The sequence below is a fragment of the Roseateles microcysteis genome (assembly GCF_036880965.1).
Lineage (GTDB): Bacteria > Pseudomonadota > Gammaproteobacteria > Burkholderiales > Burkholderiaceae_C > JAUASW01.
In genome coordinates this window covers 672666-788008 of the sequence record NZ_JBAJMV010000001.1, presented here as the reverse complement: position 1 = coordinate 788008, position 115343 = coordinate 672666, and the positions used below count along the sequence as shown (strand labels likewise).

The 115343-nt window shown below is 65.9% G+C and carries 97 protein-coding genes, 1 other RNA gene and 1 pseudogene (2 of these 99 cut by a window edge); 59 read left to right on the top strand and 40 right to left on the bottom strand.

Features of this window, described 5'->3' with window-relative positions:
* From frr to V3596_RS03540, 13 genes are all read left to right on the top strand, one after another.
* Positions 1-41: the 3' portion of a ribosome recycling factor gene (frr, locus tag V3596_RS03600; protein WP_334276224.1), read on the top strand. The gene continues 520 nt to the left of window position 1, outside the view; 41 of the gene's 561 nt are visible here — the last part of the coding sequence; its start codon lies off the left edge, out of view; its stop codon occupies positions 39-41.
* 5 nt (positions 42-46) lie between these two features.
* On the top strand, positions 47-778 hold the full coding sequence (gene uppS / locus V3596_RS03595; protein WP_334276223.1) for a polyprenyl diphosphate synthase: 732 nt from the start codon (positions 47-49) through the stop codon (positions 776-778).
* Positions 779-861: 83 nt separating this feature from the next.
* Entirely contained in the window at positions 862-1698 is an 837-nt protein-coding gene (locus V3596_RS03590; protein ID WP_334276222.1) for a phosphatidate cytidylyltransferase, read from the top strand.
* A complete protein-coding gene (ispC, locus tag V3596_RS03585; protein ID WP_334276220.1) occupies positions 1695-2897 on the top strand; it encodes a 1-deoxy-D-xylulose-5-phosphate reductoisomerase in 1203 nt (400 codons plus the stop codon). Before V3596_RS03590 ends, ispC begins: the two co-directional genes overlap by 4 nt.
* The gene (gene rseP / locus V3596_RS03580; protein ID WP_334276219.1) at positions 2894-4264 is read left to right on the top strand and encodes an RIP metalloprotease RseP; all 1371 of its coding nucleotides are present in this window, start codon (positions 2894-2896) and stop codon (positions 4262-4264) included. The genes ispC and rseP overlap by 4 nt, the downstream gene beginning before the upstream one ends.
* A gap of 21 nt (positions 4265-4285) precedes the next feature.
* Positions 4286-6631, top strand: a complete 2346-nt coding sequence (bamA, locus tag V3596_RS03575; protein ID WP_416383960.1) for an outer membrane protein assembly factor BamA — start codon at positions 4286-4288, stop codon at positions 6629-6631.
* Positions 6631-7140, top strand: a complete 510-nt coding sequence (locus V3596_RS03570; RefSeq protein WP_334276218.1) for an OmpH/Skp family outer membrane protein — start codon at positions 6631-6633, stop codon at positions 7138-7140. Before bamA ends, V3596_RS03570 begins: the two co-directional genes overlap by 1 nt.
* Entirely contained in the window at positions 7141-8178 is a 1038-nt protein-coding gene (gene lpxD / locus V3596_RS03565) for a UDP-3-O-(3-hydroxymyristoyl)glucosamine N-acyltransferase (protein ID WP_334276216.1), read from the top strand.
* An 8-nt stretch (positions 8179-8186) separates the two neighbouring features.
* Positions 8187-8630, top strand: a complete 444-nt coding sequence (fabZ, locus tag V3596_RS03560; RefSeq protein ID WP_334276481.1) for a 3-hydroxyacyl-ACP dehydratase FabZ — start codon at positions 8187-8189, stop codon at positions 8628-8630.
* A 7-nt stretch (positions 8631-8637) separates the two neighbouring features.
* Positions 8638-9423, top strand: a complete 786-nt coding sequence (gene lpxA, locus V3596_RS03555) for an acyl-ACP--UDP-N-acetylglucosamine O-acyltransferase (protein ID WP_334276215.1) — start codon at positions 8638-8640, stop codon at positions 9421-9423.
* A gap of 111 nt (positions 9424-9534) precedes the next feature.
* Positions 9535-10680 (top strand): lipid-A-disaccharide synthase, encoded by a 1146-nt coding sequence (lpxB, locus tag V3596_RS03550; protein ID WP_334276214.1) that lies wholly within the window; start codon positions 9535-9537, stop codon positions 10678-10680.
* Complete coding sequence (rnhB, locus tag V3596_RS03545) at positions 10649-11272, top strand: ribonuclease HII (protein WP_334276213.1); 624 nt, start codon at positions 10649-10651, stop codon at positions 11270-11272. Before lpxB ends, rnhB begins: the two co-directional genes overlap by 32 nt.
* The gene (locus V3596_RS03540) at positions 11269-12045 is read left to right on the top strand and encodes a TrmH family RNA methyltransferase (RefSeq protein WP_334276212.1); all 777 of its coding nucleotides are present in this window, start codon (positions 11269-11271) and stop codon (positions 12043-12045) included. Before rnhB ends, V3596_RS03540 begins: the two co-directional genes overlap by 4 nt.
* Before the next feature lie 4 nt (positions 12046-12049).
* On the opposite strand, the gene V3596_RS03535 is transcribed toward V3596_RS03540, so the two are convergent.
* A complete protein-coding gene (locus V3596_RS03535; protein ID WP_334276211.1) occupies positions 12050-12925 on the bottom strand; it encodes a DMT family transporter in 876 nt (291 codons plus the stop codon).
* Positions 12925-13746, bottom strand: a complete 822-nt coding sequence (ppsR, locus tag V3596_RS03530) for a posphoenolpyruvate synthetase regulatory kinase/phosphorylase PpsR (protein WP_334276210.1) — start codon at positions 13744-13746, stop codon at positions 12925-12927. Before ppsR ends, V3596_RS03535 begins: the two co-directional genes overlap by 1 nt.
* Before the next feature lie 206 nt (positions 13747-13952).
* Here ppsR and ppsA point away from each other — a divergent pair, with 206 nt between their 5' ends.
* The 14 genes from ppsA to V3596_RS03460 all read left to right on the top strand — a co-directional run bounded on the left by ppsA (position 13953) and on the right by V3596_RS03460 (position 32011).
* A complete protein-coding gene (gene ppsA, locus V3596_RS03525; protein WP_334276209.1) occupies positions 13953-16364 on the top strand; it encodes a phosphoenolpyruvate synthase in 2412 nt (803 codons plus the stop codon).
* 83 nt (positions 16365-16447) lie between these two features.
* Entirely contained in the window at positions 16448-18538 is a 2091-nt protein-coding gene (locus tag V3596_RS03520; protein WP_334276208.1) for a sodium:solute symporter family protein, read from the top strand.
* Between the two features lie 155 nt (positions 18539-18693).
* Positions 18694-19056: a 30S ribosomal protein S6 gene (rpsF, locus tag V3596_RS03515; protein WP_282823640.1), complete on the top strand. Its 363-nt coding sequence runs from the start codon at positions 18694-18696 to the stop codon at positions 19054-19056.
* A 45-nt stretch (positions 19057-19101) separates the two neighbouring features.
* A complete protein-coding gene (priB, locus tag V3596_RS03510) occupies positions 19102-19422 on the top strand; it encodes a primosomal replication protein N (RefSeq protein ID WP_334276207.1) in 321 nt (106 codons plus the stop codon).
* 13 nt (positions 19423-19435) lie between these two features.
* Positions 19436-19726, top strand: a complete 291-nt coding sequence (gene rpsR / locus V3596_RS03505) for a 30S ribosomal protein S18 (RefSeq protein WP_282823638.1) — start codon at positions 19436-19438, stop codon at positions 19724-19726.
* A gap of 13 nt (positions 19727-19739) precedes the next feature.
* The gene (gene rplI, locus V3596_RS03500; protein ID WP_334276206.1) at positions 19740-20192 is read left to right on the top strand and encodes a 50S ribosomal protein L9; all 453 of its coding nucleotides are present in this window, start codon (positions 19740-19742) and stop codon (positions 20190-20192) included.
* Positions 20193-20334: 142 nt separating this feature from the next.
* A complete protein-coding gene (gene dnaB, locus V3596_RS03495; protein WP_334276205.1) occupies positions 20335-21753 on the top strand; it encodes a replicative DNA helicase in 1419 nt (472 codons plus the stop codon).
* Between the two features lie 231 nt (positions 21754-21984).
* Positions 21985-22398: a PepSY domain-containing protein gene (locus V3596_RS03490; protein WP_334276204.1), complete on the top strand. Its 414-nt coding sequence runs from the start codon at positions 21985-21987 to the stop codon at positions 22396-22398.
* Positions 22399-22422: 24 nt separating this feature from the next.
* Positions 22423-22899: a DUF2271 domain-containing protein gene (locus V3596_RS03485; protein ID WP_334276203.1), complete on the top strand. Its 477-nt coding sequence runs from the start codon at positions 22423-22425 to the stop codon at positions 22897-22899.
* 10 nt (positions 22900-22909) lie between these two features.
* A complete protein-coding gene (locus V3596_RS03480; RefSeq protein ID WP_334276202.1) occupies positions 22910-25111 on the top strand; it encodes a PepSY domain-containing protein in 2202 nt (733 codons plus the stop codon).
* Positions 25092-26081: an FAD:protein FMN transferase gene (locus V3596_RS03475; protein ID WP_334276201.1), complete on the top strand. Its 990-nt coding sequence runs from the start codon at positions 25092-25094 to the stop codon at positions 26079-26081. Before V3596_RS03480 ends, V3596_RS03475 begins: the two co-directional genes overlap by 20 nt.
* Positions 26082-26220: 139 nt before the next feature.
* Positions 26221-28185 (top strand): ATP-dependent helicase, encoded by a 1965-nt coding sequence (locus V3596_RS03470; protein WP_334276200.1) that lies wholly within the window; start codon positions 26221-26223, stop codon positions 28183-28185.
* Positions 28186-28230: 45 nt separating this feature from the next.
* Positions 28231-30756, top strand: a complete 2526-nt coding sequence (locus V3596_RS03465; RefSeq protein ID WP_334276199.1) for a bifunctional diguanylate cyclase/phosphodiesterase — start codon at positions 28231-28233, stop codon at positions 30754-30756.
* 118 nt (positions 30757-30874) lie between these two features.
* Entirely contained in the window at positions 30875-32011 is a 1137-nt protein-coding gene (locus tag V3596_RS03460) for a PA0069 family radical SAM protein (RefSeq protein ID WP_334276198.1), read from the top strand.
* Positions 32012-32020: 9 nt separating this feature from the next.
* Here the strand turns inward: V3596_RS03460 and V3596_RS03455 are convergent, their stop codons facing one another.
* The 15 genes and pseudogenes from V3596_RS03455 to argA all read right to left on the bottom strand — a co-directional run bounded on the left by V3596_RS03455 (position 32021) and on the right by argA (position 52997).
* A complete protein-coding gene (locus tag V3596_RS03455; RefSeq protein ID WP_334276197.1) occupies positions 32021-33685 on the bottom strand; it encodes a phosphoethanolamine transferase in 1665 nt (554 codons plus the stop codon).
* 76 nt (positions 33686-33761) lie between these two features.
* Positions 33762-35396 carry a response regulator gene (locus V3596_RS03450; RefSeq protein WP_334276196.1) on the bottom strand — a complete coding sequence of 545 codons (1635 nt, stop codon included), beginning with the start codon at positions 35394-35396 and terminating at the stop codon, positions 33762-33764.
* Positions 35397-35657: 261 nt separating this feature from the next.
* Positions 35658-36809 carry a molecular chaperone DnaJ gene (dnaJ, locus tag V3596_RS03445; RefSeq protein WP_334276194.1) on the bottom strand — a complete coding sequence of 384 codons (1152 nt, stop codon included), beginning with the start codon at positions 36807-36809 and terminating at the stop codon, positions 35658-35660.
* A 124-nt stretch (positions 36810-36933) separates the two neighbouring features.
* A pseudogene (gene dnaK, locus V3596_RS03440) lies at positions 36934-38898 on the bottom strand (molecular chaperone DnaK); the annotation flags it as partial.
* A gap of 86 nt (positions 38899-38984) precedes the next feature.
* Positions 38985-39509, bottom strand: a complete 525-nt coding sequence (gene grpE / locus V3596_RS03435) for a nucleotide exchange factor GrpE (RefSeq protein WP_334276193.1) — start codon at positions 39507-39509, stop codon at positions 38985-38987.
* Positions 39510-39632: 123 nt separating this feature from the next.
* A complete protein-coding gene (locus tag V3596_RS03430; protein WP_334276192.1) occupies positions 39633-40049 on the bottom strand; it encodes an RNA-binding S4 domain-containing protein in 417 nt (138 codons plus the stop codon).
* Positions 40046-41137, bottom strand: coding sequence for a ferrochelatase (gene hemH / locus V3596_RS03425; RefSeq protein WP_334276191.1), 1092 nt, complete (start codon positions 41135-41137; stop codon positions 40046-40048). The genes V3596_RS03430 and hemH overlap by 4 nt, the downstream gene beginning before the upstream one ends.
* Positions 41138-41158: 21 nt before the next feature.
* Complete coding sequence (locus V3596_RS03420; RefSeq protein WP_334276190.1) at positions 41159-42127, bottom strand: adenylate/guanylate cyclase domain-containing protein; 969 nt, start codon at positions 42125-42127, stop codon at positions 41159-41161.
* A gap of 184 nt (positions 42128-42311) precedes the next feature.
* On the bottom strand, positions 42312-44582 hold the full coding sequence (gene rpoD, locus V3596_RS03415; RefSeq protein ID WP_334276189.1) for an RNA polymerase sigma factor RpoD: 2271 nt from the start codon (positions 44580-44582) through the stop codon (positions 42312-42314).
* A 329-nt stretch (positions 44583-44911) separates the two neighbouring features.
* Complete coding sequence (gene dnaG / locus V3596_RS03410; RefSeq protein WP_334276188.1) at positions 44912-46846, bottom strand: DNA primase; 1935 nt, start codon at positions 46844-46846, stop codon at positions 44912-44914.
* A 4-nt stretch (positions 46847-46850) separates the two neighbouring features.
* A complete protein-coding gene (locus V3596_RS03405) occupies positions 46851-49460 on the bottom strand; it encodes a putative bifunctional diguanylate cyclase/phosphodiesterase (RefSeq protein WP_334276187.1) in 2610 nt (869 codons plus the stop codon).
* Between the two features lie 276 nt (positions 49461-49736).
* Positions 49737-50036 (bottom strand): H-NS histone family protein, encoded by a 300-nt coding sequence (locus tag V3596_RS03400; protein ID WP_334276186.1) that lies wholly within the window; start codon positions 50034-50036, stop codon positions 49737-49739.
* A 116-nt stretch (positions 50037-50152) separates the two neighbouring features.
* Positions 50153-51193 (bottom strand): extracellular solute-binding protein, encoded by a 1041-nt coding sequence (locus V3596_RS03395; RefSeq protein WP_334276185.1) that lies wholly within the window; start codon positions 51191-51193, stop codon positions 50153-50155.
* A 91-nt stretch (positions 51194-51284) separates the two neighbouring features.
* Positions 51285-51557 carry an oxidative damage protection protein gene (locus V3596_RS03390; protein WP_334276184.1) on the bottom strand — a complete coding sequence of 91 codons (273 nt, stop codon included), beginning with the start codon at positions 51555-51557 and terminating at the stop codon, positions 51285-51287.
* Between the two features lie 99 nt (positions 51558-51656).
* Positions 51657-52997, bottom strand: a complete 1341-nt coding sequence (gene argA, locus V3596_RS03385; RefSeq protein ID WP_334276183.1) for an amino-acid N-acetyltransferase — start codon at positions 52995-52997, stop codon at positions 51657-51659.
* A gap of 26 nt (positions 52998-53023) precedes the next feature.
* Here argA and hrpA point away from each other — a divergent pair, with 26 nt between their 5' ends.
* The 3 genes from hrpA (at position 53024) to V3596_RS03370 (ending at position 61371) form a co-directional block, all read left to right on the top strand.
* Entirely contained in the window at positions 53024-56941 is a 3918-nt protein-coding gene (hrpA, locus tag V3596_RS03380; protein WP_416383956.1) for an ATP-dependent RNA helicase HrpA, read from the top strand.
* Between the two features lie 129 nt (positions 56942-57070).
* Positions 57071-58933 (top strand): HDOD domain-containing protein, encoded by a 1863-nt coding sequence (locus V3596_RS03375; protein ID WP_334276182.1) that lies wholly within the window; start codon positions 57071-57073, stop codon positions 58931-58933.
* 17 nt (positions 58934-58950) lie between these two features.
* Complete coding sequence (locus tag V3596_RS03370; RefSeq protein WP_334276181.1) at positions 58951-61371, top strand: protein kinase domain-containing protein; 2421 nt, start codon at positions 58951-58953, stop codon at positions 61369-61371.
* A gap of 10 nt (positions 61372-61381) precedes the next feature.
* On the opposite strand, the gene V3596_RS03365 is transcribed toward V3596_RS03370, so the two are convergent.
* From V3596_RS03365 to V3596_RS03350, 4 genes are all read right to left on the bottom strand, one after another.
* Complete coding sequence (locus tag V3596_RS03365) at positions 61382-61558, bottom strand: hypothetical protein (RefSeq protein WP_334276180.1); 177 nt, start codon at positions 61556-61558, stop codon at positions 61382-61384.
* Between the two features lie 157 nt (positions 61559-61715).
* Positions 61716-61813, bottom strand: an RNA gene (ffs, locus tag V3596_RS03360) — signal recognition particle sRNA small type.
* A 41-nt stretch (positions 61814-61854) separates the two neighbouring features.
* Positions 61855-62232: a SirB2 family protein gene (locus V3596_RS03355; protein ID WP_334276179.1), complete on the bottom strand. Its 378-nt coding sequence runs from the start codon at positions 62230-62232 to the stop codon at positions 61855-61857.
* A 22-nt stretch (positions 62233-62254) separates the two neighbouring features.
* Positions 62255-63379, bottom strand: a complete 1125-nt coding sequence (locus V3596_RS03350; protein ID WP_334276178.1) for an AIR synthase-related protein — start codon at positions 63377-63379, stop codon at positions 62255-62257.
* Between the two features lie 85 nt (positions 63380-63464).
* Here V3596_RS03350 and V3596_RS03345 point away from each other — a divergent pair, with 85 nt between their 5' ends.
* From V3596_RS03345 to V3596_RS03325, 5 genes are all read left to right on the top strand, one after another.
* Positions 63465-65927, top strand: a complete 2463-nt coding sequence (locus tag V3596_RS03345) for an O-linked N-acetylglucosamine transferase family protein (protein WP_334276177.1) — start codon at positions 63465-63467, stop codon at positions 65925-65927.
* Between the two features lie 68 nt (positions 65928-65995).
* Positions 65996-67930, top strand: a complete 1935-nt coding sequence (gene dnaX / locus V3596_RS03340; protein ID WP_334276176.1) for a DNA polymerase III subunit gamma/tau — start codon at positions 65996-65998, stop codon at positions 67928-67930.
* Positions 67931-67941: 11 nt separating this feature from the next.
* A complete protein-coding gene (locus V3596_RS03335) occupies positions 67942-68268 on the top strand; it encodes a YbaB/EbfC family nucleoid-associated protein (RefSeq protein ID WP_334276175.1) in 327 nt (108 codons plus the stop codon).
* Between the two features lie 4 nt (positions 68269-68272).
* On the top strand, positions 68273-68854 hold the full coding sequence (gene recR / locus V3596_RS03330) for a recombination mediator RecR (RefSeq protein WP_334276174.1): 582 nt from the start codon (positions 68273-68275) through the stop codon (positions 68852-68854).
* 39 nt (positions 68855-68893) lie between these two features.
* The gene (locus V3596_RS03325; protein WP_334276173.1) at positions 68894-69283 is read left to right on the top strand and encodes an MAPEG family protein; all 390 of its coding nucleotides are present in this window, start codon (positions 68894-68896) and stop codon (positions 69281-69283) included.
* Here the strand turns inward: V3596_RS03325 and V3596_RS03320 are convergent.
* Both V3596_RS03320 and gloB read right to left on the bottom strand, forming a co-directional pair.
* The gene (locus tag V3596_RS03320; RefSeq protein WP_334276172.1) at positions 69276-70880 is read right to left on the bottom strand and encodes a transglycosylase SLT domain-containing protein; all 1605 of its coding nucleotides are present in this window, start codon (positions 70878-70880) and stop codon (positions 69276-69278) included. The two genes, V3596_RS03325 and V3596_RS03320, sit on opposite strands and share 8 nt — an antisense overlap.
* Positions 70877-71674, bottom strand: a complete 798-nt coding sequence (gene gloB / locus V3596_RS03315) for a hydroxyacylglutathione hydrolase (RefSeq protein WP_334276171.1) — start codon at positions 71672-71674, stop codon at positions 70877-70879. The genes V3596_RS03320 and gloB overlap by 4 nt, the downstream gene beginning before the upstream one ends.
* Positions 71675-71676: 2 nt before the next feature.
* On the opposite strand from gloB, the gene V3596_RS03310 reads away from it, so the two are divergent.
* The 4 genes from V3596_RS03310 (at position 71677) to V3596_RS03295 (ending at position 77256) form a co-directional block, all read left to right on the top strand.
* A complete protein-coding gene (locus V3596_RS03310) occupies positions 71677-72453 on the top strand; it encodes a class I SAM-dependent methyltransferase (protein ID WP_334276170.1) in 777 nt (258 codons plus the stop codon).
* A complete protein-coding gene (rnhA, locus tag V3596_RS03305) occupies positions 72450-72911 on the top strand; it encodes a ribonuclease HI (protein ID WP_334276169.1) in 462 nt (153 codons plus the stop codon). The genes V3596_RS03310 and rnhA overlap by 4 nt, the downstream gene beginning before the upstream one ends.
* 258 nt (positions 72912-73169) lie before the next feature.
* The gene (locus tag V3596_RS03300) at positions 73170-74168 is read left to right on the top strand and encodes an efflux RND transporter periplasmic adaptor subunit (protein WP_334276168.1); all 999 of its coding nucleotides are present in this window, start codon (positions 73170-73172) and stop codon (positions 74166-74168) included.
* Positions 74169-74181: 13 nt separating this feature from the next.
* On the top strand, positions 74182-77256 hold the full coding sequence (locus V3596_RS03295; protein ID WP_334276167.1) for an efflux RND transporter permease subunit: 3075 nt from the start codon (positions 74182-74184) through the stop codon (positions 77254-77256).
* Between the two features lie 12 nt (positions 77257-77268).
* On the opposite strand, the gene V3596_RS03290 is transcribed toward V3596_RS03295, so the two are convergent.
* The 5 genes from V3596_RS03290 to V3596_RS03270 are packed head-to-tail and all read right to left on the bottom strand — an operon-like array spanning position 77269 to position 82068.
* Positions 77269-78051 carry an ABC transporter permease gene (locus tag V3596_RS03290; protein ID WP_334276166.1) on the bottom strand — a complete coding sequence of 261 codons (783 nt, stop codon included), beginning with the start codon at positions 78049-78051 and terminating at the stop codon, positions 77269-77271.
* Complete coding sequence (locus V3596_RS03285) at positions 78048-80150, bottom strand: ATP-binding cassette domain-containing protein (RefSeq protein WP_334276165.1); 2103 nt, start codon at positions 80148-80150, stop codon at positions 78048-78050. Before V3596_RS03285 ends, V3596_RS03290 begins: the two co-directional genes overlap by 4 nt.
* Positions 80151-80159: 9 nt before the next feature.
* Entirely contained in the window at positions 80160-80828 is a 669-nt protein-coding gene (locus V3596_RS03280) for an ABC-2 transporter permease (protein ID WP_334276164.1), read from the bottom strand.
* Positions 80825-81724: an ABC transporter ATP-binding protein gene (locus V3596_RS03275; protein ID WP_334276163.1), complete on the bottom strand. Its 900-nt coding sequence runs from the start codon at positions 81722-81724 to the stop codon at positions 80825-80827. Before V3596_RS03275 ends, V3596_RS03280 begins: the two co-directional genes overlap by 4 nt.
* Complete coding sequence (locus V3596_RS03270) at positions 81721-82068, bottom strand: GntR family transcriptional regulator (protein ID WP_334276162.1); 348 nt, start codon at positions 82066-82068, stop codon at positions 81721-81723. Before V3596_RS03270 ends, V3596_RS03275 begins: the two co-directional genes overlap by 4 nt.
* A 138-nt stretch (positions 82069-82206) precedes the next feature.
* Here V3596_RS03270 and bla point away from each other — a divergent pair, with 138 nt between their 5' ends.
* The 12 genes from bla (at position 82207) to V3596_RS03210 (ending at position 96458) form a co-directional block, all read left to right on the top strand.
* Positions 82207-83079, top strand: a complete 873-nt coding sequence (gene bla / locus V3596_RS03265) for a subclass B3 metallo-beta-lactamase (RefSeq protein WP_334276161.1) — start codon at positions 82207-82209, stop codon at positions 83077-83079.
* A gap of 30 nt (positions 83080-83109) precedes the next feature.
* Positions 83110-83289: an oxidoreductase-like domain-containing protein gene (locus V3596_RS03260; RefSeq protein ID WP_334276160.1), complete on the top strand. Its 180-nt coding sequence runs from the start codon at positions 83110-83112 to the stop codon at positions 83287-83289.
* Positions 83290-83523: 234 nt separating this feature from the next.
* On the top strand, positions 83524-85161 hold the full coding sequence (locus V3596_RS03255) for a TldD/PmbA family protein (RefSeq protein ID WP_334276159.1): 1638 nt from the start codon (positions 83524-83526) through the stop codon (positions 85159-85161).
* 14 nt (positions 85162-85175) lie between these two features.
* Positions 85176-86513: a TldD/PmbA family protein gene (locus V3596_RS03250; RefSeq protein WP_334276158.1), complete on the top strand. Its 1338-nt coding sequence runs from the start codon at positions 85176-85178 to the stop codon at positions 86511-86513.
* A 19-nt stretch (positions 86514-86532) separates the two neighbouring features.
* Positions 86533-88173 carry a TldD/PmbA family protein gene (locus V3596_RS03245; protein WP_334276157.1) on the top strand — a complete coding sequence of 547 codons (1641 nt, stop codon included), beginning with the start codon at positions 86533-86535 and terminating at the stop codon, positions 88171-88173.
* 6 nt (positions 88174-88179) lie between these two features.
* Entirely contained in the window at positions 88180-89514 is a 1335-nt protein-coding gene (locus V3596_RS03240) for a TldD/PmbA family protein (RefSeq protein ID WP_334276156.1), read from the top strand.
* A gap of 8 nt (positions 89515-89522) precedes the next feature.
* Complete coding sequence (locus V3596_RS03235) at positions 89523-90146, top strand: DUF4159 domain-containing protein (RefSeq protein ID WP_334276155.1); 624 nt, start codon at positions 89523-89525, stop codon at positions 90144-90146.
* A 2-nt stretch (positions 90147-90148) separates the two neighbouring features.
* On the top strand, positions 90149-91153 hold the full coding sequence (locus V3596_RS03230; protein ID WP_334276154.1) for an AAA family ATPase: 1005 nt from the start codon (positions 90149-90151) through the stop codon (positions 91151-91153).
* Positions 91154-91158: 5 nt separating this feature from the next.
* The gene (locus tag V3596_RS03225; RefSeq protein ID WP_334276153.1) at positions 91159-92043 is read left to right on the top strand and encodes a DUF58 domain-containing protein; all 885 of its coding nucleotides are present in this window, start codon (positions 91159-91161) and stop codon (positions 92041-92043) included.
* Positions 92040-93026 (top strand): hypothetical protein, encoded by a 987-nt coding sequence (locus V3596_RS03220; protein WP_334276152.1) that lies wholly within the window; start codon positions 92040-92042, stop codon positions 93024-93026. Before V3596_RS03225 ends, V3596_RS03220 begins: the two co-directional genes overlap by 4 nt.
* Positions 93010-95004: a hypothetical protein gene (locus tag V3596_RS03215; protein WP_334276151.1), complete on the top strand. Its 1995-nt coding sequence runs from the start codon at positions 93010-93012 to the stop codon at positions 95002-95004. Before V3596_RS03220 ends, V3596_RS03215 begins: the two co-directional genes overlap by 17 nt.
* On the top strand, positions 95001-96458 hold the full coding sequence (locus V3596_RS03210; protein ID WP_334276150.1) for a hypothetical protein: 1458 nt from the start codon (positions 95001-95003) through the stop codon (positions 96456-96458). Before V3596_RS03215 ends, V3596_RS03210 begins: the two co-directional genes overlap by 4 nt.
* Here V3596_RS03210 and V3596_RS03205 read toward each other — a convergent pair.
* From V3596_RS03205 to V3596_RS03170, 8 genes are all read right to left on the bottom strand, one after another.
* The gene (locus tag V3596_RS03205; RefSeq protein WP_334276149.1) at positions 96408-97667 is read right to left on the bottom strand and encodes an MFS transporter; all 1260 of its coding nucleotides are present in this window, start codon (positions 97665-97667) and stop codon (positions 96408-96410) included. The two genes, V3596_RS03210 and V3596_RS03205, sit on opposite strands and share 51 nt — an antisense overlap.
* Complete coding sequence (gene arsN2 / locus V3596_RS03200) at positions 97664-99544, bottom strand: arsenic resistance N-acetyltransferase ArsN2 (protein ID WP_334276148.1); 1881 nt, start codon at positions 99542-99544, stop codon at positions 97664-97666. Before arsN2 ends, V3596_RS03205 begins: the two co-directional genes overlap by 4 nt.
* On the bottom strand, positions 99535-100050 hold the full coding sequence (locus V3596_RS03195; protein ID WP_334276147.1) for a MarR family winged helix-turn-helix transcriptional regulator: 516 nt from the start codon (positions 100048-100050) through the stop codon (positions 99535-99537). Before V3596_RS03195 ends, arsN2 begins: the two co-directional genes overlap by 10 nt.
* Positions 100051-100158: 108 nt before the next feature.
* A complete protein-coding gene (gene arsH / locus V3596_RS03190) occupies positions 100159-100890 on the bottom strand; it encodes an arsenical resistance protein ArsH (protein WP_334276146.1) in 732 nt (243 codons plus the stop codon).
* Entirely contained in the window at positions 100883-101584 is a 702-nt protein-coding gene (locus tag V3596_RS03185) for an MIP/aquaporin family protein (protein ID WP_334276145.1), read from the bottom strand. The genes arsH and V3596_RS03185 overlap by 8 nt, the downstream gene beginning before the upstream one ends.
* A 10-nt stretch (positions 101585-101594) precedes the next feature.
* Positions 101595-102107, bottom strand: a complete 513-nt coding sequence (locus V3596_RS03180) for an arsenate reductase ArsC (RefSeq protein WP_334276144.1) — start codon at positions 102105-102107, stop codon at positions 101595-101597.
* An 18-nt stretch (positions 102108-102125) separates the two neighbouring features.
* Positions 102126-102620: an arsenate reductase ArsC gene (locus tag V3596_RS03175; RefSeq protein WP_334276143.1), complete on the bottom strand. Its 495-nt coding sequence runs from the start codon at positions 102618-102620 to the stop codon at positions 102126-102128.
* A 26-nt stretch (positions 102621-102646) separates the two neighbouring features.
* Positions 102647-102970 (bottom strand): ArsR/SmtB family transcription factor, encoded by a 324-nt coding sequence (locus V3596_RS03170; protein ID WP_334276142.1) that lies wholly within the window; start codon positions 102968-102970, stop codon positions 102647-102649.
* A gap of 108 nt (positions 102971-103078) precedes the next feature.
* Here V3596_RS03170 and arsD point away from each other — a divergent pair, with 108 nt between their 5' ends.
* The 4 genes from arsD to V3596_RS03150 all read left to right on the top strand — a co-directional run bounded on the left by arsD (position 103079) and on the right by V3596_RS03150 (position 108258).
* The gene (arsD, locus tag V3596_RS03165; protein ID WP_334276141.1) at positions 103079-103438 is read left to right on the top strand and encodes an arsenite efflux transporter metallochaperone ArsD; all 360 of its coding nucleotides are present in this window, start codon (positions 103079-103081) and stop codon (positions 103436-103438) included.
* 13 nt (positions 103439-103451) lie between these two features.
* On the top strand, positions 103452-105212 hold the full coding sequence (gene arsA / locus V3596_RS03160) for an arsenical pump-driving ATPase (RefSeq protein WP_334276140.1): 1761 nt from the start codon (positions 103452-103454) through the stop codon (positions 105210-105212).
* Between the two features lie 220 nt (positions 105213-105432).
* Positions 105433-105873 carry a hypothetical protein gene (locus tag V3596_RS03155; protein ID WP_334276139.1) on the top strand — a complete coding sequence of 147 codons (441 nt, stop codon included), beginning with the start codon at positions 105433-105435 and terminating at the stop codon, positions 105871-105873.
* A gap of 210 nt (positions 105874-106083) precedes the next feature.
* Positions 106084-108258, top strand: a complete 2175-nt coding sequence (locus V3596_RS03150; RefSeq protein WP_416383955.1) for a carboxy terminal-processing peptidase — start codon at positions 106084-106086, stop codon at positions 108256-108258.
* A 60-nt stretch (positions 108259-108318) separates the two neighbouring features.
* Here the strand turns inward: V3596_RS03150 and udk are convergent, their stop codons facing one another.
* The 3 genes from udk to V3596_RS03135 all read right to left on the bottom strand — a co-directional run bounded on the left by udk (position 108319) and on the right by V3596_RS03135 (position 111420).
* Positions 108319-108951 carry a uridine kinase gene (gene udk / locus V3596_RS03145; protein ID WP_334276137.1) on the bottom strand — a complete coding sequence of 211 codons (633 nt, stop codon included), beginning with the start codon at positions 108949-108951 and terminating at the stop codon, positions 108319-108321.
* A 273-nt stretch (positions 108952-109224) separates the two neighbouring features.
* Positions 109225-110643, bottom strand: a complete 1419-nt coding sequence (locus V3596_RS03140) for a peptide MFS transporter (RefSeq protein ID WP_334276136.1) — start codon at positions 110641-110643, stop codon at positions 109225-109227.
* A gap of 111 nt (positions 110644-110754) precedes the next feature.
* The gene (locus tag V3596_RS03135) at positions 110755-111420 is read right to left on the bottom strand and encodes a Crp/Fnr family transcriptional regulator (RefSeq protein WP_334276135.1); all 666 of its coding nucleotides are present in this window, start codon (positions 111418-111420) and stop codon (positions 110755-110757) included.
* A 52-nt stretch (positions 111421-111472) separates the two neighbouring features.
* Here V3596_RS03135 and V3596_RS03130 point away from each other — a divergent pair, with 52 nt between their 5' ends.
* Positions 111473-112030 carry a deoxycytidylate deaminase gene (locus V3596_RS03130; RefSeq protein ID WP_334276134.1) on the top strand — a complete coding sequence of 186 codons (558 nt, stop codon included), beginning with the start codon at positions 111473-111475 and terminating at the stop codon, positions 112028-112030.
* Positions 112031-112142: 112 nt separating this feature from the next.
* Entirely contained in the window at positions 112143-112445 is a 303-nt protein-coding gene (locus V3596_RS03125; RefSeq protein ID WP_334276133.1) for a hypothetical protein, read from the top strand.
* Between the two features lies 1 nt (position 112446).
* On the opposite strand, the gene V3596_RS03120 is transcribed toward V3596_RS03125, so the two are convergent.
* Entirely contained in the window at positions 112447-112713 is a 267-nt protein-coding gene (locus tag V3596_RS03120) for a hypothetical protein (RefSeq protein WP_334276132.1), read from the bottom strand.
* 255 nt (positions 112714-112968) lie between these two features.
* Here V3596_RS03120 and V3596_RS03115 point away from each other — a divergent pair, with 255 nt between their 5' ends.
* Both V3596_RS03115 and V3596_RS03110 read left to right on the top strand, forming a co-directional pair.
* Positions 112969-115137: a S46 family peptidase gene (locus tag V3596_RS03115; protein WP_334276131.1), complete on the top strand. Its 2169-nt coding sequence runs from the start codon at positions 112969-112971 to the stop codon at positions 115135-115137.
* A gap of 98 nt (positions 115138-115235) precedes the next feature.
* Positions 115236-115343: the 5' end (the start) of a response regulator gene (locus V3596_RS03110; RefSeq protein ID WP_334276130.1), read on the top strand. It continues 1506 nt past the right edge of the window; only the first 108 of its 1614 coding nucleotides appear in the window; the start codon lies at positions 115236-115238; its stop codon lies beyond the right edge, outside the window.

Genomic DNA, 115343 nt, shown 5'->3' with positions numbered 1-115343 from the left:
AGCTGATCTCTGGCAAGGAAGCCGAGATCCTGGCCGTCTGAAGCCCGTGAGCGAAAGCATCAGCAAGGCGGTACCGCGCCACGTCGCCATCGTGATGGATGGCAATGGCCGCTGGGCCAAGAAGCGCTTTCTGCCGCGCTTCTTCGGCCACAAGCAAGGGGTCGATGCCCTGGTCAACGTGATCCAGGCCTGTATCGATCGCGAGATCGAGTACCTCACCGTCTTTGCCTTCTCCAGCGAGAACTGGAAGCGGTCCAGCGACGAAGTCTCCGGGTTGATGGGCCTGGTGCTGGCCGCCGTGTCGCGCTACCTGGCGCGAATCGGCGACATGGGCGTGCGCATTCGCATCGTTGGCGACCGCGAGGCGGTTTCCGAGAAGCTGCGCAATGCCTGGAACGAAGCCGAGACCCGCACGCAAGACAACAAGAAGCTGACGCTGTCGGTGGCCTTCAACTACGGCGGCCGCTGGGACATCGTGCAGGCCTGCAAGGCCGCGATGCAGGCCGGCGTGCCACCCGAGCAGCTGACCGAAGCCAAGCTGTCGGAATTCACGGCGATGAGCTATGCGCCGGACCCGGACCTCTTCATCCGTACCGGCGGCGAGGTTCGCATCAGCAACTTCCTGCTCTGGCAGGTGGCCTATACCGAGTTTGTCTTCTCCGATTGCCTGTGGCCCGAGTTTGGTGCCAAGCAGCTCGATGCGGCCATTGAAGCCTTCCGTGAACGCGACAGGCGTTTCGGTGGCGTCAAGGAAGCACCGGCCCTGGCGGGTAGCTGACATCATGAGCCCCCACGTTCACTTCGTTCCCTGCTCCCCGAGGGGGCGCACAGCGCCCTTTGGGCAGCCGGGCGGGCACTGACATGCTGCGCACACGCATCATCACCGCCCTCGTCCTGCTGGCCATTCTGCTGCCAGCCATTTTTGCCGCTTCGCCCTGGCCGTTTGCAATCCTGACCCTGGTGATGATTGCTGCCGGTGGTTGGGAATGGGCCAAGCTCAACGGCCTGCCTCAAGCTCCGGCCCTCAGCTTTGGTGCTGCGATCGCCGCTGCCTGCGGAACCACGCTGCTGGCCCTGGGCCTCAGCGCGCCGCCGGCCTGGTGCTGGTGGCTGGCCGGCAGCTTGTGGGTGCTCGGCGGCGCCTATGCCTTGCGCAGTGGCGTCAAAGGCTGGCCGCAGATTCCTCAGCTGCTGCGCATGGTGCTTGGCGCAGTGGCGCTGTGGGCCGCCTGGCTGGCGATTGCGCAGGCCAAGGCCATCGGGATCAATTTCCTCTTGTCCATCTTTTGCATGGTCTGGATGGCCGACATCGCCGCCTATTTCGGTGGCCGCACCATGGGCCGTCGCAAGCTGGCGCCGGCCATCAGCCCGGGCAAGAGCTGGGAAGGCGTCTGGACGGGCATGGTGGGCGTGCTCCTGCTGTCGGTGGTCTGGACCGCGGTGATCGAGCATCATTTCAAGATCGATTCACCCAGCCTGTTCCAGCTGCTGCAACGTCAGCCCTGGCCTGTCGGCACGCTGGCCCTGATATTCCTCTCCAGCATGAGTGTTGTTGGCGATCTGTTTGAATCGCTGATCAAGCGCGCCGTCGGTGCCAAGGACAGCAGCCAGTTGCTGCCCGGCCACGGTGGCGTGCTGGACCGTGTCGATGCGCTGTTGCCGGTGTTCCCGCTGGCACTGGCGCTGAGCAGCCTATGAGCATGAATTCCACGCGCCCGCAGCGCATCTCCATCCTCGGTTCCACCGGTTCCATCGGCACCAGCACCTTGGACGTGCTGGGTCGTCACCCGGAGCGCTACGAGGTGTTCGCGCTCAGCGCGATGAGCCGCGTGGATGAGCTGGCCGCCCAATGCCTGCAGTGGAAGCCGCGCTTCGCCGTCATGCCTGACGCAGCCCTGGCCCGCCAGTTGCGCGAGAAGCTGCGCGAGCAGGGCGGTCACACCGAGGTGCTGGACGGCGCTCGGGCGCTGTCCGACATCTCCGCGCACCCCGACGTGGACATGGTGATGGCCGCCATCGTCGGCGCGGCCGGCCTCGCGCCGGCGCTGGCCGCGGCGCGCGCCGGCAAGCGCCTCCTGCTGGCCAACAAGGAAGCCATCGTGCTCGGTGGCGCGCTTTTCATGCGCGCGGTCGAGGAGGGCGGAGCCACGCTGCTGCCCGTGGACAGCGAGCATTCGGCCATCTTTCAATGCCTGCCCGAAGACCGCAAGACCTGGCACCAGCGCATCGATCACATCGTGCTGACGGCCTCTGGCGGCCCGTTCCGCCAGCGTGACCCCGCCACCTTGCGTGACGTGACGCCCGACCAGGCCTGCGCACATCCGAACTGGGTGATGGGCCGCAAGATCTCGGTCGATTCGGCCACCATGATGAACAAGGCGCTCGAGGTGATCGAGGCGCGCTGGCTGTTCGACCTGAAGCCCGAGCAGGTTCGGGTGCTGATTCATCCGCAAAGCCTGATCCATTCGATGGTCGTGTGCCGCGACATGTCGGTGCTGGCTCAACTGGGCACGCCCGACATGCGGGTGCCCATCGCCTATGCCCTGTCCTTCCCCGAGCGCATCGAATCGGGCGCACAGCGCCTGGATCTCCTGACCTGCCCGTCGCTGAGCTTCGAAGAGGCGGACGAGCGGCGCTTCCCGGGCCTGCATCTGTCTTGGGCAGCGCTGCGTGGCGCCGAAGGTTCCACGGCTGTTCTCAATGCCGCCAATGAAGAGGCCGTCGCGGCCTTCCTGGCGGGCAGTCTGCGCTTCGACCAGATCCACCAGGTCAACCAGGCCTCGCTGGAGCAATTGCAGCCCGAGGCTGGCGAGTGTGAAAGCGTCGAAGGCCTGCTGGCCCTCGATGCCCGGGCCCGGCGGCATGCGCAAGACCTGATGAAGGCCATTTCCGCGTGACTCTGCAGATCCTCGGCTTTCTCCTGACCGTCGGCATCCTGGTGCCGGTGCACGAGTTTGGCCACTACTGGGTTGCTCGCCGCTGCGGCGTGAAAGTGCTGCGTTTCTCCATCGGATTCGGCCGTGTGCTCTGGCGCAGACAGGCCCATCCGGGGGCAACCGAATTCACCTTGAGCCTGTTGCCGTTGGGCGGCTATGTGCGCATGCTGGACGAAAGCGAAGGCCCGGTGCCAGCAGACATGCGCGAGCAGGCCTTCAACAACCGGCCGCTGAAGGAACGCGCGGCCATCGTCGCGGCCGGGCCTCTGATCAACCTGCTGCTGGCCATGCTGCTGTTTGCAGCAGCCAGCTGGCTGGGTGTCGAAGAGCCGAAATCGGTACTGAGCGCGCCGCATGCCGGCAGCCTGGCCGAACGCGCCGGCCTGCGGGCAGGTGACTGGGTGCAGGCGGTTTCGACCGATGGCCAGACCTGGACCGAGCTGCAGTCCTTGCCCGAACTGCGCTGGCACCTGATGCGTTCGGTGTCGCGTGGCGAACGCCTGGTACTGAGCGTGAGTGACCGTGCCGGCCATGGCCGACGCAGCGTCACGCTGGAAACCGATCTGATACCCAAGGGCGAGCTCGACGCCCAGCTCTTGAAGCGCATCGGCCTGGGTCTGCCGTTCAGTGAACCAGTGCTGGGCCAGCTCAACCCGACCGGTGCGGGCGCACAGGCGGGCTTGCTCAAGGGAGATCGCGTGCTGAGTGTCGATGGCGTCGCGCCCTCCGATGCTGCGGCCCTGCGTGAACGCATCCGGGCGGCCGTCGATGGCGAGCAGGGCCGAGCGATGCAATGGAAGATCGAGCGTGCCGGCCAGGTGCTGGAGCTGCAGGTCACGCCGCAGGCCGTCCAGAGCGGCGAGAAGAAACAGGGCCGTATCGAGGCCATGGTGGGCGCGCCGCCCGAGATGGTCACGGTCAGCCGATCCCTTGTTGATGCGTTGATGGGCGGTGTCGAACGCACCTGGGAGGTCTCGACGATGACCTTGCAGGTCTTCGGTCGCATGCTTGTCGGCGAAGCATCTTTGAAGAACCTCAGCGGCCCACTGACCATTGCCGACTATGCCGGCCAGTCCCTGACCATGGGCCTGAGCTACTTCCTGAGCTTTCTTGCACTGGTGAGTGTCAGCCTCGGCGTCCTGAACCTGCTGCCCTTGCCGATGCTCGATGGGGGACACCTGATGTATTATCTTTTCGAGGGTCTGAGCGGTCGCCCCGTCTCGGAGTGGTGGCACAGGCAGCTGCAGCGCGTAGGCGCGTTCGTCCTGCTGCTGATGATGGCGCTTGCCCTGTCTAACGATATGGCCCACAAGCTGGGCCTGTACTGAATCTCCGTTCGCATGTCCCTGATGAAAAGCCACCGCGCGCGTATGCGTCCGTCAGTCCTGACCTTGGCGCTCGCCGCCGTGCTGCACACCGGTGCGGCCTGGGCAGTCGATCCCTTCGTCCTCAAGGACATCCGCGTCGAGGGCGCACAGCGCACCGATCCGGGCACCGTCTTTGCGTCGCTGCCTTTCCGCATCGGCGATACCTACAACGATGAAAAGGGTGCCGCAGCGCTGCGCGCCCTGTTTGCCACCGGCCTGTTCAAGGACGTGCGCATCAACATCGACGGCACCACCGCGGTGGTGGTGATCGAAGAGCGCCCGATCATCGCCAATGTGAGCTTCGTCGGCCTGAAGGAGTTCGACACCGAAGCGCTGTCCAAGTCCCTGAAGGACGTCGGCATCGGCGAAGGCAAGGCTTTCGACAAGGCACTGGCCGACCGCGCCGAGCAGGAACTCAAGCGCCAGTACCTGACCCGCAGCCTCTACGGCGCACAGGTCACGACCACGATCACGCCACTGGAGCGCAACCGCGTGAACGTGGCTTTCACGGTGGTGGAGGGCGAGCCCGCCAAGATCGGCGAGATCAGCATTCGCGGCAGCAAGGTGTTCTCGGAGAGCACGCTGCTGGGCCTCCTGGAGCAGACCACCACCGGCTGGCTGACCTGGTACACCAAGACCGACCGCTATTCGCGCGCCAAGCTGGAAGCCGATCTGGAAAAGATCCGCTCCCATTACCTGAACCGGGGCTATCTGGACTTCGCTGTCGCCTCGACCCAGGTCACGATCTCGCCGGACAAGCAAAGCATCAACGTGGCGATCACGGTGCGTGAGGGCGAGCCCTTCATGGTCACCGACGTCAAGCTCGAAGGCGAGTTCCTGGGCCGCGACGAAGAGTTCAAGCGCCTGGTGGCCTTGCGCCCGGGCGAGCCCTACCGTGTGGACGCGGTCAATGCGACCACGCGCAACTTCACAGACCTTTACGGCACCTACGGCTATGCGTTCGCGCGCGTCGAGAGCCGCCAGGACATCGACCGCGCCACCGGCCGCGTCACGGTGACCTTCGTGGCCGACCCGCAGCGCCGCGTCTATGTGCGCAAGATGCTGGTCTCCGGCAACTCGCGGACCCGCGATGAAGTCATTCGCCGCGAATTCCGCCAGTTCGAATCGGCCTGGTACGACGGTGGTCGCATCAAGGCCTCGCGAGACCGCGTCGAGCGCCTGGGCTACTTCAAGGACGTCAACTTCGAAACCAACGAAGTGCCCGGCGCGCAAGACCAGGTCGATGTGGTGATGACGGTGACCGAGCGCCCGACCGGCAACATCATGGTCGGTGCCGGCTACTCCAGCCAGCAGGGCATGTCCTTGAGCGGCTCAATCCGCCAGGACAACGTCTTTGGCTCCGGCAACTACCTCGGCGTTGAAGTCAACACGGCCCGTACCGGCCGCGCGCTGACCTTCAGCACGGTGGACCCGTATTTCACGGTGGACGGCATCTCGCGCGCCGTGGACGTGTTCTACCGCACCACGAAGCCGTTGAACACGCTGGGTGAGTTCTACCAGCTGGTCACTCGTGGCGGCTCGCTGCGCTTTGGCGTGCCCTTCTCCGAGCAGGACACCGTGTTCTTCGGCGCAGGCTACGAAGAGACCAAGATCACTACCTCGGCCGGCCTGCCGAACAGCTACTTCCTGTACCGCCAGCAGTTCGGTCAGAAGAGCACGTCTTTCCCCTTGACGATCGGCTGGCAGCGTGACAACCGCGACAGCGTGCTTTCGCCGATGGCCGGCAAGTATCAGCGCGCCAACTTCGAACTGAGCCCGGTGGGTGACTCGCGCTTCGTGCGCGCCAACCTGCAATACCAGCAGTTCTTCCAGGTCTACGGCCCGAAGTTCACGCTGATGGTCAACGCCGAGTTCGGCTATGGCGCTGGCCTGGGCGGCCGTGAATATCCGATCTTCAAGAACTTCTACGCAGGCGGCCTGGGCTCGGTGCGGGTGTTCGAGGCCGGCTCGCTCGGTCCGGTGGACGTGACGGGTTCCTATTCAGGCGGTAACCGCCGCCTGAACATCAATGCCGAGATGTACCTGCCGGTGCCTGGCTCTGGCAATGACAAGACCTTCCGCCTGTTCGGCTTCATCGATGCCGGTGGTGTCTGGGCCGAATACACCAAGCTGCGCTGGGACCGCGACAGCAAGGGGCGCGATGGCAATCTGATCGATGGTCCGGATATGCTTCGGGCTTCGGCCGGTATCGGCTTGAGCTGGATGTCGCCGATGGGCCCGCTGCGCCTCAGCTATGGCGCGCCAATCCGCAAGTACGGCAAAGATAGAATCGAGAAATTCCAATTCCAGATCGGGACTGCATTCTGATGAAGAGCAAGCTGCTTACTGCGATGGCCATTGCTGCCATCACCTCGCTGCCGACGCTGTCGGCCCAGGCCCAAGAGCTGAAGATCGGCTACGTCAACAGCGAGCGGATCAGTCGTGAGAGCAGTGCGGCCAAGGCGGCGCAGGCTCGTCTTGAAGCCGAATTCAGCAAGCGCGAAAAGGAACTCAAGGACTTTGAGACCAAGGTGCGCCTTGGTGAAGAGAAGCTGGAAAAGGACGCTCCGAGCCTGTCCGAGACCGAGCGCCTGCGCCGCCAGCGTGATCTGTCCGACCAGGGTCTGCAACTGCAGCGCAAGCTGCGCGAGTTCAAGGAAGACCTGCAGCGCCGCCAGACCGAGGAAATGACGGCCATGATCGAGCGCGCCAACCGCGTGATCAAGCAGATCTTCGACAACGAAAAGTACGACCTGATCGTGCAGGATGCAGTGCTGGCCAGCTCGCGCGTCGACATCACCAAGAAGGTGATCGACGCCCTCAACGCGCAGAAGTGATTGGCTGCCGTCGCCATCACCACGCTGGCTGATGTGATCGCCGCCTTGGGCGGCGATCTTCATGGCGACGCCCACACCGAGATTGACTCGCTTCAGCCACTGGCCGAAGCCTCGGCGCGTTCGCTGGCATTCCTGGCCAATCCACGCTACCAGTCGCAGCTCAATGAGAGCCGCGCCGCCTGTGTGATCGTGGCGCCAGCGCTGGCCGAGGTGGCCGCCGCCCGCGGCGCCGCCATCGTCACACCCGATCCCTACCTGTATTTCGCCCGGCTCACTCAGTGGTGGGCCGCGCGCGTCCGGCCGCAGTCGGCGGCGCGCATCCATCCCAGTGCGGTGATTGACCCGAGTGCCACCATTGGTGCTGATGTCGACATCGGCCCTCTGGCGGTGGTGGAAGCGGATGCCCGGATCGGCGACGGCGCGCGCATCGGGGCGCACTGCGTGATCGAGCGCAACGCCCGGATCGGCGCGGGCACGCGGCTCGCTGCGCGGGTGACCCTGGGCTTCGATTGCAGCATCGGTGAACGCTGCATCGTCCATGGGGGCGTGGTGATCGGTGCCGACGGCTTTGGCTTTGCACCCAGCCAGGGCGCATGGGTCAAGATCGAGCAGCTCGGTGCGGTGCGTATCGGCAATGAGGTTGAAATCGGCGCGAACACCTGTATCGATCGCGGCGCGCTGGGCGACACGGTGATCGAAGACGGCGTCAAGCTGGACAACCTGATCCAGATCGCGCACAACGTGCAGGTGGGAGCGCACACGGCCATGGCCGGTTGCGTGGGCGTGGCAGGCAGTGCGGTGATAGGCAAACATTGCACCGTGGGCGGTGCGGCCATCATCCTCGGGCATCTGAGCCTGGTCGATGGCGTGCATGTGTCGGCGGGCACCGCCATCACGCGCTCCATCAACAAGCCGGGCATCTACAGCGGCATGTTTCCGTTCGACGACAATGCCAGCTGGGAGAAAAATGCAGCCACGCTGCGTCAACTCCACGCGCTGCGCGAACGCGTCCGCGCCCTTGAGAAGAATTTAAAGTGACAGACATGATGCTCGACATCCACCAGATCCTGAAGAAACTGCCCCATCGCTACCCGTTCCTGCTGGTGGATCGCGTGTTGACGCTGGAGAAAGGCGTGGCCATCCGCGCGCTGAAGAACGTCAGCATCAACGAGCCGCAGTTCACCGGACACTTCCCGCACCGCCCGGTCATGCCGGGCGTGCTGATGATCGAGGCGCTGGCCCAGGCGGCGACGCTGCTGGCCCTGGTCACCGCTGACCTGGAACTGGACGACAACTCGGTTGTCTATTTCGTCGGCATCGACAATGCGCGCTTCAAGCGTCCGGTCGAGCCGGGTGATCAGCTGTTCCTGGACGTCAAGCTGGACCGCGCCAAGGCCGGCATCTACAAGTTCAGCGGCCAGGTGCTGGTGGGTGAAGAGGTGGCCGCGGAGGCCCAGCTGATCTGCACGATGCGCCGTATCGAGGGCTGAACCGCTCATGACCGCCCGCATCCATCCGACCGCGATCATCGATCCGGCGGCCGAGCTGGACGACTCGGTCGAGGTCGGCGCCTACTCGCTGATCGGCCCGCATGTGACGATCGGCGCCGGCACCGTCGTCGGCCCGCATGTGGTGATCGAGGGCCACACGACCATTGGTCGTGACAACCGCTTCTTCCAGTTCAGCTCGATTGGTGCGCCCAACCAGGACAAGAAATACGCCGGCGAGCCGACGACCCTGGTCATCGGCGACCGCAACACGGTGCGCGAGTTCTGCACCTTCAATATCGGCACGGTGCAGGACCGCGGCGAGACCCGTGTCGGCGACGACAATTGGGTCATGGCCTATGTTCACCTGGCCCATGACGTGGTGCTCGGCAACCAGTGCGTGCTGGCCAATGGCGCCACACTGGCCGGTCATGTGCAGGTGGGCGACTGGGTCACCATCGGCGGCCTGACCGGCGTCTTGCAACGCATGCGCATCGGCGACCACGCGATGGTGGGCTTCCAGGCCCATGTTTCGCAGGACGTGCCGCCCTTCATGACCGTGGATGGCCATCCGCTGGCCGCGCGGGGGTTGAACCTGGTCGGCCTGCGCCGGCGCGACTTCACGGCCGAGCAGATCGCCGTCGTCAAGCAGATCCACAAGCTGCTCTACCGCAGCAACCTGACGCTGGAGCAGTCCATCGCCGAGATCGGGCAGTTGCGCGGGCAGGGCGGTGACGCCGAGGTTCAGCTGATGCTTGACTTCCTTGCCTCGGCCGCTCGCGGCATCGTTCGCTGAAGCGATGAAACAATGGCGCAACCGCGCCCGGGCCGCAGCGCCGGGCCGCCCCAAGCAAGGCCCGACCCTCTCGGAGGGTCGCTTGGCGTACCCGCCAAGCGGGGTGCTCACATGACCACTGCGCCTCGCATCGGCATGGTGGCCGGCGAGGCCTCCGGTGACTTGCTCGCCGGCCTGCTCTTGCAGGGTTTGAAGGCTCGCTGGCCCGGCCTCACGGCGGCCGGCATCGGCGGCCCCAAGATGGCGGCGCAGGGCTTCGAGGCCTGGTGGCCGCATCACAAGCTGTCGATCTTCGGCTACGTCGATGCGCTCTTGAACATCCGCGAACTGCTGTCGATCCGCAAGCAGCTCGGCATGCGTTTGCTGGCTGAGAAGCCGGCGGTGTTCATCGGCATCGATGCGCCCGACTTCAACTTCGGCCTGGAGACGCGGCTGCGCGAAGGCGGCGTCAAGACGGTGCATTTCGTCTGCCCCTCGATCTGGGCCTGGCGGGCCGAGCGGGTCGAGAAAATCAAGCGCGCGGCCGACCATGTGCTGTGCCTGTTCCCCTTCGAGCCCGAGCTGCTGCAAAAGCATGGCATCGGCGCGACCTATGTCGGCCATCCGCTGGCAGACGCGATTCCGCTGGAGCCGCCGCAAGCCGCTTGTCGGCAATTGCTGAACCTGCCGGCCGATGCCACTGTCGTGGCGCTGCTGCCCGGCAGCCGGCGCAGCGAGGTTCGCTACATTGCCGAGCCGCTCCTGAAAGCAGCGCAGATCATGCAGGCTGCCAAGCCGGGCCTGCAATTCGTGATGCCGGTGGCGCCCGGTTTGCGCAGCTTGATCGACCCGCTCGTCCAGCGCCATGCGCAAGGCCTGAACCTGAGCGTGCTCGACGGCCGCTCGCACGAGGCCCTGGCCGCCTGCGACATCACGCTGCTGGCCAGCGGCACCGCTTCGCTCGAGGCTGCGCTGTTCAAGCGGCCCATGGTCATTGCCTATCGCATGCACGCCTTCAACTGGTGGCGCATAAAGGGCCGCAACTACCAGCCCTGGTACGGTCTTCCCAATGTGCTGGGCCGCGAGTTCCTGGTGCCGGAGCTGATCCAGGAAGAGTGCACGCCTGAGAACCTGGCCCGCGAAGGCCTGGCCTGGCTGGACGATACAGCTCGCGCCGAGCGGGTGCGCCAGCGCTTCACCGAACAACATCAACTCCTGCGCCGCAACACGGCCCAGGTGGCTGCCGATGCCATCTCGCAAGTCCTTGCCGGTGCCTGAGCAACTGGGCCTGCTCTGGCTCACTCCGGGCCTGATGGCAGGCGTGGACGAGGCTGGCCGTGGCCCGCTGGCCGGGCCGGTTGTGGCCGCCGCTGTGATCCTCGATCCCGAGCAGCCGATCAAGGGCCTCGGGGACTCCAAGGTGCTCAGCGAGAAGAAGCGCGAGCAACTCTTTGACGAAATCCGCGCCAAGGCCCTGTGCTGCTGCATTGCCGAGGCCTCGGTCGAGGAGATCGACAGCATCAACATCCTGCAGGCCACGATGCTCGCCATGCGCCGCGCGGTCGAAGGCCTGCGGCTCAAGCCGGCGCAGGTGCTGGTGGACGGCAACCGCCTGCCGGTGCTCAAGGTGCCGGCCGAGGCCATCGTCAAGGGTGATGCCAAGGTGCCGGCGATTTCGGCGGCATCGATCCTGGCCAAGGTCTACCGGGACCGGCTTTGCAAGGCGATGCACGAGAGCCATCCGCAATATGGCTTCGCAACGCACAAGGGCTACCCGACGGCCGAACATATTGCGGCGCTGCGTGAGCATGGCGTCAGCGCATGGCACAGGCGCAGCTTCGCGCCAGTGCGCGAATTGATCCAGTCATGACCGACATCCAGCACATCACTTCACGCGACAACCCGGTGCTCATGCGCCTGCGCAAGCTGGCCGGCGATGCGGCGGCCTATCGCAAGATCGGCAGCATCTGGCTGGAGGGCGATCACCTGGCACGCGCGGCCCTGGCTCGGGCGCATCCGGTCACGCTGGCTGTGATCACCGAAGAAGGCTGGAACGATCAGGCCTTGCGAGCCATCGCCGAGGCCGCGCCGCGCGTGCTGGTCGTGCCCACGCCGCTGTTCAAGACCGTCAGCGGCCTGGAGTCGCCGGCACAGATCGGCTTCGAGGTTCCGCATGCGGCCGGCCAGGCGCTGACGCCTGGCCTGGATTCCGTGGTGCTGGACCGGCTGCAGGACGCCGGCAATGTCGGCACCATCCTGCGCAGCGCGGCGGCACTTGGCTTCCGGCAGATCCTGGCCATCAAGGGTACGGCGGCGCTGTGGAGCCCCAAGGTGCTGCGCGCCGGCATGGGCGCTCATTTCGGATTGCGTCTGATCGAAGGTCTCGCGCCCGAGGATCTGCAGGGGCTGAACGTGCCCTTGATTGCCACCAGTTCCTACGCCGAGGCGCACTTGCATCAGCTCCGATTGCCCCAGCCCTGTGCCTGGGTGATGGGCCATGAAGGGCAGGGCGTGCAGGAGAGCCTGATGCAACGCTGCTCGCTGACCGTGGGCATTCCTCAGCCGGGCGGCGAGGAGTCGCTGAACGTTGGCGCGGCCGCGGCCATCTGCCTTTACGAATCGGCGCGCCAGCGCCTGGCCTGAGCCCTCACAAGGTCAGCGCGACGACGCCGGCGGCTATGCAGCCCGCACCGGCAAGCCGCCAGTGGCGCTCGCCTTCCTTCAGCAGCTGCCCGCCCAGCAAGGCGGCCACCAGCATCGACAGCTCGCGTGCCGGCGCCACGCGCGACAGCGGCGCCATCTGCATCGCATGGAGCACCAGGATGTAGGCCAGCGGGCTCATCACCGCGACCATGATCACGTAAGGCCATTGCTGGCGCAGTGCCGGCATGAAGCCGCTGCGGTCATGCAGCACCTTGGGCAGCATGAAGGGCACGCGCAAGACATTGCAGACCCAGTCCAGCAGCAAGGGTGACAGCAGCAGCACCTTGACCGCATAGCCGTCCACCACGGTGTACGCCGCAATCGTCGCGCCGGTCAGGGCGCCCCAGGCCAGGCCGAGCTTGCGCCGCCTGGCGGCCTCGGGGTCGCCCTTGCGCCAGAGCCCCGGCCCCGCGGCAATCAGCAAGATGCCGCCAACCACGCCCGCCAGTCCCAGCATGCCCGCCAGTCCCAGGTGCTCGCCGAGCAAGAGCACGGCCGCCGTGGCAGACAAGGCCGGCCCGCTGCCGCGTGCCACCGGATAGACCACGTTCAGGTCTGAGGCGCGGTAGCCGGCGAGCAGGGCGTTGAAATAGAAGAGATGCAGGATGGCGCTGGCCAGGGCGGCCAGCCAGGCCGCGCTCGTCCACTGAGGGAACTGCTCCCAGCCCACCCACAGCGCCAGCGGTGCCCACAAGAGGCTCACGCCCAGCGAGCAGGCCAGCACAAAATGATGGTTGCCGCCTGCCTTCTTGGCGCCGAGATTCCAGAGTGCATGCAAGAGCGCGGCGCAGAGCACGAGGGCAATGGCGGCGGCCGGCATCAGTAGATCAGACGGTCGGGCCGGATGTCGTTCAGGATGGTGGTGGCGATCTCTTCGATCGACTTGTGCGTGGACGAAAGCCAGGAGATGCCGGCGCGCTTCATCATCGTCTCGGCCTCATTGACCTCGTAGCGGCAGTTCATCAGGTCGGCGTACTTGCTGCCCGGGCGGCGCTCGTTGCGGATCTGGCTGAGGCGGTCGGGGTCGATGGTCAGGCCGAAGCATTTGCGCTGGTGCGGCGCCAGCGAGGACGGGATCTTGCCGCGCTCGAAGTCTTCCGGGATCAGCGGATAGTTGGCTGCCTTGATGCCATGCTGCATCGCCAGGTAGAGCGAGGTGGGCGTCTTGCCGCAGCGGCTCACGCCAACCAGGATCACGTCGGCCGCGTCCAGGTTGCGGGCCGATTGACCATCGTCATGGGCCAGCGAGAAATTGATCGCCTCGATGCGGTCGTGGTACTCCTGGCTCTTGGCCACGTCGGAGAAGCGGCCCACCCGGTGGTTGCTCTTGACGCCGAACTCCTCTTCCAGTGGCTCGATGAAGGTGCCGAACATGTCCAGCACCTTGCCCCTGCAATGCTCGCGCACGATGGCCAGTACCTCGCGATTGACCAAGGTGGCGAAGACGATGGCCCGCTGGCCTTCCCGCTCGCCCATCTCGTTGATCTCCCGGCAGACCTCGTAGGCCTTCTCGGCCGTGTCCACAAAGGGGCGGCGCACATGGCGCGGCTTGCCCGGAAACTGGGCCATGATGGAGTTGCCGAAGGTTTCGGCGGTGATGCCGGTGCCATCCGAGACGAAATACACGGTGCGATTGGGCATGCTGTAACCCTCGTGGAACTCTTTTCATCATAGTGGCGCTTACCCGTAGAATCGCCGTCAACGCCATCAGCGACGCCTCCGATGTCCACCCCCCACAACCCACAAGAATCCAGAAATGCTGGCTGGGTGACATCGTCTGAAGCCGCGTCCTGCGCCGACCTGCGGTCGGTGGGAGCCCCAGATTCACAACATCACGGAGCCCTCCCATGTCTTCTCGCCTTGACGCGACCGCCCTGGTCGTACCGTTTGAGAATCTGAGAATGAACGACGTCGAGGTCGTTGGCGGTAAGAACGCCAGCCTCGGCGAAATGATCTCGCAGCTCGCCGCCACCGGCGTGCGTGTGCCTGGCGGTTTTGCGACCACTGCGCATGCCTTCCGCGAGTTCCTGAAATACGAGGGCCTGGACAAGCGCATCGAAGCGCGCCTGGCCGCCCTGAACATCGACGACGTGCGCGCGCTGGCCGAAGCTGGCGCCGAAATCCGCGGCTGGCTGGAGGCGCAGCCGTTCCCGGCCGACCTCGAAGCCGAGATCCGCAGCTCCTTTGCCAAGCTGACGGCCGACAACCCCGGCGTCACCTTCGCCGTGCGCTCCTCTGCCACCGCTGAAGACCTGCCGGATGCCTCTTTCGCGGGCCAGCAGGAAACCTTCCTGAACGTGCACGGCATCGAAGAGGTGCTGCACAAGATGAAGGAAGTGTTCGCATCGCTCTACAACGACCGCGCGATCAGCTACCGCGTGCACAAGGGCTTCGCCCATGCCGATGTGGCCTTGTCGGCCGGCGTTCAGCGCATGGTGCGCTCCGACCTCGGTTCGGCCGGCGTGATGTTCACCATCGACACGGAGAGCGGCTTCAAGGATGTGGTCTTCATCACCTCCAGCTATGGCCTCGGCGAGACGGTGGTGCAGGGTGCCGTGAATCCGGACGAGTTCTATGTGCACAAGCCGGCATTGCGCAACGGCAAGCTGCCGATCATTCGCCGCAACCTCGGTTCCAAGCTGATCCGCATGGAGTTCTCGACGCCTGAAGAAAAGGCGGCGTCGGGCAAGCTGGTCAAGACCGTGGACACGGTGCCTGAGGCCCGCAACCGCTATTCCTTGAACGACGAGGAGGTGATCGAGCTGTCCAGGTACGCGCTGATCATCGAAGAGCATTACGGCCGCGCGATGGACATCGAGTGGGGCCGCGACGGCGTTGACGGCAAGATCTACATCCTGCAGGCCCGCCCCGAGACGGTGAAGAGCCAGGCCGAAGGCCAGGTCGAGCATCGCTACAAGCTCAAGGGTCAGGGCACGGTGCTGGCCGAAGGCCGCGCCATCGGCCAGAAGATCGGTACCGGCCCGGTGCGCCTCGTGGACAGCGTGGCCGAGATGGAGCGTGTCCAGCCTGGCGACGTGCTGGTGACCGACATGACCGACCCGAACTGGGAGCCGGTGATGAAGCGCGCCAGTGCCATCGTCACGAACCGCGGCGGCCGCACCTGCCACGCGGCCATCATCGCGCGCGAGCTGGGTATCCCGGCCGTGGTCGGTTGCGGCGACGCGACCGAGAAGCTGAAGGACGGTCAGCTGGTGACGGTCGCCTGCTCGGAAGGCGATACGGGCTTCATCTATGACGGCTTGCTCGAGACGGAAGTCAGCGAAGTGCATCGCGGTGAGCTGCCGTATTGCCCGATCAAGATCATGATGAACGTCGGCAACCCGCAGCTGGCCTTCAACTTCGCGCAGATGCCTTCGAGCGGTGTCGGCCTCGCGCGGCTTGAGTTCATCATCAACAACAACATCGGCGTCCACCCCAAGGCCATCCTCGACTATCCAAACATCGATGCGGACCTGAAGAAGGCCGTGGAGTCGGTGGCCCGTGGCCACGCCTCGCCGCGCGCCTTCTACGTGGACAAGCTGGTGGAAGGCATCGCCACGATTGCCGCTGCCTTCTTCCCGCGGCCGGTAATCGTGCGTCTGTCGGACTTCAAGAGCAACGAGTACCGCAAGCTGATCGGTGGTTCGCGCTACGAGCCCGATGAAGAGAACCCGATGCTGGGCTTCCGCGGCGCCTCGCGCTACATCAGCGGTGAATTCTCAGATGCCTTCGCGATGGAGTGCGAAGCGCTGAAGCGCGTGCGCCATGACATGGGCTTGACCAATGTCGAGATCATGGTGCCCTTCGTGCGTACCGTACGCCAGGCGGAGCGCGTGGTGGAGATGCTGGCGGAGCGCGGCCTGAAGCGCGCGGCCTCTGGCGGCACGGACGGCCTGCGCATCATCATGATGTGCGAAGTGCCCAGCAACGCGATCCTGGCGGACCAGTTCCTGGAGCATTTCGACGGCATGTCCATCGGCTCCAACGATCTGACCCAGCTCACGCTGGGCCTGGACCGCGACTCCGGCCTGGAACAGCTGGCCGGCGACTTCGATGAGCGTGATCCGGCCGTCAAGGCGATGATTTCGCGCGCCATCACGGCCTGCCGCGCCACCGGCAAGTACATCGGCATCTGCGGCCAGGGTCCCAGCGACCATCCGGACTTTGCCGATTGGCTGGCACAGGAAGGCATCGTCTCGATCTCCTTGAACCCGGACACCGTGATCGACACCTGGCAGCGCCTGGCTGTACGAAAGTAGGTCGCGCAGCAGACGGCGCATGGCGTGCACGCGGGTTCGTCTGAATCGACGCCCGCGCTGCGCGCTTGCATGATCGCCGGCCTATGTCCGCCCCTGCCCAGACCCCCGAAGCCCCAGGCTTTTCGCGCCGGCTGAACCGCATCTATGCCTGGTTCACGGCGGGCTTCGTGGGTTTCGTACTGACGCTGGCCCTGCTGGAGCGCTTGGGCCTGCCCAAGAGCTGGATCGGCTTCCTGTTCCTCTTGAGCACGGTGCTGCTCTACGCCGGCATTGGCGTGCTGTGCCGTACGACGGATGCCGACGAGTACTACGTCGCCGGCCGCCGCGTGCCGGCGCTCTACAACGGCATGGCGGCCGGCGCAGACTGGATGAGCGCGGCCACCTTCCTGGGCATGGCCGGCACGCTTTACCTGTCCGGCTATGGCGGCCTGGCCTTCGTGCTCGGCTGGACTGGCGGCTTCTGCCTGGTCGCACTCCTGCTCGCACCCTACCTTCGCAAGTTCGCCCGCTACACGGTGCCCGACTTTCTGGGCGAGCGCTATGGCGGCAATGGCGTGCGCCTGGTCGGTGTGACGGCGGCCATCCTGTGCTCCTTCATCTATGTCGTCGCGCAGATCTATGGCATCGGCCTGATCACGACACGGCTCTCCGGCCTGACCTTCGAGATCGGCGTGTTCGTGGGCCTGGGCGGCGTGCTTGTCTGCTCCTTCCTGGGTGGCATGCGTGCCGTCACCTGGACCCAGGTGGCGCAATACATCATTCTGATCATTGCCTATGTGGTGCCGGTGGTCTGGTTGTCGATCAAGCAGACGGGCGCGCCGATTCCGCAGCTGACCTACGGCTACCAATTGCAAAGCGTCAGCACGCGCGAGCGCGAGCTGATGAACGATACGCGCGAGCTGGCCGTGATGCGGGCGTTCGAGCAGCGGGCGAACGACTACAGCGAAATGCTGCGCGACGTGCCGGCCTCGCTGGCCCGGGAACGGCTTGCGGCCACCCGGCAGGTGGCCGCATTGAAGGCCGAAGACGCGCCGCTGGCGCAGATCCAGGCGGCGGAGAAGCGCCGCGCCGCCTTGCCGCGCACGCCACCTGAGGCCGAAGACCAATGGCGCCGCGCGCAAGCGCTGGCCGAGCAGCGCGCCAAGCCGCTGGCTGGGATGCCGCCCCATGCGCAGCAGTTCGCGGGCGACCCGACCGGCAGCCCCGACGAGAAGCGCGAGTTCAGTGACTCACGCCGCAACTTCCTGGCCCTGGTGTTCTGCCTGGTGGTCGGCACGGCGGGCCTGCCGCACATCCTGGTGCGCTACTTCACGACGGCCAGCGTGGGTGAAGCGCGCCGCTCGGTCGCCTGGTCGCTGTTCTTCATCTGCCTGCTCTATTTCACCGCGCCAGCGCTGGCGGTGATGGTCAAGTACGAAGTCTTCAACACCCTGGTGGGCACGCCCTTCGATCAACTCCCGGGCTGGATGTCGCAGTGGGCGCGCGTCGACCCCGGCTTGCTCTCGGTCAGCGACATCAACAAGGACGGCCTCTTGCAGCTTGGCGAGATGCGCATCGGCGGCGACATCATCATGCTGGCCACACCGGAGATGGCCGGGCTGCCCTATGTGGTTTCGGGCATGGTGGCGGCCGGTGGCCTGGCGGCAGCGCTGTCGACGGCGGATGGCTTGCTCCTGACGATCTCGGGCGCGCTCTCGCACGACGTCTACTACCGCACCATCAATCCGCGGGCTTCCACGGCGCGGCGGGTGACGATGTCCAAGGCCCTGCTGCTGCTGACCGCCCTGGCCGCTGCGGCGGTGGCTGCGCAGAAACCGGCCGACATCCTCTTCCTGGTGACGGCGGCATTTTCCTTTGCTGGCTCTGCCTTCTTCCCGGTGCTCGTGCTGGGCATCTTCTGGAAGCGTGCCAACGGGCCTGGCGCCATCGCCGGCATGCTGACCGGCCTCGCGCTGACCGGCTACTACATGGTCACTGCCCATCCCTGGCTGCGCTCGGCCTTCAAACTGGCCGGGCCACCCGAGCTGTGGTGGGGCATTCAGCCCCTGTCGGCTGGTGTGTTCGGTGTGCCGGCGGCCTTCGCGGTCTGCGTGCTGGTCAGCTTGTTGACCCGTCCTCCGACTGCGGAACAGCAGGCCCTGGTCGAGCATCTCCATGCCCCGCCCGACCGCTGAGCCGGTCAGGTTTGGCCTCAGCTGCGCTTCAGGGTATACTCGCGGGCTTCCCTTGCCGTACCCACGTCGCTGACGCTGTGGGGCGGCTTCCACGGGCTCTGTGCGACAAGACTTGTGTCGAAGTGGCTAGAGCCTGGAACCCTCAAGGAGTGTTTATGCGTCACTATGAGATCGTTCTGCTGATCCATCCGGATCAAAGCGAACAAGTTCCGGCCATGCTGGAGCGCTACAAGGGCCTGATCACCGCTGGCGGTGGTGCTGTGCATCGCGTCGAAGATTGGGGTCGCCGTCAACTGGCCTACCTGATCCAGAAGCTGGCCAAGGCCCATTACCTGTGCCTGAACATCGAATGCAGCAAGGAAGTCCTGGCTGAACTCGAAACGGGCTTCCGCTTCAACGACGCCGTGCTGCGTCACCTGACCGTGGCCAAGGACAAGGCCGAGACCACGCCGTCGGTGATGATGAAGGCCGTCGAGCGTGAAGAGGCCCGCAAGGCCCCGCAAGACGCCAACGCCTAAGCTGATTGGGTCGGCACTGGACCATTTCCTTCAAGTTTGCGCACCATGAACCAGCTGGTTCTGCAGGCGCAAATACAGGAGTTGGGCCTCGTCAGATACACACCGGCCGGCTTGGCCGCCCTGGACTTCACGCTCAAAGCGGAGTCCGAGGTGACCGAAGCAGGCAGACCACGCAAAGTCTCCATGGAGATCAAGGCGGTGGCCATCGGAGAGATCTGTCGGAGCATCCAGGCGCTTGGTGTCGCAGGGAATGCCCTCTTCAAGGGGTTTCTCAGCAACCAGCGCAACGGCCGTGGAACCATCTTCCACGTCACCGTCCTGGAGCGCCAATCAGCCAGCCCGTCGTTCGATACCGGATTGAATTAACAAGGACATCACTATGCCTCCCGCACGTGGTAAAGGTCGCTTCTCCAAAGACAAGAAGCCCAAGCGCAACCAACAATCGTTGCTGTTCCGTCGCAAGCGTTTCTGCCGCTTCACCGTCACCGGTGTCGAGCAGATCGACTACAAGGACATCGACACCCTGCGCGATTTCATCGCCGAAAACGGCAAGATCACGCCCGCTCGCCTGACCGGCACGCGCGCCTTCTTCCAGCGCCAACTGACGGTCTGCATCAAGCGCGCCCGTTTCCTGGCCATGCTGCCGTACAGCGACCAGCACAAGGTCTGAGGAGTAACCGAACATGCAAATCATCCTGCTTGAAAAGGTCGCGAACCTCGGCAACCTGGGCGACGTCGTCAAGGTCAAGGACGGCTACGCACGCAACTTCCTGATCCCGACCCGCCAGGCACGCCGTGCCACGGCCGCCGCGATCAAGGAATTCGAAGCCAAGCGCGCCGAACTGGAAAAGATCGCCGCTGAAAAGCTGGCAGCCGCTACCGCCCTGGGCGAAAGCCTGAACGGCAAGACCGTGCGCATCGCCCAGAAGGCTGGCGTGGACGGCCGTCTGTTCGGTTCGGTCACCAATGCCGACATCGCTGAAGCGCTGGGCAAGCTGGGCTTCGCCATCGCCAAGGCCCAGGTCCGCCTGCCCAATGGCCCGCTGAAGGCCATCGGTGACTTCGCCATCGCCGTGGCTCCGCACACCGACGTGGTGGTGGACATCTCGGTGCAAGTGGTTGCCGAAGCTGAGTAAGTAGTGCCCCTATGGTCAGCAGCCTTCCCGGCTGCTTAGATCCAGGAAGCCGACGCCTGTTTTGGGTGTCGGCTTCGTCGTTTCTGGAGGCTGATGTTGTTCAATCAGTTTCCCCCGCTTGTCCCCAGGGTTGTCCACAGCGATGTCAGCGATCTTCTCCTCCCCCTCATCCGGCATTGACGACGAAGTCGCCCGCCTGCGCGTGCCACCGCATTCGGTCGAGGCCGAGCAAAGCGTTCTGGGCGGCCTGCTGATCGACAACAGCGCCTGGGACCGTGCCGGTGACCTGCTGAGCGACACCGACTTCTACCGCTACGAGCACAAGCAGATCTTTGCCGCCATTGGCAAGCTGATCAACGGTGGCAAGCCGGCCGACGTGGTGACGGTGTTCGAGGAGCTCACCTCGCTGGCCAAGGCCGAGGAATGTGGCGGCCTGGCCTACCTGAACGCGCTGGCCCAGAGCGTGCCCAGCGCCGGCAACCTGCGCCGCTATGCAGAAATCGTGCGTGAGCGCGCCGTGCTGCGCAAGCTGGTCAGCGCCAGCGACGAGATCGCCAGTGCCGCGATGAATCCGCAAGGCCGGGCTGTGAAGGACATCGTCGACGAGGCCGAAGGCAAGATCTTCCGCATCAACGAGGAAGGCAACAAGAGCGGCCAGGGTTTCCAGAGCATGGACAACCTGATCGTGGCGCTGATCGACCGCGTCAACGAGCTGGCCGAGAACGGCGCCGAAGACGTGACCGGCGTGCGCACCGGCTTCTACGACCTCGACAACATGACCGCCGGCCTGCAGCCGGGCGACCTGATCGTCCTTGCGGCGCGCCCCTCGATGGGCAAGACCGCTTTCGTGGTGAATATCGGCGAGAACGTGGCCATCAACGAAGGCCTGCCCGTCGTCATCTACTCGATGGAAATGGGCGCCGCGCAGCTGGCCCTGCGGATGGTCGGCTCGGTCGGCCGCATCGACCAGAGCCGCCTGCGCCTGGGCCGCCTGAATGACGACGAATGGGGCCGCCTCTCCGAAGCCGTCGACAAGCTTGGCAAGGCCCACATCTACATCGACGAAAGCCCGGGCCTGAGCCCGTCCGAGGTGCGTGCGCGTGCGCGCCGCCAGGCCCGCATCAGCGGCCAGTTGGGCCTGATCATCATCGACTACCTGCAGCTGATGAGCGGCAATGGCGGCGGCAACGAAGAGAACCGTGCCACCGTCATCGGTGAAATCTCGCGGGGCCTGAAGGCCCTGGCCAAGGAATTGAAGTGCCCGGTGATTGCGCTGTCGCAGCTCAACCGCTCGGTGGAGCAGCGGCCCGACAAGCGGCCCATGATGTCTGACCTGCGCGAATCGGGCGCCATCGAGCAGGATGCCGACATCATCATGTTCATCTACCGCGACGAGTACTACACCAAGGACGAGTGCAAGGAGCCTGGCGTGGCCGAGATCATCATCGCCAAGCAGCGCAATGGCCCTGTCGGCACGGTGAAGCTCGCCTTCCAGCGCATGCACACCAAGTTCGAGAATCTGGCGCCGGGGTACGTGAGCCCGGCCGGCGCTGAATACTGATCCTTGACCCCAATGTGCGCTGGGCCACCATTGCCAGACATGCAATGGTGGCCCTTCACATTTCTGGTAGCGCCGCGCGGCCCAGGCCGGCAAGCCTGACGCTCAGCCATTCAGCTGTGCTTAAGCATCGCACGTCAATATTGCCAGGCAGCAGGAGAGCGCATGCCGCATGCAGATGCGCGTTGCCGCTGGGATACCGTCGTGTGCCAGCCCTCTTGATTGGAGCCTTCCATGAACTACCTGCCCTCGTTGCGCCATGGCTTCTTCGCTCTGTCGCTTGGCCTGGCTGTCCTGCCCTCGTGGGCTGGCGACGATTGCGAAGCACCTGTGAACCGCTGGCAGTCGCGCGAAGCTTTGGGGCGGTGGGCATCGGCGCAGGGCTGGCAGGTCAAGCGGCTGAAGATCGACGACGGCTGCTATGAAATTCTCGGTACGGATGCTCAAGGCCGCAGCTTCAAGGCCAAGGTCGATCCGGAAACCCTGAAGGTGTTGAGGTTGAAGAAGAACGGACACCAGCGTAGCCGGGAACGCGACCACGATGACGCGGCTGCTGCCAAGCAGCCCCGGCCGCCACTGCCGGAGGGCGCTCCCGTGCCAGCGTCCAAGCCTGCCTCAGGCAGCGCGCCACGTGGCCAGCTTGTGTAACCCCTTTCCCACAGGAGCAGCATCATGCCCAAACCCCTCATGACCATTGTGGGCACCGCCTGCGCACTGGCCCTGCCCACCTTGGCACAAGGCCGTCCGCTCACGCTGACCGCCCAGCTCAAGAACTACGGCGGCGATGGCGCCTACCTGGCGGCATACCTGACCGATGCCAAAGGCACCTATGTGCGCACGCTGTGGGTGGCGGGCGGCAAGGCCAAGTACTACAAGCACCTGTCTGACTGGAACCGCCTCTCGGCCGGAGACGGAAAGCGCCTGGATGGCGTGACCGGCGCCAGTGTGGGTGCCGGGCGCACGCTCAAAGTCACCGCCGATCTTGCAAATGCGCTGATTGACGGGGGCTATGAAATCCGGCTCGACGCCGCGGCAGAGGACATGCGAGACAGCCCATCGGAGGTTCGCATCCCACTGTCCACCGCCAACGCAGGCAAGCCTCTGGCCGGCAAGCAGTACATCCAGTCCGTGACTTTCCAACTCAAGTGAACGGGCTCGCATGAGCTGGAAGGCCGTTCACCGCTGGCTCGGCCTGACCCTGGGCACCCTGACCGTGGTGCTGGGCATCACAGGCGCCATCCTGGCGCTCGACCCGGTCCTGCATGCATGGGAGGCGCCTGCCGCGCCAGGCAGCTTGCGGGTGACGACCCTGGCGGAGCGTGTGAAGCGCAATGTCCCGGACACGGAAGAGATTCGCCGCCTGCCTTCAGGGGCCATCGTGGTGTTCAGCTTTGCGGGTGAGCAGCCGCTGGCTTCCTACATGGACCCCGCCGATGGCAAGGTGCTTGGTGCCTGGCAAGCGTCGGCGCTGCCGCGCTGGGTGAAGAACCTCCACCGCTCGCTGCTGTTGGGCGACGCCGGACGCTGGGCTGCGGCGGGCGTTGCGCTGAGCATGGGCCTGCTGTGCGTTTCCGCCCTGGTGCTATTGCTGCGACGCATGGGCGGCTGGCGGCGGCTGTCGGCGCGGGTGCGTGGCTCGCTGGCGCAGCGTATCCATGTGGTCGCGGGCCGGGTGCTGCTCGCCGTGCTGTGCCTGACGTCGATCACCGCGCTGACCATGAGCGCCTCGACCCTGGGCCTCGTGGCGCTTGACAGCTCTGAGCCCGAGGTGCTCTCGGTGGCCACCGGCAGGCCTGATTTGCCCGCTGCGCAACTGGGTTCGCTGGAGAACTTTGCAGTGAAGGATCTGCGAAAGCTGACTTTCCCCAGTGCTGCCGACCCGGAGGACACCTGGAAGGTCGCCACTGCCCAGGGGCAAGGGTGGATTGACCGGTACTCTGGCCAGATGCTGGCCTGGCAAGACGCCACCCTTGCGCAGCGCGTCAACGACCTGGCCGTGGTCCTGCACACGGGTGATGCCGCCTGGCTCTGGGCCCTTGTGCTCGGGTCCGCAGGCGCCAGCGTGTTGCTGTTCTGGCTGTCGGGCATGGTCATCTGGTGGCAAGCACGCCGCCAGACGACGCAGATCGCAGGAAACACGCCGCTCACGCAGGCCGACGTGCTCATCTTTGTGGCCAGTGAAGGGGGCAGCACCTGGGGCTTTGCTCAGACACTGCACAAGGCATTGAGCGATGGCGGCCATCGCGTTCACTCCGGCCCGCTGGAGAACTTTCGAACGACGGCAGCCACGCGGCTGGTGTTTGTGCTTGCCGCGACCTATGGCGAAGGTCAGGCCCCGGCGCACGCCAGCCAGGCCCTGGACCGCATTGCCAAGCTTGACGCCAGCGCTGTGCCGGTGACCGTGCTGGGCTTCGGTGAGCGGCAGTTTCCGGCCTTCTGCGCTTTTGCTGTTGCGCTGGACCAGAGGCTGCGCGCGCAGGGCTGGCCGGCACTGCTGCCGTTGGAGTGCATCCATCAGCAATCGGGCCAACAGTTTGCGCGCTGGGGCGACGCCCTGGCACAGGCACTGGGTGAAAAACTGGTGCTGGAGCATGTGCCGCGCATACCGTTCACGACGGCGCTCACGCTTGTTGCGCGCCAGGACTATCCAGATGCTCAAGGTGGAGCTACGGCGATCCTGCGCTTTGCGTGGCCTGCGCAGCGTCTGTGGGCTCGCCTGTGCGGGCACGGTCTGTCGCGGTTCGCTGCAGGCGACCTCGTTGGCATCGTGCCGCCGGGTTCTGCGGTGCCGCGCTACTACTCGCTGGCATCGGGCCAGGAAGATGGGTTCCTGGAAATCTGCGTGCGTCAGATGGCCGGTGGCCTGTGCTCAACCAGCTTGCTGGGCCTTCGGGTGGGCGACAGCATCACAGCCTTCATTCGGTCCAATCCTGGCTTTGCACTGCCGCGAACTCGACGGCCTGTTGTGCTCATCGGGGCAGGCACGGGCGTGGCACCGCTGGCCGGCTTCATTCGCCGCAACGACAGGCGCATCCCGATGCACTTGTACTTTGGAGGGCGCGATCCCGCACGGGACTTCTACTTCGAGCCCGAGCTCCAGCGCTGGCTCGGCGACGGGCGCCTGGCAACGCTGCAGGCGGTGTTCTCTCGCGTGCCTGATGGCGGCGGCTATGTTCAAGATGCACTGCGCCGAGATGCCGAACGCTTGCGCGCCCTGCTCGCGCAGGGGGCCATCGTGCGCGTCTGCGGAAGCCGTGTCATGGCACAGGGCGTGGTCGCAGCGCTGAACCTGGTGCTGGCACCCCTGCAGAGCGTTGCGACGCTCAAAGCGGAGGAGCGCTATGCCGAAGATGTCTTCTGAGGCGGCCGCGCCTGGTCGGCGCATGACCCTCCACGGCCCGACCATGGGTACCCGGTGGTCGGTCAGCATCGATGTTGGCAACGCCGTCGACCTGTCAGCCTTGCAGCAGACCTTGGCCGTAGCGGTTGAGCAGGTCGACCAGCAGATGTCACCCTGGAAACCGGACAGCGATCTCGCGCGGCTGAATCGCGCAGCCGTGGGCGAGTGGGTGGCGCTGCCTGCTGAAATGCTGGAGGTGCTGGACTGTGCGCTCGATGTCAATCGCCTGAGCGCCGGCGCATTCGATCCCTGCGTAGGGGCGCTGGTCGATGCTTGGGGGTTTGGCGCGGTGCGCGATGCACCTGATGCGCAGGCGATTCGCCTCGCGCGCGAGGCCATGCCGGTTGCCGCACACGAATGCATTGAGCTGGATGGACCTGCCGGGCGTGCGCGCAAGCATTCGCCCTTGCAACTGGACTTGTGCGGCATTGCAAAGGGATATGCGGTGGACCGCATGGCCCTCGTTCTGCAGCAGCACGGTGTGCGACATGCGCTGGCTGCGCTTGACGGCGAACTGCGCGCCGTGGGCGCTCAGGCCAGCGGCAAGCCCTGGGCCGTGGCGCTCGAACGCCCTGAGGCTGGGCGCCGCGCGGTGCACGGGGTCATCGCGCTGGAGGACCTTGCCGTGGCCACCTCGGGCGACTACCGACGCTATCTGGACGTGGAGGGGGCGCGCTTGGCACACACCATGGATCCGCGCCGCCGCGCGCCCGTGCGCAACATGGTGGCCTCGGTCACCGTGCTGGCGCGTACCTGCATGCGGGCGGATGCCTGGGCCACGGCCTTGCTGGTGGCCGGTGCCGACGAAGGTCTGGCCATGGCACAGGGGATGCGGATGGATGTGCTGTACCTCTTGCGTCGTGCAGAGCGGCTGACGGAAGTCGGGCTGGGGCGGTTCGACCAGTCCGGCCATAATTCGACGAATTCATAGGCTCGTTGGAACCTGTCTTCCTTTTGCATCATGTTCATCTGCCGCGACGAGTACGACACCAAGGACGAGTGCAAGGCGCCGGGTTTCGCGAGCCACGCCAGTGCCGAGCGCTGATGGACTGCGCCCGCTAGCCGCCGCGATGTCCGATCCCATCTTCGTCCCTGCGGGCATTCGCCCCAGCGACGAGCAGCAGACCATCCAGACGACTCGAGCACGGCATCTGCTGATCGAGGCCAATGCCGGCGCTGCCAAGACGACCACGCTCGCCTTGCGCATCGCGCAGGCCTTGCATCGCGGCGCCTCGCCGCAGATGATTCTGGCGCTGACCTATACGGCACCGGCTGTGCAGGCCTTGCAGGCGCAGTTGCGCCTGATCGGTGTTCCGGCGGCGCAGATTGCCGCTCTGCGCATTCACACCTTCGAGTCGTTCAGCGCGGAGCTGCTGCTCGCCCTTGAAGGCCCAGGCGCCTTGCAACTGGCCAGCCTGGAGCAGATCAGGCCCTACCTGCTGCGCGCCATCGAGCGCGCGCAAAGCTGGCCCGACGAGCGCTATCCCGAGGAGATGGCTGTCACGGCTTCGTCAGAGGCCCTGGTCGAAGGGCTGCTGCAGTCGTTTGCGGTTTTGAAAGGTGGCCTGGGCGTTGAGCAGCGACTGGGCGACGTCGGGCTGAGCCCGGAAATGGCCGAAGAGCTGGGCTGCGACTACTTCACGCTGCGAGTGCGCGGCGCCTTTGAGGCGATTCGCCGCGGCGGGCATCCCGACCATCCGGCCTTTCGTTTCGACGGTGATGCCTGCTACGACCTCGCCCGCGCCCTGCTGGCAGAGGAGGGCCTCGCCACGGGTGAGCATTCGCCGCTGGCGCTGGGCCTGGCGCTGATCGTCGTCGACGAAATGCACGACACCAACCGGGCGATGTTCACCGTGCTCAAGGCGCTGCTGCAGCACAACTCGCGTGCGGCCTTTGTCGGCGTCGGTGACCGTGACCAGGTGATTCACTCGCAGGCGGGCGCGGAGGCCGGCTTCATGCGCGAGCATTTCGAGCAGGAGATCGGCCAGCCGATGCGCCTGCCGCTGACGGCCAGCCATCGTTTTGGCGCCACGCTGGCGCAGGCCGCCGGCCTGCTGGCATGCAAGCCCTATCTGGCCGCCGGCCTTCGTGCCACCGAGATCTGCTTGCTCCCCGCCGACTCGCATCGCCTGCAGGCCCAGTTGATCGCGCGCATCGCGCAGGAGCACCTGGCGCAGTCAGGGCTTCAGGATCTGCGCCTGCTCTTGCGCCGTCCTTCGCAATCGGTGCTGATCGAGCGCGAGCTCCTGAAGCTCGGCATTGCCTATGACGCGCAGGGCCTGCGCCCCTTCCTGCAGCGCCGCGAAGTGCTGCTGGTGCGCGGCCTGCAGGCCTTTTGCAGCAATGACTTCAGCGGCTTCCCGGACAAGGCGCAGCGAGCGCAGGTGCTGGAGGCCATGATGCTTTTCTGTGGCGCCTGGATCGACAGCACCGAGCTGCGCCATGTCGACGCCGTGACCGCGCAGCGCCGAGCGATCGAGGAGGCCGCAAGCCCCGTCGATGGCATGCATGACTTCATCGCCAACCAGGTGCTGCGCACGGCCTCGGACTTCGCCAGACCCAGGCTGCACGCAGCAATGGAGCTACTGCGTGCGGGTGGCCTCAGCACGTTTGCGCGCGGGTTCATGCAGGCGCTGGACCCGGCAGGCCTGGCGCGTGCCGTGCTGGTCCGCCGGGAGGACATCACCCAGGTGCGCGACAACATCGCCCAGCTCGTGCAGGTGGTGCTGGCCGAGGACACCAGCGTGGCCGACGGCTTCCAGATGCTGCATGCGCTGGCCCTGGTGCAGTCGCGTGTGCGGGGCAAGTCGCGCGTGACACTGTCCAGCATCGAGGCCGCCAAGGGCCTGGAGTTCGACCATGTGCTGATTCCGCACCTCAGCCGTGGCGAGTTTGTCGGCGAGGCCGGCGCCGCTGAAAGCCGCAATCTGCTCTATGTGGCGATGACGCGCGCGCGGCAGCGCCTCACCCTGGCCTTCAATCCACAGGCGCCCTCACGCTTCCTGCTGGACGCGGGCTTGCTGCCTGGTCCATGATTTCCCCGGCTTGCCGTGAAGCGTGAGGCCTGTGACGATCCGGGCATGCGACAAGCGACAGGAGAGGGGGCCGTCGATGGCCGCAGTTTGAGCGCCAGGCAGTTGGCATCGCCCGCGACGGGGCACGATGGCTGGCGGGCCCAGGCATGGCAGCTGCCGCTGCTGGGCGGGGTGACGCTGGCGCTCTATGTGGCCGTGCTGCCGGGCCATTGGCTGGACGTGGGCGTGCATCGCGAGAGCTTTCTTGCGCTGCACACGCTGCTTGAGATGGCGGCGGTGCTGGTCTGCCTGACCGTGGGGCTGACCGCCAATTACACGCTCGGCGATGCTACCGGCCGACGCGCGCCAGTACTGACCACGGCCTTCCTGCTGATCGCGGCGCTGGACCTGCTGCACTTGGCCAGCTATGCCGGCATGCCCGACCTGTTCTCGCCCAACACGCCGCACAAGTCCATCCTCCTGTGGCTGCTGGCGCGCCTGGTAGCGGCCCTGAGCCTGTTGGCCTGGGCAGCCGGGTGGCAGCTTCGCCAGGGCCGCATGGGCGCCCTGTGGCTGGGACTGGCGGGCCTGCTGTTTGTGATCGTGTGTGCGCTCGCCGCTCAAGCGGTGGTGGCGCCTCAGCAGCTGCCGGCGATGTTCGTGCCGGGACAGGGCCTGACACCACTGAAGAAGGGCCTGGAGCTGGGCATTGCCGGCCTGAACCTGCTGGCCCTGGTCCTGCACGCACGGCGCCGACGCGGCGATGGCCGCCAGGGTGGCGACACCGAGTTGCGTCTCGCGCTGTGGCTGGCTGCGCTGGGGGAGGGTTTCTTCGTGCTCTTCTCGGAGCGCTCGACCGACATGGCCAACATGACCGGCCATCTCTACAAGCTGCTCAGCTACGCGCTGCTGTACCGGTGCATGTTCATCGACCGCGTGCGTCGCCCCTTCATCGAGGCCGAGCTGCGCGAGGCCAAGTATCGCAACCTGCTGGAGCTGGCGCCCGACGGCGTCGTGGTGACCGATCGCGAGGGCCAGATCCTCATTGTCAACCGCGCCCTGGAACAGATGTTCGGCCGCCGGCGCGAGGACCTCGTGGGGCAGGGCATGGAACTGCTGCTGCCGCCGGCCCTGCGAGAGCGCCACCTGGCGCATAGGGCCCGCTACATGGACTCGCCCGGCTGGCCGGCCATGCGCGGCCGCGACGGGCTGCGGGGCCTGCATGCCGACGGCCATGAGTTCGACATCGAGGTGGCGCTGGGCCTGGACGACGGCGGCGAGCAGCCGCGGCTCACGGCCTATGTGTCTGACATCAGCGAGCGCCGCGCTCACGAGCGCGAGCTGCAATACCGTGCCACGCACGATGCCCTGACCGGCCTGCCCAACCGCTGGCTGTTCGCCGACCGGCTGGCCGCCGCCGCCTCGGGCGGGCGCGCGCTGATGCTGCTGGTGCTGGACCTGGACGGCTTCCATGCGGTCAACGAGTTCCAGGGCACGCCGGCCGGCGACAGCCTGCTGCGCGCCTGCGCCGCGGCGCTCCTGCCGGTGCTGCCCGAGGGCGCGACGCTGGCACGCCTCGGCAGCGACGAGTTCGCCATCCTGTGCGACATGGTGACCACGCCCGAACTGCTCGCCAGCCGGCTGCAGACGGTGCTCCTGGAGCTGGGCACCGGCGCCGGCCAGACGGCCTGCTTCGGGCTGCTGCTGGAGCCCGCGCCGCGAGAGCTGAGCCCCACCGAGTTGCTGGGCCGCGCGCAACTGGCCCTTCAGTCGGCCAAGGCGCTGGGCAAGGGCCAGGTGCAGCGCTACACCGAGCAGCTCGGCGAGCGCTCGCGCCGCGATGCCTTGCTTGAGCAGCGCCTGCGCTTGGCCTTGCAGCAGGGCACGCTGGACCTGCATTACCAGCCCCAGGTCGGCGTGCCGGACGGGCGGGTTCTCGGCTTCGAGGCCCTGCTGCGCTGGGACGACATGCAGCTCGGCATGGTCTCGCCGGCCCTGTTCGTGCCGGTGGCCGAACGCGCCGGGCTGATGGGCGAGATCGGTGCCTGGGTGCTGCAGCGTGCCTGCGCGCAATTGCGCAACTGGCGTGATCAGGGCTTCGAGACCGTGGTGGCGATCAATCTCTCGCCCCTGCAGTTCCGCGATGCGGCCCTGGCCGAGCAGGTTCTGCAGACCCTCGGCCGCCATGCCCTGCCCAGCTGCTCTCTGGTCGTGGAGATCACCGAATCGGCGGTGATGGACGACCCGGCCGAAGCGGCCCGGCAGTTGCAGCGCCTGCAGGACGCGGGCATCGCCGTGCATCTGGACGACTTCGGGACCGGCCACAGTTCGCTGGCCTGGCTCAGGAGTTTCCCGATCCAGGTGATCAAGATCGACCGCAGCTTTGTGCGCGACATGCTCCGCAAGGACAGCGATGACGCCATCGTGCGTGCCGTCATCGGACTGGCCCACACGCTCGGCTGCCGCGTGATCGCCGAGGGTGTCGAGGAGCAGCCCCAGCTGGAGCGCCTGAGCGCGCTGGGCTGCGACGAATACCAGGGCTGGCTGTTCAGCCCGGCCCTGCCGCCGGACGCCGCGCGGCTGCGGGCCTGAACGTCTGAACTTCCGGGCTGCCTGACTTCAGCGCCGCGACCTGCGGCCGCCGCACCGGCCCTGGTGCAGGCGCTGAATCCGCGCTGGTGCAATCTGGAATGCTGTATGAAAATACAGTATGTCTTTCAAGCCCAGCACCAATGCCAAGCCGGCCCTGGCCCAGCCTCTTTACGTCCAGGCCGATGCCCTGAAAGGTCGCGGCAGCGCCTGGGCCATCAAGCACCGCTTCAGCAAGGACCTGCGCGAGCAGTTCGATGACGGCTGGGGTTCGCTGCAGCAGGAGGCTGAAGTCGAGCACCTGCCGCCGGCCACGCAGATCATCGAAGAGCGGGCCAAGACCATCGTCTCGACCAATCAGTCGCCGGACATCGGCTTCGACATTTCCATCAACCCGTACAGAGGATGCGAACATGGCTGCATCTACTGTTTTGCGCGGCCGACCCACAGTTACCTGAATCTGTCGCCGGGCCTGGACTTCGAGACCCGCATCGTCGCCAAGGTCAATGCGCCCGAGCTCCTGCGCGAGGCATTGAGCAAGCCGGGCTACAAGCCGCGGCAGCTGTGCATGGGCACGGCCACCGACGTGTACCAGCCGATCGAACGCGAGCTGCGCATCACGCGCCGCATCATCGAGCAGCTGGCCGAATGCGGCCATGCCTTCTCGATCGTCACCAAGTCCTCGGGGGTTGAGAGAGACCTGGACCTGATAGCGCCGATGGCGGCGAAGAACCAGGTGGCGATCTATGTCTCGGTGACGACGCTGGACCCGCACCTGGCCCGCACGCTCGAGCCTCGCGCAGCGGCGCCGCACCGACGGCTGCGCACCATCAAGACGCTGGCTGAGGCCGGCGTCCCGGTGGGTGTGAGCGTTTCGCCCATCATTCCCTTCCTCAACGAGCCGGAGCTGGAACGCATCCTCGAGGCCGCCGCCGAGGCCGGTGCCAGCATGGCCTTCAGCATTCCGCTGCGCCTGCCCTGGGAGGTCGACCCACTCTTTCAAGACTGGTTGCAGCAGCACCAGCCAGACAAGGCCGCGCGCGTGATGGCGAGGCTGCGCGAGATGCGCGGCGGCAAGGACAACGACCCCAACTTTGGCACCCGAATGACCGGCGAGGGCATCTGGGCACAGCTCTTGCGCCAGCGCCTCAACAAGGCCAGCGCCAGGCTCGGCCTCATGCGGGAGCGCTCGCCCCTGGATCTCAGCCAGTTCAAGCCACCTGGGGATGTTGATTCAGCGCAGGCGGAATTGTTCTAACTCAATGAATCAGCGGCAGCCGGCCAGGATGTCCCAGTCGCTTCTGTAGACCTGGCTCTGCACGCCACTGTAGCCAAGCACGGTGTGGAACAGCTGGTCGTGCGAGAAGGGCTGGTCCAGGCGGCTCTTGAGGCAGCCGCTCCTGAGCTTGAGTGACTGGCTGCTCGCTTCGGGCATCCACAGGATCATCGGGATGTGCGTCTGCTCCTTTGGTGCCATGCTGTAGGGCAGGCCGTGCAGGTACAGATTGTTCTCGCCGAGTGATTCGCCGTGGTCGGAGGCATACAGCATCGCAGTGTCGAAGCGATCCGACTTGGTCTTCAGCCAGTCGATGCTGCGGGCCAGCAGCCAGTCGGCATAGGCGATCGAGTTGTCGTAGGCATTGACCAGGGCCTGGCGTTCGCAGTGCTGCAGGGCGTTGGACTTGCACTCGGGTTGGAAGGGCTTGCGGTCTGCGGGCGAGCGCTTGTAGTAGGCCGGCCCATGGCTGCCCATCTGGTGCATCACCAGCACCACGCCGCGTGCCACGCGTTCGGGGTCGAGCGCGCCGAGGCGTTCGTCCAGGCCATGCAACAAGGCGCCATCGAAGCACTCCGTGCCATCGCAAAGCCCTGCCGGCAAAGGCGCTGCGCCAGCCACCGGCTGTGCCGCCATGGCGCTGGGCACGCGGTCGCAGATGCCTTTGCAGCCCGATTGGTTGTCCAGCCAGAGCACGGCCAGGCCGGCGCGCTGCAATACGTCCAGCAGGGTCTCCTGCGAACGCTTCTGCTCGATGAAGGCCTCGCGGCCCAGGTGCGAGAACATGCAGGGCAGCGAAGCAGCGGTGCTCGTGCCGCAGGATGAGACATTGCGGAAGCTCAGAACATCGGCCTTCGCCAGCTCCGGATTGGTGGTCGGCCCATAGCCGTTCAGCGAGAAGTTGGCCGAGCGCGCTGTCTCACCGACCACCAGCAGCAGCAGGCGTGGCTTGGCCCCTGGATCGCGCGCAATCAGCTTGGCATCAGCGCCAATCACTTCCGGCGGGCCCTTGGGTGCGGCGCGCTTGGCGGCCATCACCGAGCCCAGCGAGTAATACAGATTCACCGGGCTGATCATGTAGCGCAGCGACTTGTTGTTGCGCATCGTCGAAGCCAGGTCGGCAAAGCAACTCAAGGCCAGGCCTACGGCCAGCACCAGGCCGCCAGCGAAGGCCAGCAGATTGCGTCCCAGCCGACCTGGCCAGGGATGCGAATGCAGCTTGCGCTTCCACAGCCAGGCGATGGGCAGCAAGGCCAGCAAGGCCAGGCTCAGGAGCAGGCCGACGCTCAGGAGGTCGCGGCTTTCGCGCACGTCGGTCTGCAGGATGTTGACCACCATGGTCGGGTCGATCACCGTGCCATAGCTGCCCATGAAGTGGGCCAGCGGCGCGGCACTGAGCAGCATGACGGCCAGGGCCGGCTTGATCAGCTTCGGCCAGGCAAACAGACTCAAGAGCGCGCCGAGGATGGCCGTGACCATGCCGGCGAACACCAGCACGAAGACACGCCCGCTGCCATTGCTCAGGTCAGGCAGTGCCAGCATGCGCTGCCACAGCGGCCAATTGCCGAAGACACCCAGCCACAGGGCGCCCAGCCAGGCGATGGTCAGCGGTGAATCGAGGGTGGGTTTGCCAAACAGGCGGAAGAGGGCGCGCATGCGTATCGTTGCATCATGTCGATGGCGCGCATTGTGGCCCAGCGCGCGGCCGGGAGCCGCGGCAGGAACAGCAGCTTCAGGCAGCGGCCTTGGTGCGCAGGGCCAGACCGCCCACGGCGCGCTGGTTGCGAGCCAGGGCGGTACCCAGCGGACGCACCCAGCGGGCTTGCAATTCGTCAATGCGCTGCGCCAGGTCGGGCGCGTCGGCCACCTTGTCGGCATGGCGTTGCAGCACCAGGCTGGCCATGTCGATCAGCTTGGCGTTGCGGGTCTGTTCGCCTTGCTCGATCAAGAGTGCCACGCCCCTGCGCGCTTCATGGCGCAGCGAATAGCGCATCGCCGTCTCGGCCACGCCAAAGATGCGCGCATGGCAGTCGCGCAGCTCGCTGGCTGCGGCCTCGTTGCGTTCGGTCATAGCCACCATCAGCTCGGTGCTGGACTTGGAGACGCAGTAACGCAGTCCGAGCCGCGTGATCGTGACGTCCATCTCCTCGAGCTGGATGTCCTGCGCATGCAGCCGCACCAGCAAGGCGGCGAGCAGGGTGGCCGCTTCAAGATCGAAATCAGGGCGTTCGGACTGCGCGCTCAGGTCGCGCGTCAAGGCCAGCGCTTCCGCCAGTTGCCGGCCGTACAAGGCTTTGATGATGCGCAAGACCTGGTCGAAGCGCTGCAGGCGGACGCTGTCCTCGGTTCGCTCGCCCAGTTGAGCCAGGCAGTCCTGCGCGTAGGCCAGGCCCTTGCTGTCCTTCTTGTCGAAGCGCATCAGGCCGAGCAGCACCAGGCCCAAAGGATCGAAGAGCTTGGACTTGAGGCCGTTGGCCATGGTGCGCTCGAACAGGCGGACCGCCTCTTCGCGTTCGCCGGCATAGAAGGCCAGCGTCGCACAGCGTTGCGTGCGCAGGATGCAGCCCGGCGTCAGGCGGGCGGCGGTGCGATAGGTTTCCAACGCTGCCGCCACCTCGCCTTGCTCCATCTGCACGCGGCCCATCATGTCGTAGGAGTCGGCGTGGTCGGGCATGTCGCCGATCAGCACTTCCAGCGTGCGCCGCGCAGCGACCAGGTTGCCCGAGGCCAGCTCGGCACGCGCCACGCCCAGGCGCGCCCAGGGCACGGTCTTGGCCTCGATGATGGCGTCGTACATCTTGCGGGCTTCGGCATGGCGCTCCAGGCGCAGGAGCAGTTCGGCGCCGATGCGGGCCGCATAGAGCCAGAAGGGCGCGCGCGCTTCGAAGCGCTTCATGCAGAGGTCGGCAGCCTTGGCAAAGTCCTCGTTCTCGATGGCCTCGAAGATGTCTTTCAGGATGCGCTTGCGGTAGCGCGCGCTAGCCAATCGCTCGGCCAGCGAGGCCGTGGTGTAAGGCTTGATCAGGTAGGCGTCGAGCGCGGCCTCGGCGGCTTCGGCCACCACGGCGTAGGTGGCCTCACCGGTCACCATCACGAAGACGGTGGAGTAGGGCAGCAACTGCTCGCGGCGCAGCTCGTCCAGCAACTGCTGACCCGATTGCTCGCTGCCCTCGAAATGGTAGTCGCACAGGACGATGTCGTAGGGCTTGTTCTCGAGGATCACGCGGGCGTCGCGCAGCCGCGTGGTCTGGCGCACATTGCCCACGCCAAGGTCGCGCAGCTGCGCGGCCATCAGGCTGCGCGAGTTGGCATTGGCGTCGATGATCAGCGCGCTGGCCTGCTGGATGCCGTCGTCAAGATTGCGCATCAATACAGGGGCGGGCGCCCATCGTGCGCGCACGGGCAAGTCCGGCGCAGGAATAGAGAACTGATTTCACCAACGAGAGCTCTTGTGCTTGTTGGCACACTTTAGGCGCACAACGCACAAAATGCAGTCAGGGCCGGCCCGGACTTGCACCGGCAGCGCCGTGAAATATGCCCGTCATGCCGCTGCTGTTTCAACTCATGGGACAAAAAAAGAAGCCGCGGCTCCTGGGAGCAGCGGCTTCTCGTGCGCGCGAAGTCCGGCTTACTTGAACAGGTCCTTGACCCGGTCGGTCCAGCTCTTGGCATTCGGCGAGTGGCGCTCGCCGCCCTCCTTGAAACTCTTGTCGAGTTCCTTCAGGAGCTTGCGCTGGTGCTCGGTCAGCTTGACCGGCGTCTCGATGCTGATGTGGCAGTAGAGGTCGCCGGGGTAGCTGGAGCGCACGCCCTTGATGCCCTTGCCGCGCAGGCGGAAGGTCTTGCCATGCTGCGTGCCCTCGGGCAGCTCGATTTCGGCCTTGCCGGTGAGGTTCGGGACCTCGATCGTGCCACCCAGCGCCGCCGTGGTCATGGACACGGGCATCGTGCAGTGCAGGTCGTCACCATCGCGCTCGAAGATCTCATGCTGCTTGATACGGATCTCGATGTAGAGATCGCCCGCAGGCCCGCCGTTCACGCCCGGCTCGCCATTGCCCGCAGAGCGGATGCGCATGCCTTCGTTGATGCCGGCCGGAATCTTGACTTCGAGTGTCTTGGTCTTCTTGATCCTGCCGGCGCCGTTGCAGGAGGTGCAGGGGTCCGGAATGATCTTGCCGCTGCCATTGCAATGCGGGCAGGTCTGCTGGATCGAGAAGAAGCCCTGGCGCATGTGCACCGTGCCCGAGCCATTGCAGGAGCCACAGCTCTTGGCGCTGGTGCCCGGCTTGGCGCCGCTGCCCTTGCAGGTTTCGCAGCCTTCCCAGCTGGGGATGCGGATCTGGGTTTCCTTGCCCTTGGCCGCCTCTTCCAGCGAGATCTCCATGGCATACGACAGGTCGTTGCCGCGGTAGACCTGCTGGCCTCCACCGCCACGACGGCCGGCACCACCGGCGCCGCCGCCGAAGATGTCGCCGAAGATGTCGCCAAAGGCCTCGGCAAAGCCGCCAAAGCCTTCGCCGCCCGGGCCGCCTCGGCCGGCCATGTTCGGATCAACGCCGGCGTGGCCGTACTGGTCGTAGGCCGCGCGCTTTTGGCCGTCGGAGAGCATCTCGTAGGCCTCCTTGGCCTCCTTGAACTTCTCCTCGGCCGCCTTGGCGCCTTCACCCTGGTTGCGGTCCGGGTGATGCTTCATGGCCAGCTTGCGGTAGGCCTTCTTGATGTCCTCCTCTGATGCGTTCTTGGCGACGCCGAGGATTTCGTAATAGTCACGCTTTGCCATGAGAGCTTTCAGAGCGTTGGCTTCAATCTAAACAGTTGCGCCGCGTCAAACCCGGCGAAGGGCTTGCGCGGCGTCAGGCAGGGCCGATATCGACGTCACCGAAGATATTGGCGCGCCGCTCTTCTTACTTGCTGTCCTTGACTTCCTTGAACTCGGCGTCGACGACGTTGTCGTCAGCGGCGGGCTTGCCGGCCGGTGCAGCTTGCGGCTGCTCGGCTTGTTGGGCACCCGCAGCGGCACCGGCAGCAGCTTGCGCGGCTTGCGATTCGGCATAGACCTTCTCGCCCAGCTTCTGGCTGGCCGTCATCAGGGCTTCGGTCTTGGCCTCGATGGCTTCCTTGTCGTCGCCCTTGATGGCTTCTTCCAGGTCCTTGATCGCAGCTTCGATGGCTTCCTTCTCGGCGGCCTCGATCTTGTCGCCATGCTCTTGGAGAGACTTGCGCACGCTGTGCACCATGCCGTCGGCCTGGTTCTTGGCCTGCACAAGCTCGACCTTCTTCTTGTCTTCGACGGCGTTGGCTTCGGCGTCCTTGACCATCTTCTCGATCTCGGCTTCCGACAGGCCCGAGTTCGCCTTGATGGTGATCTTGTTTTCCTTGCCCGTGCCCTTGTCCTTGGCGCCCACGTGCAGGATGCCGTTGGCGTCGATGTCGAAGCTCACTTCGATCTGCGGCGTGCCACGCGGTGCCGGCGGGATGCCTTCGAGGTTGAACTCGCCCAGGCTCTTGTTGCCCTGAGCCAGTTCACGCTCACCCTGGAACACCTTGATCGTCACAGCCGGCTGGTTGTCGTCGGCGGTGGAGAAGGTCTGGCTGAACTTGGTCGGGATGGTCGTGTTCTTGGCGATCATCTTGGTCATCACGCCGCCCAGGGTTTCAATGCCCAGGGAGAGAGGCGTCACGTCCAGCAGCAGCACGTCCTTGCGCTCGCCACCCAGCACCTGGCCTTGGATCGCGGCGCCCACGGCCACGGCTTCGTCAGGGTTGACGTCCTTGCGCGGCTCCTTGCCGAAGAACTCCTTGACCTTGTCCTGCACCTTGGGCATGCGGGTCATGCCGCCGACCAGGATCACGTCGTCGATCTGGCCCACCGACACGCCGGCGTCCTTGATGGCGGTGCGGCAGGGAGCGATCGTGCGCTCGATCAGCTCTTCGACCAGGCTTTCCAGCTTGGCGCGGGTCAGCTTGATGTTCAGATGCTTGGGGCCCGAGGCGTCAGCCGTCACATAGGGCAGGTTGACGTCGGTCTGCGAGGAGTTCGACAGCTCGATCTTGGCCTTCTCGGCGGCTTCCTTCAGGCGCTGCAGGGCCAGCACGTCCTTGGTCAGGTCGACGCCTTGTTCCTTCTTGAACTCGGTGACGATGAAATCGATGATGCGCTGGTCGAAGTCTTCGCCGCCCAGGAAGGTGTCGCCGTTGGTCGACAGCACTTCGAACTGCATTTCGCCATCGACGTCGGCGATCTCGATGATGGACACGTCGAAGGTGCCGCCACCCAGGTCATACACGGCGATCTTGCGGTCGCCCTTGCCGTGCTTGTCCAGGCCGAAGGCCAGGGCTGCAGCGGTAGGTTCGTTGATGATGCGCTTGACGTCCAGGCCGGCGATGCGGCCGGCGTCCTTGGTGGCCTGGCGCTGTGCGTCATTGAAGTAGGCCGGCACCGTGATCACGGCTTCGGTCACCTCTTCGCCGAGATAGTCCTCGGCGGTCTTCTTCATCTTGCGCAGGATTTCTGCGGAGACCTGCGGCGGCGCCAGCTTCTTGCCGCGCACTTCCACCCAGGCGTCGCCGTTGTCGGCCGAGGCGATGGTGTAGGGCATCAGGTCGATGTCCTTCTGCACTTCCTTCTCGGTGAACTTGCGACCGATCAGGCGCTTCACCGCGTAGATCGTGTTCTTGGGGTTGGTGACGGCCTGGCGCTTGGCCGAGGCACCGACCAGCACTTCGCCATCTTCCTGGTAGGCAATGATGGACGGGGTGGTGCGAGCGCCTTCGGCGTTCTCGATCACGCGCGTCGTGTTGCCTTCCATGACCGAGACGCACGAGTTCGTGGTGCCGAGGTCAATGCCGATGATCTTTCCCATTTTTTTCTCCTGAACTGAATGCTTGGATGGAGTGAATCTGTGGACAGCTCGCCGCTATTCAAGGGGCAGCAGCCTGTGAATAAGTTTGTGGACTACTTGGGGGCAGCCACGGTGATCAGGGCCGGGCGCAACACGCGGTCGTTGATCAGGTAGCCCTTCTGCAGCACGGCCACGACGGTGTTGGCCTCCTGCTCGGCTGGCACCATGGAGATGGCCTGGTGCTGGTGCGGGTCGAACTTGGCGCCGGCGGCCGGGTTGATCTCGATCACCTTGTTGCGCTCCAGCGCGCTGGCCAGCTGGCGGCGGGTGGCGTGCACGCCTTCCAGCACGGTTTCGACCTTGGCGTCGGGCGTGGCGATCGCGGCTTCCATGCTGTCCATCACCGGCAGCATGGCTTCGGCGAAGGATTCGACGGCGTACTTGCGGGCCTTGCTCATGTCTTCATCGGCGCGGCGGCGGACGTTCTCCACCTCGGCCTTGGCGCGCAGATAGGCGTCGGACATCTCGGCCAGGCGGGCCTGGGCTTCGGCCAGCTGGGCCTCCAGGCTGTTGTCGACGGCCGCTTCAGGGGCGGCCGATTCGTGGTTTTCTTGCGGGGAGGTGTTCTCGGTGCTCATGGTCTTGGGGCCAACAACGGTGATGCCAAAAGAGGCAAGCGCTCCACATGGGAGCGCTTGCGCTGAAAACAAGAGTCGGATTTTGACATCTGGGCACGGAAAAACCCGTGCTGGAGGCCAAATTCAGTCGATTTGGGCGCTCCAGCGGTCCCATTCGGCCAAACGGCGACGGTCCTGCTTGGTAGGCCGGCCCTGCTCGATGCTGGCGGCCGGTTCGGGCGCCAGGCGGCGGGCCTCGGCTGTCTGCTCGCGCTTGGCGATGCTCTCGGGCGTTTCTTCGTAGAGCGCCTGGGCCTGCGGCGCCGGGCCACGCACATGGCTCAGGCCGCGCACGATCACCTCGCGTTCCACCACTCCCTGGCGCAGCCGTACCCGGTCGCCGAGCTTCATGTCGCGCGAGGGCTTGACGGATTGGCCATTGATCTCGACCCGGCCCTTGCTGATCTCGTCGACCGCCAGCGCGCGGGTCTTGTAGAAGCGCGCCGCCCAGAGCCATTTGTCCAGCCGCAGGCCGTCCTGCTGCGCTTGCTTGTCCTTCATGGCCTGGATTCTGCGCCGGCAGCGAGCGCCCGCTCGCGCTGTTGCAAGTCGGGCTCGGCGCTGCTGGTCGTCGGCCAGCCTTGCAGGTGTTTCTCGGCCAGGGCGGTGAGGGCGCGCATGCCGGCCGGGCTGTCGTTCAGGCAGGGAATGTAGGCGAAGGCCTGGCCGCCAGCGGCCAGGAAGGCAGCACGGGCTTCCTGGTCGATTTCTTCCAGCGTTTCCAGGCAGTCGGCGCTGAAGCCTGGACAGATCAGGTCCACGCTCTTCAGGCCCTTGCCGGCCAGCTCGATCAGGGTCGGCTCGGTAAAGGGCTGCAGCCACTTGGCCTTGCCGAAGCGGCTCTGGAAGGTGACGCGGTAATGGTCGGGGGCCAGCCCCAGCGCCTCGGCCAGCAGCCGGCCGGTCTTCAGGCATTCGCAGTGATACGGATCGCCCAGCGCAAGCGTGCGCGCCGGCATGCCGTGGAAGCTCATCACCAGCATGTCGCCACGGCCTTCGCGCTGCCAGTGGCTGCGCACGCTGTCGACCAGGGCAGCGATGTAGAGCGGGTCGTCGTGATAGCGGTTGATGAAGCGCAGCTCCGGGACGTTGCGGGTCTTGAGCGCCCACAGCGAGACGGCATCGATCACGCTGGCCGTGGTGGCGCCGGAGTACTGCGGATAGGCCGGCAGCACGAGGATGCGCGTCGCACCTTCACGCTTGAGCTCATCCAGCTGCGCCGCAATCGCCGGCTGGCCGTAGCGCATCGCATGCTTCACCAGCAGCTTGTGGCCCCGCTCGCCCAGCATGCCTTGCAGGTACTTGGCCTGTCTGCCCGTCCAGACCTGCAGGGGCGAGCCCTCCTGGGTCCAGATGCTCTGGTACTTGGCTGCCGACTTGGCGGGCCGCACGCGCAGGATGATGCCGTGCAGGATCAGCAGCCAGACGAGCCTGGGAATCTCGACCACGCGCGGGTCAGCCAGGAACTCGGCCAGATAGCGGCGGGTGGCGCTGGCCGTTGGCGCATCGGGCGTGCCCAGGTTGCACAAGAGCACGGCGGTGCGCGGCGCGCTGCCATGCCGGTAGTCCGGTTCTGCGTTGAATGCCATGAGAAGGGGAAGTCGAGGAGGTCAGCCGCGGCTGCGCGGGCCGGTCAGCGAGAGCGGCTCGGTGTCCGAGAAATGCAGCACCTCGAAGCGCACCGTGGGCGAATCATTGTCCATGGGCGGGCCGCCGAGGCCGATCACGCCGCTGCCGTGCAAGGTGCAGTTGCCGCGCTTGAGCGAGAGGATTTCGCCCAGCGGGCCAAAGCGCACGAAGGTGCCGTTGTAGCTGAGGTCGGTCAACGAGAAGGTGCCGGCGTGCCAGTCGATGCGGGCATGCGAGCGCGAGACGCGGCCGTCGGTGATGCAGTAGGTCGCCTGCACGCTGCGGCCCAGCACGATGGGCATGGAAGCGGTGTCGAACACTCGGTCCAGGTCTTGCCAGACGAGGCGGATGCCGTCCGGCTCCACGGCAGGCACGACCTCGCCAAACTGGGTGGCCGCGGCATCGCCCTGCTGCATGGGCTGGTCATAGACATAGACATGCACCGGCTCGACGCGGCCGCGCACCGCGATGCGGTCCAGGCTGCGGAAGCGGTTCTTGCGCGCCGCGGTCAGGCCGTTCAGCACTTCGGCGGTGATCAGGGTTTCGTTGTCGCCGGCATGGTCGATCAGCCGGGCGGCCACATTGACCGCGTCGCCGAAGCAGTCGCCGCCCATCTCCACCACTTCGCCGCGGGCCAGAGCCACTTGCAGCTTCAGACCGCGCAGCCCCGGGGATGCGCCGCGCTGCTTGCCGCGGGCGACCACGCGCTCCAGCATTTCATGCATGCGGATGGCGGACTTGACGCCGTCGGCCGGGCCTTCAAAGACCGCCATCAGGCCGTCGCCCAGGGTCTTGATCAGCTGGCCGTTGCACTCATCGACCGCTTGCGCGATCACCCCGACCGTATGAGTGACCACCGAAGTGGCCTCTGCATTGCCCAGGGTCTCGAACAGTGCCGTGCTGCCTCGAAGGTCAGCGAACAGGACGGTGCGTTCCCGGATCTGGGTCATGGGCGAGGGTAGGGCGGCTGAAGCGTGAAATTGTTCGCAGTGTAGCGGGGCGCGGGCATGAAAAAGGGCCGGATAAATCCGGCCCTGGTGCGTTACTCGCCCTGCGCGCCAGCGGCGGCAACCTATTTGGAAACCTGATTACAGGTTGTAGCGCAACCCGATTACAGGTTGTGGCGCAACCCGATTACAGGTTGTCCAAATAGGTGCGGAGTTTGTCACTGCGGCTCGGGTGCTTCAGCTTGCGGATGGCCTTGGCTTCGATCTGGCGGATGCGCTCGCGGGTGACGTCGAACTGCTTGCCGACTTCTTCCAGCGTGTGGTCCGTGCTCATCTCGATGCCGAAGCGCATGCGCAGCACCTTGGCTTCGCGCGGGGTCAGGCTGTCGAGGATGTCCTTCACCACGTCGCGCAGGCCGGCCTGCATGGCGGCTTCGATGGGCGCGGTGTTGTTGGTGTCCTCGATGAAGTCGCCCAGATGGCTGTCGTCGTCGTCGCCGATGGGGGTTTCCATCGAGATCGGCTCCTTGGCGATCTTCATGATCTTGCGGATCTTGTCTTCCGGGATCTCCATCTTCTCGGCCAGCGTCGGCGCATCCGGCTCGAAGCCGAATTCCTGCAAGTGCTGACGCGAGATGCGGTTCATCTTGTTGATCGTCTCGATCATGTGAACCGGGATGCGGATCGTGCGGGCCTGGTCGGCGATCGAACGCGTGATGGCCTGGCGGATCCACCAGGTCGCGTAGGTCGAGAACTTGTAGCCGCGGCGGTATTCGAACTTGTCCACCGCCTTCATCAGGCCGATATTGCCTTCCTGGATCAGGTCCAGGAACTGCAGGCCGCGGTTGGTGTACTTCTTCGCGATCGAGATCACCAGGCGCAGATTGGCCTCGATCATTTCCTTCTTGGCATCGCGCGAGGACTTCTCGCCCTCGTTCATCTTCTTGTTGATGTCCTTCAGGTCTTCGATCGGCACGACGGCGCGGGCCTGGATGTCGATCAGCTTCTGCTGCAGCTCCTGCACCGGCGGCAGGTTGCGGGCCAGCACGGCGGAGTAGGGCTTGTTGGCCGCGACTTCCTTTTCGGCCCACTGCAGGTTCAGCGAATTGGGCGGGAAGGTCTTGATGAAGTGCTCTTGCGGCATGCCGCACTTGTCGACCACGATCTTGCGCAGCTCGCGCTCGTAGCGGCGCACGTCGTCCACCTGCGAGCGCAGGATGTCGCACAGCTTTTCAATCGTCTTGACCGTGAAGCGGATGGTCATCAGCTCGGCGCTGATGGCGTGCTGGGCCTTGTCGTACGAGGCGGAGCGGTAGCCGTCCTTCTCGAAGGCCTTGCGCATCTTGTCGAAGTTGCCCGACAGCGAGTCGAGCTTGACCAGCGCGGCATTCTTCAGCTCTTCGAGCTTCTTGGTCAGCGCCTTGGAGCCGCCGTTGCCGTCGTCGTCATCGTCCTCGTCGAACTCGTCGAAGTCTTCTTCGGCCACATAGTCGTCGGCCTCGTCGGCGGCCACGAAGCCGTCGACGACTTCAGAGATCTGCATCTCGCCGGCGCGGATCTTGGTGGCGAACTCCAGGATGTGGGCGATGGTGGTGGGCGAGGCAGATATGGCCAGCATCATGGCCTGCAGGCCACCTTCGATGCGCTTGGCAATCTCGATTTCGCCTTCACGGGTCAGCAGCTCGACCGTGCCCATTTCGCGCATGTACATGCGCACCGGGTCGGTCGTGCGGCCGAATTCGGAGTCCACTGTCGAGAGCGCGGCTTCCGCGGCTTCTTCGGCTTCTTCCTCGGTCGAGGTGGTCGTGGCGTTGCCCTGGATCAGCAGCGTGGCAGCGTCGGGCGCCTGCTCGTAGACCGCGATGCCCATGTCGTTCAACATGGAGATGATGGCCTCGAGGATTTCCTCGTTGACCAGCTTCTCGGGCAGGTGGTCGTTGATTTCCTGGTGCGTCAGGAAGCCGCGTGTCTTGCCCATCTTGATGAGCGTCTTCAGCTCATGACGGCGCTTGGCGGCTTCTTCTTCGGTCAGCGCGGTTTCTTCCAGGCCGAACTCGCGCATCAGCGCGCGTTCCTTGGCACGCGACACCTTCATGCGCAGCGGCTTGGCCTTGGGCTTGTCTTCGGCGACCTCTTCGGTCTCGGCCACTTCCTCGACTTCGCCTTCGAGCTCGGCATCGATGTCCGAGAAGTCTTCTTCGTCAGCTTCGGCCTTGGCGGCTTTCTTGCTGGTGGTTTCTTCCTTGGGCTTGCGACCGCGTTTGGGCTTGTCGTCGCCAGCGGCGGCAGTCTTGGCCGCGGCCTTCTTGGCCACAGCAGCCTTGGCGGGCGCCTCTGCCTTCACTGCCTTGGGGGCGGCATCCTTGGCGGCCTTGCTCGCCTTGGCGGCAGGCTTCTTGGCGACGAGTTCAGCCTCAGCGGCGGCGCTGGCCTTGGATGCGGTTTTCTTGGCAGTCATGCAGATCCTTGGGGTCGGTGCGTGTCAATATTTGGGCGGGCAATGCAGCGGCCACCTGGGTCCTCAACCTTCGCACGGCAACGAAGGCGGCCCCCAGGCGGCTTTTCAGGCATGTCGGACCCATCGATATGGTGTCGACATGCGGCGCGTTCAAGTTGGCGTGAACGTTTGCAATTGCAGCCCTGGCGGATAAGGTGGCCTTGATACCTCGATGGGTGCCCAGTTTCGCTGGGTGGCCGGGTCCGGCAAGCAGGCTGCCGTCACTCTTGACGACGCGCGCGAAAACCCTGAATTATCGCCGATTTGTCGAGCAGTTTCAAAAAAATGGCTCAAGCAGCCGGCCTGAGCTGCTTCAGGAGCCGGATCTGCTCGTTCAGCTCGCGGTAGCGGCCAAGGTCTGCGGCGGCGCCGGCGCTGGTGATCAGGCGCTGTTCTTCCTCCAGTCGCGCGATCAGCATCGCTCGGAGCACGGCGCGCAAATCGTCCAGCGCCGCCTCCTCGGCATGGTCCCAGCCGCCCAGGGCCTGGACCTGCTCGATCAAGCCTTCGTCGATCAGGGCTGCCTCGACCACGGTCCAGGCGCCCGGACCATGGTTGACCAGGAAGCGCTCCAGCCAGGCCACCAGCGAACCATGCGGCTCCGGCAGCTCATGCAGGAGGCTCTGGTCTTCAGGGCTGAGCTGCTCCCACCAGACACTGTTGAGCAGCAGCATGCGCAGTGCGACATCGGCCGGGCCGGCCGGAGCGCGCCGCGGAAAGCGCGGCATGTCTGCGTCGGGGTCGCGCTTCCAGTCCTTGCGCCAGGGCTTGCGTTGCGAAGCCTGCTGCTGAAGCTTGCGGCGCGGGGGCTGTTGTGGTGCCGGATGATGCTCGTCAATCGGGCCGAAGTACTCGGGCGGTGGCCCCTCGGTCATCGCGTGCTCGGGAGGGCTGTGGGAAGGCGATGGCCGGGCCGTCGCGACCTGCCAGAAGGACATCAGCTCCTGATCCGGCAGTTGCGCCTTCTTGGCCAGTTCGCCCAGCAACTGGCGCTTGAGCAGGCCATCGGGCAGCGCCAGCCACAAGGGCTTGGCACGGGCGAGCATCCGGGCCCGTCCCTCGGCGCTGGAGAGATCGCAGCCTTCGGCGCTGGTATCGACCAGTTGGCGCGACAGCGGCACCGCGGCCTCGATGCAGCGCTCGAAGGCATCCGCTCCGAGCTCGCGCACATAGGAGTCCGGGTCGTGCTCGGTCGGCAGGAACAGGAAGCGCACCGTGCGCATCTCGTTGATGTGCGGCAGCGAGGCTTCCAGCGCACGCACGGCGGCGCGCCGTCCGGCGGCGTCGCCATCGAAACTGAACACGACCGAGTCAGTGAAACGGAACAGCTTCTGCACATGGTCGGCCGTGCAGGCGGTACCCAGCGTGGCCACGGCATTGCCGAAACCGTGCTGGGCGAGCGCGACCACGTCCATATAGCCTTCGACGACCAGCGCATAGCCGCGCTGCCGGAAGGCCGCCCGGCCTTCAAACAGGCCATAGAGCTCGCGGCCCTTGTGGAACACCGGCGTCTCGGGCGAGTTCAGGTATTTGGGCTCGCCCTTGTCCAGCACGCGGCCGCCAAAGCCTATGGTCTCGCCCTGCACATTGCGGATCGGGAACATCACGCGGTCGCGAAAGCGGTCATACCTTTTTGCCTCGCCGCCTTCCTGCTCCGCCTCGTGCAGGATCACCAGGCCCGATTCCACGAGCAGCGGCTCGTCATACGACGGGAAGGCGCTGGCCAGCGCGCGCCAGCCTTCGGGCGCATAGCCCAGGCCGAAGCGCGCGGCGATCTGGCCGCTCAGGCCGCGGCCCTTGAGGTATTCGACGGCGCGCTGATTGCCCTTGAGCTGCATGCGGTAGTGGGCCGCAGCGCGCTCGAGCGTTTCGCTCAGCGTGGCCTGGTGCTTCTTGTGCTCGGCGGCGCGTTCACGATCCTGCGGCGAGCGCTCGTCGCTGGGCACCTGCATGCCGGCGCCTTGCGCCAGCTCCTGCACGGCCTCGACAAAACCGAGGCCGCTGTACTCCATCAGGAAGCTGATCGCATTGCCGTTCACGCCGCAGCCGAAGCAGTGATAGAACTGCTTGGACGGGCTGACCGAGAAGCTCGGCGATTTCTCGCCGTGGAAGGGGCAAAGCCCCATCAGGTTGGCGCCACCCTTTTTCAGTTCGACGTGACGGCTCACCACATCGACGATGTCGGTGCGGGCCAGCAGGTCCTGAATAAAGCCGGGTGGAATCACCCTTTCAGTCTACCGTGATGGGCTGCCGCACCGGGCCCGGCCAGCCTCCGCGCACAAAGCCCTGAACCCAGGCGGCGACCTCGTCGGCCGGCATCGGCGAGGCGATGCCGCTGCCCTGGCCCTGGGTGCATCCCAGCTTCAGGAGCGCCTGAGCGTGGGCGGGTGATTCCACCCCTTCCGCTATCACGCCACAGCCAAAACTCTGGGCCAGCTTGATGACGCCTTCCACGATGGCGCGGTCCTGCTCATCGGCCAGCATGCTTTGCACGAAGGAGCGGTCGATCTTCAGCACATCCACCGGCAGGCGCTTCAGGTAGGTGAGGTTGGCATAGCCGGTGCCGAAATCGTCGAGCGCAGATCGCACACCCAGGCGGCGGCAGCGTTGCAAGAGCGCATGTGTGGCATCGACATCGGCCAGGGCGGCCGATTCGAGCACCTCCAGCGTCAGGTGGTGAGCGACCAGCGGGTCATGCCGCCCCAGCAACTCCTGCAGCCGCTGGCCGAAATCGGCACTTTGCAGATGCCGGGCCGCCACGTTGACACTGACGTCCAGCCGCAGGCCCAGGCCAAGCCAGGCGGCCGATTGCTTGAGGGCCTGCTCGATCACCCAGTCGCCCACCCGCACACCGAGGCCCGTGCCTTCCAGCAGCGGCAGGAAGTGTGCCGGTGCCAGCAGGCCGCGCTGCGGATGCTGCCAGCGCAGCAAGGCTTCCACGCCCAGCACCTTGGCATGGCGCATGTCGACCTTGGGCTGGTAGTACAGGCGCAGCTCCTGCGAGTCGAGCGCTTCCTGCATGCGCGCCAGGGCCAGGGCCTGGGCTTCCTTGCGGGCACGCTTCTCGGTGTCGAAGAAACGGGCGGCATCGCGGCCATTGCGCTTGACCTGGTGCAGCGCCTGTGTGGCGTGGCGAAGCAGGGTCTCGCCATCGCTCGGGTCCAGCGGATAGAGCGTGGCACCGATGCTGGCGGTCAGGCTCAGGGGGGCTGAACTGCCCGGCAGCACATGCGGTGCGCGCAGCACATTGAGCAGGCGCTCCAGCGCCAGTTGCGCCTCCTCCTGGTTGCGGCAGCGCAGTACCAGGGCGAACTCGTCGCCATTGAGCCGGGCCAGCAAGTCGCGCCATTGGGGTGCGCTGCGCAGCGCGTGCAGCAGGCGCTGTGCCACCTGATGGATCAGCTGATCGCCGGCCGCCTGGCCATGGCGCTCATTGAGCTGACGAAAGCCGTCCAGGTCCACGCAGCAGACGCAGAGCATGAAGCCCTCGCGCTGGCTCAGCGGCAGTGCCTCTTCCAGCATGTGCAGCAGCTCGCGGTGGGTGGGCAGTCCGGTCAGGTGGTCTTGCCGGGCTTGCTGGGCCAGTTCATCGGGCAATGGCTGGCTGCGGCTGTCGGCCAGCGTGAGCACGTGATAGCGCGCCGGTCCCGCCGCTTCCTGGACGCTGGAGAGCGTGAGTTGGAAGGCGCACAGCTCGCCGTCGCTGCGGCGCACGCGGATCTGCCCTTGCCAGAGCCCGGTGGCGCGCAAGGTCTCGCGTACGACTGCAAGGTCGTGGCCGGCATCGCCGAGTACTGCGCTGCTCAGGGGGAGGGCCGGCTGCTTCAGGAGGCGCTCGCGCTCAGCCCTGAGCATTCGGCAGTAGCTGGGGTTGACGTCGACGACCATGAACTGCGGATCGACGACAGCCAGGCCCTCGTTCAGGTGCTGGAACAGGTGGGTGGCCAGCCGTTGGCGCTCTGCCGAGCTGCGCTCCCAGTCCACGTCATGCAAGAGGGTGCGCAGGCGCTCAGCCTTGCCATGGCGGTCTCGCCTGAGCACTTGAAGATGCAGGCGGAAGTCGCGCCATTCGCCACCAGGCTTGATGCGCAGTCGCAGTGTGGTGTCGAAGGATTCCTTGCCGGGCTGGGTTTGCAGCTCCTGCAGGCTTGCCAGGATCGCTGAGCGGTCCAGCGGGTGGCTGTGCTCCAGCCAGCCCAGCCAGTCGCCTTCGGCGCCGGCCCATGCCTGCCAGTTGGCGGAAGCCTGCTTGTGACCAGTCTGCAAATCCCATTCACAGGTCCCGCTGCTGGTCTGGTCGGTCAGGCCCTGCCAGGCGAGTTGTTCCAGCTGCGACTGCTGATAGCGCCGCCCCAGCCAAAGAATGGGCAGTCCCAGACCCAGCACACCCAGGGCGCGGCCCGCAACTCCGAGCCACAGTGATCCGCTCAGGATGTCTGGCGCGACCGGTTCGCTGAGGCTGCGCAGTGCCAGCAAGCCCAGGCTGCTCAGCAAGGGAGGCAGTGCGACGCCAAACACCAGGAAGGCGAGGCGGCCCGACCAGCGGTCCAGTGAGCGCCAGGGCATTTGCCGCAAAAGCATCGCGCCCAGGCCCGGGCCGAGCAATTCGGCAATGGCCTGGAAAAATGCCCACTGCAGGGGCAGATTCCCGAGCAAACCCAACAGCAGCGAAGCGCAAAACAAGGCCGGCAGCAATCGCGGGCCCACGAGGCTCAAGCCCGCCAGGGCCAGGCCGGTGCCGATCAGGTATTCATGGCCGGCCGGGCTCGCCAATATTGTCGGCAGACCAGCCAGAAAATAGGCCAGACCGATCAGCCACGGCGCCAGCCAGTTGGGCATTTTCCGGCGCGCACGGGGCAAGCCAGCATCACCATCGGTCGGCGGGGGCAACAAATCGTCCACGGGAATTGTCAGGCAGGCGGGGCTACAGCAGGCGGCGATGCTAGCAGTGGGTAATGCCCATGCGGGCCGAATATCCCCGGCGGGGCCTGCAAATGGGTGGCAGAGCAAACCCGCGGTGGCTTGGCGGGGCTATTGGCCAGACCGTGCAAAAAGAAAGCCGCCCGAAGGGCGGCTCTTTCAATCAATGCGCTGTCTTGTCCTGTGCGGGCAGGCTCAGACGTGGAAGTCGTCCAGCTTGGCGCCGCCGGAGATTGCGGCCTTCAACCACTTGGGCTGCAGGCCCCGGCCGCTCCAGGTTTCGCCGGTCGCCTTGTTGCGATACTTGGCAGCCACCTTGGTGGTGGACTTGGCGGCCTTGGCGGGGCGGCTGTTCAAATCGGCGATCGTCAGCCCATATTCGGACATCAACGATTTGACCTTGTTGATCGCGTCGGCGCGCTCGCGGTCCTTGGTTTCGGAAATTTGTTGATCGAGTGCGGCGCGTTGGGCCAGCAGGTCTTTGAGCAAAGCCATCGGTGCAAATCCTCGCAAGTTATCAAGAGCCAGCGGTCTGGATTGGCCGATTATAGACACGACCGCCGGCAAACATACTGCGGTGAATATGCAACGAAAGTCACTCGGGCACGGTTTTATTTGAATCCGGCACGGTCCAGCATTTGCTGCACCTTGGGGAAATTCGAGCCAACCACGGCAATCGGGATGGTTTCGGTCTTGAAACTACCCATGGCATCCAGGGCCGGGTTGGCGGGGCGCACGCCCGGCACCGCCGGCCATTCATTGTTGCCATTGGCGAAATAGTTCTGGGCTTCCGTGCTGCTCAGATATTCCAGGAACCTGATGGCGACTTCGCGGTTCTTTGTGTGGCGGGCCACGGCGCCGCCAGCGATATTCACATGGGTGCCCCAGGTCTGCTGGTTGGGGAACACATAGCCGATCTTCTCCACGGCTTCCCTGTCCTCGGGCTTGCTCGAGCGCATCATGCGAGCCAGGTAATAACTGTTGGTCAGGCCTATCGTGCATTCGCCGCTGGCCACGGCCTTGATCTGGTCGGTATCGCCGCCCTTGGGTTCACGCGCCATATTGGCCACCATGCCCTTGAGCAGGGTTTCGGTGCGCTCAGGCCCCAGATGCTCATGCAGCGAGCCGAACAGGGAGAGGTTGTAGGGATGCGAGCCCGAGCGGGTGCACAGGCGGCCCTTGTTCTTCGGGTCTCCGAGGTCCTGGTAGGTCTGCACATCGGCCTTCTTCACGGCCAGCTTGTTGTAGACGACCATGCGAGCGCGGGTCGAGAGACCGAACCAGGCCGTACCAGCGGCCGTGGGTGCCGCGCGCAGTTGGGCGGGGATGCGCTCTTCCAGCACGGCAGACTTGATCGGCAGGAACAAGCCGGTGGCTTCGGCCTGCCAGAGGCGCGCCGCATCGACCAGAAGCACCACATCGGCCGGACTGGCCGCGCCTTCGCTCTTCAGGCGGGCCAGGAGGCCGGCATCGTCGGTGTCCACCCGGTTGATCTTGATGCCGGTGGCCTTGGTGAAGTTGGCATACAGCGCTTCGTCCGTCTGGTAGTGACGGGCCGAGTACAGATTGAGCACCTTCTCGTCGGCGAGGGCGGCTGTGGCCGGGGACAAGGCGAGGGCGGCAGCCAGCAGGCTGCGGCGGGCGATGGACATGCGAACTCCGGACGTTGGGAATGGTCCGGAGTCTATCTCAAACGAGAATGGTTCTTATTTGAGGAGTGTTAATCAACGGAGCGGGTCAGGCTCATGCGGCCGGCGGGACATAGCCCGCCGGCTGCTCAGCGCCAGCGCCGAAGAAAAACTGCTCCATCTGGCGGGCCAGATATTGGCGGGCGCGCTGGTCGGCCAGGTTCAGGCGGTTCTCGTTCACCAGCATGGTCTGGTGCTTCATCCAGGCGGCCCAGGCTTCCTTGCTGACGTTGTCCCAGATGCGCTTGCCCAGCTCACCAGGATAGGGCGCGAAATCCAGGCCCTCGCCTTCCTTCTTCAGATAGATGCATTGAACGGTGCGAGCCATGAGAAACCTCGAATTCGATGGAGAGAAAGAGAATGGCGCGCACTGTAGCGCGCCGACAAAAGCCTGGTTTCAGCTCAGCTTCTTGGCGAAAAACAGAACTTAGCTGAGTTTTTTCACCAGCACCTGCGAGCGCCGGTCCCAGTTGTACTTGCGCTTGCGTTCCTCGGGCAGCCAGTCCGGGTCGACCTGCACGAAGCCGCGCTTGATGAACCAATGCATGGTGCGGGTGGTCAGGACGAAGATGCTCGAGAGGCCCATGGCCTTGGCACGCTGCTCGACGCGCTTCAAGATGCGGTCGCCGTCACCCTGGCCTTGCACGGCCGGAGAGACCGTCAGCGCCGCCATCTCCGCGGTCTTGGCTTCCACGTAAGGGTAGAGCGCCGCGCAGCCGAAGATCACGCCGTCATGCTCGATCACCGTGTAGAGCTCGATGTCGCGCTCGATCTCGGTGCGGTCGCGCTTGACCAGGGTGCCATCGCGCTCGAAGGGCTCGATCAGCGTCAGGATGCCGCCTATGTCGTCCGAACTTGCTTCACGCAGGCTTTCCAGTTTTTCGTCCACCACCATGGTGCCGATGCCGTCGTGGGTGTAGACCTCCTGCAGCACGGCACCATCCACGGCCAGCGGCAGGATGTGCGAGCGCTCGACGCCGGCCTCGCAGGCCTTGACGCAATGCTGCAGGTAGAAGGCCACGTCGGTGGGTGAAGTGGGCCGGGGCAGCCGGGCCAGCATGCGCTTGGCATCGGCCACGGCCAATTCGGTGTCGATGGCGCTTTCCGGGTCCTCCGGGTTCTCGCGCACGCCCGGCACTTCACAGACAAACAAGAGCTTGTCGGCCTGCAGGGCGATGGCGGTGCTGGTTGCCACGTCTTCCATCGTCAGGTTGAAGGCCTCGCCGGTGGGCGAAAAGCCGAAGGGAGACAGCAGGACGATGGCGCCGATGTCCAGCACGCGCTGGATTGCCGAGGCGTCGACCTTGCGGACCACGCCGCTGTGCTGGAAATCCACGCCGTCCACGATGCCCACGGGTCGTGCGGTCAGGAAGTTGCCCGAGACCACACGCACCGCGGCGTTGGCCATGGGCGTGTTGGGCAGGCCCTGCGAGAACGCGGCCTCGATCTCGAAGCGCAGTTGGCCGGCGGCCTCCTGGGCGCAATCGAGGGCAATCGCGTCCGTGATGCGGATGCCGTGGCTGTAGCGGGGCATCTGGCCCTTGGCGGCCAGTTGCTCGTTCACCTGCGGCCGGAAGCCGTGGACCAGCACCAGGTTGATGCCCATGGCGTGCAGGATGGACAGGTCCTGCACAAAATGGTTCAGCTTGCCGGCCTCGACCAGCTCACCGGTCATCCCGATGACGAAGGTTTCTCCTCGGTAGGCATGGATGTAGGGCGCGACCGAGCGAAACCAGGGGACGAAGGTGTGGGGGAAAACCAGGCTCATGTGCGAATTGTGCCGCAGCGTGTGCCATGGCCAGCCAGACACGGCGGGGCGCGGATAATCCGCGCCTCGTGAAAGAAAAGACAGCTCCCACATCCGCAGCGGCCAAGGCCCCCGCGGCGGCTCCGCGGCGCCAGCCTATCCAGGCCAACCCGCTGCCTCCCATCACATTCCCCGATTCGCTGCCGGTCTCCAGCCGGCGCGAGGAAATCGCGCGGGCGATCTCTGAGCACCAGGTCGTCATCGTCTGCGGCGAGACGGGCTCGGGCAAGACCACGCAACTGCCCAAGATCGCGCTGGCCCTGGGGCGCGGTCGCGCCAATACCGGCAAGCTGATCGGCCACACGCAGCCGCGGCGGATTGCCGCGTCCAGCGTGGCCAAGCGCATTGCCGAGGAGCTGAAGACGCCGCTCGGCGAAATCGTCGGCTACAAGGTGCGCTTCCAGGACCGGCTGCAGCCGGGCGCTTCGGTCAAGCTGATGACCGACGGCATCCTGCTGGCCGAGACGCAGACCGACCCACTGCTGAAGGCCTACGACACAATCATCATCGACGAGGCCCATGAGCGCTCGTTGAACATCGACTTCCTGCTCGGTTATCTGCGCGAGGTGCTGCCGCGCCGCCCCGACCTGAAGGTGATCGTCACCTCCGCCACCATCGACGCGGACCGTTTCGCGAATCACTTTGCTTCGGCCAAGGGGCCAGCACCTGTGTTGATGGTCTCGGGCCGCACCTTCCCGGTGGAGCAGCGCTACCGGCCCTTCGAGGAATCGCGCGAGTACGACCTGAACAACGCGATCACCGATGCGGTGGATGAACTGTGGCGTGAAGGCTCGGGCGATGTGCTCGTCTTCCTGCCCGGCGAGCGCGAGATCCGCGAGGCGGCCGAGGCGCTGCGCAAGCACCACCCGCCGGGTGTCGAGGTCTTGCCGCTGTTTGCAAGGCTTTCGCAGCAGGAGCAGGACAAGGTCTTCGAGCCGCACGGCCAGCGCCGCATCGTGCTGGCCACCAATGTGGCCGAGACCTCGCTGACGGTGCCCGGCATCCGCTATGTGATCGACCCGGGCCTGGCCCGGGTCAAGCGCTACAGCTATCGCAACAAGGTTGAGCAGCTGCAGATCGAGCCGACCAGCCAGGCGGCGGCCAACCAGCGCGCCGGCCGCTGCGGCCGCGTCTCCAACGGTATCTGCATCCGGCTCTACGAAGAGAAGGAATTCAACGAGCGCCCGCGCTTCACCGACCCGGAAATCCTGCGCTCCTCGCTGGCCGGCGTGATCCTGCGCATGAAGGCCCTGCACCTGGGTCAGGTGGAGGAGTTCCCCTTCATCGAAGCACCGCCACGCAAGGCGATTGCCGACGGCTACCAGTTGCTCGCCGAACTGGGCGCCGTGGATGATCAGAACGAGCTGACCGCCATCGGCAAGGAGCTTGCCAAGCTGCCGCTGGACCCGCGTGTGGGCCGCATGATCCTGGAAGCCCGTACGCGTGACGCGCTGACCGAGGTGCTGATCATTGCCAGCGCGCTCACCGGCCAGGACGTGCGCGACCGGCCGATGGAACAGCAGCAGGCCGCTGACGAAAAGCACAAGAAGTTCGACGACGAGAAGAGCGAATTCAACGGCTATCTGAAACTGTGGAAATGGCTGGAGGAGTCGCGCGGAGGTCAGGGCGAGCACAAGCTTTCCAACCGTCGCCACGAGCAGCTCCTGCGCGAGAACTTCGTCAGCCCGCGCCGCGTGCGTGAGTGGCGTGACATCCATTCGCAATTGCATACCGTGGTGGCCGAGCATGGCTGGCGGCTCAACGGCGCTCCGGCCACCTACGAGCAGGTGCATCTGTCGATGCTGGCCGGCCTCCTGGGCAACATCGGCCTGAAGGCTGATGACGACGACTGGTACCTCGGCGCGCGCGGCATCAAGTTCTGGCGCCATCCGGGTGCGCACCTTTCCAAGAAGCCGGGCCGCTGGATCGTGGCGGCCGAGCTGGTGGACACCACGCGGCTGTTCGGGCGAGGCATCGCCGCCATCGAGCCGCAATGGCTGCCGGGCATCGCCGGCCACCTGATCAAGACCCAGTTGCTGGAACCGCATTGGGAGAAGAAGGCGGCCGAGGTGATCGCGCTGGAGCGGGCCACGCTCTACGGCATCGTCATCTACAGCAACCGGCGCGTGAACTTCGGCAATGTCGATGCGGCCGCTGCGCGGGAGATCTTCATCCGCGAGGCGCTCGTCAACGGCGAGTGGGAAACACGGCTGCCCTTTCTTGCGCACAACCAGCGGCAGGTGAAGAAGGTCGAGGAGCTGGAACACAAGTCGCGCCGCCAGGACGTGCTGGTGGACGACGAGCTGATCTACGCCTTCTACGACCAGCAACTGCCGGCCGACGTGCATTCGGGCGCCACGCTGGAGCGCTGGTATCGCCACGCGAGCAAGGCCAACGACAAGCTCCTGATGCTCAGCCGCGAAGAGTTGATGCGGCACGAGGCTGCCGGCATCACGGGCAATGCCTTCCCGAAGACACTGCGCCTGGGCGGCGTGGACTGCTCGGTCAGCTATCTGCACGAGCCGGGCGATGCGCGTGACGGCGTGACCGTCAACGTGCCGATCTATGCCTTGAACCAGGTCAGCGAGGAGCGCTGCGAATGGCTGGTGCCCGGCATGCTGGAGGCCAAGGTGATGGCGCTGCTCAAGAGCCTGCACCAGAAGCCGCGCGCGCGCCTGGTGCCGCTGCCGGACTTTGTGGCCGAGTTCGTCGAGTTGAATCCGTTCGGGCAGGGCGGCTTGGTCGAGATGCTCTTGAAGGCGGTGAAGGAGCGCACCCAGCTGGCAATCCAGAAGAACGACTTCAAGCTGGAGCAACTGCAGCCGCATCTGTTCATGAATTTCCGCGTCGTCGACGAGCATGGCCGGCAACTGGGCCAGGGCCGCAACCTCGCGGCACTGAAAGCCGAGCTGGGCTCGCAGGCGCGCTCGGCCTTCCAGGCCTTGGCCGCGCTGAAGCTGCCGGCGGCTGCGCCTGTTGCCTTACCCGCTGCGCCAGCGGCCAAGGGCGGCGTGCGGGCCGAGGTGGCCGCGACCAAGGCGCCCGTCAAGGATGCCAGCGCCCAGTACACGGCCTGGACCTTCGGTGAGCTGCCTGAGCTGATGGAAGTCAAGCGCGGCCCGCAAACCTTGATTGGTTTCCCGGCCTTGATCGATCGCGGTGCGCATGTGGAGATCGAAGTCTTCGACGAGCCCGAGGTGGCGGCGGCCCGGCATCGCCTGGGCCTGCGTCGCCTGGTGGCCTTGCAGCTGAAAGAGCCGCTGAAGTACCTCGAGAAGAACATCCCCGACCTGCAGAAGATGGCCGTGGCCTTCATGAGCCTTGGCACGCCCGAGGACCTGCGCGACCAGATCATTGGCGTGGCGCTGGACCGGGCCTTTCTCGCCGAGCCGCTGCCGGCCGACGAGTTCGCGTTCAAGCGCTGCATCGAGGAGGGCCGCGCCCGCCTCAACCTGATCGCACAAGAAGTGGCCCGCCTGACACTGCAGATCCTGCTTGACTACCAGGCCGCGCTGCGCAAGCTGAAGGACGCCCGCGCGCCCAAGGAGGCGGCTGAGGACATCAGCGCCCAGTTGCAGCGTCTGATACCGAAAAACTTCGTCAATGCCACGCCCTGGGCGCAGGCCCAGCATTTGCCGCGCTATCTGAAGGCAATCGCCGTGCGCCTGGACAAGCTGCGCGCCGACCCGGCCCGTGACAGCAAACTGCTCGCCGAGTTGCGCCCCCTGGAACAGCGCTACCAGCGCCGCCTGGCCGAGTTGAAGGGTCAGGTCGACGGCCGCATGACCGATTTCCGCTGGCAGCTGGAGGAATTGCGTGTGAGCCTGTTCGCGCAAGAGTTGCGGACACCACAGCCGGTGAGCGCCAAAAGGCTGGACAAAGTCTGGAATCAGCTCACGAGCTGAATCCAGACTTTGCCTTTGAGGCCTACTGCTCAGTAGGCGCAAATTCAGGACCAGTTCTGTCGATTGCCCTCTGCCAGCCCCAGTTCAAATAGAGCAAACTCGAACCAACTGTTTCCAAGCCATTTCGACGTGTCCGATATTCCCAGCGCTCCCGGCAATGCCAGCCAGACTTCGACGCCCTTGAGGCGTTTTGGCCGCTTTGAATTGCGTGCCCTGCTCAACAAGAGCATGCGCAGCATGCTGTGGCTGGTGTTTGACAGCCGCAGCAACCAGGAAATGATGCTGTGCATGCCGCGCCAGGCACCCAACAGCCCGGCGGCGCTGGAGCATTGGCTCAAGATGGCCCAGGGCGGCGCGCGCATCCAGCACCCCAACCTGGCCCATGTGGTGGAGGTCGGACAGGTCGAGCAATGGCCCTACCTGGCCTATGACCGTGCCCTGGGAGAAACGCTGGAAGAGCGCCTGGCCCGCCAGGCCAACCCGCTGCCGCTGGACCTGGCCCACTGGCTGGCGCAGGGCCTGGACGGCCTGGCCTTTGCCCACGAGGCCGGCCACGCCCACCGGGACCTGCAAGCCGCCAGCCTGGTGATCGACGCCGCGGGCCATGTCCGCCTGCTGGGTCTGGAGGTGGCGCAGGAGGTGTTCCCGAGCACGGTGGACTTCAATGCCGTGACCCGTCGTGCCGTGCGCGAAGCGGCCGAGGAAGACGTGGTCTGCATGGGATTGCTGCTGCATCGCGGCCTGGGTGGCCGCCTGGTGCTCGATGTCGCCGACCTGCACGAGGTGGTGCAACGCATGCAGCCACGCGGCCAGGAGATGGTGCGGCTGCCCTTCGAGACGCCGCACCCGATCGCCGCACCGCTGCGCGCCATTGCCAATCGCGCCACGGCGGCGCAGGAGCGTCAGCGCTATCACAGCGCCCGCGTCTTCCTGCGCGCGCTGGAAGGCTGGCGCGCGGCCGCCACTCAGGAGGAGGGCGGCCCTGTGGCTGCCATGATCGACCGCATCCAGCGCCTGGGTCATCTGCCCAGCACCAGCAGCAAGCTCCTGCATGTGGCCCAGTCCAGCTCGATGCAGGCCACGCACACCAGCGCGGTGTCCAACCTGATTCTGGAAGACATGGCCCTGTCGCTGGAAATGCTGCGCCGGGTCAACAATGCCTTGCGCATGCAGGGTGGTGCCGGAGACGGCGCCGTGCTCAACATGCAGCGCGCCATCGCGATGGTCGGCCTCAACGGAGTCGAGCAGGCCGCGCGCGCCGTGAAGCAGTGGCCTGGCATCCTGAATGAGCAGAACGCCGCGCGCATGCGCAGCTTGATGCAGCGCGTGCGCCGTGCCGGCGAGATCGCGCAGGCCTTGCGCCCGGCCGGCTACGACGGCGAGGTGGTCTACCTGATCACCTTGATGCAGAACCTCGGCCGCCTGCTCCTGCAGTACCACTTCCCGGATGACGCTCAGCAGATCAAGCAGCTGATGCAGCCGCCGGAGCCCACCGAGGCCAACCCCAATCCTGCCGGCATGACTGAGGAAGCGGCGGCCTATGCGGTGCTGGGCACCGACCTGGAAACGCTGGGCGCTGGCGTGGCGCGCTATTGGTCCTTGGGCGACGAGCTCCTGCACATGATCCGGCGCCAGTCGCCAGACGCGCCGGTGAGATCGGCCGATACCGATGCCGATCTGCTGCGCCTGACCTGCAGCCTGGCGAACGAGCTGGTCGATGCGCTGGCGGGGCCGGAAGAGCGGCGCAAGGCCGGTGTCGAGCTGGCCACGCGCCGCTATGCCCGCGTGCTGGGGCTGGGCCTGCGCGAAGTGATGCTGGCCTTGCAGCCGCCGGCACCGAACAACAACGGCGAGCCGGTGCAGCGTGTCGCGGCCACGGCGGAGTCGCCGAATGCTTCGGACTCGCCGCGCCCCTCCGCATTGCGCAGCCGCGTCGCGGCCAGCGAGCTGGGTGGCACCGGTGACGCGGGGCCCTCCGGGGGCAATCGCTAAGCGGGGCGGCATCCACCATGGCTGCCTCCGATTTCAATGCCTCGCTGCCGCCGCAGATCGGCCGCTTCCGACTCTTGCGCCGGCTGGGCGAGGGTGCGCAGGCAACGGTGTGGCTCGCGCATGACCCGCGCCTGGATCGCGAGGTCGCCCTCAAGCTGCTGAGACCGGGCACCGACCCGTCGAGCGTGGACGAATGGCTGCACGAGGCCCGTGCCGTCAGCCGCCTGACCCACGCCAACATCGTGCCGGTGTTCGAGGCCGATGTGCAGGAGGGCCAGGCGTATCTGGTGTTCGAGTACGTGGCCGGCCTGACCCTGGCCGAGCAGTTGCATGGCAAGCCCCGGCTCAAGGCGCGCGATGCGGTGGAGCTGATGCTGGGCGTGCTCGATGGCCTGCTGGCTGCGCATGCGGCCGGCGTCGTGCACCGCGACCTCAAGCCCAGCAACATCCTGATCGACGCCAAGGGTCGGCCACGGGTGATGGACTTCGGCATCGCTGCGCGCGTGAGCGATGCCGGCAAGCCGCAGCGCATCGTCGGTACGCCGGGCTATATCTCGCCGGAGGCCGCGCGTGGCGAGGCGCCGGCACCGGTGATGGATGTGTTCGCGGCCGCCGTGATGCTGGCCGAGATGGTGTCAGGCCAGCGCCTGAACCACGACCCCGATCCCTGGAAGGCGGTGCGCCGCGTCACCGAGCAGGAGTTGCAGCTGCCGAGCGGCTTGAACGCCGATGTGGACGACAAGCTGCGCGCCATCGTCCAGCGTGGCCTGGCGCGCGACGCCCGGGCGCGGTGGCCTTCGGCCAAGGCCATGATGGATGCGCTGGCCGAATGGCTGCATCCCACGGCGCAACTGGCCGCAGACGGCAGCGAAGGCGGCGACCGCGCGGCGCTGGAATTTCTACTGCGCCGGATGCGGCACAAGAGTGACTTCCCGGCGATGTCGGATTCGATCATGCGCATCCAGCGTCTGACCGCTTCCGAGAATGAGAGCCTGGGCAGCCTGTCCAACGAGATCCTCAAGGACGTGGCGCTGACCCACAAGCTGCTGCGCATGGTCAACACCGCGCATTTCAGTCATGCGGGCGGCGGCAGCATTTCCACGGTCTCGCGCGCAGCGGCGCTCATTGGGTTTGGCGGCATCCGCAACCTGGCGCTGTCGCTGATCGTGCTGGAGCGCATGGAGAACAAGGCCCATGCGCAGCAATTGCGAGAAGAGTTCCTGCGCTCTTTGATGGCTGCGTCGCTGGCGCGCGAACTGAGCCCCAATTCGCGCGAGAGCGAAGAGGCGTTTCTGTGCGCGATGTTCCAGAACCTGGGCCGCGCGCTGACCGAGTTCTATTTCCCGGAAGAGGCTCAGCAGGTGCGCCGCATGGTGCGGCCCGAGCGCAAGACGGGCGGGCCGCAGAACCTGGCGGCGCCGGTCAGCGAGGCATTGGCCTCCACCCAGGTGCTGGGCCTGAGCTACGAGCAACTGGGTCTGGGCGTGGCGCGCCAATGGGGGCTGCCTGACATCCTGCAGCGCGCCATGCGCCGGCCCGAGGGCGAGCCGCCGGCCAAGCTGATGGACAACCCGGTCGAGCGCCAGCGCTGGCTGGCCCGGGCTGCCAATGACGTGGCCGATGTGATCTTGCAGAGCGACCCGAGCGAGGCGCATGCCAAGGTGCGAGCGATGGCGCAGCGCTATTCACGCGCGCTGGGCATCACCGCGGATGCCTTTGACCAGGCGGCAGATCAGGCGCGCCAGAAGCTGTCGCAACTGGCCGTGGCCATGGACATCCTGCCGGCCAAGAATTCACCGGCGCAGAGGCTGCTGGCGCCCTTGACGCCAGCGCCCAGCGATTCGCTCTCGCCGCATCAGTTGCATGCAACCTTCGAGGCCACGCAGGTGTTGCAGCAACCGCAATCGCGCGAGCAGATCGCGCAAGTGCTGGCGGCCGGCATCCAGGACATCACCGATGCCATGGTCGAGAGCGTCAAGCTCAACGAGATCCTGCGCATGGTGCTCGAGACCATGTATCGCGGCCTCGGCTTTGATCGCGTGGTCTTCTGCCTGCGGGATGCGCGCACCGAAACCCTGACCGGCCGCTTTGGCCTGGGCTCGGGCGTGGAAGCGGTCGTGCCCTTGTTCAAGGTGCCCTTGCGCGTGGCGACCGGGGCCTTGCCCGACCTGTTCAGCGCGGTGGCCCTGAAGGGCGCGGACACCTTGATCGCCGACGCTTCCTTGCCCAATATCGCCGAGCGGCTGCCGGTCTGGCATCGGCAGGACTTGCGGGCCGGCAGCTTCCTGCTGCTGCCCATGGCGCTGAAGGGCGCGCCGTTTGCGCTGATCTATGCCGACAAGCCCGAGCCCGGCAGCATCGACCTCGGTGAGAAGGAGCTCTCGCTCCTTCGCACGCTGCGCAATCAGGCGGTGATGGCCTTCCGTCAGGCCAGCTGAAGGCCTGGCCTCAGCGGCGGTCGTGACGGCCGTCGCGGTCGCCCTGGTAGCTGCCGTGATAGCCACCGCGGTGGTCGCCGTAGTCGCGATGACGGTGGTGATGCCCGCCCGGCAAGACGATGCAGCCACTCAGGATCGTGGAGAGCAGGACCGTGGTGATGGCCAGCAGGGTGCGACGCGACTTCATTTGAGGGCTCCGTTGTGGGTGTGAACGTGAGCTGTCAACGAGGGCCAATGCGCATGCGAGGACGCGCGCGGCCGACTCTTACCAAGCGATACATCCGCCGGTGAAGGAAGTCAGGGGGAGGAAAGACGGGAGGAGCGACGGGAGCAGAGAAGGGAGGGTTGACGAGCCTTACCCCCGGCACTGGTCACAACGGCTAGGGCTGCTTGGTTCCCCACCTGACCCGGTTGGCCGCGCTTCCATGCGAGGAGGCCCGTCAGCGCGCATTGTATGCGAGCCGCGAGGCCCTCCCCATGAAGTCAGAGACCCAGCAGGCCTTGGCGCATATAGGCCGCTGCCATTGCATACGCCATCGCCAGCACCGCAGCAAGGTAGCCGAGCGAACGTTGCGGGTGAGCGCCGAAGGCAATGTGGGCGCAGGCGAAATAGACCAGGAGTGCGATCAGCTTGCCGAGCAGCCAGCCATCGCGCGGGATGCTGTAGTACAGCGACCCCCAGAGGCTGAGGCCGGTGATGATCATCAGCGTGTTGGCACCGAACACGAGGATCAGGATCGGCCCTTCCTTGGCCCATTGCACACCCAGCTGATAGGCCAGGCCCCGGCCGCAGAACAGCAGCATGCTCGCCCACGCCATCACGACGTGGAGCTTGACCATCTGCGGGTAGAACCAGTCCATTTCGGTCCCGGTGACAGCGGTCTCAGCGCAGCTGCAGGTCGTCGTCGCTGAAACGGATCTCCAGCGGTTCGATCAGCAGCTGTTTCGGGCCTTCTTCCAGCGCCCCGGCCACCCAGGCATCAATGCCGCAGGCCTTGGAGATTTCAACGGTGCGCGCGGCATCTTCCGCCTTGACGAAGATGGCAAAACCGGCGCCCATGTTCAGCGTGGAATAGGCTTCGCGGTCATCCTGCTTGGCCTGCTCCTGCATGAACTTCAAGACCGGTGTGACCGGCGGCACCGTGTGGATGCGGTAGGTGAACTGCGCCGGGTGGCGCAAGAGCTTGCGCCAGCCGTGACCGGTGATGTTGGCGCAGTAATGCGGCGTGATGCCGGCCTTGTACAGCGCTTCGGTCACGGGCGAATAAAGCACGGTGGGCGCCAGCAGCGCTTCGCCATACGTGAGGCCGGGCTCGATCTCGGTCAGGTAGCCCTTGGGCAGGCGCTCGACCAGCTTGCGCGCCAGAGACAGGCCATTGGCATGGATGCCGCTGGAGGCGAGCAGCACGATGGCGTCGCCTGCGCCGAGCTTGTCGCCCACCGAGAGGCGTTCCTTGGGATTGATCAGGCCGGTGCAGGAAGCCGCCAGGTCGATGCGGCCGTCTTCAACGATGCCGGCCAGCGCCGGTGTTTCGCCGCCGCCCCAGGCGACCTGGCAGGTGTCGCAGGCCTTCTTCCAGCCTTCGACCAGGGCCTGCGAGCGCAGCTTGTCGCCGAACCAGTCGGAGCCACCGGCGGCCCAGTAGGCCTGCACCACCAGCGGCGTGGCGCCGACGGTGATCAGGTCGTTGATCGCCATGGCGATCGTGTCTTGCGCGATGCCGGCAAAGAAGCTCTTGCCGGTCAGCTTGGCCATCTCGTCGGCCACCAGGGTCTTGGTGCCCAGGCATTCGACGATGGAGGCCAGGTAGAAGGGGCCCACATCCACCACATAGGCCGACTCGCCGCGCGAGGCCAGCACCTCCGTGAAGCCATGGCCGCCCAGGTGGGCGCCGGTGGCCGCGGCCGCGCGCTGCGCAGCGATCTTCATCGGATCGATCAGGTCGTAATTGACCCCCGCTTGTTCATAGCTGAGGGTGTCGGGGGAAGAGGGGGCGTGCGAGCTCATAACGCGGGATTATCGTTCAGTGAAATCGATGCAAGTGCCTTGCTACACTGCGCGGCCGTTGAAAGCGGCTAGACAAGAGGTTGACTTGAAGACGGACAGAAACGCGCCTTGCCCTTGCGGCAGCGGACTGAAGTACAAGAAGTGCCACGGCAACCCGCTGGCCCCGGCTCCAGCGCCTGCAGTGCCCGTGGTGGCCGCCAGCAGTGCGGCAATCCTGATGCCGGAGCGTGTGTTCGCACAGGCCCTTGAACACCACACCGGCGGTGAGCTGGTCCAGGCTGCCGCGCTCTACCAGGACCTGCTGCTGGCCCATCCCCGCAACCCTGATGTCCTGCACAACCTCGGACTGGTGCTGTTTCAGCAGGGTGACTTCGATGCGGCGCTGGAGCAGATCCAGAGGGCGATTTCCTTCGCGCCGGCACGGCTGGAATTCATCGCCAGCCGCGCGGCCCTGAAGGTGTCGCGCGGTGAGCATGCCGAAGCTGTTGCTGACTACGAGCGCGTTGGTGGTGCCCTTGACGGCGATGCGCTGCACAACTACTCGGTTGCCCTGGGTCGCCTGGGCCGTACGCAGGCTGCGCTGGCGGTCTGCCGGCAGCGCATTGCGCAGGCGCCGGCCGACGCACGCGCCCACGGCCAGCTCGGCAACCTGCTGACCGATGCCGGGCAGTTCGAAGCGGCAGAGCGGGCCTATCGCGAGGCGCTGCGGCTGCGCGCCGACGACAGCGCGACCCACAGCAATATGCTGCTGATGCTCAACTACAGCGAGCATCTCGATGCTGCTGCCCTGCTGCGGGAACATCGCGCCTACGGGGAGCAGCATGGCGGCATCTGGCACAGCCTGCCGCCGCTTCATGCCAATGAGCGTACGGTGTCGCGGCGCCTGCGCTTCGGTTTCCTGTCGCCTGATTTCGGCGAGCATCCGGTGGGCTATCTGTTCGAGCCCCTGCTGGCCAATCTTGACCAAAGCCGCTTCGAGCCTTTGCTGTACGCCACGCGCCAGCGCAACGATGCACTGAGCCACCGCCTGCGTGCCACCGGCGCGGCCTGGCGCGAATGCCATGCACTGAGTGATGCTGAGCTGGTCGGACTGCTGCGCCGAGACCGCGTCGATGTGCTGATCGATCTCGCAGGCCACACGGCCGGGAACCGCCTTGCCGCCATGGCCCGCGGTGCGGCGCCGGTCCAGATCAGCTATCTGGGCTATCCCACAACGACCGGCCTGGCGGCCATCGGCCATCGTTTCAGCGATGCCCTGATCGATCCGCCCGGCAGCGATGCTGGCACCGAGCAGACATTGCATCTGACGGGTGGCATGTTCCGTTACGCACCTCCGCCTGAAGCGCCAGAGGTGAGCCCGCCGCCGTTGCTGAACGACGGCCGCGCGACGTTCGGCTGCTACTGCAATTTCTCCAAGGTCACGGCGGGCACCCTGGCGCTATGGGCTCAGGTCCTGAAGGCGACACCAGCTTCGCGCCTGCTGCTCAAGGCGGCAGCCTTGGCTGATGCGGACACTGCAGCCGGCTTGCTGAGCCGTCTGGCGGCGCTCGGCGTTGCAGCGGAGCGCGTGCAGCTGCTGGGCTGGACAGGCTATGCCGAGCATCTCGCGGACTATGCCCGCATTGACGTGATGCTGGACACCTCGCCGTTCAATCTCGCCGGCAATACCTGCGAGGCGCTGTGGATGGGCGTGCCGGTCGTCAGCCTGCGCGGTGCCCGGCCCGCTGCCCGCATGGGCGCGTCGCTGCTCACTGCAGCAGGCCGGCCCGAGTGGGTGGCCGAGGATGAAAACCAGTTCGTGCAGATCGCCTGCCAGTTGGTCAAGGACGCCAAGGCGCTGGCCGCCTTGCGGGTCGGCCAGCGCCAGGCCTTGCGCGCGTCAAGCTTGCTGGACGGCGCCAGCCTGGCGCGCCAGATCGAGGACCATTGCCAGCGCCTGTTCGCGGCCTGGGCTGCGCAGGCCCAGCCCCTGGCTGCACAGGCGCGCGGCGTGCTCCATGTGGGCTGTGGCAGCCCGGAGGCAGGCAAGCTGCCGGCCTATTTCGATGCCTCGATCTGGCGTGAACTGCGCCTGGACATCGACAAGCAGGTGGCGCCCGACTTCGTTGCATCGACCACCGACATGCATGTCGTGCCAGCCAGCAGCATGCAGGCGCTGTACTCCTCGCACAATGTCGAGCATCTCTATGTCAGCGAGGTGCCCAAGGCGCTGGGCGAGTTCCTGCGGGTGCTGGAGCCGGGGGGCTTCGCCTTGATCACGGTGCCTGACCTGAAGGCCGCTGCCGAGCGCGTGCTCCGCGACGAGCAGGAGCTGCCCATGTATCAGTCGCCGGCCGGCCCGATCAATGCGCTGGACATGATCTATGGCTATGCGCCCTTTGTCGAAGGCGGCAATGCCTTCATGATCCACAAGACCGGTTTTACCTGCCGTTCACTGGCCCAGGCGCTCACGCAGGCCGGGTTTGAGCGGGTGGTCGTACGTTCGCACGGCTTTGCCCTCTGGGCCGTGGCCTTCAAGCCGGCGGCCGGCGATGGCCAGCGCCCGTAAAATCCGCAGCTGAGCGTGCTGCATGCACGCCGCGGGGTTTCAAGCACCGCGCAGCAATAAGGTCATCCATGAGTTACCAGGTCCTCGCCCGCAAGTACCGCCCCCACAGCTTTGAAGAGCTGCGGGGCCAAGAGCATGTGGTGCAGGCCTTGGCCAATGCGCTCACGCAGCAGCGGCTGCATCACGCCTATCTGTTCACCGGTACCCGGGGGGTGGGCAAGACCACGGTGTCGCGGATCCTGGCCAAGAGCCTCAACTGCACCGGCGCCGACGGCCAGGGCACGATCACGGCCCGACCCTGTGGCCTGTGCGAGGCCTGCCGCGATATCGATGCCGGCCGTTTTGTCGACTATGTCGAGCTCGACGCGGCCTCGAACCGCGGCGTCGAGGAGATCTCGCAGCTGCTTGATCAGGCGGTCTACAAGCCGGTTGTCGGGCGCTTCAAGGTCTACATGATCGACGAAGTCCACATGCTCTCGAACACCGCCTTCAACGCGATGCTGAAGACGCTGGAGGAGCCGCCGGAGTACCTGAAGTTCGTTCTGGCCACGACCGACCCGCAAAAGGTGCCGGTGACGGTGCTGTCGCGCTGCCTGCAGTTCAATCTGCGCCCGATGGCGCCGCAGACGGTGCTCTCGCACCTGACCAGCGTGCTGCAGGCCGAGAACGTGCAAGCCGAGCCTGGCGCCTTGCGCCTGCTGGCCCGAGCCGCTCGCGGCTCGATGCGCGATGCGCTGTCCCTGACCGACCAGGCGATTGCCTTCGGTGCTGGCAGCCTGGCCGAGGCCGGCGTGCGCCAGATGCTGGGCACGGTGGACCGGGGCCATGTGGTGGCCATCCTTGATGCGCTGGTCGCTGCCAGCGGCCCTGATGTGGTGGCGCAGGCCGATGCCTTGCGCGACCTGGGACTCTCGGCCGCCGGCACGCTGGAAGACCTGGCTAGCCTTCTGCAGCAGATCGCCGTGGCACAGGCCGCGCCGGCCGCACTGGACGACGCCGACCCCGACAGCGCCGAAGCCCGCCGCCTGGCCGCCTCCTTGCCGGCCGACGAGGTGCAACTGATGTACAGCATGGCCCTGCATGGCCGTGCCGAACTGGGCCTGTCGCCCGACGAATACGCCGGCCTCCTGATGGTGCTCTTGCGCATGCTGGCCTTCCGGCCCGGTGGCGCGCAGCTGCCGCGTGGCGAGGCCGCTGCGCCGAAGCCGGCGAGCGCGCCGCTGCTGCGCAGCACGGCGGCCGTGGCAACGGTGCCTGTGGCGGCTGTTGCACCGCTGGTGATGGCCAGTGCACCCGTGCCCGCACCCGCACCCGTGCCCGTGCCCGTGCCCGTGCCCGCGCCCGTTGCAGCCGCACCTGCGCCAACACCGGTGGCCTCGAGGCCGGCGCCCGCCGACCTTGACGGCCCCAGCGCCCGCCTACGCCCGCGCCCGGTCGTCCATGTCGAACCCGAGCCTGAAGTGCATGCGGGTGGCGATGAGCCGCCGCCGTGGCTGGACGATGCCCCCATGGCAGACGACGAAGGTCAGCCGTTTGCTGAAGCGCCGGCTCCAGCGGCCACCGCCGCAAGCGCCAAGACCTATGCCTCGACCGCTGGCAATGAACCTGAGCTGCAGCCCACGCCCGAGGGCGAGCGCTGGCATCTGCTGGTCAAGGACCTGGGCCTGACGGCGCTGGCCCGCGAGCTGGCCATGCAGGCTCAATGCCTGGGCGAGCAGGGCGGTGTCTGGCGCCTGCGCGTCGAGCGTGAGTCGCTGCGGCAGCCGGCATTGCAAGACAAGCTGCAGGCCGCGCTCAGCGCTGCACTGGGCTCGCCGCAGACTGTCGAGCTGGAAGTCGGCATCGCCACCGATTCGCCTTCCCTGCGCGAGCTGGCCGCCACGCAGGCGCGCCAGCGCGCTGCCGAGAAAATCATTCTTCAAGACCCGGATGTGCTGCGCCTGATGAGCCAGTACCGCACCGCGCGCATCGTGCCCGGGTCGATCAAACCGCTGAATTCCTAGGAGATGCCACCATGATGAAGAACCAACTTGCCGGCCTGATGAAGCAGGCCCAGGCGATGCAGGACAACCTGAAGAAGGCGCAGGACGAGCTCGCCACCATCGAGGTCGAAGGCCAGTCGGGTTCGGGCCTGGTCAAGATCGTGATGACCTGCAAGCATGAAGTGAAGCGTGTCACCATCGACCCAAGCCTGCTGGCGGACGACAAGGACATGCTCGAAGACATGGTGGCCGCCGCCTTCAACGACGGCCTGCGCCGCGCCGAAGAAGTGAGCTCGGCCAAGATGGGCAAGCTGACGGCGGGCATGCCTCTGCCTGGCGGCATGAAGTTCCCCTTCTAACGCGTTGGCTGCTTTAGAAACGCTGATCGAGGCGCTTCGGCGCCTGCCTGGCGTGGGCCAGAAGTCGGCGCAGCGCATGGCCTATCACCTCCTGCAGCATGACCGCGAGGGTGCCCAGGTGCTCTCGAGAGCGCTGGCAGGAGCGGCGAGCGATATCGGTCATTGCGAGCGCTGCCACACCTTCAGCGAGGCGGCGCTGTGTCCGATCTGCGCCGACGAGCAACGCGATGCGCGGCTGCTCTGCGTGGTGGAGACACCGGCTGACCAGGCTGCGCTGGAGCGAACCGGCTCATTCCGGGGTTATTACTTCGTGCTGCTGGGCCGTGTGAGCCCGCTGGACGGCATTGGTGCGCGTCAGATCGGTGCCGAGCAATTGCTTGCCCGGGCGCAGGATGGCCGGGTCGAGGAGGTGATTCTCGCCACCAGCTTCACGGCCGAAGGCGAAGCCACCGCCCATGTGCTGGGCGAGGCCTTGCGTTCGCGACAGCTGCGCTCAACGCGTCTGGCGCGCGGCGTGCCGGTGGGCAGCGAGCTGGAATATGTGGACCTTGGCACCATTGCCCATGCCCTGGTCGACCGGCGCTGAGGCGCTGCTGAATCACCATCAAACTGCCAGGAGTTGCCCGTGAGTCTTGCCAATCTCTGCATCATTGCCGCCTGCTTGTTGCCTGTAGTGACTGCCGCGCTGGCAAAGGCCAAGGGCTTCGGCAAGCGCCGCCGTGATGGCGGCTATGACAACCACGACCCCCGCGGTTGGATGAGCAAGCAGCAAGGCTGGCAGGCCCGCGCCAACGCGGCACAGGCCAATGGCTTCGAGGCCCTGCCGCTGTTCATCGCCGGCGTATTGGTGGCTCAGCAATCGGGTGCCAGCCAGGGCCGCATCGACCAGCTGGCGATCGCCTTCGTGGTGCTGCGTCTGGTTTATGTGGCGCTCTATCTTGCCGATCAGGCCAGCCTGCGTTCGCTGGTCTGGGCTGTGGGCGTGGCGATCAGCATCGCCCTGTTCTTCATCTGAGTTGCGGCTGGCCTGCTGGCTTGGCTGAGGCCAGCCTCGCAGGCGCGGCCTTGGCCGGCGTGCGTGCCGGCTTCTGCGCCGATTTGCTGGTTCTGGACGTGTTGCTCGCCAGGCGCTGAGGTGTGCCGGCCTGGGCCGGATTCAGGAACAACACCACTGCCTGGCCGGGCTTGAACGAGGCCTTGCTCGAGACCTTGTTCCACTGCGCCACCTGCGACCTGCTGACCTTGTAGCGCGCCGCCACGGTGGCAACGCTCTCGCCCTTGCCGGCCTTGTGCGTCACGCGCCTGAGCGGTGGCACATCGGGTGCGAGGTTCATGCTGGCGTTGTCGGCCAGGTGCTCCGAGACGTCCTGGTTGCGCTTGGCGGTGCGTGGCACGAGCAGCGTGGAGCCGCCCTTGACCAGCATCTTGGGCGGGATCTTGTTGATCTCGCGCAGCTGCGCTTCGCTCATGCCGACCTGCTTGGCCGCGTCGGCCGGCTTCATGGTCCTGGGCACGACCCAGGCCGTCCAGCTGGCGAGCTGGCCGCGGTGTGCCGCCAGGTTGGTGACGAAGCGGCCTGCGTTGTCGTAGGGAAGCAGCAGTTGCGCCGTGGCGTTCGCCAGCACCACCGGCTTGTTCATCTGCGGATTGAAGAGCTTGAAGTCATCGATCTCCATCTCGGCCAGCCGGGCGGCCAGCTCCACGTCGATGTCGCGCTCGATGTTGACACTCAGGAAGTACGGATGGTTGGCGACCGGTGGCAGGTTCAGGGAGAAGCGCGCCGGGTCCAGCACGATGTTCTTCACCGCCTGGAGCTTCGGTATGTAGTAGCGCGTCTCGTCCGGCATCTTGATGCTGCCGTAGTCGGTCGGCAGGCCCAGTCGTTCATTGCGCGCAATCGCCTTGGCCACATTGCCCTGGCCCCAGTTGTAGGCGGCCAGAGCCAGGTGCCAGTCGCCGAACTGCTTGTACAGGCGGCCCAGGTAGTCCAGCGCGGCGCGCGTCGAGGCCAGCACGTCGCGACGGTCGTCGCGGAAGATGTTCTGCTTCAGCGAGAAATCGCGGCCCGTGGCCGGCATGAACTGCCACATGCCCACGGCCTTGGCGCTGGACTTGGCATCGGTGACGAAGGCGCTTTCGACAAAGGGCAGGAGCGCCAGCTCGGTGGGCATGCCGCGCTTCTCCAGTTCCTCGATGATGTGGAACAGGTAGCGGCTGCCGCGCTCGGTCATGCGGCCCACATAGTCGGGGCGGCTGCCGTACCAGGCCTCGGCGCGGCGCACGCCGTCGTTGTCCAGCTCGGGCATGGCAAAGCCCGCGCGCATGCGGCTCCACAGGTCAGCATGGGCGGCGGGCGCATCCAGGTCGATCTTGCGTTCCGGGTTCAGCGTGTCCTGCAGCAGCGCGGTGTCAGGCTTCGCTGCGACCTCGGCGGCGGGCGCTGGCACGACGACAGCGGGCGCCGGTGCCGGCGCGGCGACGGCCGCAGCCTCCACCACGGGCGCCGGCACCTCGCTCGGCGGCGGCTGCATGCCGGCGCAGCCGCTCAGGAGGGCGGCGCACAGGGCGAGGATCAGGGGCTGCAGTCGAGCGTTCGGTGTCTTCAGGATCATCGGTATTCGTTCTTCCATTGCCGCAGGGTGGCGAAGACCGCAACGCGGTCGGCGTTGGCGGCAAGGGGTGTGGTGGATGCGCTGGCGCGCTGCACTGCGCTCTGGCGCAGGGCCGCTTCATCGGCGCGCAGGAAGGGATTGATGCGTCGCTCGGTTGCGATGCTGGAGGGCAAGGTGGGCAGCGCTTGCTCTCGCAAGGACTTGCAACGCGCGACGTAGTCGCTCAGGTCTTCATTCTCGGGGTCGACGGCCTGCGCGAACTTCAGATTCGACAGCGTGTATTCATGGGCGCAACAAACGCGCGCATCGCCGGGCAGCGCTGCCAGCTTGTCCAGCGAATCCAACATCTGCGCCGGCGTGCCCTCGAACAGGCGGCCACATCCGCCCGAGAACAAGGTATCGCCGCAGAAGAGGATGGGCGCGCTGCCGTCAGTCGGGTCGCGCAGGAAGAAGGCGACATGGCCGGCCGTGTGGCCCGGCACCTCGATCACCTCGAAGCGCTGGCCCAGCAGCTCGACGCTTTCGCCCTCGACCACTTGCCGGTCCAGACCCTGGATGCCTTCGCTGCCGGTGCCGATGACCGGCCCCTGCAGATGCGGGCGCAGAGGGGCCAGGCCGCCGACATGATCGGCATGGTGGTGGGTCACTAGAATGCCGGCGAGGCGCAGGCCTGTGTCGGCCAGGGCCGCGAGCACAGGCGCTGCGTCGCCCGGATCGACCACGAGGGCTTCAAGGCCATCGTGGAGCATCCAGATGTAGTTGTCAGAAAAAGCGGGCAGGGCGACGAGTTTCATGAATGACGCGTGATGCCTCGATTGTAGAGTTGGCCGACTGGCTGCAGACCGCCCCCGGGCGCTATCTGCTGGCCTGGGAACAGCAACGCCTGGACGTGGCTGTTGCCGATCGTTTCGGCTTTCATGCGCTGCAGCTCGGCCTGCCCGAGCTCGATGCGCTGCGCGCCAACCGCATGCCTCAGCGCTGGCTGGCGCAGGATGGGCAGGAGCAGCAGCCGGCAGCGCGCGTCGTCTTGCGCTGCGACTTCGATGCCCTGCCTTTTGCTTCGAACAGCCTGGACCTGATCGTGCTGCCGCATGCGCTGGAGTTGTCGCGCGACCCGCACCAGACACTGCGCGAGGTCGAGCGGGTGCTGCGGCCGGAGGGGCGGCTCGTGATCAACGGCTTCAATCCGGTCAGCCTCTGGGGCTTGCGGCAGAATTGCGGCCGTCTGCTGGGCGCCAGGCGCCGGCTCTTCATGCCCAGGGCGGGCGAATACATCGGCTACTGGCGACTGCGGGACTGGTTGCGGCTCTTGAGCTTCGAGGTCGAGGCGGCCGAGTTTGGCGGTTATGCGCCTCCGCTGCGCAGCGAGAAATGGCTGGATCGCTGGTCCTGGATCGAGCGCATCGGCAAGCGCTGGTGGCCGGTGCTGGGTGCCGTCTATTTCGTCGTGGCAGTCAAGCGGGTCCATGGCATGCGCCTGGTCGGCCTTGCCAAGCGCAGCGCACGTGCGCGCCAGGCCGCGCCGGCTGTCGTCACGCAGAACACACACAAACATTCACAGAAGCATCAATGAGCGAATCCAAACCTGCAGCCATGCCCAAGCCCGTCGTGGTGATCTACACCGACGGTGCCTGCAAGGGCAACCCCGGCCGCGGCGGCTGGGGCGCCTGGCTGTCGTCGGCCGGCCATGAGAAGGAGTTGTGGGGCGGCGAGGCCAGCACCACCAACAACCGCATGGAACTGACCGCCCCGATCGAGGCGCTGGCCTCCCTGAAGCGCTCCTGCAAGATCACGATCTATACCGACAGCGAGTACGTCCGCAAGGGCATGACGGAGTGGATCTCCGGCTGGCAGCGCCGAGGCTGGAAGACGGCCGACGGCAAGCCGGTGAAGAATGTGGAGCTGTGGCAGCGGCTGGAAGCTCTGTGCAAGCTGCATGAAGTGCAATGGCGCTGGGTCAAGGGCCATGCCGGCGACCCGGGCAATGAACGCGCAGATGCGCTGGCCAACCGGGGCGTCAGCGGCGCCTGAAGGCGCGCCGATGGGCTGAACAGCGCCCATCACTGAAGTCATGGTCGCCGGCAGTCGCTACAGTGCGCGCTGGAGACAAGAATGACTCAGACTCGTTTGACCAAGCAGCGCGGCCGTGTCCGCGCGACGTCCCTGATCGCCATTGCGGCTCTGGCATCCCTCAGCGCGGGTGCGTGGTGGTGGCAGCACCGCATGCCCGCAGGGGTGAACACAGCCGAAGCCGCAAAGCCGGCTTCTGCCCCCGCCGCTGGCACCCCCGTGAGCGTGGAGCTCGGCCATGTTCAGGCAATGGCCGTGGAGGACGATGTCCAGGCCGTGGGCACCCTGCGGGCGCAGCAGTCGGTGGTGCTCAAGCCCGAGGTCAGCGGCCGCGTGGTCAGGATCGGCTTTGCCGACGGTCAGCGCGTGCGCAAGGGCCAGGTCCTGGTGCAGCTCGACGACAGCCTGCAGGCAGCGCAGCTGCAGCAGGCCGAGGCGCAGGCCGCCATCTCGCGGACTCAATTGCAGCGCAACCGCGAGCTGCTGGCGCAGAGCTTCGTCTCGGCCAGCGTGGTGGACCAGGCCCAAGCCGCCCTGCAGGTTGCGGAGGCCCAGGTTGCTCTGAGCCGCGCCCAGCTGGAGCGCATGCGTTTGCTGGCGCCCTTCGATGGCGCCGCCGGCATCCGTACCGTCAATCTCGGCGACTACGTGAAGGACGGCAGCGAGCTCGTGAACCTGGAAGACGCCTCGACCATGTGGGTGGACTTCCGCCTGCCCGAGCGCGACGTGCCGCGGCTGCGGCGTGGCCAGCCGGTGGAGGTGTCGCTCGATGCGCTGCCCGGCCAGCTTTTGAAGGCTGAAGTCGAGGCCACCGACGCGCTGGTGGACGTGAACGGCCGTTCGCTCCTGGTGCGTGCGCGCCTGAAGGGCAACACCAGCAGCCTGCGCAGCGGCCTGTTCGCGCGCGTGCGCCTGGTTTTCTCGTCCCGGCCCGAGGCCTTGATGGTGCCCGAGGAGGCCCTGGTGCCTCAGGGCGGCAAGCAGTTCGTGATCAAGGCCGTTGAAGGTCCGAACGGCCTGGTGGCGCAGAAGATCGAAGCGAAGCTGGGCTTGCGCCAGCCCGGCCGGGTGGAGCTGCTGGGCGGCGTGAAGCCGGGCGACCGCGTCGTGACGGCCGGCCACACCCGGCTCAATCGCGGCGACGGCCAGGCCCTGAAGGCCGTGGAAGTGGCCGGCGCTGCGCCGGTCGGTTCGGCGCCATCGACCGCGCTGCGCTGAAGGAGCAGCCGCCATGCGCCTGTCCGAAATCTCGATCCGCCGCCCGGTCTTCGCGACCGTGATGTCGCTGGTGCTGCTGCTGGTCGGCCTGGTCTCGTTCAACAAGCTCTCACTGCGCGAGTACCCGCGCATCGACGAGCCGGTGGTCACGGTCAGCACCCGCTTGGTCGGCGCCTCCAGCGAGGTGATCGAGGGCCAGGTCACCAAGCCGCTGGAAGACTCGATCTCCGGCATCGACGGCGTGGACGTGGTCACCTCGTTCTCGCGCTCCGAGTCCAGCCAGATCAGCGTGCGCTTCAAGCTCGAGAAGAACCCCGACGATGCCGCCGCCGATGTGCGCGACCGTGTGGCCCGCGTGCGCGGCCGCCTGCCCACGGCGGTGGATGAGCCCGTGGTCTCCAAGGTCGAGGCGGATGCCTCGCCAACGATCTGGATCGCTTTCACCAGCGACACCATGGACCCGCTGCAGATCACCGACCTGGTGAACCGCGTGGTGCGGCCGCGGCTGCAGACGATTCCTGGCGTGGCCGATGTGCAATTCGGCGGCGACCGCCGCTACGCCATGCGCATCTGGCTCGACGCCGACCGGCTGGCCGCTCACCGCCTGACGGTGCAGGAAGTGGAGGACGCGCTGCGCAAGCAGAACCTCGAGGTGCCCGCCGGCCGTATCGAAAGCCAGCAGCGTGAGTTCAACGTCACCTCCCGCACCGACCTGAACACGCCGGCCCAGTTCGGCGACGTAGTGCTGAAGTCCGTCAGCGGTTTCAGCGTCAAGCTCAAGGACGTGGCCCGCATCGAGGAGGCCGCCGCCAGCGAGCGCTCGCGCGTGCGCTTCAATGGCGTGCCCTCGGTGTCGCTGGGTGTGATCCGCCAGGCCACTGCCAATCCTCTGGACGTTGCTGGCGGCGTCAACGCGCTGTTGCCGGCGCTGCGGCAAGACCTGCCCCCGGGCCTCAACGTCCGGCTGGCCAATGACAATTCGATCTTCATCGCCCGCTCGATCACGGCGGTCTACACCACCATTGCCGAAGCCGTGGTGCTGGTGGCCCTGGTGGTGTTCGTGTTCCTGCGCACCCTGCGGGCCTCGATCATTCCGTTGGTGACGATCCCGATCAGCCTGATCGGCAGCTTCGCCCTGATGGCAGCCGCCGGCTTCACCATCAATACCTTGACCCTGCTGGCCCTGGTGCTGGCCATCGGCCTGGTGGTGGACGATGCCATCGTCGTGCTCGAGAACATCTACCGCCACATCGAGGAGGGGATGCAGCCCTTCCAGGCGGCGCTGAAGGGCGCCCAGGAAATCGCGTTCGCCGTGCTGGCGATGACGCTCACGCTCGCGGCAGTGTTCGCGCCGCTGGCGTTCACGCCGGGCCGCACCGGACGCCTCTTCGTCGAGTTCGCCCTGACGCTGGCCGGCGCCGTGGTGGTGTCGGGCTTTGTCGCACTGACGCTCACGCCGATGATGTGCAGCAAGCTCCTGCGCCACAACCCGAGCCCGAACCGCTTTGACCGCGGCGTCGATGCCTTCCTGAACTGGTTGAGCCGGCGCTATTCGCTGGCCCTGCGCGCCGTGCTGGCGCAACGCTGGATCGTGGTGCTGGTGATGCTGGCCTGCGGCGGCGGCAGCTGGTGGTTGTTCAGCAAGGCCAAGTCGGAGCTGGCGCCGCTGGAGGACCGTGGCGTCATCATCATGCCGGTCAATGCGCCCGACGGCGCCACGCTGGAGTTCACGGCGCGCTATCTCGATGCCATCGAGAAGATCACCGCAGGCTACCCCGAGTTCGACCGCCGCTTCTTCTTCATGGGCGGTGGCAATGTGGCCCAGGGCACGGCCATCATGCGTACGGTCGACTGGTCTGAGCGCAAGCGCTCGACGCCCGAGCTGGCCCGCGCGCTCCTGCCTCAGATGGCGGCGCTGCCCGGTGTGCAGGCCTTCCCGATCACGCCCTCCAGCCTGGGCCAGGGCTTCCGCGAGCGGCCGATCAACTATGTGCTGGTGACCGGTGACAGCTACGAGAACCTCGCCAAGGTGACGCAGGCCTTGATGGCCGAACTGGCCAAGAACCCCGGCTTCGTGCAGCCAGACAATGACCTGCGCCTGAACAAGCCCGAGATCTTCATGGACGTGGACCGCGAGCGTGCGGCCGACCTCGGCGTCTCGGTGGATGCGGTGGCGCGCACGGTGGAAACCATGCTCGGCAGCCGCGTGGTCACGCGCTACAAGCGCGACGCCGAGCAGTACGACGTGATGGTGCAGACCGAGGCCGGCGGCCGCGTGACGCCGGAGCAGATCGAGCGCCTGTTCGTGCGTGGTCGCAACGACACCATGGTGCCGCTGTCCAGCCTCGTGAAGGTGCGCGAGGCGGTGAGTCCGCGCGAGCTGAACCACTTCAACCAGCGCCGCTCGGTGTCGGTCACGGCCAATCTGGCGCCGGGCTATTCCACCGGCGAGGCCCTGGCCTACCTGGACGCCACGGCGCGCAAGGTCCTGCCGGTGGGCTACTCGACCGAGCTCAATGGCGTCAGCCGCGAGTTCCGTGCGGCCAGCGGCGCGCTGGGCCTGGTGTTCGTGCTGGCTTTGCTGTTCATCTTCCTGGTGCTGTCGGCGCAGTTCGAGAGCTTCATCGACCCCTTCGTGATCATGCTGTCGGTGCCGCTGTCGATGGTGGGCGCGCTGGCGGCCTTGCAGTGGGCAGGGGGCACGCTGAACGTCTATTCGCAGATCGGCCTGATCACGCTGGTAGGCCTGATCACCAAGCACGGCATCTTGATCGTCGAGTTCAGCAACCAGCTTCGCCAGCAGGGCCGCACGGTGACCGAGGCGGTGGTCGAGGCCGCCACGCTGCGGCTGCGCCCCATCCTCATGACCACCGGCGCCATGGTCCTTGGCGCCTTGCCCCTGGCACTTGCCAGCGGTGCAGGCGCCGAAAGCCGGCAGCAGATCGGCTGGGTCATCGTGGGCGGCATGAGCGTGGGCACGCTGCTCACCATCTTCGTCGTGCCGACCATGTACACCCTGTTCGCGCGCCAGCGGGTGCCGGGCGAGATCACGACGCCGGCGCTGGCGAGCAGCGCTGCCGGGGACTGACAGCCCGGTTTTTCAGCCCTTGCGCTTGAGCCTGTAGATCGCCACGCCGCTGCACAGCACCGTGAAACCCAGCAGCACGGCGGCGGCGATCTCGGGCGGGATGAAGCGGAACTTGTCCACCCCGCCCGCTGCGAAGACGAGCTGGTCGAGGTGGAACTGCGGCCAGACCGGCACCTGGAAGTGCATGGACTTGGGCAGCGGGAAGAACACGCCCGACAGATAGAGCCCTGGCAGGTAGACCAGGTTGGCATAGGCCGGCGCGGCCGTGCCGCTGACCAGCGAGCCCAGCATCACGCCGAGCGCACAGAAGGGGATGGTGCCGGCAACCAGCACGGCGCTCATTGCCGTCAGCTGCGAACCGCTCAAATGAGCCTGGCCTGTTGATGCCGCAACGATCAGGATCGGCAGATAGGCCAGCACGCCGCACATGACGCCTGCCACCAGCTTGCCCGCCAGCCAGGCGCCGGGCGGCGCCGGCTGAGCGCGCTTGAGCGTCAGGAGGCCTTGCTCGCGCTCCTGCGCCAGCAGTGGGCAGGTGGCGAAGAGCGCGGCCATGGTCACCGCCATCAGCGAGAAGCCGGCAAACATGTAGCGGCCGGCGTCCGGGTCCTTGGCCACCATCTCGCCGGCGACCGCAAAAGCGAAGAGCAGGTAGAAGGCGACCGGCAGCAGGAGCACAGGCAGCGCGAACGCGGGTGAGCGCAGCAATCGGATCAGCTCCAGGCGGATCTCGAAGGCATAGGCGTTCGCCTTTCGATGGGCCGGCATCGGCAGGGCCTGGCTGGTCGTGTTCATGCGGCCTCCTGGGTCAGGGCGTTGAATGCATCGTTGAGCCCGGCCTGCTTCACTTCGAGGCGGGTGAGCGTGGCGTCGGCGGCGAGCAGGCGGCGCACGACGGACTCGGCGTCGGTCGCCACGACGGCGAGCCTGTCCTTGTCCTCCCTGGCTTCGACAACGCCCGGCCAGGTCTGAACTTCTCCGGCGCCCAACGAGGTCTGGCAGGAGATGTGGCGTCGCGAGACCAGCGAGCGCATGTCTTCCACGCTGCCCGAGGCGATGACGCGGCCCTTGCCCAGCACCGCGACGCGGCTTGCCAGCGCTTCTGCTTCTTCGAGGTAGTGGGTGGTGAGCAGGATGGAGCAGCCTTCGCGCAGCAGGGCGCGGATGTTGTGCCACAAGGCTTCGCGCGCCTGGATGTCGAGCCCGACCGTGGGCTCGTCAAGGAACAGCACCTTGGGTCGGCCGCAGATCGCGATGGCGAACTGCACCTGCCGCTTCTGGCCGCCCGAGAGCTTGCCGTAGGGGCGTTTGGCCAAGGCCGTGATGCCGACGCGAGCCAGCGCTTCATCCACACTCAGCGGATGCTCGTAATAGCTGGCGGACAGCCCGACAAGCTCCCGAACCTTCAGGTCCTTGGGCAGCTCCACGTCCTGCATCATCACGCCCAGGCCCCGGCGTTGTTCGATGTCCTGCGGCGAGCCGCCGAGCAGCCGCACCACGCCGGTATCCGCATCATTCAGCCCCAGCCACAGCGAGATCGCGGTGGACTTGCCGGCGCCATTGGGGCCCAGCAGCGCCAGCAGCTCGCCGCGCTTGAGTTCCAGGTCCACGCTGCTCAGCGCTTCGAGGGCGCCATAGCGCTTGGACACGGCGCGCAAGGAGGCGACCACATCGCCGGCAGGCTCCACGGGCACTGCCGTCGCGGTCACCGCATGGCGTGGATAGGCCTTGCCGTTCAGCACCTTGCCGATCACCGTGGAACGGACCAGGTAGTGGTAGCTCAGGAACAGCGGAACGAGACTGGCGAGCACGACGAAGGGGAACTTCAGGCTCCAGTGCAGGGGCCAGTCGCCGACCCAGACCTGCAGCGCCACCACCACGGGCAGGTGCGCCAGATAGATCCAGTACGACGCGTCGGCGACATAGCGGCGCGCGGGGCTGTGCCCCGAGAGGAAACGCAGCGCGAGGCCGGTGAGGGCGAAGGTCCACGCCCAGGCGGACACGCCGTAGGCCAGCGCAAAGATGGCCTTGGCGTCCTTGGGCATCGCCATCGGCGGCTGCGTCTTCATCAGGTACAGGCAGACCGCCGATGCCGTGATCGCCAGCAGCAGATGGGGCAGCCAGCGCGCCGTGAGCGCCTGCAGTGCGCCGGCGGACCGATGCACCAGCCAGCCAAATGCAAAGGCGGTGCCGAAGCCGACCGTGGCCGGCAGTTGTGGGACCAGTGTCCGGTCTGGCGTCGGTATGCCAAGCCAGGGCAACCAGGCGGGCAGGGACAAAAGGCTGGCCACCAGCGGCAGGCCGAGCAGCAAGGCGCCCAGCGGCCAGCGCAGCGAGGTGACGACGGCCTTGTCCGCCAGGGCGCGCAGGGTCTCACGCGGATCCAGCTTCGCAACGAGGCCGCGTATCAAGAGCGCCCCGGCATAGAGCCACAGCAGCTGGTAGAGGAACCACAGATGGAACAGCGGCAGCGCACCGAACTCCTTGCCCATCTCCGGTGGTGCCGGCGGTGCGCCGTTGAACATCTTCTGCAGGCCCAGGTACCAGACGAAGATGATGGCCGGGAAGAGCAGCAGCCAGCCAACGATCATCGGCACCGCAATGCGCTTGCCGCGGTTGGCCCAGAAGCCGGCCGTGCCGGCTCGCTGATGCAGCAACCGCGCGAAGTAGCCGGCGATGAAGAAGAACAGCAGCATGCGGAAGCTGTGCGCCACGAAGCCGGCGTCGGCCAGGAAGGCGCTCGGCGAGTTGTCGTTCATCGCCCAGAGCCCCTTGGGCATGTCGGGCAGGAAGGACAGCGTGGCGTGGAAGGCCACGCCCAGCAGCAGCGCGAAGCCGCGCAGGGCGTCGAGTGCGTGGAGCCGCTCGGAAGTGGATGCTTGCGGATGACTCATCGCCGGACCTCAGGAAATGTCACGCCGGCGCGCGGCGAAAAACAGGGGCAGGCACAGCACCAGCAGCGTGAGGCCGACTTCAGCGCCCAGCACCTGCCAGAAGCTTGTGCTCCAGACCGGCGCGGCCGCGAGCATGTTGGATGCGATCTCGGGCAGGCGGCCCACGCCCATCATGAAGAGCGTGACCGACATATTGGTCAGGATGATCACGCCGCCCATGCCCGCGTCCGAGCTGATGTGCAGGGCGCTGGCGAGCACCAGCACATAGTTCAGGAGCAGGTAGAAGCACAGCAGCAGGGCGTAGATCAGGAGGCCATCCGGAATGCCGGGCATCCAGAGGATCAGCCCCGCCGCACCGGCCGTCAGCAAGGCCCAGGGAATGAAGAAGCACAGCAGCAGGCCCAGCAGCTTGGCGCGCACATAGTCGCGCGGTGAGAGCGGCAGGCTCATCACGAACAGCAGCGCGCGGTCCTTGCGTTCCTGCGAGACGCCGAACAGCGCCAGCATCGCGCCCAGGGCGATCACGGCCGTCATCCACAGCAGAAAGCCGACGTTGAACGCCACCTCGCCGCCTGCAGCAACCACCAGGCCCACGAGGCCCGCGGCGACGACGCCGATCAGCAGCCAGCGGTAGAGATAGAGCTCCTTGAGCACGAGCTTGCGCATGACGGTGTTCATTGGCCCAGCGCCTCCCGCGCTTCCCGGTTGTGCATGACGGTGGCGACGAAGATCTCTTCCAGGCTCATGCGCTGCACGGTCTGAACGCTGCTGGCGAAGCGGGCCAGCAGCTCGTCGGAATAGCGGTTGGTGGTGAGTGTGGCGAAACCGCCATCGCGCTCGCTGCGCACGATCTCGGCAAAGGCCGGCAGGGCTGCGCCTGCAGGCAGGCGCAACTGGATGCGGCGCCAGCGCTCCAGGAAGTCTTCCTTGTCGCTGGCGGCGACCACGCGGCCGCGGTCGATGAAGCAGATGCGGTCCGAGATGCGCTCCACGTCCATCGTGTTGTGCGAGGAGAAGAGGATGGAGCGGCTGTCGTCGCGCAGCACGTCCATGAGCTCGGTCAGCAGCTCATGGCGGGCCACCGGATCGAGGCCCGAGGTGGGCTCGTCCAGCACCAGCAGGCGAGGGCGGCGGGCCAGCGCCAGCAGCAGCAAGGCCTTGACCTGCTCGCCGCTGGAGAGGCCCTTCATCGTCTGCGCGGCATGCAGGTTGAAGCGCTTGAGAAGCGTAGCGGCATAGAGCGGGTCCCAGCCCGGGTAGATGGAGGCGATGAACTCCATGTGCCAGGCCAGCGTGGCATGCGGGAACAGGCGCATGTCGTCACTGACGAAGGCCACGTCGCGCTTGGCGGCGGCTTGGCTGTCGGGCATGGCATGGCCCATCAGGCGTATCTCGCCGGCCTCGGGCGCGAGCAAGCCCATCAGCAGCCGGATGGTCGTGCTCTTGCCGGCGCCATTGGGGCCGACGAGGCCCATGATCTGGCCGTGCTCCAGCTCCAGCGAGACATCGTCCAGCGTGAAGAAGCGGAAGCTCTTGCGCACGCCGCTCATCTCTATTGCCTTGGCATTGCTCATTGGGCTTCCCCCTCGTCGCGCATCGCTTGGCGCAGTCGGTCTATCAATTCGTTGTGCTTCATGGCGAGGCTGCGGGCGATGCCGGCGGCGGCGCGGAGATGGGTGTCGAGTTCGGCGTGGTGCATGCCGATGGCCAGGTCTTGCGCATCTGCCACGAAGGAGCCTTTGCCATGCCGCGTGACGATCACACCTTCTGATTCCAGGTCCAGATAGGCGCGCTTGACCGTGATGACGCTGACCTGCAGGTCGGCCGCCAGCGCCCTGATCGAGGGCAGTTCCTTGCCGGCCGGCCAGTCGCCTGCGGCAATGCGCAGCCGGATCTGCTCCATGATCTGCAGGTACATCGGCCGCGCATCGGCCTGGGAAATGAGAAGTCCACTGTGCATAATATATATACATAGTATGTGAACAGACCGGCAGTGACAAGCCGTGCCCCCTGTTTCGCGGGGTAAATTGCCGGCATCCGTTTCAAGAGCCTCCTCATGCGCCTCACTGCCCCGCTCACTCTCACGCTGCTTCTTGCCAACAGTCTTGGTGCCCAGGCCCATGAGCCGCTGCCGCAGTTGCAGGCCTACAAGGTCCAGCCGAGCTGGCTGACGCCCATCGAGCCCGTGCAGATCAGCGACCACGTCTGGCAGATCGGCACGGCCAACATCACCGCGCTGCTGGTGAAGACCGAGCAGGGCGCGCTGCTGATCGACGGCGGCATGCCGCAGGTGGCGGGCCTGCTGCTGGCCAACATGAAGAAGCTGGGTGTGGCGCCGGGCGATCTGCGCTACATCCTGCATTCGCACGCTCATGCCGACCATGCCGGCCCATTGGCCGCGGTCAAACGTGCCACGGGTGCACAGCTGATCAGCAATGCCGAATCGGCGGTGCTGCTGGCGCGCGGCGGCAGCAACGACATCCATTTCGGCGACGACATCCTCTTTCCGCCGGTGCAGGCCGACCGGCTGCTGCAGGACGGCGAGGCGATCAAGCTGGGCGGCATGACCCTCACGGTCTCGTTCACCCCGGGCCATACGCCGGGCAGCATGAGCTGGTCCTGGACCGACACCCGCAAGGGCGCTGCCGTGCGAACCGTGTACGCCGACAGCCTCAGCGCGCCCGGCTACCAGCTGGTGGGCAACCCGGCCTATCCCAAGCTGCTGGAGACCTATCTGCGCAGCGCAGAGCTGGTCCGCAAGCTGCCTTGCGACTTGCTGCTGACGCCGCACCCGGATCAGAGCGGCTGGAACTATGCCGACGCCGCCCAGCCGCATCCCAGGCCCTTGACCTGTGCGGCGTACGCCGATGCGGCGCAGCAGCGCTGGAAGCAACAGGTGCAAGAGCAACAAGCCAAGCCCAAGCCCTGATCTTCAGCCCTTGCCGGACAATCTTCGCCAATGACCGCCGAAGCCATCCCGGACGCCGATCCCATGCCCCAGCCTCCCTTCCAGCCGGACCTCGATGCCTGCTGCGGCAACGGCTGCGACCCCTGCATCTTCGATCTGCACGACCTGGCGATGGACGAGTACCGGCAGCAGATGCGGGCCTGGCGCGAGCGGCATCCGCAAGCGGTGTGAGCCAGCAGCACTAGCCTATCCCGGCTCGGCCTGCAATCGGACCTCTCCCTCGGTGCAATCCGGCACTGCAAGGCGCGGGCGAGCCTCGACATCATCCGTGCGCCTGTCATTGCGTCTGCGGCGCTGAAGCGGCATTTTCGCTGCTATGGTTGCCGCCGTTCGTGCGGGTCCCGCATTCAAGAAATATCCGTGCCCCGTTTGGCCGCTTTGGCTACCGCTTCAGGAGAATCTTCCATGGAACGCCGTTCTTTCCTCAATGTCAGCGGCCTCGCCGTCGGTTCCTTGCTCTTGCCCGTGTTCGGGCGTGCGGTGGCCGCCGAAGAGCTGATGAGCCCGCTGGCGGTGAAGTTCAAGAAGACGCTGGCGGATGTGGCGCTCAATGCCGCCACCAGTGCCGGCGCGAGCTACTGCGATGTGCGCATCGGCCGCTACCTGAACCAGTTCATCACCACGCGCGAGCTGAACGTCGAGAACGTGGTGAACACCGAATCGGCCGGCGTGGGTGTGCGCGTCATCGCCGGTGGCGCCTATGGCTTCGCGGCCACCAACGACATGTCGCCCGACTCGGTGGCCAACGCCGCCCGCCAGGCCGTGGCCATCGCCAAGGCCAATGCCAAGCTGCAGTCCGAGCCGGTGCGACTGGCGCCGGTGAAGGGCGTGGGTGAAGTCTCCTGGGCCACGCCGATCAAGAAAGACTGGCGCGCCGTGCCGATCAAGGACAAGGCCGAGCTGCTGATCGCTGCGAACAAGGCCGGCATGGATGCAGGTGCCAGCTTCATGCAGTCGGTGATGTTCCAGGTCAACCAGCAGAAGTACTTCGCCTCGACCGACGGCTCCTACATCGACCAGGACGTGCACCGTTTGTGGATGCCGGTGTTCGCCACGGCCGTGGACAAGTCGACCGGCAAGTTCCGCTCGCGCCAGGGCCTCTCGTCGCCCGTGGGCATGGGCTATGAATATCTGGACGGCAAGGCCGAAGACAAGGTGCAGGCCGCCGGTGGCGTGGCCACGCTCTACAAGAATTCCTACGACCTGATCGAGGACTCGCGCGCCTGCGGCCGCCAGGCCAAGGAGAAGCTCACCGCCAAGTCGGTGGAGCCAGGCAAGTACGACCTCGTGCTAAGCCCCGAACACATGTGGCTGACGATCCATGAGTCGGTCGGCCACCCGACCGAACTCGACCGCGTGCTCGGCTATGAGGCCAACTTCGCCGGCACGAGCTTTGCCACGATGGACAAGTGGAAGAGCAAGAAGTTCAAGTACGGCCACGAGCGCGTGAACATCATTGCCGACAAGGTCGTGCCCGGCTCGCTGGGTGCCGTCGGCTACGACGACGAAGGCGTGGCCGGCCGCCGCTGGGACATCGTCAAGGACGGCATCCTCGTCAATTACCAGGCCACCCGCGACCAGGTCCATATGCTGGGCGAGAACGCCTCGCATGGCTGCTCGTATGCCGACAGCTGGAGCAGCGTGCAGTTCCAGCGCATGCCCAATATCTCGCTGGCCGCCGGCAAGGCGCCTTTGAGCCCGGACCAGCTGGTCAAGGACGTCAAGAAGGGCATCTACATCGTCGGTGCCGGCTCCTTCTCCATCGACCAGCAGCGCTACAACTTCCAGTTCGGCGGCCAGCTGTTCTACGAGATCAAGGACGGCAAGATCGGCGCGCCGTTGGAAGACGTGGCCTACCAGTCCAACACCACGGAGTTCTGGAATGCCTGCGCCGCGATCTGCGATGAGCGCGACTGGCGCATGGGCGGCTCCTTCTTCGACGGCAAGGGCCAGCCTTCGCAGTCCAGCGCGGTGTCGCACGGCTCCTCGACCACGCGCTTCAACGGCGTGAACGTGATCAACACCGCTCGCAAGATCGGCTGAGGCAGGAGCATCTGATGAAACTCCTGAGCTCCGAAGAAGCCAAGCGCCTGTGCGACAAGATCCTGGCCCTGTCCAAGGCCGATGAATGCACGGTCAACCTGGGTGGCAGTCGCACCGGCAACATCCGTTTCGCCCGCAACAGTGTTTCGACGGCAGGCCTCGTGGAAGACACGCAACTGGCGGTGTCCGTCGCCTACGGCAAGAAGCAGGGCGTGGCCACGATCAATGAGTTCGACGACAAGTCGCTCGAGAAGGTGGTGCGCCGCGCTGAAGACCTGGCGCGTCTGGCGCCGGAGAACCCCGAGTTCATGCCGGCGGTGGGCAAGCAGAGCTACAAGACCACCCCCACCTTCAGCCAGAAGACGGCCGACATCGATGCCGACTACCGCGCTCAAGCCGCGGCCTACACAATTGAAGCCTGCCGCAAGAAGGGCCTGACCACGGCCGGCTTCTTCACCGACCAGACCGCCTTCTCGACCGTGGCCAACTCCAACGGCGTGTTCGGCTATCAGCAGAGCACCGGCCTGGACTTCACCTGCACCGTGCGCACCGAAGACGGCCGGGGCTCCGGCTGGGTCAAGCGCACTGCCGGTGATGCAGCGCGCTTCGACGCGCGTGAAGCGGCGGATGTGGCCATCGAGAAGGCCATCCGTTCGGTCGAAGCCAAGGCATTGGAGCCGGGCCGCTACACCGTGATCCTGGAGCCGGCTGCCACGTCCGAGCTGATCGGCTTCATGCTGGGTGGCTTCGATGCGCGCCAGGCCGACGAAGGCCGCAGCTTCCTCTCGAAGAAGGGCGGCGGCAACCGCAAGGGCGACAAGCTGTTCGACGAACAGGTGAACGTCTGGGCCGACCCCTGGGACAAGGACGTGGGCGTGCTGCCCTGGGACGGCGGCTCGATGCTGGCCCGCGAGCGCACCGATGTGATCAGGAACGGCCGCGTCAATGCGCTGGACTATTCGCTGTTCTGGGCCAAGAAGCAGGGCGTCAAGCCCACGGCCGGTCACGGCAACATGATCATGGCGGGCACGAACAAGAGCACCGCCGAGCTGATCGCGAGCACCAAGAAGGGCGTGCTGGTGACCCGCACCTGGTACATCCGCCTGGTGGACCCGCAGACCGTGCTGCTGACCGGTCTCACGCGCGACGGCACCTTCTACATCGAGAACGGCAAGATCCTGCATCCGATCAAGAACTTCCGCTTCAACGAGAGCCCGGTGACCATGCTCAACAACATCGAAGAGATCGGCAAGCCGGTGATCATCGGTGGCGACGAGGTGCCGTACCAGATGATGATTCCGCCGATGAAGGTGCGGGACTTCAACTTCACGTCGCTTTCCGATGCCGTCTGAGCCCATCCCTAAGAGTTGTATGGAGAGGCGTCGTTTCCTGAATCTGTCCGGCGTTGCAGCCGGTTCGCTCCTGGTGCCGGTGATGGGCCGAGCGGTGGCGGCCGAAGAGCTGATGAAGCCGGCGGCGCCGGTTTTCGTCAAGAAGCAGCTGGCCGACGTGGCGCTCGATGCGGCAACAAGGGCCGGCGCGAGCTACTGCGATGTCCGCATCGGCCGCTACCTGAACCAGTTCATCACCACGCGTGATGTGCGGGTCGAGAACATCGTCAACACCGAGTCCATCGGCGTGGGCGTGCGCGTGATCGCGGGTGGTGCCTATGGCTTCGCATCGACGAACGATCTTTCGCCCGATGCGGTGGCGGGTGCGGCTCGGCAAGCCGTGGCGATTGCCAAGGCCAATGCCAGGCTGCAGAGCCAACCCCTGCAGCTTGCGCCGGTGAAAGGCGTGGGCGAAGTGGCCTGGGCCACGCCGGTCTTGAAGGACTGGCGCCACGTGCCGATCAAGGACAAGGCCGACATGCTGATCGCGGCCAACAAGGCGGGCCTGGAGGCCGGTGCCAGCTTCATGCAGTCCTCGCTGTTTCAGGTCAACCAGCAGAAGTACTTTGCCTCGACCGATGGCTCCTACATCGACCAGGACGTCCACCGCCTCTGGTCGCCGATGACGGCCACGGCCGTGGACAAGGCCACCGGCAAGTTCCGCACGCGCGAGAGCCTGGCATCGCCTGTGGGCATGGGCTTCGAGTATTTCGATGCCAGGCCGGAAGACAAGATACAGGCCGCTGGTGGCGTGACCACGCTTTCCCGCAACAGCATCGACCTGCTGGAAGAGGCACGCCACTGTGGCCGCCAGGCCAGGGAGAAGCTGACCGCCAAGTCCATCGAGCCGGGCAAGTACGACCTGGTGCTGAGCCCCGACCACCTGTTCCTGACCATCCATGAATCGGTGGGCCACCCGACCGAGCTGGACCGCGTGCTCGGCTACGAAGCCAACTACGCCGGCACCAGTTTCGCCACGCTGGACAAGTGGCAGAGCAAGCAGTTCAGGTTCGGCGCCGAGCGCGTCAACTTCTTCGCCGACAAGACCACGCCCGGCTCGCTGGGGGCTGTGGGCTATGACGACGAGGGCGTGGCCTGCAAGCGTTGGGACATCATCAAGAACGGCGTGCTGGTGAACTACCAGGCCACGCGCGACCAGGCCCACATCATCGGCGAGAGCGCCTCGCATGGCTGCTCCTATGCCGACAGCTGGAACAGCGTGCAGTTCCAGCGCATGCCCAATGTCTCGCTCGCCGCCGGCAAGGAAAGGCTCACGCCCGACGAGATGGTCAAGGACGTCAAGAAGGGCATCTACATCCTCGGCCGTGGCTCCTACTCCATCGACCAGCAGCGCTACAACTTTCAGTTCGGTGGCCAGCTGTTCTACGAGATCAGGAACGGCAAGATCACGGGCCCCGTCGAGGACGTGGCCTACCAGGCCAACACGCAGGAATTCTGGAACGCCTGCAGCGCCATCTGCGATGAACGCGACTGGCGCATGGGCGGCTCCTTCTTTGACGGCAAGGGCCAGCCCAGCCAGGTCAGCGCCGTGTCACACGGCTCCAGCACCACCCGATTCAACGGCATCAACGTCATCAACACCGCTCGCAAGATTGGATAAGAGACCATGAAAGCAAAGATCACGCAGGAACAGGCCAAGCTCATCTGCGACAAGGTGCTGGCGCTGTCCAAGGCGGACGAATGCCGCGTGTCGATCCAGGGCAGCCGCACCGGCAATATCCGCTATGCGCAGAACAGCGTCTCGACCGCCGGCCTGAACGAAGACATGCAGATCAATGTCAGCGTGGCCTTCGGCAAGCGTCAGGGCACGGCTTCCTTGAACGAGTTCGACGACAAGTCGCTGGAGAAGCTGGTGCGCCGCGCCGAAGACGTGGCCCGCCTGGCGCCCGAGAACCCCGAGTTCACGCCGGCTGCGGGCAAGCAGCAGTTCAAGGCCTCGAACACCTTCGCCAAGACCACGGCGGCCATCGACCCCGAGTTCCGTGCGCAGGTGGCCGCCCACAGCATCGAGGAAAGCCGCAAGAGCAAGTTGCAGGCGGCGGGCTTCTTCATCGACAGCTCGGGCTTCGAGGCGATTGCCAATTCCAACGGTGTCTTCGGCTACCAGGAATCCACCAATGTGGACTTCACGGTGACGACCCGCACCGAAGACGGCCGCGGCTCCGGCTGGGTGGTGCGCAGCGCCAACGATGTGAGCCTGTTCGACCCGCGCGAAGCTTCGAACGTGGCCATCGAGAAGGCCTTGCGCTCGGTCGATGCCAAAGCTCTGGAGCCGGGCCGCTACACGGTGATCCTGGAGCCGGCGGCTTCCAGCGACATCCTGAGTTTCATGTTCGGTGCTTTCGATGCGCGTCAGGCCGACGAAGGCCGCAGCTTCCTCGCGAAGAAGGGCGGCGGCACGCGCCTGGGCGAAAAGCTCTTCGATGAGCAGGTCAACGTCTGGGCCGACCCCTGGGACAAGGACGCCCCGGTGCGCCCGTGGGACAGCGGCTCGATGCAGGCCCGTGAGCGCCAGAGCATCATCAAGGACGGCAAGATCGAGTCGCTCGAGTACTCGCCGTTCTGGGCCAACAAGAAGGGCATCAAGGCGCCCGGCCGCAATGGCAATGTGATCATGGCCGGCGGCAGCAAGTCGCTTGCCGAGCTGATCGCCTCGACCAAGAAGGGCGTGCTGGTCACGCGCACCTGGTACATCCGTTCGGTCGATCCGCAGTCGGTGCTGGTGACCGGCCTCACGCGCGACGGCACCTTCTATATCGAGAACGGCAAGCTGATGTACCCGATCAAGAATTTCCGCTTCAACGAGAGCCCGGTCACGATGCTCAACAACATCGAGGAGCTGGGACGCACACAGGTGATGGGAGGGGGCGGCCGCCGTGCGGTCGTGCCGGCGATGAAGGTGCGGGATTTCAATTTCACCTCGCTGTCCGACGCGGTCTGAGCTGAGGCATGGCGGCCGGCTTCGACTTCTACTTCACCCGCCTGATCTACGAATCCGGCGACTGGGATGTCGACATCCGCATGCCCAGCAATGTGTTGAACTCGCTGGTCGAGTACACGACGCTGCGGGTTGATCCGGTGGAGCGGGTGGTGGCGCTGTCGGACCCCAAGATGCTGGAAGCCCCGTTCTGCTACCTGGCCGGGCACAAGCTGGTGCAGTTCACACCGGCCGAGCGCAAGAACTTCGAGCGCTATGTGAGGGGTGGCGGGTTCCTCTTCGTGGACGACTGCAACCACGACATCGACGGCCTGTTCGCCAAGTCCTTCGAAGCCGAGGTGGCGCGCATGTTCGGCGGCAACGCACTGCGCAAGATCAGCAACAAGCACCCGATCTACTCGAGCTTCTTCAAGTTCGACGGCCCGCCCAACACCGGCGTGGAGCTGAATGGCTGGGGCGACGACCTGGTGCACGACTACCTGAAGGCCGTCGAGTTCAACGGCCGCATCCGGCTGCTCTACAGCAACAAGGACTACGGCTGCGAGTGGGACTACGACTTCCGCAACAAGCGCTGGCTGGCCATCGACAACACACGCTTTGCCGTCAACATCGTTCAATACGCATTGGGAGCCTGAACTTGTCTGAACTGAACGCCCAAGACTGGAGTGAAGCCGAAGTTGCTTCGCTGACCGCCAAAGTGGGTGAACTCACCGCCAGCATGTCGCGCGTCATCATCGGCCAGGCCGAGGTGATCGAGTCGCTGGTGATCTGCCTGATCGCCGGGGGCCATGCGCTGGTGGAAGGCGTGCCTGGTCTCGGCAAGACGCTGCTGGTGAAGTCGCTGGCGCAGGCCACCGACATGCAGTTCCGCCGCGTGCAGTTCACGCCCGACCTGATGCCCTCCGATATCGTCGGGACCGAGATCCTGGAAGAAGACCAGGCCACGCACCAGCGTGTCTTCAAGTTCCAGCGCGGCCCGGTGTTCACGCAGGTGCTGCTGGCCGACGAGATCAACCGCGCGCCGCCCAAGACGCAGTCCGCGCTGCTCGAAGCGATGCAGGAGCGCTCGGTCACCTTCGCCGGCCAGACGCACCGGCTGCCGCAACCCTTCTTCGTGCTGGCCACGCAGAACCCGATCGAGCAGGCCGGCACCTATCCGTTGCCCGAGGCGCAATTGGACCGTTTCCTCTTGCGCATCGACGTGGGTTATCCGAGCGAAGACGAGGAAATGCAGATGGTCTCGCGCACCACGCATGCGGGCCTGGCGGACGCCGTGCCGGCGATGGACGTGGCCACCCTGATGCGCCTGCAGCAGCTGGTGCGCGACGTCGAGATCGGCGATCACCTGCTGCGCTACGCCACCCGCCTCGTGCGCGCCACGCGGCCGCAGGAGAGCACGGTTGCCAGCGTCAAGAAGCATGTGGGCTGGGGCGCCGGCCCGCGCGCCGGCCAGGCCCTGGTACTGGCGTCCAAGGCGCGCGCACTGATGCACGGCCGCCTGGCCGTCACGCGAGACGACATCGCCGCCATGCTCTTGCCGGTGCTCGCCCACCGCGTGCTGCGCAACTTCGAGGCCGAGGCCGATGGCGTGGCGATAGCCGAGATCCTGGCGGCGCTGCGCAACGAGATCAAGGTCGACTGATCACCATGCTGGCGACGGCCTCGCTGCTGGCCCAGACGGCCGACCTGGACCTGGTCATCCGCCATGTGCTGGCGGGCCTGGGCCATGGCCTGCATGCGGGTCGCGAGCGGGGCGCGGGCGTTGAGTTCTCCGAGTACCGCGCCTATGTGCCGGGCGATGAATGGCGGCGCGTGGATTGGAAGCTCCTGGCCCGCGTGGATCGCTACTACGTGCGCGAAGCCGAGCGCGACAGCCATGTGGCGATCTGGCTCTTGCTGGATGCCAGCGCCTCGATGGCCGAGCCCAGCCGCAGCATCGAGGGCCTGACCAAGCTCTGGTTCGCGCGCACCGTGCTCGGCTGCATTGCGGCCGTGGCTCAGCGCCAGGGCGATGCCTTCGGCCTGATCATTGCGGGCCAGGACCGCGTGGCCTTCACGCCGGCCTCGCGCGGGCCGCGCCAGCTGCACAAGGTGCTGGCGCAACTGAGTCGGGTGGAGGCGGGCGGTGGTTTGCCAGATGAGCCGATGCTGCGCGCCCACCTGCATTTCGCACGCTCGCCGAGTTTGATCTTCGCAGTCAGCGATTTCCTGGACTGGCCGTCGCCGCTGTCCGAGGCGCTCTTGCGCTTGCGCCATCTCTCGCATGACGTGCGCTTGCTGAGCCTCTCCACGCAGGCCGAGAAAGACGCCAGCTTCGCCAGCGGCGGCGCCTACCGCGACCCTGAGCGGGTGGAAGGATTGCATCGCTTCGATGCCGAGGCCAAGGCGGCCTACCGCAGCGCGCGCAGCGCTCACTTCGATGCGGTGAAGACCCAATGCCGGCAGCACGACATGCCGCTGCTCACGGCATCGATCGAGCAGGCTGTCGGCACGGTGCTGCGTCGCTGGCTGCAATTGGCGGGGCGGGCATGACGAATGCATTCGCTGCCTGGTGGTGGGCCTTGCCCGTGCTGCTGCTCCCAATCTGGTGGCACCGCGAGAAGCACCAGCGCCTGCGCGCCGAGCTGCTCGCCACCGCGCGTTTCCTGCCCAAGGCGCCGCCGCAGCAGCAGCGCGTGTGGGTCTGGGTCGAACGCCTGCTGCTCCTGCTGCGCTGTCTGCTGCTGCTGGGCGTGATCGCCTGGCTGGCCGATGTGGCCTTGGCCTGGCGGGGCGACACCGTCCTGGTGACGCGTGGCGCCGATCCGGCTTGGGTCGAGGCGCAGATCAAGGAGTCCGGCATGCAGGACGTGCGGCGCCTCGAGCTGCCCGAGGGCGATGCGCTCGCCTGGCTGGCCGCGCACGAGCGCGAATGGCAGGCCGGGGCCCGATGGCTGCTGCTGGCGCGTGGCGATGCCGTGCCCATGGCCGCCGAGGCGCCCACGCTGGCCCACAAGCTGGCGCTGCGTGTGCAGCCACTGCCAGTGCCCAGCGAGAAGCGGGAGCGCCGCATTGTCCTCGCGAGCGACCGTGCCGACGAATGGCGCGCCTTGTTCAAGGCCTTCGAGAGCGCAGGCCAGGGGCGTGACCGCTACCTGTTCGACGAGACGCCGAGCGACAAGACCGAGCTGATCGTCTGGGACAAGCCCGAGCCGCCCGATGCGCGCTGGCGGTCTCCGCTGTGGTGGGCAACCGAGCGCAGCAGCTTGAACAAGAAGGCGGGCGCGCGCAGCACCGTGCTTGCGGTGGATTCCGCAGCCCTGCAGGACATTGATGGCGCGCGGGCGCTCTACCAACGTTGGCAGGCGATGGCGCAAGCGCCCGAGCCCCATGCCGCACCGTCGATGACACTGCAGGCCGCCGCAGGCGCCACGCCGGCCCTGCTGCCGATTGACGCGCTGCACGCCTGGCTCGCGCCGCTGCTGGCCTTGCTGTTCGCGCTGGAAAGGGGGCTCGCGCATGCGCGCCGCCGCTGACGCCTACTCGGCCTTGCAGCCACGCCTCTTGCGCGCGCTGATGGCGCGCCGTTGGCCCTGGTGGCTGGCGCTCGTGCTGCCCTGGCTGCTCTTGCGCTCCTGGCCAGGCCTGCTCGTCGCGCTGCTGGTGCTGGGCTTTGATTTCTGGCGTCTGCGCCAACGGGCGGAGCGCCAATGGCCGCGCTGGCTGGATGCCGCCGTGCCGGCGCTGGAAGACAGCAGCGCCTTGCTGCAGCAGGGCACCGACACAGCAGGGCCGCTGGCCCGTCTGCAGCAGCAGCGTCTTCTGGGCCGGCTCGCACAGGCGGTCGACGCCGCGGCGCTGCGCCGCATCGCCAGCGTGCAGGCCCGCTTCGATAGGCGCTGGTTGGCGCTGAGCTTTGCGGCAGCGGCGATGCTGTGGCTGTGGCCGGGGCAGTCGTCCGGTCTTGCACCGCAGGCGTTGCCAGCATCGGCGGCGGCTGCCAATGAGCTGCTGCTGCAGGTCACGCCACCGGCCTACACCGGCTTCGCCGCCTACGAGACCGCGCCCAAGGCCTTGCAGGTGCCCGAGCACAGCGAGATCCGCTGGTGCCTGAAGACCGAGCCGGCCAATGCTGCTGCCATCGAGCTGAGTGACGGCAGCCGCCTACCGTTCGCGCCGCGCTGCGCGAGCTGGCAGGCCAACGAGGCGATGTTCTGGCGCTGGCAAGGGCAGCGCTACACGGTGCTGGTCACGCCCGACGGAGCGCCGCGCATCGCCATCGAATCGCCCGATGAACTGATCCAGGTGCTGGCCCGCGACGCGCGCTCGGCCCGCATCGCCGTGACCCTCAGCGATGACTACAAGATCGAGCGGGCCAGCCTGCACCTGACGCTGGCGCGCGGCAGTGGCGAGAACATTCGCTTCAGCGACCGCGAGCTGCCCATGCCGGTGAGCAGCGACCCGCGCCAGCGCCGCTGGGACAAGACCTGGCTGCTCTCCGAGCTGGGCATGGAGCCGGGCGACGAGCTCTACTTCTTCGTGCGCGCGGCCGACAACGCCGCGCCGCGCCCCCACATCGTCAGCTCGCCCACCTACACGCTGCGCCTGCCCGGCCTGCAAGCGGCCGAGACCGAGAGCTCGGCCCTGCCCATGCTGGTCAAGCCCGAGAACCTGCGCAGCCAGCGCCAGATCATCATAGACACCGAGCAACTGCTCAGCGAGATGAAGGCCAACCCGCGCTTCCCGCCGGGGCAACTGCGCGCGCGCAGCGAGGCGATTGCGGCCGACCAGTCCCGCCTGCGGCTGCGCTACGGCCAGTTCCTTGGTGAGGAGTCCAGCCTTTTTGGGGACGACCATGGCGATGAGCATGGGGGCGAGCATGGGAGCGAGGAGAAGCAGGACATCCTCCACCGCTTCGGCCATGCGCACGACCAGGCCGAGAACGCCACGCTGTTCGATGAAGCCACCAAGAAGATCCTGCGTCGCGCGCTCTCTGCCATGTGGGATGCCGAGAAGCAGCTGCGCGCGATAGCGCCGCAGCCGGCCTTGCCGCATGAATACAAGGCGCTGGAGGCGATCAAGCAGCTGCAGCAGGCCGACCGCATCTACCTGCACCGCACCGCCTTCGCGCCACCGCCGATCAAGGAAGAAAAGCGCATGAGTGGCGATGCCGTGGGCACCGCACCCTACCGCCGCGAGCAGGGCGCCATGCCTGAGACCGTGCCCGCGCACCTGCGCGAACTGATGGCCGCGCTGGCCAGCGAGCAAGCGGCGCTGCCCGCGCTCTGGAGCCGCACCGCGCAGGATTGGATACGCGAGCGCATCCGCGCCGACGAAGACCGCCTCGCCGCCCAGCGCGCGCTGCAGGACGTGATGGATGGCTGCGCCAATTGCCGGCCCGCACTGCGCGCCTGGCTGCGCGGCAGCGTTACCGAAGCTGGCGTTCGCCTGCAGGCCGAGCCGTCCACGGCCACGCCCTTCAGCAAGGCCTGGCAGCAACGGAGCGAGCCATGAGCGGGGCGCTGCTCATTGCCGGCGTCGTCGGCCTGATTGGCGCGGTGAGTGCGATGCTCTACCTGCGCGCGCGCCAAAGGATCAACGCAGCCCTGGTCCTGCTCGCGGCAGCGGGCCTCGCCTTGCTGATCGCCGAGCCCACCATGCCAGGCGAACGCGCGCAGGCCTCCGCGCCAGCGCCTTCAAGCGAGCCCGGCATCCAGCTCGACTTCCCGCGCCAGCTGGCCCTCGGTCGCACATTCAGCTTGACGCTCAAGCGCAGCCAGCCGCTCGCGAGCTGGCGTCTGCAGTTGCTCGATGAAAACGGCAGCCTGCTTGCGCAGACCAGCGCCAGCGGCGCCGAGGCCTCGGTGAGTTGGCTGCCGCCGGTGGCTGAAGCCATGGTCTTGCAAGCCCGGGTGCTCGATGCCGCCGGCAAGCCGCTGGAACAAGGCCCCGTGCCGTTGGACGTGCAGGAAAGCGCGCCGCTGCAGGTCCGGGGCCGCTTCGGTGCACCGTCCTTCGACGCGCAGGCGCTCAACCAACTGCTGCTGGCCAGCGGCGCCAACCTCGATTGGCAGCTCACGCTCGGCAAGACCGTCACCCGTGCCGAAACGCCGCGCAGCGCCATGGCCACGCCCGAGCTGATCCTCATCGATGCGGCCCATTTTGAGAGCCTCGCTGCCAGCGCGCGCCAGGCCTTGCTGGCGCACGTGGAGCAGGGCGTGCCGCTGGTCGTGCTGGCCGGCAATGCGCGCGATGCCGGTGTGTGGAGTCGCGAGCTGCAACTGCCGCTGGCGCCGCAAGGGCCCGCGACCTTGCAGCCCCTGCCTGGCTTGGAGTTGTCGTTCGCTGCGCTCCGGCCCTCGATCAGCGCACGCGGCGCCTGGCGTGCCAACGCGACCGACAGGCCCTGGCTCTGGCAACGCCGCTGGCAGCACGGCCGCATCGTCTGGCTGGGCCTCACCGATTGGCACCGCCATGCAATCAGTTCGCCGCAGCTGCTCGGCAGCTGGTGGCAAAGCGTGCTCGATCAGGCGGGCCTGCGTCAGCAGCGCGAGGCGCAGTGGGTGTTCCCGGATGCGATGCCTCGGGCCGGCGAGCGCACGGTGGTCTGCCTGCGTGGTGGAGCGGGCGAACTGGCGGCGGAGGCCCCCGCAGACCGAGTGCGGCTCCAGCTGCAGCGGCGTGCGGATCGCGCTGACGATGCCTGTGCTGCGCTTTGGCCGCGTTCAGCGGGATGGCTGGTGATCGCGCCAGCGGAGGGCAAGCTCGCGGCGGCGCGGATGTATGTCTTCGGCAAGGATGCTTGGCCGCAATGGCAGCAGGCGATCAAGCGCGAGGCGGCCGTGGTGCAGGCAGCGGATCTGGCGCGTGCGGTGTCGCAGTCGGCTGCTGCTTCAGTGCCCGCATGGCTGCTCGGGCTACTGTTTGGTCTTGGAGCGTTGGCGCTGTGGTGGCGGGAGCGTCGGTGATGTTTGGTTCAAGGCAGCTTGTTGTTGCTGCAGCGGCTTCTTTTGAAGCTGTCCCACGGCCATGAGCGTGCCGAATGCGAGCAGCCCCAAAGCCGTGGTGAGCCACAGCGCTTGCCCCTGCCATCGATCCAAGGCGATGCCGAACAACCAAGGCGCAAAGGCCTGAGCAATGCGCGCGGGCAGCATGAGCATGCCTTGGCGATGGCCATAGCCTTGGGCACCAAAGAGCACCAGTGGCAAGGTTCCCTTTGCGATGGTCAGCACGCCGTTGCCTGCGCCATGCAGCACACCGAAGGCAATGCCCGCGGGTGCCCCGAGGATCAGCAGGCCAAGCGCGCCCAGCGGATGTGTCAGCGTTGCCAGTCGAGCCGACAGCAGTGGGTGCACTCGGCGCAGGAAGCCGAACTCAAACAGGCGTGCGGCGACCTGCGATGGACCGATCAGTGCAGCGATGCCGACGGCGCCTGCCACGCCAATGCCGAACCCTTGCAACAGGCGCGGGAAATGCGCGGCCATGGCCGTGCTGGTGAACCAGGTTGTGGCAAACACGAATGACAAGGCCAGCACCGGCGCGAGTCCCGGTTCAGCGATCGCTGGCTCATCTTTCACATCGGCCGTCGCCGCAATCAATTCCTGCCCTGTCTCGGCGCGCGGCAGGCTCAGATTCAAGGGCAGACCGACCATCACATGCAACGCGGCCCAAGTCCAGCAGGCTTCACGCCATCCCCACTGCGCACTGACCCAGGCGCTCAGCGGCCACCCCACGGTGCTGGCGAATCCGGCAATCAGGGTGATGCCGGTAATCATGTGGCGAGACTCCATCCGGTGCAGCCTGACGATGGTGGCGAAGGCGGCTTCGTACAAGCCGCTGCCCATGGCGATGCCCATCACGACCCAGGCCAGCAGTACACCGGTGAAGCTCGTGCTGCCGGCCATCAAGGCCAGGCCTGCAGCGAAGAGCAGACTGGTGCCTGCCAGCACCGGCCGGCCCCCGTGCTGGTCGATGAGGCGCCCGGCCCGAGGGCCGATCAAGGCTGAGACGATCAGCGCAACAGAGAAGGTCGCAAAGATGTCCGGCGCACTCAGCCCCAGCGAGCGGGCCATGGGCTGTGCCAGCATCGCCGGGAGGTAGTAGGACGAGGCCCACGCCAGTGTCTGGGCAGAGCCCAGCGCAATGACGGTCGCCGTCCGCCCTGTTCGCCTGCTCATCCGCAGCATCTCGAGGCGGCTGCAGCAGTCGCCGGCGCGGGCTTTGGGCCGCAGCACGACGATGCAGCCGGCTGGCTTGCAACGACGGGCGTCACAGGCTTGGCGGCCAATGATTCGGCAGCGGGCGCGCCGCAGCAGGCCTCGCTGCCCGCGTCGGAATCCGTCGGGCCGATCGAGCAGACCCCTGTCTCTGGCAGGTCCAGCTCAACCCTGTCGGCTGCCTCAAGGTCGCCCGCCAAAGCCGCCACAACGGATCGCGCCTGCTCGAAACCGGTGGCCATCAGGAAGGTCGGTGCTCGGCCATAGCTCTTCACGCCGACCGTGTAAAAGCCCGGCTCGGGATGTGCCAGCTCGCGATGACCGTGGGGCCGCACCGTCCCGCAGCTGTGCAGGTTCGGGTCGATCAAGGGGCCCAGTGGCTCGGTGGATTCCAGCCAGGGGTCCAGCTTCAGGCGCAACTCGTTGCTCAGGCTCAGGTCCGGGCGCTGGCCGGTCGCACAGATGATCTCGTCGATGCCCGCTACTTCGACTGGCTGGCGCCGTGCATCGATGCCATGTACCGAGAGTTGCCCCGAAGGCTCCTGCCGAATCTCGGTGATGCGCACGCCGCTGAAGAACTCCATCTCGCCGCTGTCACGCAAACGCCGCAGCGAACTGCCCAGTTCGCCTCGGGCCGGCAACACATCGGCACTGCCGCCACCGAAAGCCCGCTGCAGAGCGGGCGAGCGAACCGCCCAGGCCAAGCGGGTGCCGGGCGATTGCTTGGCAAGGTCTGCCAGGTACAGCAGTGCGTTGGCCGCCGAATGGCCGGCACCCACCACCAGGGTCCGCTTGCCGGCATAGCGTGCGCGCTGCGAGCCGGCGATGTCTGGAATGCCGTAGAAGACTTGCGCGGCCACCGCGGCCTCGCCAATCGCAGGGAGCCCGTTGGCGCCGATGGGATTGGGGGTGCCCCAGGTGCCCGTTGCGTCGATCACGGCGCGAGCACGCAATTCCTGCTCGCGCCCGTCCTGGACAAAGCGAACCACGAAGGCGGCCTGGTCGCGGCCGGTGGTCTTCACCTTGTCGTAGCCCTCGCGGCTGATGGCAAGCACGCGCGCTCCGAGCTTCAACGCCCGGGCGACCTCCGGCAGCGCGGCGAACGGTTGCATGACTCGATTGACGATGTCCGCGGCATGGGGCAGTTCGGCCTCTGGCGGCGCCGTCCAGCTGGTGGGTTTCAGCAGCCGCGCCACGGCAGCATCAACGTTGTATCTCCAGGGCGAGAACAAGCGGACATGACCGTAGTCCAGGAGGTTGGCACCGACGCGGCTCCCGGCCTCCAGCGCGACGAAGGGCAGACCTCTTTCGATCAACTGGGCCACGGCAGCGAGGCCTACTGGACCTGCACCAAGCACCGCGATGGGCAGGTCAGCCTCCACCTCGGGTGCCTCGTGCAGGGTCAGGCTCATGAAGGCGGCACAGGCTGGGCAGGCGCCCTGGAACTCCGCCGAGGCCTTCAAGGCAGCGGGAGCGTCTTCCAGCTTGCCGCGCTTGAAACCGTACAAGGCGAAGTATTCCGGTGCGGTGACGGTCAGCAGATGGAGCGAAGCGATATCGCGCGCCCGCGCCTGTTGCAGCATGGTTTGCAAGAGCAGGCGGCCGATGCCTTGCTTGTGCAGGCCGGGCGCCACGGCCACCGAGCGCAGCAGCGCCAAGGAGCCATAGACCTCGGCGCCGGCGCAGCCGACGACCTCGCCGTTCGAGACGGCAAGCACGTAGGTGGAGAGGTGGGCTTGCGCACCCTCCGTTGGAAGCTTGTTGGTCAGCAACAGGGCCTCCACGGCGGGCCAGTCGGCGGCGCCCGCCTGGCGCAGGGAAACTTGGTTCAGCAACATGACGGTTTGTCCTTGACGTCTTTGGCTTCAGGCGGCGGGAGGCAGCAATTGGCGGCCTGGTCTTCGCGCAGGGCCTGGAGCAGCAGCAGCAGTGATTTCTCGACGGCAGCGCGGTTGCGCTCGCCCAGGCGTCGCAGCAGTTGTTCGGCATGGGTGTCGAGGGTGTCGTTCAGTTCGTTGACGGTGCGCACGCCGTCGGCGGTGAGCGTGACGAGCCAGCTCCTTGCGTCTAGCGGGTTCGGCTCCTTGGTCACCAAGCCACGGGCTGCCATGGCCTCCACCGCGCGTGACACCCAGCTCTTCTCCAGGCTCACCCGTGTGCCCAGCTCGGACAATGGCAGGGGCCCGGACCGCCCCAGCTCGGTCAGCAGATGGCACTGCGTGCTGGTCGTGCGGCAGCAATCGGCCACCACGCGCTGTGCTCGGGTGTAGAGGCGCGCAACCTCGCGCAGCAGGCTGCCCGGGCTGGATTCGGAGAGGGCTTGCGATGGGGACGTCTCGGGCATTTGGATGTGAATAGCAACTTTCCGCTCGCATGTTGAAGCCCACTATTCTGGTTGTCAATAGCAACTATTTAGGTTGAAAGAAGCGGGGCTGCGCCCCGCCATGCGTTGTCAGATGGCTCGCTGGTTCACTCGTTTGGAGAGTTCCTCTGCGCATTCCTTGCGCTCGCTGTAGCGATCCACCAGGTACGGCCCGAGATCACGGCTCAGCAAGGTGAACTTGAACAACTCCTCCATGACGTCCACGACGCGGTCGTAGAACGACGAGGGCTTCATGCGCCCCTCGTCCGTGAACTCGGCAAAGGCCTTGGCCACGGAAGACTGATTGGGGACGGTCAGCATGCGCATCCAGCGACCCAGCAGGCGCATCTGGTTCACGGCATTGAAGGACTGCGAGCCACCCGACACCTGCATCACCGCCAGCGTTTTGCCCTGCGTGGGCCGCACGGCGCCGGACGAAAGCGGAATCCAGTCGATCTGGGCCTTCATGATGCCGGTCATGGCGCCATGCCGCTCCGGCGAGGTCCAGACCATGCCCTCGGACCAGGCAGCCAGCTCGCGCAGCTCCTGCACCTTGGGGTGGGAGTCGGGCGCGTCATCGGGGAGCGGCAAGCCGCTCGGATTGAAGATGCGCACCTCGGCGCCCATGGCCTCCAGCAGGCGTGCCGCCTCGAAGCTCAGCAGCCGGCTGTAGGAGCGCTCGCGCAGCGAACCGTAGAGCATGAGGATGCGCGGTCGGTGCTGGGAGGGCGAGCGCACAGTCAGGCGCTCTTGAGTTGGGACGTCGAACAACTCCGGCTTCAGGGCCGGAAACGTGGCGTCAGGAAACAGGGGATCAGACATGGCGAGCGGACGTTGATTCGCTGGGAGAGGCCGCGCCAGCAGACTGTGGCGAAGAGAGCAGCCGATGCACGCCCACGGCAACGGCTGCACCGATCAACTCCGCAACAACGAAGCCCAGTGCGCTGGAAGGTGCAATGCCTGCAAAGCTGTCGCTGAACATCCGACCGAACACGGCGGCTGGATTGGCAAACGAGGTCGATGCCGTGAACCAATAAGCCGCACCGATATAGGCGGCCACCATGGCCGCCACGCGCGAACCGGGCGCACGCAGGATCACCAGCAGCAGCCCGAATGTCGCGACACCTTCGGCGATCCATTGCCCCGTGCCGCCGCGCAGCTTGGTGGAGAACTGGAGGATGCTCATGTCGAACATCGCATGCGACAACCAGGCACCGAGCATGGCGCCCAGCAACTGCGCGCCGACATAGGGCGCAAGGGTGGCAAGGGGCAACTCGCCCCGCCAGGCCATGACGGCACTGACCGCCGGGTTGAAGTGGGCTCCGCTGAGCGGCCCGAAGACCTCGATCAGGATGTAGAGGCCGCCCACCGTGGCCAGCGTGTTGGCCAGCAGCGCCACGGCGACATTGCCACCGGACAGGCGCTCCGCCATCACGCCGGAGCCGATGACCACCGCCATCAGCAAGGCCGTGCCCAAGGCCTCAGCAAGGAGCTTTTGAGGAGTGCTCGAGTTCATTGCAGTGACTTCAGCTCTTGGCGATGGCGTTGAGTGCGGCAAGCAGCTCCTGCTTGCCCAGCGTCTCCAGCGGCAGTTGCAGCAGCTGGAGCATGCGATAGCCAATGGCCTGGCGCGTCAGCTCAAAGGCCCGGCGCTTGCCTTCGTCGCCGCCCTCGGCGTTCGACGGATCCGGATAGCCCCAGTGCACCTTGACCGGCTGGCCCCCATCGATGCCGGCGCCAAAGAAGACCGGGCATTGCTCGGCCGCGGCGCTGTCGCAGACGGTGATGACGATGGACAGCGGCGGTGCATCGGGGGAGGTGAACTCGTCCCAGCTCTTGCTGCGATAGCCGCTGACATCGACACCGGCATTGGTGAGCGCCTCCAGCGCAAACGGGTTCAGTCGGCCGCTGGGCGCACTGCCGGCGCTGAAGGCGCGGACATCCTTGCCGGCTTTCGCAGCCAGATGGTTCAGCATGCCCTCGGAGAGCACGCTTCGCGCGGAGTTGTGGGTGCAGAGGATGAGAACGTTGATCGTCATGGCTGCAATTGCGAGAGGTCAGGCTTGGCCGATGTCGCGAACTGCTTCCTGCAACGACATCTTGTCCAGGGTGGTCAGGGGAAGCGCCAACATCAACTCGATGCGGCGCTTGAGGGCCAGCGCGGTGTCCTGGAAGGCTTGCAACTGCTGCGCTTCATCACCTTTGACGGCCGCAGGGTCAGGCAGGCCCCAATGCGCCGTCAATGGCTGGCCCGGCCAAACCGGGCAGACCTCGCCAGCGGCCTTGTCGCAAACCGTGAACACGAAATCCAGTTGCGGCGCATCAGGGCGAGCGAACTCGTCCCAGTTCTTGCTTCGATAGCCATCTGTTGGCAGCTGCAGCCAGGCCAGCGTCTTCAGCGACAGCAGATTGACGGCACCGGCCGGGTGGCTGCCTGCGGAGAAGGCTTTGAACTTGCCTTGCCCCATGTGGTTCATCAGCCCTTCGGCCAGGATCGAGCGGGCCGAGTTGCCAGTGCAGACAAAGAGAACGTTGTAGATCACGGAGCTCACGGGATCCCTTCGGAAGTAGGTAGGAGTCAGCAGGCGCAGGTCGTTGATGACGCTGGCATGCAGGCTTCGCCCTGGCAGCAGTTCTCGGTGAGGTAGGCCAGCAGTTCGTTCATGTGATCGAACGCTGCGCGGTAGACCACATTTCTGCTGATGCGCTCCTGGCTTACCAGGCCGGCATTGCTCAATTCCTTCAGGTGAAAGGACAGCGTCGCGGCCGGGAGCTCAAGCGCCTCGGCGAGTGCGCCGGGCGTCAACCCATGCTGGCCAGCGACCACCAGCAAACGAAACACTTTGAGCCTGTGGGCCTGGGCCAGGGCTGCGAGGGAACGGATCACGTGTTGCTCTTCCATAAGTCGATAATTCTATAGAGTTGGAAATATTGATGCAACACAAGACACGGGCTTGCACTTTGCCGCAAGCTTGTGTCCGTTCAATGACGCAAGCTCCAGGAGACCAACATGCCCTCCATCCAGATCTTCGATCCAGCCCTTTGTTGCAGCAGCGGCGTTTGCGGCCAGGATGTCGATGCTCAGCTCGTCCAGATGTCTGCCGATGTCGACTGGGCCAAGGGTCAAGGCGCCCATGTTGAGCGTTTCAACCTGGCCCAACAGCCCTTGGCGTTCGCGCAGAACGAAGCCGTACGCGGGTTCCTCGAACGCGCGGGGCAGGATGCGCTGCCCATTTCGGTTCTGGAGGGCCAGGTCGTGTTGGCCGGACGCTATCCGAGCCGCCAGCAACTCGCGCAATGGTTAGGCTTGGATACACGTGAACCAGCCACCAGCGCGGGCAATTGCTGCAGCGGTGGCAAGTGCTGCTGAACCGGACCGCCCCATGAAATTTCTTGACGAGTTGCCCCGTTTCGCTTTCTTCACCGGCAAGGGCGGCGTCGGCAAGACCTCGCTGGCCTGCGCCACTGCGGTCAAGCTGGCTGATGCAGGCAAGCAGGTCCTGCTGGTCAGCACCGATCCGGCCTCCAATGTCGGTCAGGTCTTCAGCATCCGCATAGGCAACAAGATCACGGCCGTGCCCGAGGTGAAGAATCTCTGGGCCCTGGAAATCGATCCGCAGGCGGCTGCCCAGGGCTATCGAGATCGAATCGTCGGACCGGTGCGCGGCGTCCTGCCTGTCGATGTCGTGAAGGGCATCGAAGAGCAGCTCTCCGGTGCCTGCACCACCGAGATTGCGGCTTTCGACGAGTTCACCGGCCTGCTCACCGACGAGTCTCTGGTCGAGCGATTCGAGCATGTCATCTTCGACACAGCGCCCACGGGGCACACGATCCGCCTGCTGCAGCTCCCGGGGGCCTGGAACAGCTTCCTGGAGTCAGGCAAGGGCGACGCATCGTGCCTTGGACCTTTGGCAGGGCTGGAGAAACAGCGAGCTCAGTACAAAGCCGCTGTCGACGCACTTGCCGACTCGCAGCGCACCCGACTGATTCTGGTGGCTCGCGCGCAGGCTTCCACCTTGCGAGAGGTGGCGCGCACACACGACGAGTTGGCCCGGATAGGGTTGCGCCGCCAGTACCTGGTGATCAATGGGGTCATGCCCACCGCCGAAGCAGCGCATGACGCCCTGGCTGCTGCCGTGGTTCGGCGCGAGCAGCATGCACTTGCTGAAATGCCAACGCTACTTCGCGACCTGCCGACGGATCAGGTCGCGCTGAAGGCCTTCGACCTGGTCGGCCTTGAAGCCCTGCGCCAATTCTTCGACGATCAGGCTCCGCTGACGAAGACGGGGGATACAACGCAATCTGCGACGCTCGGTGCGCCGACACTGTCTCAGCTCGTGGACGACGTGGCAGCACCTGGGCATGGACTCATCATGGTGATGGGCAAAGGCGGGGTCGGCAAGACGACCCTGGCCGCGGCGCTTGCTGTCGAGCTGGCACGACGCGGGCTGCCGGTTCATCTCACAACGTCCGACCCTGCTGCGCACCTGGCGGAGACTCTGGTCGGTCAGTTGGAGCACTTGACGGTCAGCCGCATCGACCCGCAGGCCGAGACGCTGCGCTATCGAGAGCAGGTGCTGGCGACCAAGGGCAAGAATCTGGATGCACAGGGCCGCGCCCTGCTCGAAGAAGACCTGCGATCCCCGTGCACGGAGGAGATCGCAGTGTTCCAGGCCTTCTCCCGCATCATCCGAGAGGCAGGCCGCAAGTTCGTCGTCATGGACACTGCGCCGACTGGCCACACCCTGCTGTTGCTCGATGCCACCGGGGCCTATCACCGGGAGATTGCCAGGCAGATGTCGATTTCAGGCGTCCATTTCACGACGCCGATGATGCAGCTCCAGGATGAGACTCGGACCAAGGTCCTGATCGCGACGCTGGCGGAGAACACCCCTGTTCAGGAGGCCGCCGTGCTTCAGGATGACCTGCGCAGAGCCGGAATTGAACCGTGGGCCTGGGTCATCAACGGCAGTGTCTCGGTGACGTCAGTGACATCAGCCCTGTTGAAAGCACGCGCCGCCAAGGAGTTGCCCTTCATTGACGCCGTCGCAACGCTTCATGCCAAGCGATATGCCGTCGTGCCGCTACTCCCTGAAGAGCCGATTGGCGTTGACCGGTTGAGCGCGCTGGCGAAACCAAGTTGAACAGTTTGCAAACCAGGCATCAGCGCCCAGTCAGCGAACCCGCGCTTGAGAGACGGCGCCAGGAACGGCATTGAACGCTGTCTGCAGCCATTGCCAGCGATCATCTCGACCCAGGCCCTTGACGACGATTCGCCGCGCCTCCAGGCAAAATCCAGACGAATGGGGCGGGCCTGGCGTCAGGCCCGCCAGGAATCCCTTCTTGGGACATGGAGCAGCATCAATGGCACTGACGAAGAAGGGTGAGTTCTGGTACGGGACGACGTCCGGCGACACCCAAGCCGAACTGCGCAGCTACAGCATCGCGAATGGCCATGAGGCCGTCCGGTTTGCCACGTCCAAATGCGCTTGCGGTTGCCGGACCTTTGCGCTGCAGACCGACGAAGAGGCCGGTGTGGCCATCCGCACCTGCAGCGACTGCGGGCAGGAACACCTGATGGGCGACAGTGCGGGCCACCTTGAAGGCGCCGCGCCCGAGACGCACGGATGCGTGTGCGAGAACGAGGTGTTCGAGCTGGTGTCCGGCGTCGCGGTGCATGCGGGCACCCATGAAGTGCGCTGGTACTACATCGCTTGCCACTGCGTGGAATGCAATCTGGTCGGCGTATTCGCAGACTGGCCGTGTGAAGCGGGTGATGCGGCGGCTTTCCTCGCCGAGGTCTGAGCGGCAGCGCCAACAAGCGGGTGCGTCCGGATTGTGGAGCTGCCCGTCACGAACGTCAGCCCCCGTGACTCGTGGCAGTATCCGGGCCGTAGGTATCCTTCGATGAGCAACCGGCGTTCAGGTCCTGGGCATGCAAGCGATCAGGCAAGCGACCAAGCCATCGACCAGGATTGGCATCGACCCTGAGTTCTTCGGTTCAACCGTGGTGGAGTGAGATTGAAACAAAAGCTGATTGGGTTCTGGCTGACGCTGGCTTTCACAACCACCGTTGTTGTGGCGGCGGACTCTGGGCTTGCTTACCCGCCTCCGCTGAAGCCGGCAGGGCAGGAGGTCAAGGCGGCTCGGCTGGCTGCAGAGCTGCTCTCTCGCTTTCATTACAAGGCCGTTCCGCTGGACGATGCCCTGTCGAGCAAGATGTTCGACCAGTACCTGAAAGCGCTGGACCCCGAGAAGCTCTACTTCCTGCAGTCGGACATTGACCGCCTGGCCGTCGATAAAGCCCGGCTTGACGACGCGATCCTTGGCGAGGACTTGCGCGTGCCCTTCGAGATTTTCAATCTGTACGAGCGCCGGGCCGTCGAGCGCATGGCCTATGCCCGCAGCCTGCTGCTCAAGGGGTTCGATTTCAGCGGCGATGAAACGCTGATGATGGATCGCAAGGACCAGCCCTGGCCCGCTACCGAGGCGGATTCGCTGGACCTGTGGCGCAAGCGCGTGAAGAACGACTGGTTGCGGCTCAAGCTCGCGGGCCAGGACGACGCCGCCATCGCCAAGGTGCTCGACAAGCGCTACGCCAGCGCCGAGAAGCGCATCGGCAAGATCAAGGCCAGCGACGCCTTCCAGGCGTTCATGAACGCCTACACGACGGCGATCGAGCCCCACACCAACTATCTGGGGCCGCGTGCCGCAGAGAATTTCGACATTTCGATGCGCCTGTCGTTGGCGGGCATTGGCGCCGTCCTGACCGATATCGACGGCTACGCCACCATCCGGGAATTGGTGGCCGGCGGGCCCGCCCTCCTGTCAGGCAAGCTGCAGGTGGGCGACCGCATCGTGGGCGTTGCCCAAGGCGAGACGAGCCCCCTCGAAGACGTGGTCGGCTGGCGCCTGGACGACACGGTGGCGCTGGTGCGTGGCGCGGTGGGGTCAACCGTGCGCCTGGACGTCCTGCCCGCCGACCAGGGGCCCGATGCGCCGTTGAAGACCGTCGTCCTGGTCCGCAAGACCATCACGATGCAGGACAGCGCGGCCAAGGCCAAGGTCTATTCGGTGGCGACTGGCGAAGGCAAGCGCCTGATCGGCGTGATCACCCTGCCATCGTTCTACGAGGATGTGGAAGGGCTACGCAGGGGTGACAAGGACTACCGCAGCGCCGGGCGTGACGTGGCACGGTTGCTGGCAGACATGAAGGCCCAGAAGGTCGAGGCTGTGCTGATCGACCTGCGCAACAACGGCGGCGGCTCGCTGCGGGAGGCCATTGGCCTGACAGGGCTGTTCGTCGGCAAGGTGCCGGTGGTCCAGACGCGCAATGCCCGAGGCGAGATCAGCGTCGAGAGAAACATCAATACTGGCGTGGCCTGGGACGGTCCGATGGGCGTGCTGATCAACAGGTCCTCGGCCTCAGCGTCGGAAATCTTCGCCGCGGCGATTCAGGACTACGGCCGGGGCCTGGTCATCGGCGAGCCCAGCTTCGGCAAGGGGACGGTCCAGACCGTGGCTGACCTCGACCAGATCGCCAAGAACACAAGCCCCGTGTATGGCGAATTGAAGCTGACCATCGCGCAGTTTTTCCGGGTGAACGGGGGAACCACGCAATTGCGCGGCGTGACACCGGACATCAGCCTCTTGGCCAGTGGCGACGCCGCCTCGTTCGGCGAGTCGAGCTTTGGCAATGCCTTGCCTTGGACGCGCATCAAGGCGGTCGACTACGTGCCTGTGGGCCAGATCGCCGCTCAAGTTCCGCGCCTGCTGGCGTGGCACGAGAGCCGTGTGCAACGCGACCGTGAATACCAGGGCCTCGTTGAGGATCTTGCCAAGGCCCAGCAACGTCGCAAGAACAATGTGATTTCGCTCAATGAAGCGAAGCGGAGAAAGGAGCGCGCCGATTCAGAGGCTCGCCTGAGCGCCATCCTGGGCGCTGGAGGCAGCAGTGCGGCCGGCGTGCTGGCGGACGATGGCCTGCAATTCAACGAGCGCAAGCTCAGCAAGGATCTGGCCATCGAGAAGACGCAGAAGTCTGTCGTCGACATCCTCCTGAATGAGGCGGTCAGCATCCTGTCGGACAGCGCTGCCTTGAAGGAGGGCAAGACTCAGATGGAATCGAGTGCCTTGTCGACCCGTCCCGTCGTGGTCACAAGCCTGCCTGGCGAGCCAATGAAGCAGTAGGCGGTCGGCGGTTCTCAAGGCCGCCGATCTGGCCCGGCGGCTCCGCGGGGCTCAGCGCCGCTATTTTGGTTGCAGCAGGCTCATCACCTTGGTCGTGATGAGTTCCACCGCCGGCCCATTGGCGCCGTGCGGCAGGATCACGTCGGCGTAGCGCTTGGTCGGCTCGATGAACTGCTTGTGCATCGGGCGCACGGTCTCCAGGTACTGGTTCACCACCGACTCGGTGCTGCGGCCGCGCTCGGAAATATCGCGCTGCAGCCGGCGGATGAAGCGCACGTCCGAGGCCGTGTCCACATAGATCTTCAGCGACATCATGTTGCGCAGCTTGGTGTCGTACAGGGCGAACAGACCCTCGACCAGGATCACCGGCGCGGGCGTCACGGTGATGGTGTCGCTGGAGCGGTTGTCGGCCGCGAAGTCATACACCGGCATCTCGATGGCTTCGCCCTTGCGCAGCGCGGCCAGGTGCTGAGTCATCAGCGGCCAGTCAAAGGCATCGGGATGGTCGTAGTTCTGCTTGCGCCGGTCCTGCGGCGGCATGTGGGACTGGTCCCGGTAGTAGTCGTCCTGCATCACCACCGCCACGTTCTCCGGCCCGATGGCTGCCAGCACCTGGCGCGTGACCGTGGATTTGCCGCTGCCGCTGCCCCCTGCGACACCGATGACGAAAGGCTTGTGAGGGATTTTTGGCATGAGAACGTACGGCGATCTAGGGTGGCGCTTGCGAACTTGCAAGCTGGGGGCAGATTTTGCACTGGCCTCGGGGCCCGTCTCAGGCGGGCACTCGACTATTTGATCAAGTCTCCAGGTTGAGCCCGCCGTGGCGCTGCAATCGTCAAATCGTCAAACTCGTCCCCCATGCTCATCCCCGGTCGCTACCACTGCGGCAACATCCATTTCGAACTGCTGTGGACCACCGAGCCCACGCAGATTTGCGGACGTGGAGGTCGGCTGTGCGAGCTCGCTTTAGGCCTGGGCGCCGGCCGCTTGATCGTCCGGCTCCAGCAGCTTGCCGAAGAACAGCTTGACCGCCAGCAGCAGCACGCCGGCGCTGGCGACCAGCACGGCATGCAGGCCCCAGAACTGCATGCCGCTCATCTCTTCAAGGAAGCCTGCCAGCCAGCCGACGAACGTGTTGCCGAGGAAAAGATGCAGGTAGTAGATGCCCAGGAACAGGCCTTCCATGCGCAGCGGGGCGGTGCGTGAGTACAGCGCCATGCCGACCGGCAGGATGTTGGCGAAGCCCAGGTTGTTGAGCAGCGTGTAGCCGATCGTCCAGGCGAAGCTGACCTTGCCCTGGCCACCATCGACGGTGACGGAGGCGATCATCAGTAGCGCTGGCGCGCAGGCAGCGAGCAGGGCGCCTAGGGCCATCTTGGTCACTTCATCGGGCTCGCGGCGGCGCGTGGCCCACCAGCGCCAGAAGGCGATGGAGAAGATCATGGTCGTGGTGCTCATCACCGCGTCCACCGACTGCAGCCAGGTCACCGGCACCTGCCAGCCGAACAGCAGCAGGTCCATGTTCTTCTGCGACCACAGCGGGAAGGCGTTGTTGTACTGCTGGTTGCCGACGATGGACAGCATCAGCACCGGGATCAGGCCAATCAGCAGCGCAAAGCGCGCCTTGTCGCGTCGAGTCATGGGCTGCCTGGGCGCTTTCGCGTCGGCATTCTTCACGCGCGGCGTTTCTGGCGGCAGCCATTTGCGGCCGGCCAGGTAGACAAACAGGCCGAACACCATGCCCACGCCGGCAGCGCCAAAGCCCCAATGCCAGGCCACCTTCTCGCCGAGCGTGCCGCAGACGATGGGCGCCACGATCACGGCAATCTGTATCGCCAGCATGAAGATCTGGAAGGCGCTGGCGCGACGCTTGTCGCCCGGGGCATAGAGCGAGCCGACCTGAGCGGCGATATTGCCCTTGAAGCAGCCAACGCCCAGCAGCAGGCAGGCCAGCGCGACCAGGAACAGCAGCTCGAAGGCCATCAGGAAATGGCCCAGCGCCATCAGCACGGCGCCGATGACGACCGTCTTCGTGCGGCCCAGCACCCGGTCGGCCAGCAGTCCGCCGAACAGCGGGGTCAGGTAGACGAAGCCGGCGTAGAGGCCGAACACCACCGAGGCCAGTTGCTGCGGCGAGCGCGGGCCGGTCACGCCTTCAATGAGGGCGCGCAGCTGATGGATGCCGGCGACGTTGCCGATGTTCTCCGGCAGGAACAGGTAGTTGCTGAGGTACAGCACCAGCAGCGCCTGCATGCCGTAGTAGGAGAAGCGCTCCCAGAGCTCGCAGAACGAGAGCCAGCCGAGGCCGGCCGGATGGCCGAAGAACGCGCGGTCGTCGCGTATGTAGGGTGCGGCCGGTGTGGCGGCGGTGGATGCAGAAGACAAGGCGGGTCCCGGCTCTGATTTGAACTGGGCGCGACTGTCCTCGAATTGGGCTGCGCTGGCAACCCGCCTTGACAAGGGGGTGCCTGGCGCCAGCAAGCTCTCAACAGCGTCTCAATAGGCGCGCAGCCTGGGCAGGTCGTGCACCTCGATTCCGCGGCGAGACAGGCTCACCAGCCCCTGCTGCTCGAGCAGCTGCAAGGCGCGATTGGCGCGCTGGCGCGAAACGCCGGCCATCTGGCCCAGCTCGGCCTGGCGGATGTCGATGAAGCTGCCGGGCTCCGGGTAGAGCTCGGGATTGAACAGGCCGGCCAGGCAGTGGGCGACGCGGGCAGTGGAGTCGAGCAGACGGTCATCGCACATCCGGGCAATGAACTGACCCATCCGCGCACTCATCAGCACTTGCAGGTGGTGATTGAAGGGCAGGCTGGTGGCGCGCAGCCATTCGAAAGTTTCACGCGGCAGCTGCGCCACGCGGCAATCGCGCAGCGCCACCGCGTCGTACTGCCAGTGCCCGCGCTTGATCAAGGTGCCCTCGCCAAACCAGCCCCCGCTGGCGATGCTGGTCAGGCTGGTCTCGCGGCCCTCGGCCGAGCCCACGCTCATCTTGCCGAAGCCGCTGATCAGGCCGAGCCAGTGCTGGGCCAACTGCCCGCTGCTGACGATGGCTTCGCCCGCCGGCACCTTGCGCTCACGCGCATCCTGCAGCACGCGGGCGAGCTCCGCAGCGGCGAGGTTGCGGCCCCAAATTGATTTCGTGAGCATCTCTTGCAGGTCCATGGCGGGGCATTCTAGGGAGGCATCGTCGGGCCATGGGTACACTTTCCCTGCGATGCAAAACACACCTCTGATCCACTGGCATTCGATGTTCATGGGCGTTGCCCTGCTGGCCGCCGCCCGTTCCAAGGACGGCCGCAAGCGCAACGGCGCCTGCATCGCCGGTGCGGACAACAAGATCCTGGGCGTCGGCTACAACGGCCTGCCGCGCGGTTGCGACGATGAAGACCCGAGCTATTGGGCCGACGAGGACGACAACCCGCTGCGCTCGCGCCACAGCTACATCGTGCATGCCGAGGTCAACGCCATCCTCAATTGCGTGGTCTTGCCGCTGACCGGCGGCACCATCTACACGACGCAGTTCCCGTGCCCGCGCTGCGTGCAGTCCATCATCCAGGTGGGCATCAAGCGCGTGGTCTTTCTCGAGAAGAAGTCCACCCACGTCGCGCAGAACGGCGCGGCCGACAAGATGCTGGCAGATGCCGGCATTGAGGTCTTGCGCCTGGAAGAGCTTGAAGCCCCGGCTGCGAGCTGGTGCCAGAAGCTGGACAGCTTCATCCAGGAGACGGGGCCGGCGCTGCACGGTCGGCCTGAAAGTCCCAACGTCGACTGACCTGCACCCGGCTTGAGCCGAATTAGCGGGGTCTTTGCCTGCTTTTTCGGACTTAAGTTTTGGCGCCGGCTCGCATCATGGCGGCACAAGCATTCCGTCGATGAGGCCGCCCATGTTCATCCCGCTCGATCTGGTTCCCGCATCCAATGCCGGCACGCTGTGGCAGGACGAATCGTTCGACCTCGGCAGCCTGATTGCCGGTCCTGTCGCCATGGGCGAGCTGCAGCACTTCGAGCAACTGATGCGGCAGGAAGGCACTGCGGTGCAGCCCACCCGAATGATCTACGACCGGCTCTATGCCTTCGAGCGCCTGGCCAAGGGCCATGCCAGCAGCAACACCGAACTGCGCGAGCTCTCGCTGACCTTGTTCGAGAGCTACCAGAGCGCCGGTGAGTGGATCGGGCTGATTCACTGATTCATCTCAGCAGCGCTTCGTAGTCACACCGCAAGACGCCGCGCCGGTGCAGCCGCACCCGCGCGGCTGAATACATTTCGGGCAGCAGATGGGCCGTCAGGCAGGCCAGCAGCCACAGTGGCGCGTCCAACATGATGACCACGGGCACGCCCAGCAGGCCCACCAGCCAGGCCATCAGCACCAGGTCCCAGGCTTGCAATTCCACCGCATGGCCGCGCGAATGCAGGCGCAGCCAGCGCTTGATCAGGCTGAGTTGTCGGACCGTCATGGGGTGCTCCTGTCAGCTTCGCGTCAGGGACCTTTATCGCGCAATCCGGGCCCTGGCGCCAGCTTTCCCGGGCTTCGACGCGATGATTTTTGTATCGTCGCCTGGGCTTCGGACCATCAGGGGTGACTTTCGTCATTCGGGCAAGCCTTATGGGGAAACCCTTAGAACGGTGCTAGTCTTCTGGGCTTTGCTGTTCGGCCCACAAGGCCATACGCCCCGCGCCCACCCCGGCGCGCCCCACCTGGACCTGATTCAATGAAAAAGCTCTCCTCGCTGAGCCTGGCCATCCTGGCCCTGGCTGCCGCCGGTGCCGCGCGCGCCGAAGAAGGCATGTGGATGCCCTCGCAACTGCCGCAGATCGCAGCGCCGCTGAAGGCCGCCGGCCTGGCCCTGGACCCGGCCAAGCTGAAGGACCTGACCCAATTCCCGATGAACGCCGTGATCAGCCTGGGTGGCTGCACCGCTTCGTTCGTCTCGCCGCAAGGCCTGGTGGTCACCAACCACCACTGCGCCTACGGCAGCATCCAGTACAACTCGCGTCCTGACCGCGACCTGATCAAGAACGGCTTCCTGGCCGCCACGTTCGCCGACGAGCTGCCGGCCGCTCCGGGCAGCCGCGTGTTCGTGACCTCCGAGGTCAAGGACGTGACGGACCGCGTGATCGACGCCAAGGTGGCCGCGCTGACGGGCAAGGCCCGTGTCGATGCGATGGAAGCCAACGAGAAGGCCCTGGTCGCCGAGTGCGAGAAGGACGCCGGCCACCGCTGCAACGTCTACGGCTTCTACGGCGGCGTGCAGTACCAGCTGATCAAGCAGATGGAAATCCGTGACGTGCGCCTGGTGCACGCACCGGCCGACGGTGTCGGCAAGTTCGGTGGCGACACCGACAACTGGATGTGGCCGCGCCACACGGGCGACTACAGCTTCTACCGCGCCTACGTGGGCCCGGACGGCAAGCCGGCCGACTACAGCAAGGACAACAAGCCCTACCAGCCCAAGTCCTACCTGAAGCTGGCCAGCAGCCCGCTGAAGGAAAACGACTTCGTGATGGTCACCGGCTACCCCGGCCGCACCAACCGCTACCGCCTGCCGGTGGAAGTGGACTTCACCTTCAGCTGGCAGCAGCCCACCGTGATCAGCGCGTTCGAGCAACGCCTGGCCATCATCAAGGCCGAGACCGAAGGCCGCAAGGACGCCGAGCTGAAGTACGCCAGCACGGTCGCCGGCCTGAACAACACGATGAAGAACTTCCAGGGCCAGCAGGAGAGCTACATCGGCTCCGACATCCTGGACCGCAAGCAAAAGGGCTATGCCGATCTGAAGGCCTGGGTCAATGCCGACCCGAAGCGCGCCAAGGAATGGGGCGCCGACTTCGCCACGGCCGAGAAGCTGATCGCCGAGCGCCAGGCCATCGGCAAGGCCGAGATGGCCATGGGCATGGGCAGCCCCACGCTGCTGGGCACGGCCCGCACGCTGGTGAAGCTGGCTGAGGAACAGCAAAAGCCTGATGCCGAGCGCAAGTCCGGCTTCCAGGCCCGCGACATGAGCCGCATCGCTGCCGGCCTGCAGTCGCTGGAGCGCCGCTACGACGAGAAGGTCGACAAGGCCATCGCCGCCAGCTTCCTGGTCAAGTACCTGGCCCAGCCGGCCAGCACGCTGAACCCGACCTTCCTGTCGGCCCTGGGCCTGACGGCCGGCATGAACGAGGCCGCCATCAAGGCTCGCCTGGACGTGCTGTACGCCGGCTCCAAGCTGGCTGACCGCGCCGAGCGCACGTCTTGGGTCGGCAAGAAGCCGGCCGACTTCAAGGCCAGCGACGACGCCTTCATCAAGGCCGCCGTGGCCCTGTATGCCGACGACGAAGCCCGCGAAACCCGCGACAAGGAACTGGGCGGCCGCGTGCAGCAGGCCTATGCCAGCACCATGAAGGCCCTGATGGCCTACAAGGCCAGCCGCAAGGAAGCCCTGTACCCCGATGCCAACAGCACGCTGCGCGTGAGCTTCGGCAAGGTGACCGGCCGCACGCCGGGCGCCGATGGCAGCAACTGGACGCCGTTCACCACCCTGGCCGGCGTCAGCGCCAAGGCCACGGGCACGGGCGAGTTCAATGCACCGGCTGCACAGCTGGCCGCCATCAAGGCCAAGAAGTTCGACAAGTACGCCGCCAAGGAACTGGGCAATGTGCCGGTCAACTTCCTGGCCACGCTGGACACCACCGGTGGCAACTCCGGCTCGCCAGTGCTGAACAGCAAGGCCGAGCTGGTGGGCCTGCTGTTTGACGGCACGCTGGACGCCGTGATCGCCGACGTGGACTTCAACCCCAAGATGGTTCGCTCCATCGTGCTGGACGCCCGCTACATGCAGTGGCAAATGAAGGTCGTCGACAAGGCCGACAACCTGCTGAAGGAGATGGGCGTTCAGTAATCGCGCTGATCGTTCTCGCTCTCCGGAAAGGCCCGCTCTTGCGGGCCTTTTCATTTGCACGATACTGAGACGAGCAACACTCTGCGCAGGGAGCAAGCGTGGCGCCACCGGTGGGCAAGCCCATCACTTCATTCCGGGTGCTGATGGTCGAGGATCAGCAGCAGATGCGGCAGATCATCCGCGAGTCGCTGTACCGGCTGGGCATT

What these genes read in the sequence shown, in the direction of transcription:
- V3596_RS03590 (WP_334276222.1), top strand. Translation starts at nt 862, where the DNA reads ATGCTGCGCACACGCATCATCACCGCCCTCGTCCTGCTGGCCATTCTG.
- ispC (WP_334276220.1), top strand. Translation starts at nt 1,695, where the DNA reads ATGAGCATGAATTCCACGCGCCCGCAGCGCATCTCCATCCTCGGTTCC.
- bamA (WP_416383960.1), top strand. Translation starts at nt 4,286, where the DNA reads ATGAAAAGCCACCGCGCGCGTATGCGTCCGTCAGTCCTGACCTTGGCG.
- V3596_RS03570 (WP_334276218.1), top strand. Translation starts at nt 6,631, where the DNA reads ATGAAGAGCAAGCTGCTTACTGCGATGGCCATTGCTGCCATCACCTCG.
- fabZ (WP_334276481.1), top strand. Translation starts at nt 8,187, where the DNA reads ATGCTCGACATCCACCAGATCCTGAAGAAACTGCCCCATCGCTACCCG.
- lpxA (WP_334276215.1), top strand. Translation starts at nt 8,638, where the DNA reads ATGACCGCCCGCATCCATCCGACCGCGATCATCGATCCGGCGGCCGAG.
- lpxB (WP_334276214.1), top strand. Translation starts at nt 9,535, where the DNA reads ATGACCACTGCGCCTCGCATCGGCATGGTGGCCGGCGAGGCCTCCGGT.
- rnhB (WP_334276213.1), top strand. Translation starts at nt 10,649, where the DNA reads ATGCCATCTCGCAAGTCCTTGCCGGTGCCTGAGCAACTGGGCCTGCTC.
- V3596_RS03540 (WP_334276212.1), top strand. Translation starts at nt 11,269, where the DNA reads ATGACCGACATCCAGCACATCACTTCACGCGACAACCCGGTGCTCATG.
- V3596_RS03535 (WP_334276211.1), bottom strand. Translation starts at nt 12,925, where the DNA reads ATGCCGGCCGCCGCCATTGCCCTCGTGCTCTGCGCCGCGCTCTTGCAT.
- ppsR (WP_334276210.1), bottom strand. Translation starts at nt 13,746, where the DNA reads ATGCCCAATCGCACCGTGTATTTCGTCTCGGATGGCACCGGCATCACC.
- ppsA (WP_334276209.1), top strand. Translation starts at nt 13,953, where the DNA reads ATGTCTTCTCGCCTTGACGCGACCGCCCTGGTCGTACCGTTTGAGAAT.
- V3596_RS03520 (WP_334276208.1), top strand. Translation starts at nt 16,448, where the DNA reads ATGTCCGCCCCTGCCCAGACCCCCGAAGCCCCAGGCTTTTCGCGCCGG.
- rpsF (WP_282823640.1), top strand. Translation starts at nt 18,694, where the DNA reads ATGCGTCACTATGAGATCGTTCTGCTGATCCATCCGGATCAAAGCGAA.
- priB (WP_334276207.1), top strand. Translation starts at nt 19,102, where the DNA reads ATGAACCAGCTGGTTCTGCAGGCGCAAATACAGGAGTTGGGCCTCGTC.
- rpsR (WP_282823638.1), top strand. Translation starts at nt 19,436, where the DNA reads ATGCCTCCCGCACGTGGTAAAGGTCGCTTCTCCAAAGACAAGAAGCCC.
- rplI (WP_334276206.1), top strand. Translation starts at nt 19,740, where the DNA reads ATGCAAATCATCCTGCTTGAAAAGGTCGCGAACCTCGGCAACCTGGGC.
- dnaB (WP_334276205.1), top strand. Translation starts at nt 20,335, where the DNA reads ATGTCAGCGATCTTCTCCTCCCCCTCATCCGGCATTGACGACGAAGTC.
- V3596_RS03490 (WP_334276204.1), top strand. Translation starts at nt 21,985, where the DNA reads ATGAACTACCTGCCCTCGTTGCGCCATGGCTTCTTCGCTCTGTCGCTT.
- V3596_RS03485 (WP_334276203.1), top strand. Translation starts at nt 22,423, where the DNA reads ATGCCCAAACCCCTCATGACCATTGTGGGCACCGCCTGCGCACTGGCC.
- V3596_RS03480 (WP_334276202.1), top strand. Translation starts at nt 22,910, where the DNA reads ATGAGCTGGAAGGCCGTTCACCGCTGGCTCGGCCTGACCCTGGGCACC.
- V3596_RS03475 (WP_334276201.1), top strand. Translation starts at nt 25,092, where the DNA reads ATGCCGAAGATGTCTTCTGAGGCGGCCGCGCCTGGTCGGCGCATGACC.
- V3596_RS03470 (WP_334276200.1), top strand. Translation starts at nt 26,221, where the DNA reads ATGTCCGATCCCATCTTCGTCCCTGCGGGCATTCGCCCCAGCGACGAG.
- V3596_RS03465 (WP_334276199.1), top strand. Translation starts at nt 28,231, where the DNA reads ATGCGACAAGCGACAGGAGAGGGGGCCGTCGATGGCCGCAGTTTGAGC.
- V3596_RS03460 (WP_334276198.1), top strand. Translation starts at nt 30,875, where the DNA reads ATGTCTTTCAAGCCCAGCACCAATGCCAAGCCGGCCCTGGCCCAGCCT.
- V3596_RS03455 (WP_334276197.1), bottom strand. Translation starts at nt 33,685, where the DNA reads ATGCGCGCCCTCTTCCGCCTGTTTGGCAAACCCACCCTCGATTCACCG.
- V3596_RS03450 (WP_334276196.1), bottom strand. Translation starts at nt 35,396, where the DNA reads ATGCGCAATCTTGACGACGGCATCCAGCAGGCCAGCGCGCTGATCATC.
- dnaJ (WP_334276194.1), bottom strand. Translation starts at nt 36,809, where the DNA reads ATGGCAAAGCGTGACTATTACGAAATCCTCGGCGTCGCCAAGAACGCA.
- grpE (WP_334276193.1), bottom strand. Translation starts at nt 39,509, where the DNA reads ATGAGCACCGAGAACACCTCCCCGCAAGAAAACCACGAATCGGCCGCC.
- V3596_RS03430 (WP_334276192.1), bottom strand. Translation starts at nt 40,049, where the DNA reads ATGAAGGACAAGCAAGCGCAGCAGGACGGCCTGCGGCTGGACAAATGG.
- hemH (WP_334276191.1), bottom strand. Translation starts at nt 41,137, where the DNA reads ATGGCATTCAACGCAGAACCGGACTACCGGCATGGCAGCGCGCCGCGC.
- V3596_RS03420 (WP_334276190.1), bottom strand. Translation starts at nt 42,127, where the DNA reads ATGACCCAGATCCGGGAACGCACCGTCCTGTTCGCTGACCTTCGAGGC.
- rpoD (WP_334276189.1), bottom strand. Translation starts at nt 44,582, where the DNA reads ATGACTGCCAAGAAAACCGCATCCAAGGCCAGCGCCGCCGCTGAGGCT.
- V3596_RS03405 (WP_334276187.1), bottom strand. Translation starts at nt 49,460, where the DNA reads ATGCCCAACTGGCTGGCGCCGTGGCTGATCGGTCTGGCCTATTTTCTG.
- V3596_RS03400 (WP_334276186.1), bottom strand. Translation starts at nt 50,036, where the DNA reads ATGGCTTTGCTCAAAGACCTGCTGGCCCAACGCGCCGCACTCGATCAA.
- V3596_RS03395 (WP_334276185.1), bottom strand. Translation starts at nt 51,193, where the DNA reads ATGTCCATCGCCCGCCGCAGCCTGCTGGCTGCCGCCCTCGCCTTGTCC.
- V3596_RS03390 (WP_334276184.1), bottom strand. Translation starts at nt 51,557, where the DNA reads ATGGCTCGCACCGTTCAATGCATCTATCTGAAGAAGGAAGGCGAGGGC.
- argA (WP_334276183.1), bottom strand. Translation starts at nt 52,997, where the DNA reads ATGAGCCTGGTTTTCCCCCACACCTTCGTCCCCTGGTTTCGCTCGGTC.
- hrpA (WP_416383956.1), top strand. Translation starts at nt 53,024, where the DNA reads ATGGCCAGCCAGACACGGCGGGGCGCGGATAATCCGCGCCTCGTGAAA.
- V3596_RS03370 (WP_334276181.1), top strand. Translation starts at nt 58,951, where the DNA reads ATGGCTGCCTCCGATTTCAATGCCTCGCTGCCGCCGCAGATCGGCCGC.
- V3596_RS03365 (WP_334276180.1), bottom strand. Translation starts at nt 61,558, where the DNA reads ATGAAGTCGCGTCGCACCCTGCTGGCCATCACCACGGTCCTGCTCTCC.
- V3596_RS03355 (WP_334276179.1), bottom strand. Translation starts at nt 62,232, where the DNA reads ATGGACTGGTTCTACCCGCAGATGGTCAAGCTCCACGTCGTGATGGCG.
- V3596_RS03350 (WP_334276178.1), bottom strand. Translation starts at nt 63,379, where the DNA reads ATGAGCTCGCACGCCCCCTCTTCCCCCGACACCCTCAGCTATGAACAA.
- dnaX (WP_334276176.1), top strand. Translation starts at nt 65,996, where the DNA reads ATGAGTTACCAGGTCCTCGCCCGCAAGTACCGCCCCCACAGCTTTGAA.
- V3596_RS03335 (WP_334276175.1), top strand. Translation starts at nt 67,942, where the DNA reads ATGATGAAGAACCAACTTGCCGGCCTGATGAAGCAGGCCCAGGCGATG.
- V3596_RS03320 (WP_334276172.1), bottom strand. Translation starts at nt 70,880, where the DNA reads ATGATCCTGAAGACACCGAACGCTCGACTGCAGCCCCTGATCCTCGCC.
- gloB (WP_334276171.1), bottom strand. Translation starts at nt 71,674, where the DNA reads ATGAAACTCGTCGCCCTGCCCGCTTTTTCTGACAACTACATCTGGATG.
- V3596_RS03310 (WP_334276170.1), top strand. Translation starts at nt 71,677, where the DNA reads ATGACGCGTGATGCCTCGATTGTAGAGTTGGCCGACTGGCTGCAGACC.
- rnhA (WP_334276169.1), top strand. Translation starts at nt 72,450, where the DNA reads ATGAGCGAATCCAAACCTGCAGCCATGCCCAAGCCCGTCGTGGTGATC.
- V3596_RS03295 (WP_334276167.1), top strand. Translation starts at nt 74,182, where the DNA reads ATGCGCCTGTCCGAAATCTCGATCCGCCGCCCGGTCTTCGCGACCGTG.
- V3596_RS03290 (WP_334276166.1), bottom strand. Translation starts at nt 78,051, where the DNA reads ATGAACACGACCAGCCAGGCCCTGCCGATGCCGGCCCATCGAAAGGCG.
- V3596_RS03285 (WP_334276165.1), bottom strand. Translation starts at nt 80,150, where the DNA reads ATGAGTCATCCGCAAGCATCCACTTCCGAGCGGCTCCACGCACTCGAC.
- V3596_RS03280 (WP_334276164.1), bottom strand. Translation starts at nt 80,828, where the DNA reads ATGAACACCGTCATGCGCAAGCTCGTGCTCAAGGAGCTCTATCTCTAC.
- V3596_RS03275 (WP_334276163.1), bottom strand. Translation starts at nt 81,724, where the DNA reads ATGAGCAATGCCAAGGCAATAGAGATGAGCGGCGTGCGCAAGAGCTTC.
- V3596_RS03270 (WP_334276162.1), bottom strand. Translation starts at nt 82,068, where the DNA reads ATGTACCTGCAGATCATGGAGCAGATCCGGCTGCGCATTGCCGCAGGC.
- bla (WP_334276161.1), top strand. Translation starts at nt 82,207, where the DNA reads ATGCGCCTCACTGCCCCGCTCACTCTCACGCTGCTTCTTGCCAACAGT.
- V3596_RS03260 (WP_334276160.1), top strand. Translation starts at nt 83,110, where the DNA reads ATGACCGCCGAAGCCATCCCGGACGCCGATCCCATGCCCCAGCCTCCC.
- V3596_RS03255 (WP_334276159.1), top strand. Translation starts at nt 83,524, where the DNA reads ATGGAACGCCGTTCTTTCCTCAATGTCAGCGGCCTCGCCGTCGGTTCC.
- V3596_RS03250 (WP_334276158.1), top strand. Translation starts at nt 85,176, where the DNA reads ATGAAACTCCTGAGCTCCGAAGAAGCCAAGCGCCTGTGCGACAAGATC.
- V3596_RS03245 (WP_334276157.1), top strand. Translation starts at nt 86,533, where the DNA reads ATGGAGAGGCGTCGTTTCCTGAATCTGTCCGGCGTTGCAGCCGGTTCG.
- V3596_RS03240 (WP_334276156.1), top strand. Translation starts at nt 88,180, where the DNA reads ATGAAAGCAAAGATCACGCAGGAACAGGCCAAGCTCATCTGCGACAAG.
- V3596_RS03235 (WP_334276155.1), top strand. Translation starts at nt 89,523, where the DNA reads ATGGCGGCCGGCTTCGACTTCTACTTCACCCGCCTGATCTACGAATCC.
- V3596_RS03225 (WP_334276153.1), top strand. Translation starts at nt 91,159, where the DNA reads ATGCTGGCGACGGCCTCGCTGCTGGCCCAGACGGCCGACCTGGACCTG.
- V3596_RS03220 (WP_334276152.1), top strand. Translation starts at nt 92,040, where the DNA reads ATGACGAATGCATTCGCTGCCTGGTGGTGGGCCTTGCCCGTGCTGCTG.
- V3596_RS03215 (WP_334276151.1), top strand. Translation starts at nt 93,010, where the DNA reads ATGCGCGCCGCCGCTGACGCCTACTCGGCCTTGCAGCCACGCCTCTTG.
- V3596_RS03210 (WP_334276150.1), top strand. Translation starts at nt 95,001, where the DNA reads ATGAGCGGGGCGCTGCTCATTGCCGGCGTCGTCGGCCTGATTGGCGCG.
- V3596_RS03205 (WP_334276149.1), bottom strand. Translation starts at nt 97,667, where the DNA reads ATGAGCAGGCGAACAGGGCGGACGGCGACCGTCATTGCGCTGGGCTCT.
- arsN2 (WP_334276148.1), bottom strand. Translation starts at nt 99,544, where the DNA reads ATGTTGCTGAACCAAGTTTCCCTGCGCCAGGCGGGCGCCGCCGACTGG.
- V3596_RS03195 (WP_334276147.1), bottom strand. Translation starts at nt 100,050, where the DNA reads ATGCCCGAGACGTCCCCATCGCAAGCCCTCTCCGAATCCAGCCCGGGC.
- arsH (WP_334276146.1), bottom strand. Translation starts at nt 100,890, where the DNA reads ATGTCTGATCCCCTGTTTCCTGACGCCACGTTTCCGGCCCTGAAGCCG.
- V3596_RS03185 (WP_334276145.1), bottom strand. Translation starts at nt 101,584, where the DNA reads ATGAACTCGAGCACTCCTCAAAAGCTCCTTGCTGAGGCCTTGGGCACG.
- V3596_RS03180 (WP_334276144.1), bottom strand. Translation starts at nt 102,107, where the DNA reads ATGACGATCAACGTTCTCATCCTCTGCACCCACAACTCCGCGCGAAGC.
- V3596_RS03170 (WP_334276142.1), bottom strand. Translation starts at nt 102,970, where the DNA reads ATGGAAGAGCAACACGTGATCCGTTCCCTCGCAGCCCTGGCCCAGGCC.
- arsD (WP_334276141.1), top strand. Translation starts at nt 103,079, where the DNA reads ATGCCCTCCATCCAGATCTTCGATCCAGCCCTTTGTTGCAGCAGCGGC.
- arsA (WP_334276140.1), top strand. Translation starts at nt 103,452, where the DNA reads ATGAAATTTCTTGACGAGTTGCCCCGTTTCGCTTTCTTCACCGGCAAG.
- V3596_RS03155 (WP_334276139.1), top strand. Translation starts at nt 105,433, where the DNA reads ATGGCACTGACGAAGAAGGGTGAGTTCTGGTACGGGACGACGTCCGGC.
- udk (WP_334276137.1), bottom strand. Translation starts at nt 108,951, where the DNA reads ATGCCAAAAATCCCTCACAAGCCTTTCGTCATCGGTGTCGCAGGGGGC.
- V3596_RS03135 (WP_334276135.1), bottom strand. Translation starts at nt 111,420, where the DNA reads ATGGACCTGCAAGAGATGCTCACGAAATCAATTTGGGGCCGCAACCTC.
- V3596_RS03130 (WP_334276134.1), top strand. Translation starts at nt 111,473, where the DNA reads ATGCAAAACACACCTCTGATCCACTGGCATTCGATGTTCATGGGCGTT.
- V3596_RS03125 (WP_334276133.1), top strand. Translation starts at nt 112,143, where the DNA reads ATGTTCATCCCGCTCGATCTGGTTCCCGCATCCAATGCCGGCACGCTG.
- V3596_RS03120 (WP_334276132.1), bottom strand. Translation starts at nt 112,713, where the DNA reads ATGACGGTCCGACAACTCAGCCTGATCAAGCGCTGGCTGCGCCTGCAT.
- V3596_RS03115 (WP_334276131.1), top strand. Translation starts at nt 112,969, where the DNA reads ATGAAAAAGCTCTCCTCGCTGAGCCTGGCCATCCTGGCCCTGGCTGCC.